Consider the following 115,343-nt stretch of genomic DNA (forward strand, 5'->3'; position numbering starts at 1 on the left):
GCGAATTGTTTGTAGACTCTCGTAAGACTTCAATTTTTTTGATCAACTACCTTCCGGTAAAACCGAACGGCGATGATCTTCTGAAGACTCCAGCGAGCGCCCACACAAATTATCTGATTATATTCTTAAAGAGCGGTTACGCTTCTGCGTAACGAGGGCTGTATATTACAGACATAATTAAAGAGTGCAACACTTAAAAACAAAAAAGCCACAAATTAATGTGGCTTTTTAATCATCTTGTGCACATGTACCCAGCAACTAGCTTATTTAAGCTCTAATGCTTGCTCTTCGATACGTGCTTTCCATTCTGCTGGCCCAGTCAAATGAACGGAAGTCCCTTGAGAGTCAACAGCAACAGTAACCGGCATATCCACTACATCAAATTCGTAAATAGCTTCCATTCCCAATTCAGGGAAGGCCACCACGTCCGCTTTCTTGATGGCTTTAGACACAAGGTAGGCTGCCCCGCCCACTGCCATAAGGTAAACCGCGCCAAATTCCTTGATAGCATCGATTGCAATTGGGCCACGTTCTGCTTTACCAATCATGCCTAGCAAGCCAGTTTTATCAAGAATGTTGCGTGTGAATTTATCCATACGAGTTGACGTTGTTGGGCCTGCTGGTCCAACCGCTTCATCACGTACTGGATCCACTGGCCCAACGTAATAAATGAAGCGTCCTTTAAGGTCGACTGGAAGCTCTTCCCCATTCGCCATCATTTCAGTCATCTTCTTATGAGCAGCATCACGACCTGTTAGCATCTTGCCATTTAGCAAGACGGTTTCACCTGGTTTCCAGTCTTTTACTTGCTCTGGCGTGATCTCATTCAAGTTGACACGACGAACGCTATCACCTACTTCCCAAGTAATTTCTGGCCAGTCATCCAATGACGGTGGAACAAGATCCGCAGGACCAGAACCATCAAGCACAAAGTGAGCATGACGTGTTGCCGCACAGTTTGGAATCATAGCAACAGGCAAAGACGCGGCATGCGTTGGGTAATCCATGATTTTCACATCAAGAACCGTCGTCAAGCCACCCAGACCTTGTGCACCAATGCCTAGATTATTGACGGCATCAAATATCGCTAAGCGCAATTCTTCAACACGGTTCTGAGGACCGCGCTCTTTTAACTCATGGATATCTATTGGCTCCATTAGCGATTCTTTCGCCATGACCATGGCTTTTTCAGCCGTACCACCAATACCTATACCCAACATACCAGGAGGACACCAGCCCGCGCCCATAGTTGGTACGGTTTTCTTCACCCATTCAACGATATCATCAGAAGGGTTTAGCATCGCTAGTTTAGACTTATTCTCTGAACCACCGCCTTTCGCCGCAACATGCACTTCAACCGTATCACCTGGAACTACTTCCATATGAATAACGGCTGGCGTGTTATCTTTGGTGTTTTTACGCGCACCAGCAGGGTCTGCCAGAATAGAAGCACGAAGCACATTATCAGGAAGCGTATAAGCGCGACGCACACCTTCATTCACCATATCCGCAACGCTCTTCGTGGTTTCCCACTGAACGTTCATACCGATCTTAATGAAAACGGTAACAATACCAGTGTCTTGGCAAATCGGACGCTTGCCTTCAGCACACATTCTTGAATTAATCAGAATTTGCGCCATAGCATCTTTGGCAGCCTGACTTTCTTCTCTTTCATAAGCCTCATGTACGGCTTTAACAAAATCTAATGGGTGGTAATAAGAAATAAATTGAAGCGCGTCTGCAACGCTATCAATCAAATCACTTTCTTTGATAATGCTCATGCATCTCTCCTGCTGAGGATTACGATTAAATCGAAGGCGAAATGGTAAAAGATGCGTAGGCGCAAAGAAAGGGTTAGAGTCTATTTTGGCAAGATATATAGCCCATTCACAAAATAAATATTCAAATACACTAGAGCGCTCCCCCTAATTCGTCCATTAGAGGGGCAAGACCTTTATCGAGGTGTTATTTTTTGATCAGATGAATGCTCAGGGGCTTGTACAGAATACTGGATATACTCTTCTAAAATTTGAGCAGTAAAGGCCTCTCGCTCCGACAAAGACGTAATGCGTTCTGCCTCCCAATTAATGAGACTGATGAAAACAGAATATTTTTTGATATAGCCGTAGCCTATTTGCCTCACACTGATATCGTGAACTGACATTAATCTCTGCACTTGCGCTAGGCATTTTTGCGTTTCAAATTGCCCGCCTTTATTCGCCGTAGTAAGCAAACGTTGAATATGCTGTATCGGATTGTCTGCCACATTGGGCGAACGCGTCACAGTCCCTGCACTAAGAAATTTCTCTAGCATCGCTTCTGTAAACTGCTCTCGCTCATGAACGTCTGCTATCAACGCACTTTCTCGCTCTAGCAAGCGAATAAACAAGCTTTTGTTTTGTATGTCAGAAAACTCTAAATCTTTTAATGACAGCGCATTCTGCGCCATAATCTCAACCACTTTTTCAAACGAAGAGGCGCCTTTATTGGCGGCAGCCGATAACGCAAGGTGGCGGCGTAAATCGTGCATTATTTTTGCCGCGTGATAATCTTCTTTGCGCTGCATATGGCGATTGAGAGACGATTCACGATCATTCAGATCTTGAACCAAAATTTCGTAGGCGGCCAACGCTTCTTGCTCTTCTCGCAAACACATTAAACGCTGCTGACATTGCTCTTTCTCCCAGGCCTCATACGCCACCGCTCGCGCCTGAAACGCTTTTTCAATCGCCTCTTCAAAACTTAACTCTATTTTTGCCCTTTCGGCACGCTTTTGGAGTTCACTGCGCTCTTGTTGATGACGCTTTGCTTTTTTTCGCTGCAGCGACGACTCTGATTGCTGCAATCTCTGCTTAATGCTTTCCATTTCAGCCTGAATACCGGCCTCATCGAAATCCGCTAGCTCCTCATGCACCTGCTTCCAGTAAACATCATCCGAAAAATCAACCACAGACTCGCTGACCGCAGGCTGGGGTTTAAGCGCTTCCGCAAAAGCATGCACCTCAGGCCGAAAAGCCTGAGCAGCATCAATAACATTATCCAAACTTCCTGAGGCCTCTTGGGTATGACGCTTAACGTTGCCGTCCCCTTTCTCTGCGCCATTTACTGCATTATTGGGAAAAGCACTTTCCATACCTTCAGACATCTCTTTTTGTTCTGGCATCTCTTTTGTTTCAGACATCTCTTTTGTTTCAGACATCTCTTTTGTTTCAAACATCGAAGCGCCTTCATCCCTTTCAATACTGTCATTCTTAGCGGCAGTTTTCACTTCGCCGACACCATCATGACGACCAAGCTCATGATCCGCACTCTGACAACCCGCCTCCTGTTCAAGCGATTCATCCACACCATCTAATGACGCTGTCGAATTTTGTTTTTTCTCGTCACGACGCTTTTCACTAAAACGGCGCGAATACACAGAGTCACTAGAGACGGCCTTAGAGGGCGTTTCCTTTATAAATCGAGGCGCTGCCCCATTCCAACTGACTTTATAAAGCAATGTGCGATCGTACAGCTGAACAACAGGCAACTCACGTTGCGCAATATTATATTGTCGAATTAAGGCCTCAGCATGCCGCAATGCAACGATGGATTCAGTCGTATTGGTTGAAGTGGCCAGATTTAGCAACTTAATGATTTTGCTAATGGCTTTCTTTCTTCTTCGCACACTCATAAAAATATCTATCCCTGTTTTACCCACGCTATTGATACTATAGCGCACACCCTGAATCACAGATTAATAGTAAAGCTCAGCATTATTGTCAGGCAAGGTTAAATCGTCATTTAGTAAAGATCTGATTTTCTGCAATACATCAGCCAACGCTTGCTCACTGTAAGGCACGGCAGGCACCTTACCCCAAACCGGCTCAGGCCAACAAAGATCCGTCTCAAAACGCACCACATGATGCACATGAAGCTGAGTCACTTTATTACCTATGGCTGCAATATTGAGTTTGTCGGCTGAAAATGCGTCGTGCAGAACCTCCGCTAACAAGCAACTTTCAGACATTAATAATTGGCGATCGCTTTCTACCAGCTGATGAATCTCACTCACGCCATTTCTCTGCGGCACCAATATCAGCCAAGGAAATTGAGAATCATTTATCAACCTAAGCTGTGACAGTGCAAAATTACCAACCAAAATAGAGTCGCGCTCTAATATCGAATTTAACTCAAACATCTTTGTCTATCCTATTTACAATAAGCCCTTTCATAAGCACTATAGCACCCTTACATTTAAAATCACCCAGAGACTCGGAGTCAGCATGACTGATATGCAATGTGTCTTGGACGCACAGGCTAAATTAGCAGAATGCCCACGATGGGATGAACAGACCCAAACCCTCTATTTTGTTGATATTGACGCATTTAAACTGCATGCTTTTAGCATGGATTCTTACAGCATAGAAACACGTCAGTTCGATGAAGAAATTGGCTGCTTTTCTCTTTGCGAAAATGGCGGATTTATTGCGGCCTTTCGCTCAGGCGTTTATCAATTTACGGACTTTAATGCGCCATTGACGCCTTATTGGAAAGCGACTTACGACCAAAAGACCACACGCTTCAATGACGGTCGCTGCGATCCTAAAGGGCGTTTTCTAGCTGGCACCATGTACAGCCCTAAAGATGCTTTCAAAGGCGCACTCCACCAATTTGAAAATGGCCAAGAGAAACGGCTCGATCAAGCCGCTTGGACATCCAACGGTTTAGCGTTTTCGCCTGATGGCAAAATTATGTATTATTCAGACACGCCAAACCACATCGTTTATCAGTTTGATTACGACCTAGCGACAGGCAGTGCCACCAATAAACGCACCTTTATTGAGTTCCCAAGAGGCAATGGCCGCCCAGACGGCGCCGCAGTCGATTCACAAGGGAACTATTGGAGCGCTTTGTACCAAGGCCAACGAGTGGTTAAAATCAGCCCCCAAGGCGAGATTTTAGAGGAACATCCGGTCCCCGCGACCTACCCCACCATGGTTGCTTTTGGCGGACCCGAGATGAAAACTTTATTCGTCAGTACCTGCCGATCAGCACAAACAGAAGAAGAACTCGAAAGATTCCCTCAAGCAGGCGGAATCTTCGCTCTTGAAACCGATGTAACGGGCCAAATTGAACCTCGTTTCGCCGGCTAGAACACAGAGTTTTACACTTTAACATTCAGACATAGACACTATTATCATGCGCGCAAGCAATTATTTGTTCTCCACATTACGTGATGCACCAACCGATGCCGTCGTTACTAGCCACCAACTTATGGTACGCGCCGGCATGATCCGCCAAATTTCAAAAGGCTTATACACTTGGCTGCCAACTGGCGTTAAAGTTTTCCGCAAAGTCGAAAGCATCGTTAGAGATGAGATGGAAAAAGCAGGCGCCCTGGAAGTCATCATGCCTGGCGTTCAGCCTGCAGAGCTATGGCAAGAATCTGGCCGCTGGCAAAAATACGGTCCTGAACTTCTTCGTTTGGTAGACCGCCACGGTCGTGATTACTGCTTAGGCCCAACCCACGAAGAAGTCATCACAGACTTGTCTCGTAACGAGCTAACCAGCTACAAACAGCTGCCTGCGACTTTCTTCCAAATTCAGACAAAATTCCGCGACGAAGTCCGCCCTCGCTTTGGCGTGATGCGCTCTCGTGAATTCTCCATGAAAGACGCCTACTCTTTCCATGTGAGCCCAGAATCACTGCAAGAAACATACGACGTAATGCACCAAGCCTACTGCAATGTGTTTGATCGCATTGGCTTAGATTACCGCCCAGTACTTGCCGACACTGGCAGCATTGGTGGTGCGTATTCACATGAGTTTCATGTATTAGCGGATTCAGGCGAAGACGATATCGCCTTCAGTGACGCGTCTGATTTTGCTGCCAACGTTGAGTTAGCAGAAGCCATTACTCTAAAAGAGAAAGCAGACCCTGCAACACAAGATGTGACTGAAGTTTTCACTCCGGATTGCAAAACCATCCAAAAAGTGGCGGAATTCTTAACATTAGACGTCACAAAAACAGTCAAAACCATGTTGGTTAAAGGCATTGATGCCAATGAAAACAGCACCATTGTGGCGCTGGTTTTACGCGGCGACCACACCATTAACGAACTGAAAGTAGAAAAACTGGATGGCATCGTTTCTCCTTTTGAATTTGCTGATGAAGATGAGATTCTCACTCACATTGGTTGTGCACCTGGCTCCATTGGCCCACAAGGCCTAAAAGAAAAAGGCATTCGCATTATTGCTGACCGCTCTGCTGCCGTCATGTCCGATTTCTGCGCCGGCGCAAACAAAGACGATTACCACGTTACTGGCTTAAACTGGGAAAGAGACTGCCCTGATTTTGAAGTAGCCGATTTGCGCAATGTCGTAGAAGGTGATCCTTCTCCAGACGGCAAAGGCACCATTGTGATCAAACGCGGCATTGAAGTCGGTCATATTTTCCAACTTGGCCAACAATACGCTGAAGCCCTAAACGCAACCGTTCTAAATGAAAACGGCAAAGCTCAAGTGATGCACATGGGGTGTTACGGCATCGGCGTTTCTCGTATTGTAGCGGCCGCCATTGAACAAAACTTTGATGACAAAGGCATTCTATGGCCTGAAAGCATTGCGCCGTTTGATGTGGCCATTATTGCCATGAACTACGACAAATCAGACGCCGTTCGCACGGAATGCGATCGCTTATACAGCGAACTAAAAGCGAAAGGCTTAGACGTTTTGCTCGACGACCGTAAAGAGCGCCCTGGCGTTAAATTTGCAGACTGCGAACTTCTAGGCATCCCGCATCGCTTAGTGGTTGGCGATAAAGGCCTAGCAAATAACACCCTAGAATACAAAAACCGCACCCAAGGTGAAAACCAAGACATCGCGACCGACAAGGCCGTTGAGTTCATCTTTGGCCTAAAATAGCCGCATCACCAATCACTCGGCACCTCGCCGAGTGATTACGCTCTTCCCTCTTCTGCCTCTCAAAGAAAAAGGAAAATCCATGACCACCATTTACCACAATCCACGCTGTTCAAAATCTCGACAAACGCTCGCACTCTTAGAAGAAAAAGGCCTTCAACCTGAGGTTCGCCTATATCTTCAAACACCACCTAGCATCGAAGAAATTGAAACGCTATTAACGCAACTGGCGCTAACTCCCATCGAATTAATGCGCACTAAGGAATCCATTTACAAAGAACTGGGACTCAACAAAGACAGCAGCGATGAAGAACGCATTCAAGCCATGCACAACAACCCCATTCTTATTGAACGCCCTATTGTGATCCACAATGACAAAGCGAAACTAGGACGACCACCCGAACAAGTGCTGGAACTATTCTAATGAGCACACCCTACGTTCTTATCCTTTTCTATAGCCGTCATGGTTCTGTTTCTGAAATGGCGAAATACATTGCTCGAGGCGTGAACAGCGTCAATAACATCGAAGCAAAAGTACGCCAAGTGCCTCCTGTCTCAGAAATATCCGAGGCCACTGCAGACCCAATACCAACCGATGGCGCACCATACGCCACCCTAGACGAACTTACCGATTGCGCAGGGCTTGCGCTGGGCTCGCCTTCTTACTTTGGCGCCATGGCCGCACCGCTCAAACACTTTATTGATCAAACCTCCACCATATGGATGACAGGAGGATTAATAGACAAACCTGCCTGCGCTTTCACCAGCGCCAGCTCAATGCATGGCGGACACGAACAGTGCCTCCAATCCATGATGACACCGTTATTACACCACGGCATGATTTGGGCAGGACTACCCTATAAACACAAGGCTCTCATCAATACAGTGACTGGTGGCACGCCTTACGGCGCTAGCCATTTAGCCACAGCGACCAGCGAAAACACGCTCAGCAAAGACGAGATCTCCCTCTGCGAAGCACAAGGCAAACGCATTGCAGAACTCGCCCTCAAGCTCGCCAATTAAACGAAAAAAGCCCTTTTTCCTAACGAAAAAGGGCTTTTTTATTCAACGCCATTGATTCAAAATCGCGGCAATACAATCCCCTGGAAAAGCGCATCCACATCTTGTCTATTGGGCGCTTCCATGGCCTCAATAACGAGGTCTTTTGTTAAATGTGGGGCAAACGATTCGATGAACTTATACATATAACCACGAATAAAAGTATTACTGCGAATACCAATTTTGGTGCAGCTGTCCGCGAAGAGATGCGAGGCGTCCAACGCAACCAAATCCGTATCTTGCGAGGCATCGTATGCCATTGACGCCACAATCCCCACCCCCAAACCAAGACGAACATAGGTTTTAATGACGTCAGAGTCGGCCGCAGTAAACACAACATTAGGCTCAAGTTCCGCATCTAAAAACGCCTGATCCAGCTGAGAGCGTCCAGTAAAACCAAACACATAGGTCACAATAGGGTAAGACGCCAGCGCCTCTAAGGTCAAAACGTCCACTTGCGCCAAAGGATGATCTTTCGGCACCACAACGGATCGGTTCCAAGTATAACAAGGCAACATCACCAAATTACCAAACTGCTCAAGCGCTTCTGTGGCAATCGCAAAATCAACCACACCATCATTGGCCATTTCAGCAATTTGCATCGGCGTTCCCTGATGCATATGCAAAGTCACTTCTGGGTAACTCTCCATATACTCATGGATAATATTTGGCAGCGCATAACGGGCTTGAGTATGCGTAGTGGCGATATCAAGAGACCCCTTACGCTCATCACTGAACTCTTTGGCCACACGCTTAATATTCTGAGTTTGATTCAGAATCTCGCCAGCCAATTCAATGATCTTTTCACCCGCCGGCGTCACATGAGTAAGATGTTTACCACTACGAGCAAACACCTCGACACCCAACTCATCTTCTAACAGGCGAATCTGCTTACTCACGCCAGGTTGTGAAGTGTAGAGGCTCTGCGCAGTAGCCGAGACATTTAAGTCATGACGTGCTACTTCCCAAATATATCTAAGCTGCTGTAACTTCATCGACCACCTTATTCCAAAAAGAGTTAAAAACAGAAGAAAACATTACTTTATAGAATAGAGAAAAACCTCTAGTGTTGCTAGCTTAAATCAGCGAAAGAAAGATTACGATGGATTTTATTTGGTATATTTTTGCCGGCGCCGCAGTAGGCCTTGCCGTAGGTATCACAGGTGTTGGCGGCGGTTCTTTAATGACCCCTCTATTATTGTTATTTGGTTTTCCACCACACATCGCCATTGGGACAGACCTGATGTACGCAGGCATCGCTAAAAGTACTGGCGTGTATCTCCACGCCAAACGCGGCAATGTAAACTGGAAAATCGTTGGCGCCATGACCGCAGGCAGCCTTCCTGCCTCTTTTATTACTGTACTGGCCCTGTCGCAGTTTGAAAAACCCGACCATTACCAGCAAATTTTGACCGCCACATTGGGCATTATGTTATTAGTGACCGCGCTGGTCATTACCTTTCGCGGCAAACTATTGACCCGTTTTGATTTTCAAATGGAAGAGTCTCGCAGCCTTAAGGTCATTTTCTTTTGCGGCATTATCCTCGGCATCTTAGTCACACTCACGTCAGTTGGAGCGGGCGCCCTTGGTACCGCCATTATGATGCTGCTGTTCCCTATTATGCGGGCAAAAAACATCGTCGGCACAGACCTAGCCCACGCAGTGCCATTAACCTTGGTCGCGGGCTTGGGCCACGTGTTTCTGGGCAATGTCGATTACACCCTATTGGCAGGCCTATTAATTGGCTCAATCCCAGCCATTTATTTAGGCACACAAATTTCCACCTTCGTGCCGAATAAGGTTTTGCAGCCCGTTTTGGCTACCGCCTTAATGGCTTTTGGACTGAAATACCTATTCTTCTAAAAAAACGCTAGAAAACCAGTGTGTAGCGGTTCATTAAAAGCCAAAAACAAGATACTGTTAAACGCTATCACTAAAAATGCAGTAAGCAGGAAACTCCGTAATGAGTAATACACGCCTTGAGGACTTAAACATAGCCTCCTTTACCTCTTTGGTAACCCCCACAAAACTAAAACAAGATTTGCCAGTCAGTGATGCCGTAAGCCATGGCGTCACTGCAGCTCGTGAAACCATCAAAAACATCATGGATGGCAAAGATCATCGCCTAGCCATCGTCATTGGCCCTTGCTCTATTCATGACACAGAAGCGGCACTGGATTATGCCCGTCGCTTAAAAGAACTCGCGGCTAAAGTAGACGACTCGCTTTACATTATTATGCGCGCCTACTTTGAAAAACCTCGTACTACGGTTGGCTGGAAAGGCTTAATTAACGATCCAAACCTAGATGGCAGCTTCGACATCGACAAAGGTTTGCACATCGGTCGTAAGTTATTAATCGACCTAGCTGAAATGGGCTTGCCGTTGGCAACAGAAGCATTAGACCCTATTTCACCACAATACATTCAAGACTTGATCAGCTGGTCTGCGATTGGTGCACGCACCACAGAATCACAGACTCACCGAGAAATGGCGTCTGGCCTGTCTGGCCCAGTTGGTTTTAAAAATGGCACAGATGGTTCCATGTCTGTCGCGGTCAATGCCATGCAATCCGTCTCGCATCCACACTCTTTCCTAGGCATTAACGAAGAAGGCCAAGTTGCCATCGTTAACACTAAAGGCAATGAATACGGTCATGTGGTACTTCGTGGCGGCAATGGCCTACCAAACTACGATGCGGCGAATGTTGCCAAAGCGGAAGCGGCATTAACCTCAGCCAGCCTAAAACACAACATCATGATCGACAGCTCTCACGAGAACTCGAACAAGAAACCTGAACGCCAAGTAACGGTTGTGGAAGACGCTACACAGCAAATCCTAGACGGCAACCAATCTATTATGGGCTTGATGATCGAAAGTAATATTGGCTGGGGCAATCAGAAAGTGCCTGCTGATAAAAACGATCTGCAATACGGCGTGTCTATTACAGACGCCTGCATCGACTGGGAAACAACGGAAACCACATTGTTAACCATGGCGCAGCAACTTAAAGACGTTTTGCCAAAACGCGATCGCAGCTAGACCTGCAACGCATTCTATTGCCGCCAACGAGCGCAATAAAAAAGGGGACCTTGATCAGCGATCAAGGTCCCCTTTTTAGTATTTATCAAGATTACATAAAGGCGTTATCAGTGACCGTATGGTCGGTTGCGTCTTTCACCGCGGTCAAACCTGGCACTTTTTCAATCAATGTTTTCTCAACACCTTCTTTTAATGTCAAATCAACGGCACTACAACCTTGGCAACCACCACCAAACTGCAATATCGCCACTTGCCCATCAATAACTTCTACCAAGCTTACTTCACCACCGTGAGACGCCAAACCTGGGTTGATATCAGAATACAGCACATAATTGATTTGATCTTCAATTGGGCTATCTGCACTGACTTTTGGCATTTTAGCATTAGGCGCCTTAATAGTTAGCTGACCACCCATTTTTTCAGTGGCATAATCCACAAAGGCGTCGTCTAAGAAGTTCACTGAGTTTTTCTCAATGTAGACTTTTAACTTAGGCAGATTTAAAATTTCGTCCGTTTCGTTCACTTCATCAGGACGGCAATACGCCAAACACGTTTCCGCATATGGGGTGCCAGGCTGCTGGATAAATATACGCACAGCAATACCTTCAACTCCTTGTTTCTCAAGCAATGAAGATAAGTACTCTTGAGCGCCATCAGTAATAGTAATATTCATAATAACCCTTCTAAAATCGGCCACACTGTCAATACCGTCATATTACAGCAGATGACCAGCAAATCCAAAGACCCAGTAAAAAAGTAAGGTATTTTTTCTTTATTTGCGCATTGTTCAATCTTAATAAGCCTTATTAGCAAAACCGCTATAGATATAGATAAATATTCATTTTTAGAATAAAGGATTTTTGGTAGAGTAGCGCAACTGAAAATTTATTAACGACGGTTTATTACTTTATGTATCAATACGACGCAATTGACCAACAGCTTGTTGATGAGCGTGTAGCGCAATTCCGCGACCAAACACGCCGCTATCTTAACGACGAGTTGAGCGAACAAGAATTCTTACCGCTACGCTTACAAAATGGGCTTTATGTTCAACGCTACGCCCCAATGCTACGTATCGCCATTCCATACGGCATGCTATCAAGCGATCAGTTGCGTACTCTAGCGGACATCAGCCGTCGCTATGACCGCGCTTATGGGCACTTTAGCACCCGTCAGAATCTACAATTAAACTGGCCTAAACTTGAAGACGTTCCTGACATTCTTGCCGAACTGGCTAAGGTTCAGATGCACGCCGTTCAAACCAGTGGAAACTGTATTCGTAACACAACGACAGACCAATACGCTGGCGTTATCGCTGATGAAGTCGTGGACCCTCGCCCATATTGCGAATTAATTCGTCAGTGGTCGACCTTCCACCCTGAGTTTGCCTTCTTGCCGCGTAAATTTAAAATTGCCGTTAATGCGACAGAGTCTGCCGATCGCGCTGCAACACAAGTTCACGACATCGGTTTGCACATCAAACAGAACGACGCGGGTGAAATCGGCTTTAAAGTCATCGTTGGTGGCGGTCTTGGCCGTACGCCTATGGTTGGCGTGACCATCAATGAATTCTTGCCTCGCACCGATCTATTGACCTACCTTGACGCGATTATCCGTGTTTATAACCAACAAGGTCGCCGCGATAACAAATACAAGGCGCGCATCAAAATTCTTGTGAAAGCCCTGGGTATTGAAGAATTCCGTAACCGTGTAGAAGCGGAATGGGTTCACTTACGTGGTAAAGAAAGCACAGTACCAATGAGTGAATTCGAACGTCTACAAAGCTTCTTCACTGAGCCGGCTTACGAAACGCTAGACAACAACCCTGAGTCACTATCAAGCAAACTAGCGAGCAGCGCTGGATTTGCGCGCTGGTATGAGCGCAACACATTTGAGCATAAAAAAGCGGGCTACCGCATCGTCACCTTGACCCTGAAAAAAGCCGGTCAAGCGCCAGGCGACGCGACCTCTGAGCAAATGGAAAAAGCCGCCAATCTGGCTGACCAATTCAGCTTTGGTGAGCTTCGCGTTAGCCATGAACAAAACCTAGTTTTGTCCGACGTTCGCCAAGACCAGCTGGTTGACGTATGGGAAGCGGCGAAAGAAGCGGGCTTTGCCACACCAACACTGGGTCTATTAACGGACATGATTTGCTGCCCTGGTGGTGATTTCTGCGCCCTAGCTAACGCAAAATCCATTCCGATTGCAGAGCAAATTCAGAACACCTTCGATAACCTTGATTACTTATACGATCTTGGCAACATCGACCTGAATATTTCTGGCTGTATGAACGCCTGTGGTCACCACCACGTAGGCAACATTGGTATTCTTGGCGTTGATAAAAAAGGTCAAGAGTTCTACCAAGTGTCTATCGGCGGTGCATCTGGTCACGATGCCAGCATCGGCAAAATCCTCGGCCCTTCTTTCGCTCAAGAAGAAATCAGCCAAGTCATCCAAAAGCTAATGGACGTTTATGTTAGCAATCGTACGGATGAAGAACGCTTTATTGACACTTACCGCCGCGTTGGCATCACACCATTTAAAGAGGCCGCTTATGCCAAAGCTAATTAAGAACGGCGAGATCGTCGACAATCTATACACATGGCAACAAGACAAAGAATCAGCTGCGTCTGAGTCAGCGATTGTACCCATGTCTAAATGGCTAACAGAACAAGACAATATCGGCCCAGTGGCGGGTATCTGGATTGACGCCGGAGAAGGCACTGAAGCACTCGCTGAGATCGACTTAAACCAGTTTGATGTCATTGGCGTTAACTTTCCTGCGTTTGTCGATGGTCGCGGTTTTTCTTACGCTCGCCTACTGCGCGAACGTCTAGGCTACAAAGGCGAAATCCGTGCCCTGGGTAATTTCATTCCAGATCAGCTTGGCTATCTACTTCGCGTTGGTTTTAACAGCTTCCAATTCAATGACGAAGTTGATTTAGAAAAAGCCCTTGCTCTGCATAAGTCTTTTTCAATTGCTTACCAAGGCGATGTGAACGAGCCAAGACCGATGTTCTTACGTCGGTAAAGTTTAAATCTCTTGTCAACATTCCGACAAAAGGCCCTTTTAAGGGCCTTTTTCTATTGCGTATTTTGGCTGCCCTGATTATCGTATGATTTGAAAAGTGATTGATTGTTAAAGGATCTTAACGTGTCGAAAAAAAACATAACCTGCATTCTTGCAGGACTATTGCTCTCAGGCGTTGCACAAGCGACGACTGCCTACGTATCAGACATCCAATTTGTTGCGATTAGGGAAGGTCAAAACAACAACACTCGCGCCGTTGAACGAGGCATCAAAAGCGGCACACCTCTAGAAGTGTTAGAACAAGAAAATGGCTATACCAAGGTAAAAACCCCCAGTGGTAATGAAGGCTGGATTGCGGATTACTTCTTAAGTGACGACGCAGTCACAAGGGATCAAGTCATTAGCTTGCAGTCAAAACTCTCTGCACTGTCCGAAAGCAAACAAAAGGTAAACAGTGAGCTTCAAGACAGCAAAAAAGAAATCACCGACTTAAACAACAAGGTGACGTCTTTAGAGAGCGACAAAACACAGCTCATTAAACAAATCCAACAAAACAAAGCTCTGGCTGAAAAAGCACAAAGCATCGTCTCTCAGAATAACGACGTCAGCTATCAGCTTGAGTCTTTAAAAAAACAATTAGCGACAGCGGAACAAGCGGCTGACCAACAGCAAAGCACCACCCAGCAAAAATGGTTTGCGATTGGCGCAGGCACACTTTTAGGCGGCCTAATCATTGGCCTTCTGATTCCACTTTCCCGCAAGAAGAAGAGCAGCACAAGCTCTTGGAGCTAATAGGACGTTAAATGGATGCCTCGATAGTACACTCCTTTTTCTTAATTTTTGGTGGAGCGGCTGTCGTTGCATCGATTGCTCTGTACACCAAACAACCCATGATCATCGCCTACATAGCACTTGGCGTGCTGTTTGGCCCCTCTGCCCTGTCACTCATTAACGAACCAAAACTCATGGATGACATGAGCCATGTAGGCATCATCTTCCTGCTTTTTCTACTTGGTCTGGACATGCAACCAAGCCACCTTATCAATATGCTCAAAAAAGCCTCATGGATTGCCTTACTGAGCTCTGTCGTCTTTGCCGTGCTCGGCTATCTGATCGCTTTAGCGTTTGGCTATACTGAAATTGAAAGCTTGATCATCGGCATCGCCATGATGTTTTCCAGCACCATTGTCTGCATTAAGCTATTACCAACCACCGTCCTGCACCATAAACACACAGGGGAGCTCGTGGTTGGCTTGCTATTACTGCAAGACATTATTGCCATTGGCGTGCTGCTTGTTCTTTACAGCGCATCAGGGAACGGCGACGCTGGCGTAATGCAATACATCAAGCCACTCATCGCCCTTCCTCTGCTCATTGGGGCGGCCTTCCTGTTTGTAAAATACATATTGCTAAAATTAATCACCCGCTTTGATCGTTTCCACGAATACATTTTTCTGGTCTCCATTGGCTGGTGTTTATCCATGGCCGTGGCCGCAGAATACTCCGGCTTGTCTGCTGAGATGGGCGCGTTTATCGCCGGCGTTGCCTTGGCAACCAGCCCTATCTCACAATACATAGCGACGCATTTACGGCCTTTGCGAGACTTTTTCCTTATTTTGTTCTTTTTCAGTATTGGCGCCAGCTTCAATCTAAGCCTACTGGGCGTGGTGATTGTGCCTGCCCTCATCTTGGCCATTGGCGCCATGCTGATCAAACCGGTGGTTTTCCGCTTTTTATTAAAAGGCATCAATGAAGATGCCAGCACATCATGGGAAGTTGGCTTTCGCCTAGGCCAAGTCAGCGAGTTTTCACTCTTAATTGCATATTTAGCTGCAAATATCGGATTAATTGGCACAGAAGCTTCGCATGTGATCCAGGCAACCGCTATACTCAGCTTCGCCTTATCGACGTACGTGGTGATTCTGAATTTTCCTAATCCGATTGCAATATCGGACAGGCTACGCAGAGACTAGGCAAAATACACACTTTGTAATGAATAATTTCAAAGAAAAAAAGGGGGTTCTGAAATGCTTTTCAGAGCCCCCTTTCTTTAAGTATATAAAATATAATAGAATACCGCGAAATACCTGACTACAAATTGAAAAAAGTCTTGTATACTAACGCGCAAATTTCGTCCCTAACTTATTTAGAGTAATCTAATGGCTGACTTATCAAAATACAGAAACATCGGTATTTTTGCTCACGTTGACGCGGGTAAAACTACTACTACAGAACGTATTCTTAAACTAACCGGTATGATCCACAAAATCGGTGAAGTACATGAAGGCGAATCTACAACTGACTTCATGGAACAAGAAGCTGAGCGCGGAATTACCATCCAGTCCGCTGCTGTAAGTTGTTTCTGGAAAGACCACCGTTTCAACGTTATCGACACACCTGGACACGTTGACTTCACTGTAGAAGTTTACCGTTCTTTGAAAGTACTTGACGGTGGTGTTGGTGTATTCTGTGGTTCTGGTGGTGTTGAGCCACAATCAGAAACTAACTGGCGTTACGCTAACGAATCTGAAGTAGCACGTATCATTTTCGTTAACAAACTAGACCGTCTAGGCGCTAGCTTCTACCGCGTTACAGACCAAGTTAAAAAAGTATTGGGCGCAACACCACTTATCATGGTGCTTCCAATCGGTACTGAAGACGAGTTCGTTGGTGTTGTTGACCTACTAAGCCGCAAAGCTTACGTTTGGGATGATTCTGGCCAGCCAGAAAACTACAGCGTCGAAGACGTTCCTGCTGACATGGTTGATCAAGTTGAAGAATACCGCGAAATGTTGATCGAAACAGCGGTTGAGCAAGACGACGAACTAATGATGACTTACATGGATGGTGAAGAACCTTCTATTGACGACATCAAACGTTGTATCCGTAAAGGTACTCGTGACCTTGCGTTCTTCCCAACGTACTGTGGTTCTGCCTTCAAAAACAAAGGCATGCAGCTTCTTCTTGATGCTGTTGTTGATTACCTACCAAGCCCAACAGATGTTATCCCACAAGATCTTACGGACGAAGAAGGTAATCCAAACGGCGAAAAAGCCATTGTATCGGCTGACGAACCTTTCCGCGCACTTGCATTCAAAATCATGGATGACCGTTTCGGCGCACTAACATTCGTACGCGTATACTCTGGTAAGATCAACAAAGGCGACACGATTCTAAACAGCTTCACAGGCAAAACAGAACGTGTAGGCCGCATGGTTGAAATGCAAGCCGACGACCGTAAAGAAATCAGCTCTGCACAAGCAGGTGATATCCTAGCAATCGTAGGTATGAAGAACGTACAAACTGGTCACACTCTATGTGATCCTAAACACCCTTGTACGCTTGAAGCCATGGTTTTCCCTGAGCCAGTAATCTCTATCTCTGTTACTCCGAAAGACAAAGGCGGTAACGAGAAAATGGGTATTGCGATTGGTAAAATGGTTGCAGAAGATCCAACATTCCGTGTTGAAACTGACATCGATTCAGGTGAAACCATTCTTCGCGGTATGGGTGAACTTCACCTAGACATTAAAGTAGATATCTTGAAACGTACTTACGGCGTAGATTTGATCGTTGGTCAACCTCAGGTTGCTTACCGCGAAACAATCACTAAAGCGGTTGAAGATACTTACACGCACAAGAAACAATCTGGTGGTTCTGGTCAGTTCGGTAAGATCGATTACCGCATCAAACCAGGCGAGATTGGTTCTGGCTTCACTTTCTCTTCTTCTGTTGTGGGCGGTAACGTACCGAAAGAATTCTTCCCAGCAGTAGAGAAAGGCTTCAAGTCTATGATGGACGAAGGTGTTCTAGCTGGCTTCCCAGTACTAGACGTTGAAGTTGAGTTGTACGACGGTGGTTTCCACGCAGTTGACTCCTCTGCTATCGCCTTTGAAATCGCTGCTAAAGGCGCTTTCCGTCAGTCTATCCCTAAAGCTGGCCCTCAGTTGATCGAACCAATCATGAAAGTGGATGTGTTCACTCCTGATGATCACGTTGGTGATGTAATCGGTGACCTTAACCGTCGTCGCGGCATGATCAAAGACCAAGAGAAAGGCTTGACTGGCGTTCGCATTAAAGCAGACGTTCCTCTTTCTGAAATGTTTGGTTACATCAGTAGCCTACGTACAATGACATCGGGTCGTGGTCAGTTCTCTATGGAGTTCTCTCACTACCTACCATGTCCTTCTAACGTTGCTGAAACAGTAATCGCCGCTGTGAAAGAGAAAAAAGAACAAGAGAAAAAAGACAAGTAATAATCCATTATTACCGTCTTAAAAAAACCCGATGCAGTTTATGCATCGGGTTTTTTATGCGCTAAATAAAGCCTGGCAGAACAGATCTCGACGCTTTTTCGACTCTGCGACACCAATCTGTTCTTACACAATCCCTTTCCAGACACACAAGCCCTTTCAAGGCAGGCAATCTCTTTCAAGGCACGCAATCTCTTTCAAGAGGCTGCGCCCCATAAAGTGCGCCTTCTTTCGAAACATATTTTACGAGCAAAAAAAAACGCCCCAGAAAAGCCTCTCTTAATTGAGAACACTTCACTGAGACGTCTATTAGCCTCTTGAGCTTATCGCAACAGACTAGCGCCTGCTCATTCAGTCTAAACCAACAAGCCCCTTAGAATGGCACTGGGTACGCTTTAAACACTTCCATTACATCTTTAAGAACATCTTCAGATAACGCCATATCAAATGCCGCCATGTCTTCTTTCAGCTGCGCCAGTGACGTGGCACCAATAATAGTCGCCGTCACGCCATCTACTTGATTACACCAAGCCAACGCAAGCTGAGCTGGCGTTAGATTGTGCTTTTCCGCCACCGCCATGTACCCTTTGACCGCCTCTTCTACCAGAGGCGTGTCTCTGAATAGACCGTGACGCTGAGCGTATGCCCAACGGCTGCCTTCAGGGCGAGCTCCACCAATGTATTTGCCCGTTAATGCACCCGCGGCTAAAGCAGACCAAGGCAAATAAGCAATGTCTTCATGGACACAGTTTTCAATCAAATAAGGCCAATCTTTCGCATGCAACAAACTGAACTCGTTCTGAATAGACGCCACACGCGGCAAATCATGCTTTTCACTCAAACGCAAAAATTCGTTGATACCCCAAGTGGTGTCATCCGACAAACCAAAATGACGAATCTTACCGGCCTTAATACAAGTATCAATGCCTTTTAGAATATCCAGCATTTGCGCCGAATGCTCATCTCTGTCCACATCGCTAAAGCGAATATGACCAGGAAAGTGTTTTGCAAAATGTGGGGAAGTACGATTCGGCCAATGCAATTGGTACAAATCAATGTAATCGGTTTGCAGACGCTGCAAAGAAGCATCGACCGACGCAATCACTGCCGCGCCCGTAATAGGCCCGCCATCACGAATATAATGCAGCCCGGCACCAGCAATCTTGGTGGCCAATATGATTTCTTTTCGACGCGATGGATTGCGTGACAGCCAGTTGCCGATGATGGTTTCGGTTTTGCCATAGGACTCAGGCGTCGGCGGCACAGAATACATCTCTGCGGTATCCATAAAGTTCACGCCATTTGCCAGCGCGTACTCAATCTGCTCGTCCGCTTCCGCTTGATTATTTTGAGTACCCCATGTCATGGTTCCCAAACACACTCGTGAAACCTCTAAACCGGTACGACCAAGTGGTACGTATTTCATCATTTTATTCCTTTCGCATTTAGTAGGGTGCAAGCAAACTCGCCCCAAAATAGTTAACTCCAATGTAATAAAAAATGAAGCATCAGGCCAGTTTTATCAATGAAAACAATAAGGATTAGCAACAAGAAAAGGATTACGCCAGAACGGCTACACGGCAAAAAAGTACGTCCCCAGTAAAGCACCAACAGTCGAGTTAAGCGCTTTACTAGGGAGTAATAGGTGATCTAGTTATCAGGCAGGGTGACATTCACTTCTAAAATGGAACAGTCTTCGATGTTCTCAAGCTGAATCTGAACATCCTCACTGCCTACTTTGACGTACTTTCTGATCACATCAATGATTTCTTGCTGCATTTGAGGCAAGTAATCAGGTTGCTTACGCTTGCTACGCTCGTGCGCGACAATAATCTGCAAGCGATCCTTAGCAACGGATGCAGAGCTTGGCTCGCCTTTGCTTTTAAAGTAATCGAAAATCCCCACACTAACCCCCTAATAATCGTTTGAAAAATCCTTTTTTCTGGATTTCCAGAAAACGCAAAGGACGCTCTTCGCCCATTAAGCGATCCACCGCATCCATGTAAGCCAAGCCGGCTTCTGATTCTGTATCCAAAATAACTGGCGTACCTTGGTTAGACGCCTTAAGCACCGCTTCAGACTCTGGAATCACCCCCAACAAAGGAATGGCCAAAATATCTTCCACGTCAGACACACTAAGCATTTCGCCCAATGCCACACGCTCAGGGTGGTAACGCGTCAACAGCAGGAATTCTTCGATCGGCTCTTTGCCTTCTTCTGCACGGCGTGATTTGCTTTGTAAAATGCCCAAAATACGATCCGAATCTCGAACCGACGACACTTCAGGGTTAGTCACAACAATCGCGGCATCCGCAAAGTACAACGCCATTTGCGCGCCTTTCTCGATGCCCGCTGGCGAGTCACAAATAATGTAATCAAACTCTTTCGCCAACTCTTCAAGAACACCTTGCACCCCTTCTTGGGTTAGCGCATCCTTGTCTCTGGTTTGAGAGGCAGGAAGAATATAAAGATCTTTTGTTCGCTTATCTTTAATCAGCGCTTGTGACAAGGTGGCTTCTTTATTAATCACATTAACAAAGTCATAAACCACACGTCGCTCGCAACCCATAATCAAATCTAGATTACGCAAGCCCACATCAAAATCGATAATTACTGTTTTAAATCCTTTTAACGCTATCCCCGTCCCTATCGCTGCACTGGATGTTGTCTTACCAACACCACCCTTGCCTGAGGTGACCACTATGATCTTTGCCAATGCCATATCCCCCGATGACTCCACTAAGAGCCTATCCATAAAATATATCTAATAATATTAATGCTGTTACAGCGGTATAATTTCTAAGCTATCGTCAACCAATAACACTTGTGCTGCTTCTTTCCAAACAATTTTTTGCAAGGCATCGGTTAACATAAAGTTTCCAGCAATGGAGACCAGCTCAGCCTCCATGCTTTTACAAAAGATTCGTGCGTCTGAGTCGCCTTTCACACCCGCAAGTGCGCGACCACGAAGCGCACCGTAAACATGAATATTGCCATCGGCCAACACCTCGGCCCCCGCACTGACTTGCGCAAGAATAATCAAATCCCCTTCCGCATAGACTTGTTGTCCAGAGCGAATAGGCTTGGTGATGATTTTTGCAGATTGTGGCACCAAACGCTCTTCAACGACCGTTTTTACCACCACATCTGGGCTGGATGGCGCACTAACGGGCTCAGGCACATGTATCGGACGCGTTTTGCTCGCTGGCAATAAAGGAATCGTCACGTCACCAGACCAATGAGGTTTATTCTCTTGGGCACAACGCCAACCAATCACCCCTAACCCCAACCCATTCAACGAATCCACCAAGGATTCAAATTCATCAAATGGAATGTCTTGTTCTACTTTCGACAAATCAATAATAATGGGCGCTTGATTAAAAAAATGCGGCACTTGATCAATTTTCTCTTTCAACTGAGCAACAATGCTTTGCAGTGAAAGTGTCTGAATTTCAAGTAGTACCGTCGTCACTACACTTCCTTTTAACTGGAAGCTTGAGTCTGTCATGCAAACCATCCTTTTGTTATGCCCAAACACCCTTAATGAGTGATGGGTGAACGCCACTTTATCAGTAGCGTTTAAAATTCACTTATTCTATCAAGGTTACTAATTAAAGAAAGGCATGTGGCAAAGTCTTTTCTGCAAATTCAGACTTTATCCAGTAGCGCCTTATAATGCCTTACATTCTACTTTATGTACAATATTGAGCGTGTTAATAAGCGTTTGATTCATATAATGTTTTACGGTTTATTTACAAGGTTGTTCCCGTGTTTCTGGGGAAAACTTTTCGCACCATAAAACGCTCACCTTTTAACCCGCAGTGGCTTCTACGGCAAACTCGGAGGAAAGCCGGCTTACACCTAACCCACCTTGCTTTGTTAATCGAATTTGCACTGGAATTCGCTCTTTTAATGCCTGGATATGACTAATAATACCAATGGTTTTGCCAGAGGATTGTAAATTATCCAAGGCGTCCAAAGCAGACTCTAATGTTTCGTTATCTAAGGTACCAAAGCCTTCGTCTAAAAACAGCGAATCAATGCTGGTCTTATGAGACACCAAGTCCGACAAAGCCAAAGCAAGCGCAAGACTCACCAAAAAGGATTCACCACCGGACAAGGTTTTAGTGTCTCTAGAAGCGTTGGCCTGCCAAGTGTCTACCACCGCCAATGACAAGGCTTCTTCATGGCGCATTAATTGATAGCGACGATGCAAAATAGCCAAATGCTGATTGGCTAAATAGACCAAATGATCCAAGGTGAGACTTTGCGCAAAACGGCGGAACTTGGCCCCATCAGCCGAACCAATCAAATGGTTCAAGCGGTCCAAATGAACCAACTTATCCCGCAAGCTATTTAACGCTTCCAATGAGGCCGCGGCTTGTTGCCTACGCAGCGTCTCTTCACGTATTTTCTGCGACACCTCTCCCAAGTTGCGATTCAACTGTTGACGCTGACCTTCCAGTGTTTCAACCAAGGCGATCAGCTCATCAAGAGAATAGCGGTCAACCCATTCATTGCTAGGCTTTTGCTGTGTATGCACGACCAAGGCGTCTTCTGATTGCTGGTGCAACGCAGCTTGTTGAACCATAGCGTCTTTCAGGGTCGCCAAGGTCAATTGTAAGGCCTTAACCTCATCCTCCGATAAACACGCCTGTCGCCACGCGCGCTCTTCACTAAAGCCTTTTTCTGTTAACTTCGCCTGCCACACAGAGTGTGCTGAGATCGACTCTTTATGCAAGGCGCTCAATGACTTCTCTAGCGCTTTTAAAGTAGCCGCCAGCGTCGTCAATGTTTCTTGAACCCGCTCTCGCGTTTTTAAGACAGAGTCATAATCCGCGCGCTTACTGGCCAATGCGGTTTGCTCACCAGACCTGACCTCTGCCAAGGACTTGCCCGCTAGCGCATCAAACAAGGCGGCATCCATGTTGTCCAGCTCGCTGCGTAATGCCTTTGCCTTAAGAGTGACGTCATTCACCTCTACGGCGCTTTCTTTCACTCGATCTTCTAATACGGAAATCTCATAACCAAGCTGTTCAATGCGCTTCAATTGCGCATCATGATCCACTTTCAACGCTCGCCATTGTTGCAATGAAGATTGCAGTGCGGATAACGATTCCGCCAAAGGAGAAGCCAAATAAGGCTCAGGCACAGCAGCGGCAACCATAGACGCAACCAGCTGTTGATCAATGCGCTCTTTTTCCGCCTGGGCGGCTTGATATTCCAGCTGCTTTGCGTCAAGGGTTTGACGTAATGAACGACCTTGAAACTCCAACTGCTGAAGATCCTGCGCCTTCTGCTGACCTTGAGTCGTCACACTAGCCAGCGCCTGTTCCAAGGTGATTCGTTGCTGGTGTGTTTGCGACAAGGCTTGATTGAGTTCAACAGTACGCGTCCATTCTTGTTGAATCGCAAAGACACAAGACGACATGCGACTCGGGTCAAACACTGACAAGGGCGCCTTGCTATCCAAATCACTAAACACGAGCAACGCATTCAACATGGTTAGCAACTCACTTTCTGCAAGCGACAACTCTGTTTTTAAAGCAAGACCTTGCTCCTGACGCATTTCAAGCTCGCGCTCTACCACTTTTTGATCGGCTTTCAGCGCTTGCCCCGCTTGCACCAAGTCGTCTACTTCAGACTGCAATTGCTGTAAGCGTGTTTGGTTTTCAAGATTCACCTCTTGATGCAAAGCCTGCTCAAGATCGTGCTCATGGGCACCACACAGTGGACAGGCATCATGCTCACCCAATGACTGACGCAGTTCGTTTAGCGAGACAATATGGCGCTCTGCGTCCACTAATCGAGCCAAATCCGAACAGTGCGCCTGCTTTTCTGTATAAGCTTGGCGTTGCTGTACGAGCCGCTCCTCTTGTTGTGTCCGTTTATTCACTAAGTCCGCAATGGCTTCATCCATCTGCTGACTCTGCTGATACTTACCTTGGTACGCCTGATAACGTTGCTCAAGCTCTGTGGCTTTTTGCTGCTGCGTTTCGAGATGCCGATAATGCTCTTGCCACTCATTCAGCTCCCGTCCAGATGACAGGGTATTGAATGCTTCAATGATCGCGCTCAGCTGTTGCTCCAGCTCCCCTGTATGGCTTTTCTGTTTCTCCAGTTGCACTTTATCGGCGGCATAAGTGCTCAATGCAGAATCAAGGGAGGCTTGTGCACTAGACACTTCTGCACTCAGGCGAGCTAACGTCTGCTCATACGTTTGGATAGAAGATTGTTGGTATTGCCAATTCGATAACTGGGACTCAATTGTTTCTGGAGCTTGCCATTCAGACAAGCGCTGCTGATTGCTTTCACACGCCAGTTGACTGGCCTTGAGTGCCTGTTTCTGCTGCGTTAACGCACGGACACTCTCACCGTGTTTTTGCTCAAGCGTAAGACGTCGCTTGTCTGTGTCTAACAGCTGCTCATTGACACTCTCACGTCGAGAAATCAAAGGCTGAATACGGCGACTAATGTCTTCGTTGAATGCCTCCCAGATTTGCGATTGTTGCTCAAACGCTTGCTTTGCCTCCTCGGCCTGAACATCGAGTTGTTGCATCGCTTTGTTTTGTTCTGAGTACTGTTGGGAGACGTCGGCCTGTTCGCTCTCAAGCTCGCTTGTTCGCCGCTGAATGTCTGTCAAACGCTCATACTGAGGTCGCAATGCATTCGCAACACTGGCTTTTTCTAATCGCTCTTGATTGGGTTTAAAATTCTCCAGCGCTGCTATCGCCTCCGCACTGCGCTGCTGACTTGTTGCCAATTGCTCAACCAAGTGGGCTTCTGTCTGGCGCCACCCCAGATTGGACTGATGCAATTTGAGTTCATCGGCAAGGCTTTTGTCTTCTGCTGTGTAGGAGGCTTCTTGCTCTACGAGCGCTTGCAGTTCGTCTTCACTCAATAGCTGACGCTGTGCATTGACCGCTTCTAGCTGAACAATTTTCTGCCGCTCTGCTTTGTGCTTTTCAAACACCCACTGCGACACTTGCCCATAGATTTCTGTGCCAGTGAGTTCTTCTAGTAATTCTGCTCTGTCATTCGCAGAAGCGTTCAAAAACGCCGAAAATCCGCCCTGCGCAAGCAACATAGATTTGGTAAAACGAGAAAAATCCAATCCGGTGAGTTCAGCAATCTTATCGATTTTCTCATTAATTTTCGTCGTAATAATGGTGCCATCGCGCTCGCACAACTCGCAGGTCATTGGCTGTAGCTTTCCATCACTCTTACCCCGAGCACGACGCTGCCCCCAAAAGGCTCGGTAACCTTTTCCTTTTATCTCAAACTCCACTTCGGCGAGACATTCTGCCGTATGGCGCGTCATTAATTCATTTTGACTGGGGGAGACTTTTAGGCGTGGTGTTTCGTGGTACAGCGCCAAGCAAATGGCGTCCAACAAGGTAGATTTTCCAGAGCCTGTTGGCCCGACAATGGCAAACACACCAGCGTCGTCAAACGGTGTTTTGGTAAAATCAATCTCCCACTCGCCTTTTAAAGAATTGATGTTTTTTAGTCGCAACTTACAAATCTTCATGCTGGCTGCTCCTGACTGTCTTCCATCTCAATCAAACACTGATTGAATAAATTGGTCAGTATCACGCGCTCTTCCTCATCAATACCCTCATTGCTTTGTAGGCTTTTATCAAACACATCTTTGACCGTTAATTCAGACAAGGTTTGGCGTGATTCAAAATCCACCTTTTTTGTGTCCGCCGCGCTTTTTCTCATCACGCGAAGCAATTCAATAGGCTTGCCTTCAATGGCTTCTAGCAGACGCTTATGAAGATCGCTTAAATACTCATCGGCCACCACAGTCACTTCTAACCAGAGCGTCTGGTTCTGCGCATTCAGCTCGGTCAGTGACAACGCCTCAATCCGCTTTAAAATGTCTTTAAGGTTGCCATTTAAGCTCTGCATAGGCTGGAAACTGGGGATGGTATGGCAGCGAATCGCCTCTTGCCTTTCATCAAAGAGATCCTGCACCTGAGGCTGCTCACCCAATAGCGTCGTATCAATGATCACCAACGACTTTTCTCGCCCCAATTCATCAAAGCTCAATGGAATCGGTGAACCGCTGTAGCGAAAGCGACCGTCTTTGGTAATCGCCTGTGCACGGTGAATGTGGCCAAGGGCCAGGTAATCAAAATGAGGAAACACAGACGTAGGCAAGGCTTCGAGAGTACCAACATACAGATCACGCACCGACTCACTAACTTGTCCGCCCATGGCCGTTAAATGGCCGGTGCCAATAATCGGCACCGCGCGCTTGAGTGCTTTATTTTTCTCACACGCAAGCTCATACACTTGTTGATAAAAGTCGCCTATGTGCTGCAACAAGCCAAGCTTCTTATCCTGCTCAGACTGACCAGACACACTTTTCATCACATCTTTAGGGCGTAAATACGGCACCGCGCACACCCAAGCAGACACCTCACCCGCTTTATCGTTAAGCGCAATAACATGGGAATCAAGGTCTTCCAGATTGGCCTGACTCGAGACTTGTGTTTCCAAATAAGACAGCAAGCTTTTTGATTCATTGAGCATACTCACCGAGTCATGATTACCCGCAACAATCACCAACTGACATTGGCGAGCTTTCATGTCCAATACCAATTGATGGTACATTTCACGCGCATAACTTGGTGGCGACCCTGTGTCAAAAACATCCCCAGCAATAATGACCGCATTGATCGATTCACTGTCCACCAGCGCCAATAACCAATCAATAAACGCCCTATGCTCATCACGGCGGGATTTCCCCATGAAATGTTGACCGAGATGCCAATCCGATGTATGAAGAATTTTCATTAATAGAATCCATTTAAAAATATGAACGAGACCCATGTAACCGCGCAATGCCAAACACAATCGCTCACTCAAAAGGCCTAGTAAAACTAACGAACAAAATGCAACTGGCTGGTTCTAACGCGCAGCGGGCGAAGCGACAGGGCCCACTCTTGGGCTGAAATTTGTTGGCCATGGTAAATAATATTCAAAGCGCCATGGTCTGCATTGGCAAGCGCTTCTTTGAGAAAAGAGACAAAAGCATCAGCGTCCAAACCAAGACTTGGTTCGTTGTTCGCCGGCAAAAGATAGTGACCTAAATACTGAACTGAATAATCCGTCAAGGCATCACGCCAATAAGATTCAAACACACCATTATACGAAGAGGACACCACGACCAAAGGTTCGCCGGAAATGCCCATTTCAAACAATAAGCGACCTTTTCGAACGCCTGACGACAAGGCCACCTGAAGAGAATCGCCCTCTGCTAAAGACAGCATACTCTGCCATGCTAAAGCCGTTATAGCTTCTTTTTGCAGCACGACTTTCAGAGGCGCTCCGGCCGAGTTTAACGCCATGCACTCGAAAAAACCTTGCTCTGCGTCCTCCGAAAAAGACACAGACACACGATCGCCAAAAGAGTCATCACTTGGCCCCAGTAACGTCAGCTCAACGGCCGCATCGCTAAGCGTTCGCTTAGATACAATAGAAAAGACAGAAGACGCAGAAGGGATCTGAGTGGTTAACGACATTCCTGATGAAAGTGACGTCTGGCAGGATAAAATAGATTCGCAATTATCTTGATCATAAAGACGGCACGCACCACACGCCCCCGCTCGACAACCATGACGCACATAAGCGCCTTGAGACAACAACGACTCAAGCAGATTATCGCCTCGCATTGCGTCAAAACACTTACCATCCAATTCTACCGTGAGCGCTTGTGAACCCATGATGCCACCTAACCAATCAATGATTTGGCTATTATGACATATTCTCACTTTCTCACCGCGCCTCTTTCCTAAAAAAGGAAAAGCCATACCTCAAGCCCAACAAAGACACACACGATATAAGGCTAGAAAATAACGAAGACACACACGCTATCATGCTTAAAATACAACAAAGACACACACGATATAAGGCTAGAAAATAACGAAGACACACACGCTATCATGCTTAAAATACAACAAAGACACACACGCTATCATTCTTAATAAATAACGAAGACACACACAGTATCATGCTTAATATCAGATACGATATTAAGCGTTTTGTACTCGTGAAATTTGATTTTCAACGTCTCTTAGATGACCTGTTTTTATCCAGACTTTGGCGCCCTCTTTGTCCGCTTTTGCATTTATAGCGCTCTGAAGAGGCGTACGTAGCCAGCTGTTTTTCACTAGCGTATCCGCTTGCTCGTCTATCGAACCATCAAGCACCAGCACTTCCGCGCCGTCATTTGTATCTATTAAAATTTCAGCACCTGGTTCAAAGTGCAGCAAACTCACTTCTTCCCATTCGTCTTTATACAAGGGCGTCACACTCACCCCACGGAAATCAGGGTGCGGCACACTTCCCATAAAGTAGGTTTGAAGGCGTACATGGGTCCTATCACTCGGTTGAAACTGCCAAAGTTTGACAAAAATAATGCAGCCCTCTTCAGAACCGGGCCTATGCTTAGATTGCGGCGGATTGCGAATATAAGAGCCTGCAGGAAAATCACCATGCTCATCTTGAAAAACACCATCCAATACAATGAATTCTTCACCGCCAGTGTGAACATGTGGAGAGAAATGACTGTTAGGCGCATAACGCACAATGGTTGTAGCGCGTGCGACTTCATCGCCCACTCTGTCCAACGCTCTTCTATCAACACCTGCCATAGGAGATGCAACCCATTCAAGTGACTCACTGTGAACCACCACACGCTGGCTAAAATCGGCCGCTATTTTCATTTTTGACGCCTTGATTTGGTGTGTTAAATAAAGGGGGTATTGCTATTTCTTACGCTTATTTTATTGGAATACCATCGTAAGCAAAAATATTTCAATGACATAAGTCTCGATTTACAATCAAAACAAGAAGGCCGATCTATCATCGCCCTTCCGTCGCTTCTTTGTTCATCATTAAGTCATATGGAAGAAGCAAAGCTTATTGCCATCCAGATCATATACATAAGAGCCATAAAAGAAATCAAAACGTTGACCCGGCGCACCCGCATCCGTTGCACCTAACTCAATGGCCTTATTGTAAAGCGCCTGAGCCCCCTCAATGGAACCCCCAGGAATCGCAACTTGCTGACCGTTACCACAGCTTTGCTCATTGTTATCATGCGGTATTATCTAAGACAGGCATACTTAAAAACCAACTAAAACGAGACGACTGCTGATCAACATCGACAAGCATCCAACTTTTTAGCTCGTATTTTTTAGACCTATGTTGTTTTTCTTGAGAAAAAGCACTTCTAATCGAAATTTACTTGGCAGCTGGCCTCAACACATTGCTGATTAAGCATATTAAACGAGACGCTGCTGTTTAAAGCTAAGCGAGGAGTTTCACGCCTTGTTGATTGGGCTTGCGGCGCCTATAGTGAGATTCGCAATAGTGATCGATTGCATCTTCTTGGCCGACAACATTCGCCGTTCTTTTTTCAAACTCTGTCGCAATACACAACCAATTTTCAGATGAGATGTGTAGGCGTTGCAAGATTGGCAACAAAGAGGCATCAATAATACCTCGCTTGCCTTCTCTGATAATGCGCCCAGTCATATCAAGCAACTCAAAGTAGTCAGTCAGCTTAAAAGGTAAACCGCAAGATACGGCTTTTTTAGGAGCACCAACAAAAGGAAATAAGGCTTTTGGCTGATGCCCTTCTTTTGCCGAACTCACGCGCCTCTTTAAGCTGGTAAAACTTGAATCTTCCGGTGTTTGGCTTATTTTCGCTCTGATAGGGTTTAAATCCACATACGCCATGCAGGCTAGGAGTGCGGCTTCGTCTAGTAATGCTTGAGATTTAAAGCGTCCCTCCCAAAAATGCCCTGTGCAGTCATCTTCAATATTAGCTCTTCGAGCAATAGGCTCATTTAATTCTTTCATAAACCAACTAATATCACTTAAGCGTTGCCTGTAAAGGCTTGCAGAGGCTTCCACTAAGGCCAAAGCATAGCTAGGTAAAGACTCACCTTTTACGTATTGCTGCGTAAAAGTCGTGCCTTTGTGGAGTTTATGCCAACGCTGCAATACATCACGGGTTGACCATGTATCTACTTTCTCAGGGGCTATATGCAAAACGATATGGAGGTGGTTGCTCATCACGGCGTAGGCGCAGACATCAATCGAAAATACGCTGGCTAAAAATAACAGTCGATTTTCCACCCAAGCACGGCGATGCTCATAACTTACCCCAGTGGATGAGTCTTCACCGCATAAAAAAGCCCGGCGAACACAGCGAGAAACGCAATGATAATAAGGGGTATCTGCTAAACACACTTGCTGATTTCTAGGTATTGCCATAATCAGGCTCCTCTTCCTTGAGAAAACACAGATTAAGTATAGATAAGATGAGTGACATCAGCCGAGAAAAATCTCCAAGTTTGTCTCGGCTGATGTCTAGCATGCCTGTCTTAGTAAAATGTTACTGTAAGCCCTTACCCTTACTGAGCTTTTAGCATGCCTGTCTTGGTTAAGGCGTGTCTTGGTTAAGACGTAGCATGCCTGTCTTGGTTAAGACGCTTTAGGAACTGAGGCCAGTAGGAGCTTTTAGCATGCCTGTCTTGGTTAAGACGTCAGCCGAGAAAAATCTCCAAGTTTGTCTCGGCTGAATGTCTAGCATGCCTGTCTTAGTAAATTGTTACTGTAAGCCCTTAGCCTTACTGAGCTTTTAGTATGCCTGTCTTGGTTAAGACGCTTTAGGAACTGAGGCCAGTAGCGCCACCAGCAATCGCCAGAAGTCTCCGACTGAGTCTATTTCCATTCTTTCGGTTGGCGAGTGAGCCCCGCGAATATTAGGGCCAAAGGAGACCATTTCCATACCCTCGTATTTCGCGCCAATTATGCCGCATTCAAGGCCTGCATGAATCACTTTGACGTTGGCTTCTTGGCCCATGACGTCTTTGTGTACTGCTAAAAAATGTTTTAACAAGCCAGCATTAGGGTCAGGCCGCCAACCTGGGTAGCCATTTTCCAATACCACATTGGCATCGATCAGGCTGAACGCAGATTTTGCTGTAAGAGCAAGGTGATCAACCGCAGAGTTCACTAAAGAACGCACTAATAAGCAAGCATCAAACGACTTGCCTCCTTCAGAGGTATTTTTAAGATTAATCACCCCAAGGTTACAAGATGTTTCCGTCACACCTTCTAATTCCGCGCTCATGCGATGCACCCCATGTGGCGCGCAGCTGATGGCATTAATCAATGCCGTTTGTTGCATTGGAGCCAGTTGAGTGTCCACATCGGCATCCGTAACCCTTACATCAAGGTTGCCTTCAATGTTCGCGTATTCCGCTTGCGTGTCTTGTTTAAAGCGTTGAATAGCCTGTTCGATCGCTTCTCTGTCTTGCGGATGGTAGTTGAAAGTGGCACTGGCATCACGAGAGATTGCATTGCGCAAGGTTCCCCCCTGAAATGCACTCAAGCCAAAATCACAGATTTCGTTAAGCCCATTCAATAACCGCACGAGTAAGACGTTCGCGTTAGCTCGTCCTTTGTGTATGTCTAATCCAGAATGACCGCCTCGCAGCCCTGTAATGGTGACGGTTAAGGCTTTCGCACCGCACTCGGCTGGTAAAACCTCATAGTGCTTATCTACATTGATATCAATGCCGCCCGCGCAACCAATGTACACATCGCCACGGTCCTCTGAGTCTAGATTTAAAAGGATTTTCCCTTTGAGAATGCCTTCTTCAAGCTGCAATGCACCTCGTAAACTGGTCTCTTCCTCAATGGTGAATAGCGCTTCAATAGGACCATGCTGTAAATCAGTCGACTCCAATACCGCCAACGCGGCCGCAACGCCAATGCCATTGTCTGCGCCAAGGGTTGTCCCAGTTGCGTGCACCCAACCATCGACTACACGAGTGATGATCGGATCTGTCTCGAAATCATGGTCAACGCCGGCGTCTTTTTGCGCCACCATGTCTAAGTGACCTTGCAAGACCACCGTTTCAGCGCCTTCCATTCCTGGCGACGCCGCTTTACGAATCACCAAATTACCAACGGGATCCACATAGGTCGTTAAGCCAAGATTATGCGCCCACGCAATAAGGTGCTCACGCAATGCCGCCTCATGATAAGAAGGTCTTGGGGTATTACAGAGGGTCTGGAAATGTTTCCAAATGGCTTGCGGTTCAAGGGTCGTTAAAATCTCGTTCATGGCTATCTCTTTGTTATTAGACACATATGCATAGCAGCATTATTGCAAACGCAGAGAATGAAGCAATTGAAATTAAGACTAGGGGTTATGCAGAAAACGTATGTCTAAACAGACAATCATGAACCGTGATGACGAAAACATGCATCACTGCTTTCATAAGCATGAACAATCGCTGCTTTGACCTTATCCACACACAACAAATTTATCATATGCCCAGTATCAGGGAGCCATTGCACTGTCAGCCGACTCTTCTGAAAAAGAGTGTCAGCAAAATGCACATTTTTAGGGTCCGTTAACTTATCACCGGTTCCCTGCATCATACTGATTGGGTGTACTAGCGTTGCCATCGCTTCTTGCTGATTGTATAAACTCATGGATAAATCCAGTATTTCCAGATTCGAGTGATACCAATGCTTTTTTATACAAAAGCGAGGAATACCCGCTAGCACACTGTTGTACCAGCGATGCTTCGCCAAAGCAGGACTAACATCCCCAGCCAAAATCAACACACTGCGAATAATATCTGGATAAAGCGCAGCTAGGACAGGCACCAAAGAACCCCCAAATGAATGACCCACTAGGACTATTTTCTGTTGCTGGTTCTGCTCATAAACAGCGTTTAAAAGCGGACCGAGTAAATGGGCTTGCTCAGATAACTGGCTCGGAAAGCGCTTGCCTGTCACGGTAGACGCGCCCCAGCCTGGCCGATCAATAGCAATCAGCCGAAAACCGTCCAATAGTTCCGGTTGTAAAAAATAGGGGGCAAAAGACGCCCAACTCCCAGGACTTCCATGAACAAACAACACAGTCGGACGAGCAATTGGTCGCGGGTCACTGCAGACATAATGCAGCTCCCCCTGATACTCACCAGCCGCCTCGACTTTCACCTTATGATGATCAATCAAGCCTGGAGTATGAAGGACCTGCTCTGCCAGCTTAGCGTTATTTTCTGCTTCTTTAGGCAAGGCGGCCCCCGTCACAACTCTTGCCACTAACTGTGTTATTAACCCCATAACCTCATTTCCTTTTCGCCTATTAACAGGTCATTATTTAGGCTTATCACTCGATAAAATGACTATTTCCAGGTCACATAAGCGCTAGGCAGATGGCCGTAATGTCGGCATTTTTTCCTACATAGGCGCCACAGATGGGCTCCCTTCTACTCGACCCTGTTCTGTAAATAACAGAGCGCTTCGTCTTTCCCCATGTATTTCGAAAGTGTGGCTAAAGGGACTTCTTTTAAATTCACAACGATCAAACCGTCTAAACAATTCTGAAACGCAGGGTCCACATTAAAGCACACCAATTTGCCATTCATTTTCAAGTATTGGCGCAGCAATACTGGGAGCCCTTTTCCTTGTTCCATACGAGATAAAACTTTTGACAACAGCTGCACACTGGCTAAAGCAGACAACAAACCTGACTGCCAAAACGCACTGCTGTTTTTAGATAAGGGCGTCGAAGGTGACACCAGTCGTGCTTTTTGTTCATCGTAATAATGCACAGACAAGGTTTCTGCCATCAACTGACGCGCCACCAAACTGTAATCATTGCTGATGCTCACTGGGCCAAATAAATGCGTGTATTTAGGATGGCGATAAACAAAGGTCGCTATCCCTTTCCACAACATTAACAAGGCGTTTAAGCTTTTCTGATAAGGCGCGGCGACCACAGAGCGTCCCACTTCGATACTCTCATCCATGGTATCGATAAAGGCTTGATCGTAATGAAACAAGCTTCGGGAATACAAACCCTCCAGCCCTTTCTCCGCAATCAGTTTATCCACCATCCCAAGTCGATACGCGCCCACTAGTTGCTTGTCGCTCTTATGCCAAACGAACAGCTGCTGATAATACAGATCATAATCGTCCAGATCACAAGCCAAGCCGCTGCCTTCTCCTACTTCCCTAAAGTTTGCTTCGCGAACACGGCCAATCTCCTGCATCAGGTAAGGAATCTGCTGAGACGACGCGCAATACACGGCAAAATCGCCTTGATCAAGCAGATGATAAGACGCCGGCAAAGCGTCGATTTCTGTCTGCAATAGCTGCTCGTCAAGGGCTTCGATAATAGGCATGCTCATTGCCTGATTCGAGGTTTTTGCCTCCTCTCGCTCAGTTGACCCCATGAGGTATGTATTAAGGCGAAAATAGTTCACCATGTCTTTATCCGACGAGAAATCACGAACTTCACTAAAAGGAATCGCCGCCCCAATCGAAATAGCGATACGAGTCGCCTTTTTATTTAATAGTTCACGACCCAGCATGGCACTTCGTAATAGCGGGTGAACCGTACCGGCTCGATAAAACCACGGACTATTTTGACCATTAATAAAGATGGGGACGGTAGTGGCTTGGCTGTGTTTAACAAACTTAGCCACCGAGTTTCGCCATTCAATATCCGCTAAATGAGCCGATCCCTTGGGGTAGCTAGACACCTCTCCTGCGGGAAAGACCACCAGCAAGCCGCCATCAGCAAGATGTTGATTCGCCTCTACAATTGCTGCGCTGTTGGTCGCTCGGCTGTTTTTCCCGCCAAACACATCCACCCCAATAAACAGATCGTTAATCTCAGGCAGACGCTTTAGCAACTGGTTGGCCAATACCTTCACATCGCCTCGAATGGAGCCAATCAAATCAGCCAAGATGACACCTTCAATCGCCCCTAATGGGTGATTGGCCACAATCACAACCGGGCCACTGGCAGGAATAGTGTCAAGCGCGCCTAACGACACATCATAGTCAATCTTTAGCGCGTCTAAGGTGTAGCGCATGAATTCAAAACTGCTGAGGTTTTCAGGTCGCTGTTGATACAAAGAATCCAACTGGTTCAGTCCCGTCATCCATTCAAGCAAGGTTTCACCAAGCCCAAAAGGCGTCACACGAGGCAATCGAAATGGGCTGGTTAACAGGCTATTGGTTAGCATAATGGTTCACCATCATCATCCAGCCCTTGGCAAGGCGCACTGTGTTTTGACGTTATCTCACGAATAACCAAAAAGCTGCCTGCAAGCCACACTAAACAGGCCAAAATAAATAGGGTTCCTCCATCACTGCCAATAATGTTGCCAGTCTCATTAAACTCCGGCATATAAATGCCAAGAGGCGTAAACAGGTGAAAGAAAATAGCGCCCGACATCACACCTACCGTCAGCAAAGCACCGTAAAACTGGAAGCGGCTAAACAACAAAACACTGGCCACTAGTTCGCCACTACCGACCAAGTAAGCACCGTAATCTCGAAACCAATGAAGGCCAGACCAGGTACTTAAAATGCCAAAAATGTACTGAGTTTCATACGACCCAGTGAACTTAAAGAACAGCGATTGAATAAAAATAAACGCAATAAACACAACAGGAACATAAGATAATATTCTGGCTTTCATAATTTTCTCCGCTATTCCGCAATCAATTGAGGCCAAACACTGTTCGCTTTATTAATAAAATCGACTGGGGCCTTGTCCCATTTCGACTTAATGTCAGCATCGTAATTCAAATACAGCTTCCCATTTACAACCGCCCACTGATGAGGGTCCGCTGGGGCAAAACTGCGCTTCTCTGCGACAGCCCAAGCGCAATAACCACCGTATTGAGGCGCGTATTTTTCTGGGTTTTGTTCAAACATGGCCAAATGCTTAGCGTTAGAAAAATACCAATCAGCCCCTTTATATTCCGTCACAAACTGCTTACTGCCCAACACAGGTTTTTGCTCAGTAAAGTACGCAACCGTGTCATAGCCTTGCAGCGCTTTATTGCTAAAATATCCTGTGTAGACAGGGTCTTGGGAATAACTGAAGGTGCTGACAAACAACAATAACGACAATAAATATTTCATAATAAGCCCTTAATAAGAGAGTCTGTAGAAGGATCATGAGAAGGCAAAGTAACGCACTGCAACGCAAGCGCCGCCTCGGTTAAATGTTGACAAGGTGCCCCACCAACATAGGACATGCTTTGCCCATAAGGTGTCACTTCAACGTGCGTGAAGCTCACCGTATGAGCGTCACTTCTGTGCATGCAGAACGAATGATGAAGTTGCTCTGGGTGATGACTTTGATGCAGAGCCAGCAAATCATGTCGATTGCTCCCTTGCTCTAAGCATGCTTTGTAAGCTTGCTCTCGCGCCTGCTGAACCTCCTCTAAGTCCACACCAGATGAAAATCGAGGTGAACACTCAGAAAAAATCCTAGGGTGTTTTCCATCCCATTCAAACGCCATCACGGCTTTGTCTGTTCGCGTTAACCTTGGGTCAAAAGCCAATAAGGTAAAAGGCGCAAATCTGCTAAGATCTAAAGAGTCAAACGCTGCGTTCAAAGTGGGAATATCCCGTTCACTGGAAAGTCGCTTTAACAATTGCCCACGGCTAATTAATGGGCCACTGGGAGATTGCCCCTGATAGTTATTTAACAAGCACAAAGTCAAACCAAACTCGTTTACACTGATCCAACTGCCATTTGCCACAGGATCAATCGGCATCAACACGGCCACCCCATTCAACGACAATGACTGTGGCGGTAAGGCTACAGCACGACTTTTCTGCTCATCACGATTAAAAAAGAGCTGGTAACCCTCTTCACTAAGCAACCAAGAAACCGAGCACATAACTATTGATCCCGCAAATAAGTGACAGTGGCAGGTGCATAGCCGAAACGGCGGCCAACTTGCCCATTCAACAAACTCACAACCACGTTTGCCATGGCAAAATGATGCGTTGCATGCAAGGACGCAAACGTCAGCTCACGCCCTAGTGTGGAGCCCATTTCGCAGGTTTGTGCGTGGCTCAAAGACACCTCAGCAAACACAGCGACCCTTTTATCAAGAGTCTCTTGATCTAACGTTTGCAACCATTGAGTGACGGTCATAATGGCCGCTAGCGCTTCGGCACGAGAGGTTTCTAAAGCATGACCACGGCGGCGCTGGTTATAATTCGTGGCCGTAGGGTTTTGATAAATACTGTAAAAAACATCCAGTAAATGGCGAAAATGCTCACCAATAGAACTCGTCACATGGGGAGTCGCTACATAACAATATTGCTCATCGCTGATCGATTTTAGAAACTGCCGACCTTGCTCTAGGCTTTCTATGCAACCGTTGATAATCGCGCTGCCGTTTGTCGCTTTTTGCACTAACGGCTTGGTAGAATTCAATGACATAAACCACTCCAAAATAATAATGAAATACTGCGTTAATCCGTCATTGGATACTGTTTCATAAGCGCTTTTTCTTCTTTCCATGCGCCAATCAAGGTTTTAATCGACGCCGGTCTATGACCGCGCCTTTTCTGCTCGGCACCAATCTCAAACAAGAGTCGATATTGCGCCAACAAGGTTCTGTAGATTTCTTTTAAGGGGGTTTTACGGTCCCAAATATGCGCCGCTTCACTGCTCGCGCCATTGAGCTCTAAAATAGTAAAGTCTTCACCCGCCATAAAACGGTTGATATCGCGAAACTTAATGTCCAAACGGCCATAGTAATAGCCGTCGACATCCGCAAGAATCTGATCCAACTTTTGCGTTAAGGCTTCTGAAATGTACTGATTTCCATCACGAAAAATCGAACCACGGCTATGGCTGCCAGCAAAAGCCAATTGAAACTCTTGCCCTTCTGGCAGCACCCAATCCAACTTGTCTTCATGGCGTGGAAAATATAAATGGCTTAACTGACCGGCTCTTGGGTTTTGCTCAATCAGCGCCTTGAGTGTGCGCACCCCATCCCCTAAAACCGAGGGTGTGTATTTCAATGTTATCGAGATGATTTTGCCTTTTGATTCATTCGGATGACGCACATAAAACACGCCTGCTTCTGCTTCATAGGGGGCTTTTTCTTGCAATAAATAACGCGCATCTTGAGGGTAAGAGGCGATATAGTCTTGCAGCTGCTGCGCATTTTTTATCAGCTTAACGCCCACGCCACGGCAGCCTAAATCCGGTTTGGCCACCACAGGAAAACTCAGATTTGCTGCTGCAAGCGTGTGTTGTGCATTGGTATTTTGCTCAGTTAATAACGCCGACGTTTTTATTAACGATACAAAAGGTGAAATCCAAGGTTTCGCAATAGGGCCTGCTAAAGTCAAAATATCGTGCTTAGATTCCCCCACCATACCGCTTAAAAAAATCGTTGGATTTACCACCAAAGGCAAACGAACATCACCATAGCGCACTGCCAATAACAGGCTTTGCACCACCACTGGCGTATAAAAAAACCAACTTGGTAGAAATTCATAAGGCGATACCGCCGCACGGGCGTCTTCAACCAAGAGCGGCATACCGGCATTGATTTTGCCCTCTGGGATACAGGGAACCTTGGTAACTGGGATCATGACAACCTTCTTGATATGGAATAACGGACAATCCGATTGACCGCGTACAACAAGGCAGCGGCCACTAAAATAAGCATCCATTGGTATTGAGCCGCTTGCACCCAAGCACTGCTCCCCAATCGATAGATCAATGAAAAAACAACCGCCACCCAAAGAGTGGTCGACAGCATGGCTGCGCTCAAAAAAACAGTAAAAGGCACAGAGAGGAAACCCGTTAAGGTAAAGCCTGCCGTGCGCAGACCAGGAATAAAACGGATAATACAAAGGTTTAGAAAGACCTGTTTTTGAAAGCGAGTTCGAAGCGGAGTGAAGTATTTATTGTGGTAGATTCGATAGCGTAAAAAACGCACTTTCTTAGCGTAAACACCAATAAGATATAAACCGGCATCGCCAGTAATAATGCCAAACATAATGGCAATCAGGGCATAAGTTGGAGGCAATATATCTTGCGCTGATAATGAGGCCGCCACCACAATAGCGGCGTCTTCCAATAAATAGGAAAAAGCAATAATGCCGGCCATAATGAGCCAAACAGAAGCCGTATCGACATTAATTAACTGTTGAAATTCATTTAACAAGAAAGCCTCTCACTAAGATTTACCCACTTTATTTAATGGTTAGTCGTTAGTGACCGGCTATTTATTACAAATAAACTCCCTACTTTTTTAAATAGATCGTTATTAATCGCTCTCCCCGATAAGATAAACCTTTAAAATCAATACGATAAAATCTGCTCAAAAAAAAGCGCCGGTTAAAAAACCGGCGCTTTTTATGCTACAAACAGCCAACGACCATGTCGTCGGCTACGTTAGATATTATTTTTTAGGCTTTAATGCCGCATCAGAAAAGGTAACAAATTCTTCAGCACTGGTTGGATGAACCCCGACTGTCGCATCAAAATCCGCTTTGGTTGCCCCCGCTTTTAACGCGACGCCCAAGCCTTGCATAATCTCACCAGAATAATCCCCCACCATATGAGCGCCAATGACTTTATCATCGGCGTTGTTTACCAAGAGTTTCATTAGAGCTCGCTCTGTACTGCCACTTAAGGTGTGTTTCATTGGGCGAAAATCGGTTTGATAAACACGGAAGTCCAAGCCACGTTTTTCCGCTTCTTGCTCACTCAGCCCTACGGTGCCGATGGATGGCTGACTGAAAACAGCAGTAGGAATATTGTCATAATCAAAGTCTATTTCTTTGCCATCAAACCAATAGCCAATTAATGCCATCGCTTCTTTAATCGCCACTGGGGTCAATTGAATATTGTCTGTTACATCACCCAACGCAAACACACTAGACGCACTGGTGGTGAAGTTATTGTCCACTTTCACCGCACCATTTTTGCCTGTTTCTATGCCTGCTTTCTCCAATGAAAGCTTGTCCACATTTGGCACTCGGCCTGTTGCGTACAAGATCAAGCCAAACGTCTCAGAATGACCATCTTTAAAGTGAACAATGCGCTCGCCATCTGGTTTCGTGACATCAGCCAACTCGATCGCTTTAACATCGGTATTCAAGCGAACGTCAATGCCAGATTTACGGTATTCTTCTGAGGCAAACTCTCGAACGTCTTGGTCAAAACCACGCAATAATTGGTCGCCACGATACGCTAACGCAGTGTCCACACCTAAACCATTTAAAATGCCTGCAAATTCCACTGCGATGTAACCACCACCCACTACTAAGGCTTTCTTTGGTAGCTCATCTAGGAAAAACATTTCATTAGAGCTGACAACGAATTCGCTGCCATCAAATTCTGGAATAAAAGGCTTAGCCCCTACCGCGATCAAAATACGTTCTGCGGTGTATTGAACACCATTTACTTCTACTGTGTGTGCATCCACAAAAGAGGCAAAGCCTGAAATAATGTTCACACCAGCGTTATTCAGCATGTTTGAGTAAATGCCGTTTAAACGTTCAATTTCTTTGGTTTTATTGTCGCGCAATACCGACCAGTCAAAAGAGGCGCCTGTTGTGCTCCAACCAAACCCTGCTGCCTGCTCAAAGCCATGACCAAACTCAGAACCATAGACAAACAATTTTTTCGGCACACAACCGATATTGACACAAGTACCGCCCAGCGCACTGCCCTCAGCAACGGCCACTTTATAGCCTTTAGCAGCCGCAACACGACTAGCACGTACACCACCAGAGCCTGCGCCAATCACAAACAAATCGTACTGATAGGACATTATTATCTCCAACAAACTAACTATAGATGCCCCGCAGTGTACCAGCAGCACGAACTAAGTAAAAAGCCCTTCAGGTCTTAAGATGAGTAAAAACAATGAAACCACCACCATGAAGCACTTTATGCTCGATACACAACTGGGTATGATTGACGAAATTCGATTACCAAGGAATGACAGTGAAATTTGTCTCTTTTAACATCAATGGTTTACGTGCTCGCCCTCATCAAATTGAAGCGCTGGTTGAAAAACACGCTCCCGATGTCATCGGCCTGCAAGAAATCAAAGTACATGACGATGCCTTCCCTCATGAGATCCCAGAGTCAGTGGGTTATCACGCGTATTATTATGGGCAAAAATCCCATTACGGTGTCGCGATTTTCAGCAAACAAGCCGCCACCTCTATTGAATACGGCTTCCCAGGTGACGACGAAGACGCCCAGCGTCGTATGATCATAGCCACCTTTGATACACCACAAGGCCCTGTGAAAGTGCTGAATGGCTATTTTCCACAAGGTGAAAGCCGCGATCATGAAACAAAGTTCCCAGCCAAAAGAAAGTTTTACGCTGACCTAATGGCTTATTTAGACAATCACTCGCCAGAGGAAAAAATCATTGTCATGGGCGACATCAATATATCGCCCACAGATTTAGACATAGGTATTGGTGAAGCCAATGCGAAGCGTTGGTTACGATCCGGCAAGTGCAGTTTTTTACCCGAAGAACGCGAATGGTTTAAAACGCTTACGGACTGGGGATTTGATGACAGTTACCGCCTGCTGAATCCAACAAAAAATGACCGTTTCAGCTGGTTTGATTATCGCTCTAAAGGCTTTGCGGATGAGCCAAAACGCGGTCTGCGCATCGATGTTATTATGTCTTCTAAAGGGCTTACCCCTTACTTAGAAGCGTCCGATGTAGACTATGAATTAAGAGCATTAGAGAAACCGTCTGACCACGCTCCAATTTGGTCAACCTTTAATTTAGACAAGTAAACTCAAAGGGGTTACCGTTGATTGTTTTTTGAACAAATCAATCCGACGTGCGCCCCTTATGAGCAAGATCACGATCACCGAAGACTACCCCCAGATTTATCCACAGACTATGTGGATGAATTCACAAATTGAAATAAAATTGAACACGCCATCACACAATGAGAACAAGAGAAACCAATGCCAAAAAATGACCTTCCATTGGATGAAATGGCAAAACAGTCCGCTCAAGCGGCGGCGTTTTTAAAAGCCATTAGCAATGAAAACCGCCTGATGATCCTTTGCTACTTATTGGATGAAGAGCTGTCCGTTTCAGCACTGAACAATAAACTGCCTCTTAGCCAGTCCGCCCTGTCCCAGCATTTGGCGATACTGAGAAAAGATGGCTTAGTGGAAACGCGACGCGACTCCCAGACTATTTATTACCGGATCGGTGACCCAAAAGTCATTACCCTAATCCGTACCCTGCATGATTTGTTTTGCCCTTCTCTCAACTAAGCGCACTGGGATTAACCAGCCCGCACTTTAAGCCTGTCCTCGCTTGAAGGGCGACGCTCTTTGTGGGAAACGAAAGAACGCCTGTATTTTTTGAGCAAACCAAACAGGTTGCTCAAGCGGAATCATATGCCCACAGTGCTTAACAGAATGACAAGACACATTAGAATAATGCTGAAGCTGCTCACAAATATCATCGGGCAGCAGAACATCCTCTTCTCCGATGCAGAAACAACAGTCTATCGGCAGTGTACTGAGCGCAGGCCAAAGAGTCGGTCGTTCTAACGAGCTGCTCAACTGCTGAACTAACACACTTTCTCCCAAACTGGCGTCCATGCTTTGAATCAGCTCGATCAGAAAATCGCTTTTTTTATTACGCTCGCCCAGCATCGCAATCGCTTTCTTTTTAGGAATGCCGTGGTAACCCTGCTTCAGCACCCAGTTTAATGCCTGCTTACGCTGCGCTATTTCATTTTCCATTAACCCCATTGCCGCATTGGACACCACCATTAACTGCTTAATACGAGCGGGGTATTTCACCGCGAAAGCGCTCGCCAAATAGCCCCCCATGGAAAAACCCAATAGACAAATAGGCTCATCTGGTAATAACGCCGCTAAGGCGCTCACAATGCCATCAATAGAGTCTTCCATCGGCAGCGAAATAGGCTGCAGCTTGATGTCATTTAACAATGGCTGCGTCAGTTGCCATAAGCGCTCATCGCACATGGTGCCGGGTAAACAATAAACGTTTTTCAAAGAACCTCTCTTTTTTCTGTTCAAGGGTAGCTTTTCAAGGGGACGTCTCAGGTGTGTTGCGCACTCGTAAAAAACTGGCAAAACGAGGCACCCCTTTATTGGTGTGACCATGGTATTTGTAAGTGATGGTAGCGCCAATGCTCGGAGGATTTGCGCGCTCTGCATCCGAAAACCCAGAGCCAATTTTAAAGCGAATACCGGCTGGCGTCTCCACCAATAAGGCCCCCATTTGATTTGTGTATTTTCCTTTTCCTGGGCTGATTCCCACAACGGTTGCCTCATCGTCCATAAAAGGCTTCAACTTAAGCAAGTTGTCACTGCGCCCTCCTGAGAACATGGCGGATTTGCGATGCAGCATCAAACCTTCAGCACCACGGCGAACATATTGCTCTAGTCGCTCAGCCAGCTGTTGATTGTCTGCTAGGGTGAACTGCTCGACCGCAACCACAAAGGGCACGTTGAGCTGGGTGACAAGATGACGATACCGCCGACTGCGCTCCAAAAAGGTATGCTCGTAATCTGGCGCATCGAACACAAGGTATTGTAGCTGACGCCATTCGCTATCAATAGGCGACGCTTTCGACGTGACTGAGGCAATAAACTGAAAGTCACCACGCTTTGACCAGAGCTCACCATCCAACCAGACATTCGGTAATGCCTCTGTGAACCAGCTAGGTGCGTGAATACGCTTGCCAGTGCGGCTCAATAGCTCAGAGCCTGTCCATATACCGCGTACACCATCGTACTTTTCACTGATCAAAAAGTCTGCCACTGAACCGGTATCAAGATACCGTTTTGCCAATTGCACCGCTGGCGACGCCAGGCTAGCTTGAGAAAACAACAGCACAGTAAACACGACAACGAAGAATGCCTTAGATAGACACAAGTAGGACCGCTTATTAGGTTGAATCATCATCCACTCCTTGGATTCGAAATAATGGCTTTGGTGCGCTCCTCATCTCCCCAAACAATCCATTGTCTGAGGCCCTGTCCCTGACACTCTCAAGCGTCAAGGCACACCAACTGACGAAAAAAAACTCATACCCTGTTAAGAGTATGAGCTTTTAGTGTACGACAGAGTGAGTGATTTAACCTGTGATTATTTGCTTAGCTGAACGATCAATTTGTTCATGCGATTAACAAATGTTGCAGGATCTTCAAGCTGGCCACCTTCAGACAATGTGGCTTGTTCGAACAACAACCACGCCATGTCAGAGAAACGGTCTTCATCAGATTCAGAATCCATTTTCGCGACGATTGGGTGATCTGGGTTCACTTCTAAGCTCGGCTTAGAGTCTGGCAATTGCTGACCCGCTTGCTCAAGCAAACGACGCATTTGCAAGCCCATATCATGCTCACCAACCACAAGACACGCAGGAGAACTGGTTAGACGATCGGTGCTTTTAACATCCGCTACCTTGTCATCCAGCACTTTTTTCATGCGCTCTAGCAAAGGTTTAAGTTGCTCTGCTTTTTCTTCTTTCTCTTTCTTCGCTTCTTCACTTTCGTCTTCAGCGATATCCAGCTTACCTTTGGTCACATCTTGGAAAGATTTTCCGTCAAACTCTTGCAGAGAAGACATCATCCATTCATCGATGCGATCGCTCAACAACAGAACTTCATAACCTTTCTTACGAAGAATCTCTAGATGAGGGCTGTTTTTCGCCGTATTGTGGCTTTCAGCGTAGATGTAGTAAATCTTATCTTGGCCTTCCGCCATGCGCTCAATGTATTCAGCCAAAGAAACCGTTTGCTCAGGCGCATCGGTTTTCGTGGTACTAAAACGAATGAGAGCGGCAATCTTATCTTTGTTGCCCATGTCATCGGCAGGACCTTCTTTGATGACATTACCAAACTCGTTCCAGAATTTTTGGTATTCTTCTGGCTCATTTTTCGCCATTTTAGCCAGCATATCCAACACACGTTTAGTCAATGCTGAACGCATAGAGTCAACCGCGTGGTCGTTCTGTAGAATTTCACGCGATACGTTCAAAGACAAATCGTTAGAATCCACCACACCTTTTACAAAACGCATGTAAGGCGGTAGGAAGGCTTCGGCTTCATCCATGATGAAAACACGTTGCACGTAGAGTTTTAGACCACGCTGCATGTCGCGGTTCCAAAGGTCATACGGTGCTTTGGATGGAATGTACAATAAGCTTGTGTATTCCAACTTACCTTCGACTTTGTTATGTGACCATTTCAAAGGCGCTTGGTAGTCATGAGAAACGTGCTTGTAAAACTCTTCGTACTCTTCTTTGGTGACGTCGTTACGAGGACGAGTCCACAAAGCTTTTGCAGAGTTAACCGCTTCGAATTCTGGCGCTTTGGTTTCATCCAAAGGTTTTGGATTGCCCTCTTCATCCATTTCTGGATAAACCGGTTTTTCCATTTCCACAGGAATGGAAATGTGGTCTGAATATTTAGTCACCAAAGAGCGCAGACGGAAGTTATCCGCAAAGTCTTTCTCATCGGCTTTAAGATGCAAGGTAATGCGCGTACCGCGAGTCGCTTTCTCGATGGTTTCAATGGTGAACTCACCAGAACCATCAGACACCCAACGAACCGCTTCGTTTTCAGAAGCCCCTGCACGGCGAGTCTCAACCGTCACTTTATCGGCAACGATGAAAGCAGAGTAAAAACCAACACCGAACTGACCAATTAGTTGACTGTCTTTCTTCTGGTCGCCACTTAGTTGCTCCAGAAAAGAAGAAGTACCAGACTTAGCGATAGTACCTAAGTTCGTAATGGCTTCTTCACGGGACATGCCCACACCGTTATCATCAATAACCACTGTGTTCGTGTCTTTATCAAATTCAATGCGAACGCGTAGGTTTGGGTCTTCAGCGAGAAGGTCTGCGTTAGCGACAGACTCAAAGCGAAGCTTGTCTACTGCGTCGGACGCATTAGAAATCAGCTCTCTTAGAAAAATTTCTTTGTTGGAGTACAAAGAGTGGATCATCAAATGAAGTAGTTGTTTTACTTCTGTTTGGAATCCCAACGTTTCTTTTTGAGTATCAGTTGCCATGTTATAGCTTGCTCCTATTTGAATGAACCCTTAGACAAAGCCAAGGGTGTATTTCTTAATACTTGTGCCTTCTAGATAAAGCCTCTTGAACAGATTTCAAGAGGCGTATTTATAAAAAAGAAGAAGAAAACACAAAAAATTCAGATACATGAGCCAATTAACGAGCAAAAAGGAGGGCCATAAGAGGATTAGGTGTTTTTTCGTACTAACGTTAAACCATCGCCAATTGGAATCAATGACAGCTCAACGTCCTTATCTTGATGAATGGTTTTGTTCAACTCTCGAACCACGCAAGTGTCTTTGTCATCAAATGCGTCATCCGCCACATTTCCCCACCACAAGGTATTATCAATCAACAGACAACCTCCTGGTCGCAGCAATTGTTTCGCCAAATGATAGTAAGCGAGCAAATTCTTTTTATCGGCATCGATAAAGATAAAGTCAAAGGTGCCCGCTTCATCGAGCAATGCCTCAAGTACTGGTAACGCCTTATCACAATAGGTTGTGACGCGGTCTAGCACCCCCGCCTCGTCAAGATAGCGGGACGCGATGTCCAACCACATTTGTTTCTTTTCAATCGCAACCAAGGTGGCGTTGGTCGGCATCGCCGTCGCCATCGATAAGGTGCTGTAGCCAGTGAATACGCCAATTTCCAATAGTTTCTTCGGCGCTTGCAGCTTCACCAGCAAACTCAATAACTGCCCAACTTCAGGCGAAAGTTGCATTCTCGCCATATGATATTGCGCAGTTTCACGTCGTAAGGCTTTTAATATATCGCTCTCACGGACTGAGACATCGACTAAATATTGATACAACCTATCATCCACCTTAACGGTGCGATTGGTTGGATTATCATGATCAGGTAACGGTTTAGGAAAATTAGGAAGCATGAGACTTAATAACGAGCCCTCGACTCAATGTTTTAAAGGTTTTAGATCTAAACTCGCGACGGTACAACACAGCCACAACCGTAATGCTCGCCGCCATACAAAAATAAGGCCCTAGGAACCAAGCGCAAAATGCCATGGCAAAATAATACGCTCGCAAACCATAGTTGAATTGGTTGGCCGCCAAACTGCAAATTTGCGCCATGTGCATGGCATAAAGCTCTCGCTCACTGTCTTCGATGCCTCGTTCTGTGGCCAGAGGGGCACTGCCAACCAAGACGGAACAAAAATTGTATTGTCGAACCGACCAAGTAAAGGTGAAAAAGGCATAGGCAAAAATCAATACCAGCACAATGATTTTAAGCTCCCACTCTTGACGACTACTGGGCGACATCAAATAAAAATCGGATAACACCTCAAGCGCCTCGCTAGAATACTTAAAGCCTGCAAACAAACCCGCAATAATAAGCAATGAACTGGAGGCAAAAAACAAACTGCTTCGTTCTAGATTCGCCATAACGGACGCGTCGGCAATGCGGTTATCTCGTCTTAACAAACGTGACATCCACGCCAAACGAAATTGGTGCAATACGCTAACAAGGCAAGAACGTCGTTTGGAGTTATAAGTGGCATAAAAAGCATACCCACCCCAACAAAGAACAAAAACAAATAAGGTAGCAAGATCAAGAGGATCAAGAAGCGAAGAGACGGAGCGGCTTTCCATTTTGGAACTCTTTCAGCAGACGATTTAAAAGGAGGTCTTCATTAAATCACTTTTCGCCCTCTTTGTCCTAGTTACTGCGAGCAAAAATAGAAAAGATAAAAGCCAACTATTATTCTCGAAAAAACAAAAAAGTCTTGCATAGTCGCTAGATATACGTATTATGCACGCGTCAACACGACATGCGGATGTGGTGGAATTGGTAGACACGCTGGATTTAGGTTCCAGTGCTTCACGGCGTGAGAGTTCGAGTCTCTCCATCCGCACCATTTAATATCCTTCTAGCACTCCCCTATCGAATCCCTTAATTATTGTCTTTTGCCTGCATTACTTTGCTTCAAAATCGCTTATTTGCGTTATTTCCACTGTTTTATATTTTCCCCCGCTGAAAACAAAAAAAGTCGAGCCCATTGCTGAACTCGACGTATTTTATAAGGCTTTTCTTCACTCTCTTAATGGTGAGAAAAACATCTCAGCACAGTCATTTCAGCACAATCATTTCAGCACAGTCATTTCAGCTTCCAATTGACTTGCTTACCAGCAAAGAAAGGCACAATAGGGTCGCCATTTGGCAAAACAATGCTATCTGGAACTTGCCACGCCTGCTTCACAAGAGTGACTGTCTGCGTATTGCGAGGTAAGCCATAAAAATCGGCACCATACAGGCTAGCGAAACCTTCCAGCTTATCCAAAGCGTCTAATTCATCAAACACTTGCGTATAAAGCTCTAAAGCAGACCAGGCACTGTAACACCCAGCACAACCGCAATCCGACTCTTTGCGATGCTTAGCGTGCGGCGCAGAATCCGTGCCCAAGAAAAATTTAGGCGAACCAGACTTCACCACAGCACGCAATGCGTCTTGGTGAATGTTACGCTTCAACACTGGTAAACAGTAATTATGAGGACGCATACCGCCATCCAACATATCATTACGGTTCAACAATAAATGTTGCGGCGTAATAGTCGCAGCAACACCGTCACGCGCTGACAGCACAAAGTCCACCGCATCTTTTGTCGTAATGTGTTCAAACACGACTTTTAAGTTAGGCACTCGCTCAACGATTTTGACCATATGTTGATCGATAAACTCTTTCTCGCGATCAAAAATATCAATGTGCTTTTGCGTCACTTCACCGTGAATCAACAACAGCATGTCGTTATCGGCCAACGCCTCAAACACAGGGTACAATGACTCCAGTGAATTCACACCAGAATCCGAATTGGTTGTCGCGCCTGCAGGGTACATTTTAGCCGCCAGCACACCCGCCTTTTTCGCAGCCTGAATGTCTTCTACCGAGGTTTTATCGGTAAGATAAATGGTCATCACAGGGGTAAAAGTACTGCCCTCAGGTCGAGCCGCCAAAATACGCTCTTGGTAACTCAGCGCCAAGGCAGCCGTCGTAACCGGTGGCACCAGGTTTGGCATCACGACCGCACGCTCAAAACAACGCGCCGTTGCTGGTACGGTTTCCAATAGCATATCGTCATCACGAAAATGAAGATGCCAATCATCTGGCTTGATTATAGTAATTTCGTTCATCACAGGCCTTTTGGTCAAAAAAAGAAAGCAAGGGGATTCTAACAGAATCACAACACAGAGACAGCGCAAAGCGAGACGCAAGCCTATTTCAGGATACGACAAGCCATAAAAAAAGGCTGAGCAACTTAGCTGCTCAGCCTTTTTAATGTTTTTACGCTACAAAACAGGATTAACTGTCTTTGCGAGGTGCTCTTGGACGACGGTCACCACGATTATTATCGCGATTACTCGGACGACGACGATCACCAGAACCGTTACTGCTTGGACGACGGCGAGCCGGCGCTGCTGCAAGTTTGTTCAATGCATCTGCATCTTCAAGTTTGGCAATCTCAGAACGCTGACCGCAAATACGGGTTTTGTTCAATTTATCGATCGCTTCCGCTTTAAGATCTGTTGGCAAATCAACAGTCGCAAAGTTTTCGTAGATTTCGATATGACCAATGTAACGGCTTTCAATGTCCGCTTCATTCGCAATCGCGCCTACGATGTTACCTGGCTTAACACCATCGCTGTAACCAACTTGAACCACATAACGCGTCATCGCGGTATTTGGATCGTCTTTCAATGGCATAGCGTCTTTCGTAACTGGACGTTGCTTGCGTTCACGTGGCGCGCGATCTGGACGATCACCGCGATCTCCACGGTCTGGACGATCACCGCGATCAGAACGTTCGCGACGCTCTTGACGCACTTCCATCTCAGACAATAGCAAAGGCGTTTTGCCTTGTGCCATGTGAGCCAAAGCAGCGGCCATTTTCAAAGGATCAACTTCGTTCTCTTTTTGGTAGCCTTGAACAAGCTCCAAGAAGAAATCTAAGTTTTCATTATCCATTGTGTCTGTAATGCGCTGTTTGAAACGACTTACGCGCTGCTCATTAATATCAGAAGCAGTTGGCAAGTTCATTTTCTCGATCGGCTGACGAGTCGCACGCTCAATGGCTTGCAACATACGACGCTCACGATGAGCAACAAACAAGATCGCAGTACCAGAACGACCGGCACGACCAGTACGACCGATGCGGTGAACATAAGACTCTGTATCGTATGGAATGTCGTAGTTGACTACGTGACTAACACGCTCAACGTCCAAACCACGCGCTACAACGTCGGTTGCAACAAGAATGTCAATCTGACCTTTCTTAATGCGATCAACCGTACGCTCACGTAAATTCTGACTAATGTCACCGTTTAGGGCTTCACAAGCGTGACCACGAGCGGTTAGCTTTTCAGCCAATTCCACTGTCGCCGCTTTCGTACGAACAAAGATGATCATGCCATCGTGTTCGTTCATTTCAAGAATACGTGTCAAAGCGTCTAACTTATGTAGACCACTTACCTGCCAGTATTTTTGAGAAATAGTTGTCGCAGTCGATGTTTTCGTAACGATTTTGACTTCTTTAGGATTGTTCAAATGACGGTTAGCCACCTGACGAATCACAGAAGGCATAGTCGCGGAGAACAACGCAATTTGACGAGTTGGTGGTGTCTGTTCAAGAACCCACTCAACATCATCGATAAAGCCCATACGTAACATTTCATCGGCTTCATCAAGAACCAGCGCTTTAAGGCCATCTAGTTTCAATGTTTTACGACGAATATGGTCCATAACACGACCAGGAGTACCAACAACAACTTGAACGCCACGCTTTAGCTGACGAAGTTGAGTGTCGTATGACATGCCGCCGTAAATAGGCAGAACATGAAAATCTGGAAGGTGGCGAGCATAAGTTTGAAATGCTTCAGAAACCTGAATAGCAAGTTCACGAGTTGGAGCCAATACAAGTAGCTGTGTCGTTTTGTCTGTAACGTCTATGCGAGACAGTAGCGGTAGCGCGAACGCCGCCGTCTTACCAGTACCCGTCTGCGCTTGCCCCAGAAGGTCTCGGCCTTCTAGTAAATATGGAATACTTTGCGCTTGGATAGCTGAGGGTTGCTCATAACCGAGGTCGGCAACCGCTTTAAGAACAGGGGCAATTAAGCCCAACGAATCAAATGTAGGCTGAATTTCAGCGTCAGACATGTAAATGTGTACCTTTTTTTGGTGGGATCAAGGCCTGTAACAACTTACACGCCTTAACGAAATTACTCTGGAAATTCTCTGAGGAAAACCTGATCAGGTATTATATACGAACAAGAAAAATTTAGCCAGTGGACAATCCAAGCAAAATCAAGGCCAAGCAAAATTAAGGCACCCTCTTTATTCAGAAACAGCGTCGAAGGAAAGCCGCTTGGCACACCAACCCCAGATGTCTTGCGCGGCTTTTCTGTGCGCAGGCAAGCGCTTACGCACTAAAAAATAATGAGGTTCAATGGTTAACGACTGGGCCATTACTTGCACCAAACGCCCAGCCTCAAGATCTTGCGCCACAAAAGCACGACACGCTATTGCCACCCCTTGGCCTGCCAACGCGGCGTCCAGCGCCAGTGTTGTTTGATTAAACACCGCGCCAGGCAGTTTGCCCCGAGAATGCAAGAACGCAGGCCAATGCTGGTGCGAGTCATGCAAAAGCGGCAACCCTTGCACCTCTTTTGCAGTCAAAGGAAGCTCTGCGGTTTTCAATAAATGCGGACTGGCCACAGCAACCAGTTCTTGCTGAAACAAGCATTGCGCCTCAAGGTTGGCCGGAAATACCCCTTTTGTTAAACGCACCGCTATATCCACTTGGTCACGATCGAAATCGGCTAAAGACTCCGTGGCCACAGTACGTAGCTCCACATCAGGGAAAGCCGCATTTAATTCCGCTAGACGCGGAATCAAAAGCTTTGTCGCGAAACTTGGTGGCACACTGATGGTGACCGTGTCTGGGCTGGCCAACAGCTGCTCGGTTGCTTCACCCAACACATCAAACGCCCGAGTGATTTCAGCAAAATACACCGCCCCTGGCGACGTCAGAATCAAACCTCTGGGCAAACGCTGAAACAAGACAATCCCCAAATGCTCCTCTAACGCCCGCACTTGCTGGGCAACCGCACCTTGGGTCACACCCAATTCATCCGCTGCCGCTCGAAAATTTAGTTTCCTGCCCGCCGCTTCAAACGCTCGTAAGGCATTTAAAGAAGGCAATTTACGACGTGAATACAACATCCATCTACCCTGTAATTTTTCTACAGGCTAGCATGTTTATTTATCGCGCGAAAGAAAGCCGCTTTGCGGCTATAATTTAAACACAAGCAAACAAATTAATACTGAACGCACCCAACTAACTTACAAAATTAACCCTTAAAACAAAAAGCACAAACCAGCCCACATAAAGGAGCAACAAGGTGTTTCGAACCTATCTTGCATTGGTCGCCTTAGGCGTCATTTGGGGGTCTAACTTCATTTTTATGAAATGGGCAACCGATTTAATTTCCCCAACACAAACCGTCTTTTTGCGCGTATTTTTTGGCTTTGTTCCACTATTGCTGGTCGCCATCAAAGCGAAAGTCATTACCCGCCAACAACTCAAACACCTCCCCCACTTCGCCATCATGTCCGTACTAGCCACCACTTTTTACTACTATGGCTTTGTGGCAGGAACCGCTCGCCTTCCCACCAGCATCGCTGGCTTGCTGAGTGGCTCCATTCCTATTTTTACTTTTATATGCGCTTTTCTATTCCTACGCCAAGACCGTCCCACATGGCAAATGGGCGCTGGGGTATTGCTAGGATTCATTGGCATTGCCGTGAGCGCACGACCATGGGAAGGTGTCGCCGGTGCTGAATTGGCAGGAATCCTTTGGATGCTAGCAGGCACATTTAGCCTTGGGGTGTCTTTTGTTTATGCCCAGCGCTTTTTATCCCCGCTAAAAATTCCACCACTGGCTTTAGCCACATGGCAAACAGGTTTCGCCACCCTTACCTTGCTTGTGCTAACACCTTTCGATGGCATTAGCGCCATTGCCAACGACCAACGCGCTCTACTTGGCGCCATTCTAGGCTTAGGCATATTTGGCACAGGCGGCGCCTTCTTCATCTACTACTTTGTTATTGAAAAACTCGGTCCAGTGCGAGCTGCAGGCGCTACTTATATCGCGCCTGTCGTGGCGGTTTTAATCGGTGCAATCGTAGGCGAAGACATTACAGGCACTGTGATTTTAGCCCTTTGTATGATCCTAGGTGGCGTCGTCCTAATACAGACAGGCAAACGCAAAATCCCCCTTGCAGCACATTCAAAACAGCAAACAACAGACGCGTCAGCACAGATCAAATAAACCTCTTATCAAGCAACAAGCTGTGTCGCTAGCAGCAGACGCCACAAGGCTAGCGACATTGCCACTTCAATAGCCAAACAAAATCCTGATGCGCCTCAGTGGACTCACACAAAATACCTTCTCAAGTGACCCTTCCGCACTACCCAAAACACGTTTTACAGCACCAATAATCAATAGTTTTTCTACTGGATAGCGCGCATATTTATCGCGCGAACTATCTTCTACTATTAGACATACTATTCCTTCACCCGCATGAAGGAGCACACCATGAATCCACAAGCAGTAAACACTCAACAAAAAGTAGCCCTAATCACCGCCGGCGGCTCTGGCATGGGCGCTGCCGCCGCCCGTAAGCTCGCAGAAGATGGCTACCATGTTGCGATCCTGTCCTCTTCCGGTAAAGGCGAAGCCCTTGCCAAAGAACTCGGCGGCATAGGTGTTACCGGTTCAAACCAATCCATCGACGATGTACAAAAGCTGGTTGATCTAGCCATGGAGAAATGGGGACGCATTGACGCCCTAGTGAATTCCGCCGGTCACGGACCGCGCGCACCCATTCTCGACATATCCGATGAAGACTGGCATTTAGGAATGGAAGTGTATTTTCTGAGTGCGGTACGCACTATTAGACTGGTCGCGCCTATTATGGCGGCGCAAGGCGGTGGCAGCATAGTGAACATATCAACCACGTGGGCCTTTGAGCCTACTGAGGTTTTTCCAACTTCGACCGTTTTTCGCGCAGGGCTGGCCAGCTTCACCAAAATTTTTGCCGATCGTTATGCAAAGCAAAACGTTCGCATGAACAACGTATTACCCGGATGGATTGATAGCCTCCCCGCTACGGATGAACGAAGAGAGAGCGTGCCCATGGGACGCTATGGTAAAGCCGAAGAAATCGCAGCCACCATTGCTTTTTTACTGTCAGATGGTGCCGGTTATATAACAGGACAAAACTTACGGGTCGATGGCGGCGTAACGCATTCCATTTAAATGCACGAATCAAAGCAAACAAATCTATGGGGCAATGGGCAGCAACTTATCACAACAAGGGGCGCAATATTAAGGAGGCATCAGCTGATATCGGCTGATGCCTCAATCAATGTTGTAGGCGCTTAATACCATAAAAAAATCAATCCATTGAAATTGCATGCATTAATGACTTACAAGGTCTCTAAATATGCTTTTAACACATCAACACTCATCAGTTGCTTTTTCCCTGTTCGCCGCTCTCTATACTCCAAAAAACCTTGATTAAGGTTCTCTTCGCCAATCACAATAATATGAGGGATACCGATCAGCTCCATATCCTTCAGCATCACACCAAAACGCACCCCTCTATCATCAAGCAAAACATCCATACCCTTAGAAACAAGCTCTGTGTACAAGCTTTCTGCCACATCTAATAATCGACTGGATTTGTGCCCATTCACAGGCACGATGGCCACTTGAAATGGAGCAAGCGCATCTGGCCAGATAATCCCCAAATCATCATTATTTTGCTCTATTACTGCGGCAACAACACGAGAACAACCAATCCCATAGCTCCCCATTTCCATGGCCTGCTGCCTACCATAGACATCAAGGACAGTTGCCCCCATAGATTCTGAATACTGGCTACCTAATTGAAAAATATGGCCGACTTCAATACCGCGCTTAAGAAATAACTTTCCTTGCCCACAAGGGCTGGGATCACCTTCAACCACATTACGCAGATCAGCCACCTTGGTTGCATCTACATCAGTCCCCCAGTTTATTCCACAGAAGTAGTTACCTTCAGCATTAGCACCTGCGATGAAATCGCCCAACACAGCTGCAGAGCGATCAACAATCAATGGAACACCAAGCCCAACCGGACCGAGCGCCCCCTTGCCCCCAGTCATATATTCGCAAGCTTCCCTATCCGTAAGCACATGGAGTGGATAAGCCACATCACAAAGCGCCGCCACCTTAGTTTCATTTAGCTCATGATCCCCTCGAACAACCAGAGCAATAACACCCTCCTGCATTTTATCGGACGCTTTTACCAAGTATGTTTTGACTGTTTTTTCAATGGGAATACCATATTGCTCAGCAAATTGCGCGACTGTTCTAACCTCTGGCGCTTCAATAAGCGTCATTTTTTTCTCGGCAATAACCTGCCTCTTAAATGGCGATAAAGCCTCAGCGTTTTCTATGTTCGCGGCAAAATTGGAGTCAGTAGAAAATGCAATTAGATCCTCACCTGTCTCAGCCAGCACATGAAACTCATGGGATGTCGCACCCCCAATAGCCCCACTATCAGCGGACACAACACGAAAATCCAACTCCATACGGGTGAAAATATTACAGTATGCCTGATGCATTTTCGCGTAGGTTTCTACCAAGCTTTCTTTATCTAAATGAAATGAGTATGCATCTTTCATAGTGAATTCTCGTGATCGCATAACACCAAAACGAGGCCGCATCTCGTCTCGAAACTTGGTTTGAATTTGAAACACATTGAGAGGCAGTTGCTTATAGGATTTCAATTCATTACGAGCAATGTCCGTAATAACCTCTTCATGAGTTGGACCCAGCACAAAAGAGCGGTTTTGACGGTCTTTTATACGCAGCAATTCAGGGCCAAACTTAGCCCACCGCCACTCTCCTTCCACAACCCAGAAGGTTGAACTATCGGCATTAGCATTTCTATCGCCCCGGCATTATTCATTTCCTGACGAACAATACCTTCCACCTTGCGCAACACCCGCAGCCCTGTTGGCAACTAGGTGTATAGCCCTGATGCTAATTGGCGGATCATTCCTGCTCGCAACATCAATTTCTGGCTAGTTGTCTCTACATCTTTAGGCGCTTCTTTCAAGGTAGATAGAAGGTAATTACTAGTACGCATAGTGAGTTCCGCTTGTCATTTATAAAATAAGTGATGGCTTAAAATGCCCGATTTATCTTGCTGCCACTCAAGCCGAAGGTAAATTAAATACAAAGAAACAAGATTTAACCTAGCTATACAGAGAAGATCACAACAAATAAAAACACTTGCACGATAGCGCTTATGTGTATACATTGCGATTCTTGTTTTAACAACCCTTAGAGAAGAACTATGAATACTGAAAAATTAATGATCGCATTGGATGAGTTCATCCACGTTGGCGGCGGACTAACTATTGTGATTGCCGTGGTTTCCATCATTACAGGACTAATGCGCGAGTACCTTCCGCAAGAAAAGCTCCAAAAGAAACTCACCAAACACGAGAAATGGGGGTCATTGCTAGGGGCTAGTTTTGGCATGCTCACCCCATTTTGTAGTGCCTCTGTCGTACCAGTCACCATGGGAATGGCGTCAATGGGAGTGTCACTTGGGACAGTATTAAGCTTCTTGGTGTCCGCCCCTTTATGTAACTTCATCGTACTGGCGATGGTCTATGCCGCCTTTGGCTTTAAGGTCGCTGCTGTTTATCTCGCGGTTACCTTTAGTGCCGCCGTCATTGGCGGCTGGTTAATATCTAAATCTCCTTGGAAGAATGAAATAAAGCGCGGTGATGAATTAATAAATACAAAAGCACCTTCTAGCTGCCACTCTGCGAGCAGTAATACCGCCAACATGTCTCATTGCGAAATGCAGCAAGCGTCAAATTCCTGCGATCTAGAGTTGGGAGAAATGAATAATGGCTCTGCCTCAATCTCCATGGCACCATCAACATCAACAAAAATGAATAACGCGCTAAGCTTTGCACTGGCTCTGTTCAAGAGAATAATCCCTTACGTCCTGTTGGGCGCATTAATCAGCGGTTTATCTGCGGCATACCTACCTGGCGAGCTTGTAGAAAAATACGTTGGAGGTGGCGATATGTCGTCCATCCTCATCGCAGCCGTCATCGGGATCCCGCTTTATCTTCGCATCGAGATGGCCATACCGCTGTTGAATGTTCTGATTTTAAAAGGAATGGGATTAGGGCCTGCGATTGCACTAATTATCGGCGGCACAGGCGCCAGCTTGCCTGAAATAGCGTTGGTTTCGGCCGTTCTGAAGCGAAAAGCCGTCGTCGCATTTGTGTCCATCATACTTATAGCAGCGATCATTGGCGGCCCCCTCTTCCAATACGTCATTTAACTGGAATGCGCCATTCAACCGAATGGCGCGCACCCAGCTGGCTTCCCTCAATAACAAGGAGATAAATCGTGAAAGAAACGTATATTAATGCCTTAAAAGCACTGTCTCATCCGAACAGATTGCAACTGTTCTGGATTGTATTAAACGCAGGTAGAAAAATTAGCATAACTGAGGCGACAGATAGGATGAACGCTCCGCAAGAAGAAGTGACTAATGACTTAGAAACATTACATAAAGCGGGGTTAGTGATCTTGGAGAAGGAAATCAATTGCCTTTATTACAGAGCGAAAGAACAAGTAGAATACCAATATCAAGCTCTTGAAAATTCGATTCGATTCTTACCTGACTCATTTTTCAATCCAGACAAAGAACAGACATCATTACCTTCAGATACGCTTGATAACAATGAGAATGGCATAAAATGGCAGTATCATTACTAATGAGTACGCTGGTCGTTTTTAGGCCGTAAGAATAAATGGCTTTACCAAGATAAACAGAAGCACAATGACTGCAGCCTTATACAACAAAGCACGATATAATCTTCAAAAGCCCTGTGCTCACTGCATACAGAATTCTCCCAAGCAGCACACACATAACGACTTTAATCAATTCATTCTAAAAGGCTAATAATGGACGAGAAGTACATCGATGCACTAAAAGCGCTATCAGACCCGAAACGACTACGTCTTTTCTGGCTTCTGCTTCATATTGATCAAAGAATCAACGTTGCTGAAGCAATGGATGTCATTGGTGACACGCAATATAACGTGTCGCGCAATCTAAAACTGCTCCATAAGGCAGGTCTGCTTACCCCCGAGAAACAAGGAAAATGGGTGTACTACACCCTCAGAAAACAAACAGCCCCACACTGCAAAGCGCTTGTCGATTCCGTTAAATTTTTACCGAAAGAGAATTTTGCAGAAGAGACAAAACGTTGCTTATTACGCTTTTCAATGCGCGTTGGTGGCGAATGTGTCATCGGCTCTAACAGTGAAGAATGGCTAGCGCTCATAAACCAAGAGAAAGCCAATTAAGCACGCCAAATACCGGCATGGTGCAACTTTACGAGATGATCTCTTCTTGTATTGAACAACCATCCCCCAACACCCCATGCCGTTATGCTTACAACATTGACTAAAGTCGACTGTTCAATTGACTGATGGCTTCAAGCACTTGTCGAGCGCCTAAGTGAATATCATTCATCACCGCACCAGCCTCTTCAGATAACTCATTGGCTACTTGGACCTTAGCCATGCTTTCTTCAATCAGCTTCACGGCATTTTGAGTCAGCAACTTATTGTCTTCTACGACTTTAATAATATCTCCAGTCGCCACCGTTGTTCTGGACGCTAACTGACGCACTTCATCCGCTACCACAGCAAAGCCTCGACCCTGCTCACCCGCTCTAGCCGCTTCGATCGCTGCGTTTAATGCCAATAAGTTTGTTTGGTCAGCGATGCCTCGGACATTACCAACCAACTCAGCCACTTTCAGCGATTGCTCACTCAATTCTGTGATGCCAACGGTTGCTTTAGCCATTTGCTCCGATAACTGGCCCATTGTCGCCGTCGTTGTTTGAATGACTTCAATGCCTCTTTTGGCAGCCGTGTCTGTCTTTAGCGATGTGTCGTAAGCGAATTTTGACGTTTCAACCGTGGCTAATTCTCGATTCATTTGCTCGGTGATATTAGTGGCAAATTTGATGACTTTATAAAGTTCACCGGTGTCATCGAAGACAGGGTTGTACGATGCTTCTAACCAAATATCAGAACCATCACGACGAACTCGTTTGAAACGTTCCGAAACGTAGACTCCAGACCTTAATGTGTCCCAGAATTCCCTGTATGCCGCTGAATTAGCCTCTTCATCCGAGCAAAAGATTCGGTGATGCTTGCCGATTATCTGGCTTTTAGAGTACCCCATGGCATGAAGGAAGTTATCATTGGCGTTTAAAATCATCCCGTCGAGACTGAACTCTATAACCGCATTGGAGCGGTTAAGCGCCGTAATCATGTCCTCGGTTTCTCGTGATTTTGTGATCGTACGAGTTAGCTCAGAAGAAAACACATCGAACCCAATAGCGCCATTTGGTCTAGGCGACATTTGGATAATTGATCGGTACCAGTTTTCTGTTCCAGCTTTATTCACGAGCTGAACAGCGCCATGCCAATGTACCTTAGCATTAAGGTTTTCGAACATCTGGCGGCAGTGGTCTTTGTTGAGCGATTTCTCAGCCACTAAATCCTTAAGGCGCATGCCGATTAACTCATGCTTAGTAAAACCAATCGATTCAACAAAAAGCTCATTAACATCAACAATAACCCCTTGCTGATCAAGAGCGTAAAATAACATTTCTTGCTTTAAACTGTTTTCAGTTTGCTCAAGAATATCGATATATTCATGTAATTGCGCTACGTCGTGTAGATACTTCTTTTTACTAACAAGCATAAAGCTAGATGTCTCATCAAGTTATAGTGGAATCTAATGATTATAAGTAAGCCAGGTATTATAAACATTACTCAGCGTACCTGAGGTTTTAAGGCCAACACAATTAAAGACAAGAACCATGCCGGTACACAAAGGCTTATTTGATATTTAATGGTATCAAGTATTGGTAGGCGACACACCACCAAATACTTGACGTCTTTAACGGCAGGCGGGTATTGACGTAATTTCCCGTCAAATTAATAGCCACATTGATAGTAAACAAGCTAAGACTTATCTTCGTAACAAGAGACAAAAAAGGAAAACTCGATGCTCAGGCAAGCGTCAAACTCTAGACCACTTTCACACATGATGGTTGAGTGGTTCTTTCTACTCGCGAATTTGTAGATATTTTTGCTTGGACTTGGCTTACGAAGATAGCGATTGCACACATACCCCTTCTATAAGCTGTAACGGAATAACAACTTAAAATAGACTAGGACAGCTTATGACGATTTTTTGGACAGTTTATGATTTGAATTTATAAATTTTCGAGGGATTTTACAGAATGGAGATTAAGGTGGCATCTCTACCAGCCGCACCTCGGCACACAAGTCCACCGCTGTGGCTGCTTCCTTCCGGACCTGACCAGGTTAACGGTTTATCGTTGCGAGGGGACCAGCAGAGACACCATAAAGGAGGCCTGTTGACCTTGGGGCAGAATTATACGCAGCCATGATGAAATATCAACAAGTTTTGCTACGTTTTTCAAATGCTTAGCAAAAAAAACATTTCCCCCCTCAAATCGAACAGTTTATGCACACTCCCCTTACCCTTTCGTTGTTTTTTAGATTAGTACCAGTTTCGCTATTTACGGTAAGATAGCGCCATCATTTTTAGAGGAGTGGCTACTTGAAGCTATTTGTTAAAAACCTTACGCACGTGGATTTATCCTACTTTGATGCTGAGCGCGGTTTATTAGGCGAAAGCTGGCAAACAGACATAGTGCTGACCGGCAAGCTTAACGACGAGAGCATGATCTGCGACTTCAGTCTTGTCAAAAAACACATTAAGAAATGGCTAGATGATCACATCGATCATATGCTCGCGATCCCGGCTGAGCACCCGAGCACCACATTCACCACCTTAGACAAGGATCGCGTCTCTTTTCAGTTTGATCATGCGGATGGTCGTCGCTTCCTATGCCAAGCACCAAGCCAAGCTATTTGCCGCTTGCCGATGAGCACCATCACCCCAGAAGCGGCAGCGGCCTGGGTAGAGTCGCAAATATTGAACTTGCTACCAGCGGAACTAGAAGCCGTTCGCGTACGCTTTTCACCTGAAAACATCGATGGCGCCGAGTACCAATATAGCCACGGTTTAAAAAAGCATGCCGGTAATTGCCAACGCATCGCCCATGGCCATCGCTCAACCATCGAAATTTATGAAGACGGTGAACGCAGTTTAGAACGAGAAAAAGAATGGGCCAAACGCTGGGAAGACAGCTATTTAGGCACAGAAGAAGACCTGCTTGAATTGATCGACGAAGACGAGCACCACTATCACAGGTTTGGCTATGAAAGTGCCCAAGGCCAGTTTGAACTGCTCATCGACAGCGAGCAAGTCTACATGCTGAACAGCGACACCACGGTAGAGTCTCTTTCAGCGCACATTGCCGACACTCTTGCCGAAGAAAACCCTGGTTCACACTTTGAGGTTCATGCCTTTGAAGGCGTCGGCAAAGGCGCCATTTCAGAAAAACGAATAGATGCACAATAAAGACAAGCAAAACAGGAAACAAAGCATGAGTTTAAAAGCGTTTGAAACCATGAAGAAAGGCGAGACGCTAGCACTGGATGAGGTGCTCGCTAATCTTAAAACAGACGATGCCGGATTAATTGCCTGCATCGCACAACAGCACGATACAGGCGAAGTATTAATGCTGGCTTACATGAATGAAAAATCCATTCGTGAAACACTGGAAACAAGCCAAGTTTGCTATTGGTCTCGCTCCCGCCAAACCTATTGGCGCAAAGGAGAAAGCTCTGGCCATCGACAATCTTTAGTGTCCATGTCTTTTGATTGCGATGGGGATTGCATTTTATTGCAAGTGGATCAAAAAGGCCCTGCCTGCCACACCAATCGACGCGACTGCTTCTTCTTTCGTGTTGAGGGTGACAAGGTTGTCATCCATAGCGCACCACAATAACGCAAAACCCACAACAAACCTGCACAACAAAGAGACACAGGAAGCCGTTTCCTATCCGTGTCTCTTTTTTTATTTGCCTCAAATTCGCCCTCATTCAGTTCAAAAAACAAACAAGCCCCACACCATAACTTCCCTCTCCCGAATTTATGATAGTCAGAGATTTTATCCTTTATTTTCCGATATATAGCGAATACTTCATGAAAACGAACAAGTAGATAGACAAACAATTTACACACGTATTAAGCTAGAACAAAAGATATCCGATACTCGGTATCTATTGGCATATGTTTTGCTCAAAATAATAAAGTCACCTCTCACATAATGACAACTAGGTTAATGCATGCTGAATTTTTCTGTCCGCACCAAAATACTCTCTCTTATTGCGTTGTTTTCGATCGTCATCATTGGCGTCAGTGTGAACTCCGCCATTTCCAGTAAAAAAGTTTTTTCCGAATTACAAACATTGTCTAACCAGAACATAGACCTAATGAGCAATTTAGAAAAAAGCCGTCAGCTCTTGCTGCAGCAATCCGTTGAGTTCGAGCGTGGTTTTTTTCAGGTCTCCATTGCCAAATCCATCATTGGTTATGGCACCGAGCAAATCAAAGAATCCGAGAAAAAATTCAAAAAATACACAAACGAACTGGTCAGTAGCATTGAAAATGCCAAACGTATTTTGACCACCATGCCAGCCAATGAAGAGCGCACTGTCTTACTAACGCAAATTGACGCCCTTGAAGAGCAACAAGCCATCTTCTTAAAAGCGAGCACATCCACTTACCAATGGTGGACCAAGCTGAAAACCATGCAGGCGAACAAATCACGCCGCAGCGCCGACGCCAGTTTAAAAGCCATCAATGCACAGATGGAAGAGATACTGACTGCACTCCACGACTACAACGACAAAACCACCCAGCAGCAAGAACAAAGCATGGACCAAAGCACCTACGCCAGTGGCATTATTGCCGCCGTGCTGATTGTTGTTGGCCTGGTGATCAGTCTGATTATTGTTAATGGCATTTGTGTGCCACTGCGCAAAGCGGTTCGTCGTGCGGAAGAAATCGCCTCAGGTGAACTCATCTTGAAAGAGTCTCGCTCTACCCGTAAAGATGAAATTGGCATGTTAGAAACCGCCATGGATAAGCTAGTCGCTCAACTGCGCGGTATTATCAATGAGGTGGCACAATCGAGTAGCATGCTGACCAGCTCCGCCAACGCATTAAACAAGATCACCGATGAATCATCCGAGATGGTCGAGCGCCAGCAACAAGAGACCTCGCAAATATCGCAAGCGGTGCAAGAAATTCAAGCCACTGCCGTGCATGTTTCTGAATCCACCAGCGATGCCAGTAAAGCCGCCCACGATGCAGAAATAGCCGCCAATGAAGGCGCCAAAATTGTTGCCAATACGATTGGCAGCATTCAAGAATTAGCCGAAGAGATTTCCAGCTCTGCCAATATCATCAACGAACTGGAAGCCAACACAAACGAAATCAGTAATATACTCAATGTCATTCTTGGCATTGCTGAACAAACGAATCTATTGGCACTTAACGCGGCCATCGAAGCCGCCAGAGCCGGTGAGCAAGGTCGAGGGTTTGCCGTCGTTGCGGACGAAGTGCGACACTTGGCGCTTAATACGCAAAATGCCACCCAACAAATCGAGAAGATGATAGCCTTACTCAACTCAGGTACTGCTTCGGCGGTGAAAGCCATGACATCGAGCCATAAGCGCTCAACTGAAGCGGTAAGCCAAGTAAAACATGAAGAATCGTCTCTTGAGAACATCAACCTGTCTGTGTCGAAGATTCGTGATATGAACGATCGAATCTCTAGCACAGCAGAAGAACAAGCCAGCGTTACATCAGAAGTGAGCCGTAATGTCACCAACATTACAGAAATCGCGTCGAAAACCACGGACTCAATTCACGCCATCAGTGAATCCGCAGATCAACTGGCTAATCTGGCGTCGCAACTGTCTGCAAAAATTAGTTATTTCAAGGTGTAAAATACCCCTTGATCGTTTTAAAAAAGGGAGGATTATCTCCCTTTTTCGTTAGGAGAAAACCATGTGTCGTTGGATGGCTTATCAAGGTGATGCTGTTTACCTTGAGTCATTGTTATTTGAACAAGAACACTCCCTTATCCATCAAAGCCTAAGTGCGAAAAAGTCTGAAGTGACAGTCAACGCCGACGGTTTTGGCCTAGGCTGGTACGATGAACGAGAAGAGCCGGGCTTTTATCATGAAATACTGCCTGCTTGGAGCGATTGCAATTTAAAAAGCCTCGCCCGACACATTAAAAGTGGGCTGTTTTTCGCCCATGTGCGAGCGTCAACAGGCACCGCCACCAATCGATCTAACTGCCACCCTTTTAGCTATAAAAACTGGCTTTTTATGCACAACGGCCAAATTGGCGATTATGAAGACTTACGCTGGCAGCTTGATCGTTTGATCCCAGAATACCTGTACAGTGAGCGACGTGGCGCCACGGACTCAGAAGTGATTTTTTTACTGCTGATTGCAAATGGTCTAGAAGAGAATCCTGAAAAAGCCATTGCCGCAACCATCTCCCAAATTCTCAACTTAATGGAGCAAAAGAAGATCACTGAGCCTTTTCGTTTTACCGCCATCTTGTCCAATGGCAGCGAAATGATTGCCATACGCTTTTCGAGCGATGATCACGCACCGAGTTTATATTGCAAAGAGTTTGAGAAGCACATTGTGATTGGGTCAGAACCCCTAGATCTATCAAGCGATGGCTGGGCCTTGATTCCACAGGGTCATATGGCACGCATCAAAAACAACAGATACCAGGTTAAACCCCTGCCAAATCTGATGAAGATGACCGCCTAGCGGCCATCTTCCTTGCGTTTTGTCGTTACGCTTCTTTTTCACGGTAGGCGTAAGTCGCATCAAAGCGCGACTGTATCCAATCACCGCTTAAAATTGGCTCATATTTCGCCGGCTTATTGTCCGACTGACAAGACTCAACACAGACAACATTGGTTTCGTAATCCGGTTCAACAAAAAATGGGAAGGAGTAACGATGAACCCCTTCTACTGGAGACACCACACGGTGCGCGGTTGATACGTACTCGTCATTTGTCCAGCGTTGCATCAAGTCACCAATGTTCACGACCAAGGCGTTTTCAATCGGGGTAGCATCGACCCACTCACCTTGACGGTTTTTCACCTGCAAGCCACCAATTTGGTCTTGCAGCAACAAGGTTACACAGCCGTAATCGGTATGGGCACCAGCGCCATTATCATGGTCGTTCTGTGGACGAGGTGGGTAGTGAATCATTCGCAGCACAGTGACATGGTCGGTGAAACAGCGCGTGAAAAAATCGTCTTCAAGAGACAAGGCTTGCGCCATACTGGTCAGCACCACCTTCGCCACGTCAAACGCCGCCACATAATAATCCTGCAACACTTCTACAGCGGCCGGGTCAGTAGGGTTTTGGTTTGGGCCATACATTTTTGGGTATTTGGCCACCAGCGGATGATCGATCGGCAGATCCAGCGCCATATCAAACGTTTCTTTCCAATCTGCATGGGAGACTTCATCTAGCTGCTCCTCACCAATGCAGCCATAGCCACGATGATTTGGGCTTTGCTTGATATCAATGGCACGCTTTACGTCTTCTGGCTGAGCAAAATACGTCTTCGCTGTCGCCATCAGTTTATTAAATAAGTCACTCGAAATGCCGGTGTTTACCAGATAAAAAAAGCCGATTTCTCGGCATGCTTTATCAAGCGCCCTCACCTCTTCCAAACGTGTCGAATCATTTGTGTGCGTGAGCTTTTCCAAATCAATTAACGGGATAGACACTCTTGGACCCTCCAATTTCACTATTATTATGTTTCGTTCTACATCGTCTTACTCTGTAGAACGTCTAAGCTCTTGACGACAACTTAACCAACTGGGTGTGCTGAGGATTAAATCGCTTTAGTCCTTCTTCACCAAAATCGACAAAAATCATGCGCTTTCCATCGGCTTCTTGACGCACCACCACCCCTTGACCAAATTGGTCATGACGTACTTTATCGCCGGATTTTAAGCCCTTGTTGTTATCACTTATTTGATGGCGAAACACCAGATTCGGAGAAGGGTCCACACGATTCAAATAACGCTGAAACAAGATCCCCTTTTCCGTATCTATGGGGTCTTCACTGCTTTTTTCGTGCCAAAGTTGAGTGATTTTACTAACCGCATAAGGCTGAGCCTCAAACACAAACCGTGACAGCGCCAAATGCTTTAATGCCGCCCTCGGAATATCGCCACGCTTCATTTTTTTACTTTCCTCTGGTGTGGGGGTTTCCAACAGCACCAGCTTTTGTTTCGCACGAGTAATCGCCACATAAAACAGCCGACGCTCTGAAGCCATCTGACTCGCGGCTTTGTTATCAATCGCACTCAGGTCTTCGTCATAATAAGGGAAACGGCCTTCTTGCAAGCCAGACAACAACACCAGATTAAATTCCAACCCCTTGGATTTATGAATGGTCATCAAATGAATGCCACGTTCATCATCGGCTTGCTTTTCATTCAAGGTCGCCAGTTGCGTCAAAACGCTTTCGGCATCGCCGCCCACACCGCGTACATAGGCCATAAAAGCATCACAGGTGGCGATTTTCTCTTGGGTTTGAATGTCTTTGTTACTGGTGCTTTCGAAATAGCGATAAATGCCCAGTTTTTCGAGCGTGTGCGCCAAACCTTGTGCCGGGTCCGAGCGATAAATACTCAAACTTCTTAGCCAATCGGCTCGTTCATAAAGTTTTTTGGCTCGCCACCCTTCTGCTTGGTCGGCCATGGTTTCAATAATTTGCGGCAACAAATGAGGCGACTGCCTCGCTTGCTGAATCAAGGTATTACGCTGGGCCACCGAACCACCCAAGCTAGGCACGGTCAGCAGAAAATCAACATCATCACGACGAAAGAAGAGATCTGGCTTCTCCAAAGCACCGGCAATCACCGCTAAATACGCCATCAGCATGCGTATTTGTCGGTTTTCCAACAAGGGTGAATCACCATGCAATTGATACGGCACCCCCTTGTGCATCAGCGCCAATTGCACCGGCACCATGTCACTGTACAAACGCACCAACACCGCCGACTCATTTAACGCACGGCCGGATTCTACCCAGGCTTTTAATTCGCCCAACAAGGCCTTACCGGTTTTTGGGGCGCGCGCAAAAGACACTTGAGTGCTTTTGCCTTCGCCAATCACCAAGGCGTCTGGGTCATTTTCACTGATCACACTCGACGCCATCAGGCCGATTGCATGACCAAAACGAAAACTCGTGCTTAATGGGTAGGTCTCGACCGCTTGGAAATCACGATCAAACTGACTCGCCATAATTTCAGGACTGGCCCCACGCCATTCGTAAATACACTGCTGTACATCACCCACAATCATCCACTGACACGGCGCTGGGTAGAGTATTTTCAGCAATTCATACTGACAAGGGTTGATGTCTTGAAACTCGTCGATCAATAAATAACGAAAATCCGGCACAAAACCGTGCACTTGGTGACGCTCTGCCTCATTAAGGTCCAATAACAAATCGTATGGATCGGCCAACAAATCAGCAAAAAAACGAACGTTATTGCGCTTGCGCAGGTCTTCAAGCTCCTCATAGAGCGCCGGAAAAAACTGACGTTCTTTCGACCAGCCGAGGGCGTCAAAAACCTCCCTCGCCGAGGTCGCGGAGGCCTTTACTTGATCAATAAACAACAAGACATCTTCGAGCCAATCTTTTTCGTCTTGCAGGGTGATTTTTTCCCCTTTGCGCACCAAGCGATTTAACGCCTCACGCAACATTTTCACTAGGCTAAAATCGTCCGTCAGAAGTTTGGCGTTGGGCAGCCAACCCTGTTGCTCTAAACGGCGGCAAAGCTTTAAACCAAAGCCATGAAACGTCATCACACTGGGCGAACGCCCTTGTCCGCAGTTTTTTAAATGCTGACTCAAACGCTCACTAAACTCTTCTTGGGCGCTCTTGTTAAACATAAAAACGCCGATTTCAGACGCCGCTACACCCTGCTCAAGCAAAAATTCAATACGCGAAATCAAGGTGGTCGTTTTGCCTGCCCCAGCCACCGCGATGACTTTTGCAGGTGAGTGGATATTGTGTTGCACAACAGCACGCTGCTCAGACGTCAATTGACGTGGCGCCGCTTGCTGATCTATCAAAATCTCATCAATCAAAATAATGTAGCCTAGTCTTCAAATAAATTCCCGATCTCTCGAAAAGCCAGATGTTCACGGCCGGCAATTTTCGCGATCGATTCACCACGGACCACCAAACGGCGCTGCACGCGAGCAAAAAACACCCCATTCGCTCGCGCCACCAACGGGTAACGAGACGCATCAACATCGTCGTCCATTAAGTCCACCACCTCACCAATGACTTCACCTGCTTCCACCGACTCACCAATATTTTTGCGGTAACAAACAATGCCAGCACAGGGGGCTTTTACCAAATCCATTGCATCCAATGGGTAATACACTACCTTGCTGTCATCAATCTCAGGGGTGTCTCCTGCGATCACATTGCGTAATATTAAATAGTCAAACAAGGCCTTCGCATCGTGCGCCGCGTATTCATCACAAATGTCATTCTCACCACGCAATTCCACCGTTAACGAACGACTGCCCCAAGGAATCAAATGGGCATAGTCAGATTTAAGCGTTCGCCACACACTGACATTGGTCTCATCAAAGGACGCTGCCCCCGTCTCCAATTCAGACAAGCCGACTTTGGCACCCAATAACGCCAACAAAGGCCTGAAATGCTCTTCAAACTCTTGTGCCACGTACGCATGCATACTGGCTTCACCTGAACAATGCAGATCCAATATTTCGTCGGCGTCCATCGACAAGGCCAACAAGGTTTTCTTCATGCCTTGCAGTTCGGTATTTTCAGGCAGTTCAGCCAGCTCTTGCGCTATTATCGAGCGCACTAAACTGACATTTTCTTGGCCATCTGAACTGACTTCACCGTGGAGACGTTTTTTTACTTTTTCGCCGAGTTGAGGCCAATTGCGGTTGAAATTACCGCCACCGTCCGAGAACGCGAAACGACCTGGAATGTAACCATGAAAGTTTTGCGCCAAACCAATCGGATTGGCCACCGGGACAATAATAATCTCCCCCTGAATTAAGCCCTTTTCATCGGCTTCTTTAAGCAGTTTGATTAAACTATTGAGGACCAAAAAACCCGGCCATTCATCGGCATGAAGCCCGGCTTGTAAATACACTTTAGGTCGCGCGCCTTGCTCCCCGAAATGATGCGCTTTGATGATGCGCTGAGTGCCCAGCGTCGCACTCGGCAAAGTATGGGAATAAATTTGATATGGCATAATAACTCGTATAGTTCGGTGAAACACACGCCCACATTGAACAGGCATCAGAGCAGGCAACATGGTACGCTAAAACAAATTTTTAATAAAAACCTTCTCAGTATTAAAAACGACTGTAATAAATAGTCGAACTAATACGTCTAACAGGCATCATAGTCACCTCAACCACTATTTAAGGGGAAAGGAATGCTCAAATCTTTGATCGCTGCATCGATCAGTGGTGCTTTATTATTCACCAGCATCCAAGCAAAAGCCGATTGGCAAGACACATTACAAGAAGCCAAAGGCCAGACCGTTTACTTCAACGCATGGGGTGGTGCTGACAATGTGAACGAGTATATTCGCTGGTCGGCAAAACGCATCAAAGAGCAATACGGCGTTACCCTAAAACAAGTAAAACTGACCGACACCGCCGATGCAGTGAACCGTGTGCTGGCGGAAAAAGCCGCCGGTAAAAACGACAATGGCTCTATCGACCTGATCTGGTTAAACGGTGAAAATTTTCGCGCCATGAAAGACAATCAATTGCTTTATGGCCCGTTCAGCACCCAATTACCGAACTACAAAAAGTACGTAAATGAGCACGCTCGTCAAAGCATCACCCATGACTTTGGCACCCCAGTGGACGGCATGGAATCCCCTTGGGGCATGGCGCAAGTTATTTTCATGTACGATACCGCCACCTTGAAAACGCCCCCTAAATCCATGCCTGAACTGCTTGCTTATGCGCAACAACATCCTGGCCGAATTACCTACCCTGCGCCACCTCAGTTCCTTGGTGCTACTTTTTTAAAACAGGCCTTATACGAACTCACAACGGACAAAAGCGCACTCTCTAAACCCGTCGACAGCGTCGACTTTCAAGCGGTAACGGCGCCTTTATGGGCGTATTTAGACAAACTGAATAAAGTGGCTTGGCGTCACGGTGAAACCTTTCCAAGCGATTCTACGCAAATGATACGTTTATTAGACGATCAAGAAATTGATGTTGCCCTCAGCTTTGATATTTCTTCTGCGTCCGTGGCCATTCAGCAAGGCAATTTACCCGATACCGTGCGCTCTTATGTCTTTACCAATGGCACCATTGGCAACACGCACTTCCTTGCCATTCCTTATAACAGCAGCGCCAAAGCCGGCGCCGAAGTCGTCGCAAACTTTATGCTGTCACCAGAAGCACAGATTCAAAAGCAGATTCCGACCGTTTGGGGAGACCTCAGCGTATTGTCTTACGATCGACTTGCGGCCGCTGATCAGAAAAAATTCGACGCTATCCCTCGCGGAATCGCCACATTAAGCATTGCTGAGTTAGGTAAGACCTTGCCTGAACCCCACACGAGCTGGGTAAAAGCATTAGAAAAAGAATGGCTTAAGCGTTATGCACAATAACGCTATAAGTCAAAAACACACTAAACAGAAGACCTACCCGCACAGTGCGTTATTGCCCACTGTGCTGTTTTTAAAATAGAGCCGTTAGTCCTTCATGCCATTAAAAAGCGTACGATTTATCACCTGGTTGGTTGCCTTATTTCTCGCCATCCCAGTCCTTGTTGGACTGGTCGGCACACTACTGCCAGCGTTTCACTACTTCCCACCGTTAGGGGAATATCACTTTTCCCTTACCTCATGGGAACAACTGTTTCAAAACAATGAGTTTTACACCAGTCTAAAACTGACACTGATCACCGGCATTATTGCCCCCATTATTGCCCTGTGGATAGCCTTGTCTTTGCTGGCATGGGGCTACCAACGAGCCTTCTTCGAGAAAATTGAAAAGCTGCTCGCCCCCATTCTTGCCATTCCACATGCTGCTATTGCCATTGGCTTGTTGTTTCTACTCAGCCCATCTGGTTGGCTTATGCGGCTGTTTAGCCCTTGGTTAACAGGCTTTGACCGCCCGCCAAATTGGATTACCGTGCAAGACCCTTATGGCGTGTCATTGATCTTCGCGTTGGTGATGAAAGAAATGCCGTATTTGCTCTTTATTATGCTCGCCAGTTTGCACGCCATTGACGCCAGAAAAAGCCTTGAGGTCTGCCAAACGCTTGGTTATAAACGCCTGACCATTTGGCGTAAAGTATTAATACCGCAGCTTTACCCTATTATTCGCATGCCGATTTTTATCGTCATTGCGTTTAGCTTAACCGTCGTCGATCTGGCGATTGTTATCGGCCCTAATACACCATCGACTCTGGCGGTGACCCTATTTCATTGGTTTAACGATCCTGCCTTATCGACGCGTTTTATTGCCAGTGCTGGCGCCATTGCCCTTGTGATTATCATTGCGCTGGTGATGCTTGGCTGGGAACTCGCCCACTGCCTGTTTACGCGACTTACTAAAGCCGAACGCAGCAATGGTAAACGCGCTGGCCTCACCGATTATTTTTTACGTCTGGGCGTTGTTCTGGGTCTAATCACTTTATCAAGCGCGTTTATTTCCTTAATCATTTTACCCATTTGGTCGCTCACCCGACGCTGGCGCTTTCCTGATGTATTGCCGTCCAGTTGGACCCTGAGCAACATAGAACGCGCATACCCAGTGTTACTGGAGCTGTCTAGTAATACGCTGATCATCGCTCTGGTCGCCACCCTCATAGCCTGCCTGATGAGCGCACTCATGCTAGAGACAAAGCGCTTAACCAAACAGACCAAAAACCACCCTTTTGATTGGCTTATCTATGTGCCCATTTTGCTTCCTCAAATTGGCTTTTTGTTTGGCCTGCACGTACTGCTGATTCAGATCAACCTCAATGGCACCCTAACAGCGATCATTGCACTCCATTTAATGTATGTTTTGCCTTACGTTTATTTGTCGTTAAAAGGGCCTTATTTGGCGTACCAAGAAGATTACCTAATGCAAGCCAATCGCTTAAACAATCGCCCCTGGTTCAATTACTTTTTTATCAAACTGGCCATGCTTAAACCCGCTTTGCTCACCGCCTTTGCCATCGGTTTTTCCGTTAGTATCGCGCAATATTTACCGACCCTTATTGCCGGTGAAGGCCGCTATGGCACACTCACCACAGAAGCCGTGGCACAAGCCGCTTCTGGCGACAGAAAACAAGTTGGCAGCATGGCGCTGCTACAAGCGTTTTTCCCTGTGTTTGTTTTTTGGCTTGCCCACGCATTGCCGCCGCGCTGGACCAAATGGCGCTTGGCCATCTATTTGCGCGTAAAGAAATGCTACAAACAAATTCCTACTAATTCTTAAGAGCAGACCACTCATGGTTATCACAAGCAGGAGAAAACGTGCTTATTATTAAAAATTTTTCATTGTCTTTGGCCCATAAAACATTGATCAAAGAGCTCAATGTGCAGATTGACGATGGCCAAGTCGTCTCCCTGATGGGCCCCAGCGGCATAGGCAAATCCAGTTTATTGAATTTCTTAAGCGGCACTCTCTCACCAGGCTTAAATGCCCAAGGAGAGGTATTTTTAAACGACGTCGCCATTCATAACAAAACCGCGCAGGAACGACGCGTCGGCTTGCTTCAGCAAACACCGCTGCTGTTTCCTCATATGAGTATTTTGGAAAACCTTAGTTTTGCCATTCCAGCGAAAGTAAAAAAGTGTGACCGCTTGGAGCGCGCCTATCAGGCGTTAGAAAGAGTCGGCATCAAGGACAAAGCCAATGCCACGCCAGAGCAATTGTCCGGCGGCCAACAAGCCCGTGTGGCCTTGCAACGCACCTTGCTGTCTGAACCGGGTTTCCTATTGTTAGATGAGCCCTTTAGCAAACTAGATCCTGCACTGCGCCGTGAAGTCCGAGCCTTTGTGCTTGCGGAAATACGCAAAGCGAACATTCCAGCCTTACTGGTCACCCATGACGCAGAAGACGCCAAGGCCATGGAAGGAAAATGCGTTGATTTGGTGGCCGCAGAATAAGCCCATTAAATCAATATCAATGGCACCTAACACACCCCAGTCACAGCCTCATCAGCGCTTACATTGCTAAGCGACTGGGCAGATGCAAGGCGTATTAAAAAGTGGGTTATTGCATACCAAGATAGCGCGGGTGAGCCGCGATTCTCGCCAGCCATGATTGAATCACTGGGTAGCGGGAAAGGTCAAAACCGCCTTCTTGGGCAACATGGGTATAGCCATATAACGTGATGTCCGCCGTGGTGAGACTGTCACCCACCAAATACGGCGTTGTTATTAATTGAGTTTCCATAACGGACAAGGCCTTATGGCCGCCTTCCTGTTTTGACTCATACTCACTTCGTCTCGCGTCTGGCAAACCAAGATATTTCGCGATAAAACGCGCCACCGCAATAAACGGCTCATGGCTATATTGCTCAAAAAACTGCCACTGCTGCACCTTGGCAAGTAAAAAAGGGTCTTGGGGAAGCAAATCACTGCCAGCGGCTAGAAAATTCAAAATCGCATTAGACTCAGACAGACAGCGACCGTCCTCAAGCTCCAGCAATGGAATTTTGCCCGTTGGGTTCTTAGCTAAAAAGTCCGACGCTTTGGTGTCACCGACCAAAATATCAACATGAATCCACTCATGCTCAATAGCCAATAAAGCACACAGTAATCTCACTTTGTAGCAATTGCCTGACGCCATATCACCGTATATTTTCACAGACCATCCTTATAATAATGAGCGCAGTGTGCACCCTGCTGTTATTGTCATATCAAGACTTCATAAACACGGACACAAGCCAAAGCCATTGCTCATGCGTATTTATTAATCGCTGTTTTAATCAGATCTAAGACATTTTGCGCCGCAAACTTTCTCGGCACCGTAATCGCGTAAAAACTTTCAAAGGCTTGTGGAATACTGCCGTAATCCTCCAACACCTTAGATTCAATTTCGTCTTTTACGACCACAGGAGGCAACACAGATAAATAGCCGCTGTCGCGTGCCAGCAATCGCAACATGGCCATATCGTCCACTTCTGCTTTGATGTCAGGTTGATATTGATACACCGCACAGAAAGATTCAAACGCCGAACGGATGTCTGCGTTTTTACCCGGAACGACCCATTTTTTATCCTGATACCCTTCCGGAAATGCAGCGGCCGGTTTGTCCCCATAAGGCCCAATGATAGCCACCGGTTGTCTGGCCACCAGCTGGTTTTGCCAGATCGTATCTTGGCCTTCACTCAGAATCGCCCGATTTGTCAAAGCCAAGTCGATTTCGTGGTTCACAAGCCCATTAAGTAAATCCGTCATGCCCCGAGAAGACAATGAAAAATTGATATTCTTGCTTGCTAATAAAGGTTCGATAAAACTTTCAATGAAGTTTCTAGACAGGTTACTTTGCACCCCTAAGGTAATGTGCTGCATTTGGTAAGCGCTGTCTTTTTGAAGAAAATTTTCCAACTCCTCCCCAGTATTAAAGATGTCTTGCGCGTAAGCCAGCACCCTTCGCCCCACATCGGTTAACACTAATTTTCGACCTTGTCGTAAAAAAAGCGACACATTGAGGCTGCTTTCAAGCTGTTTAATTTGAGCTGACAAGGCGGACTGAGAGACATGCAGCTCGTCTGCGGCTTCTGTCAAACTGCGATTTTTTGACACTCGCCAGAAATAATATAAGTGGTGGTAGTTTAATCGACCCATGAACAGTGACCCTTTTAAAACACAAAGTACAATCAACAGAAACATAACTAAAACAGAACGATTACATAAAATATATGTGTTTTTATTATAGCAATAAAATCCCCATAATCGCCCCCATCTTATCTAACCCGAATGTGGAGACAAAAACGTGCCTGTGGTCACTTGGAGTTTTTTACCTGTTCTTATTCCTCTCGCGCTGGTGCTGTGCGGATGGTTTGGCTGTCGAGAAAAATCGACCTCGGTGCCACAAAAAGCCGTTTGGTTAAGTCGAGGCTTGCTCTTTCTTTATGGCTTAAATCTAGGGGTGCATTACTTTTTAACCACACCAAAGCAAGACCATGCGCTTCTTCATCACACTGTACTTAGCCAGATTATGCTGGCGCTGATCGTGGTGATGAGCTGGGTACTGTTGCGCTTTTCACGCCAGTATATGAATGGACAAGCCAATCGCGCCCGCTATTACCGGTGGCTTATGTTTACCCTTGCTTCTGTGGCTCTGACGGTGATGTCCAACCACCTTATGCTGTTTTGGCTTGGCTGGCTGTGCATTAGCCTCTCGCTGCACAACTTACTGACTTTTTTCCCTGATCGACCTCGTGCGATTTTAGCGGCTCATAAAAAATTCATCTTAGCGCGGATCGCCGAACTGACGCTGTTCATTGCGTTTATGCTCCTTTACCAACAACACCAAAGTTTCTACATAAACGGCATTCTTTCGTCTTTGACACAGCAAGAGAGCATGGGGCAAGCGCTGTCGTGGCAAGACCAACTGGCCGCCTGTTTGATTGCTTTTGCCGCCTTAATTAAATGTGCCCAATTGCCTTTTCATGGCTGGCTCATTCAAGTGGTCGAATCCCCTACCCCCGTCAGTGCTTTGCTTCATGCTGGGGTGATCAATTTAGGCGGCTATATGTTGCTGCTCTTTACCCCGCTTGTGTCCCAAAGCTTGTCTGCCATTTGGCTATTACTCATTGTGGCGGGCCTGTCCACGCTTGCCAGCAGCTTGGTGATGACCACGCGCATCAGCGTTAAAGTTCGCCTAGCGTGGTCAACCAGCGCACAAATGGGGTTAATGTTGTTGGAATTTGCCCTCGGCCTTTATGAGTTAGTGCTGTTGCACTTGCTTGCTCACTCTTTTTACAAGGCCTATTCCTTCCTTAACTCAGGCAATGCGGTAAACGATTATTTGCGGTTGGCTCTCTCAGCACCGACAAAACACAGCGCGAAGACGCCTTCTTTACCCAAGCTAAAAGAGTGGTTTTTAGCGCTCACCATCGCCACCGCTTGTGTCGTAGCAGTACGCTTTGCCTTTCATTTTGAAACAGCCTTCAGCACCTGGTGGCTATTCGCCTTGGCACTGAGTATTTTGATTATTCAGTGGCGCACTTCTGAGCACCCTGCATCATGGTTAACGACCTTAATTACCGGCGCAGTGCTAACGCTTATTTATGCCTCATTAAAGACTGCCATCTGGTTTGCCTTGCCTCCTGAAACCGGTCAGGTTCGCGCATTTTCTTACCCTGATATCTGGGCAATGAGCTTATTTACATTGCTCTTTGCGACCCATCTTCTGTTGCACTACCAAGTTCATTGGCCATTCGTACGACGCCTTTCTATGACGCTTTTCGCGGGCTTGTACCTAGACGAGTGGGTCACCCGTGCAGCGCTAAAAATCTGGCCCGTTCACTTACCAGCAAGAGCCAAAGAACAGCACTCAACGTCGTTTTCTGACCTCAGCTTACCTGAGCATTTTTAGGGAATTAGCATGACTATGAACAATCAGCAAAAAAGCCTATTAGTGACTGCCACTAAAAAAATCGCCCCGAGCTGGCCTCTCGATAAACTCATAGCCGTTAATCCATTATGGTCATTGATTGATAAGCCGTTTGATACTGTGGCGGCTGAGTTATCCGCCATCGCAGGGATCAAAGCCCATTTGCCGATAGAAACCTATGTCGCTTGGTTTAAACAGGGGCGCATTGATCAAGCGTCGCTCACCAAAGCCGCGCAACATTATGCGGTGGATGCATTACCAGAATCGCTCATCGAAATGCTTTCTAAGCCAATCCCAACACTGACGCCATGGCAAAACATCGCCGACTTAGCTGACCAAGAAAGGCCGGCGACGAAAATGTCATGGCACGATGAAATCACGCATCAAGTGAGTCAGTTTTGTGCCGATCATTACCAGCAAGTGAGCCCAACACTCAGACAAATGAGCAGTAATGATCAAACACATCTATACCCCCATTGGCTCACCATTACCACGCAAGACAAGGGATTGAGCATTGTTCTTGATGAGCCTAAGCTAATTCATCTGTTCAACGCGTTGCCAAACAATACGGATCAACTCTTTGCGCTGGCCATCGAAGAATTGGCACTGGATGACGTCTCCTTGCCCTACTACGCCCATGCTTTACTGTTAGACATTAACGGCTGGAGCAGTTATCTGGCTTATCTGCATTGGCAAAACCCCAACGACCAAGAAGATCATTTAATGTCGTTGCTGGCGATTAAGATGGCGTGGGAACTGGTCATCTGGCGTTACTTAACCTCCCAAGAGAACCCTCAGGCAAGCGCCATCAAACAAGCGTGGGAAAAACAAAAACAGACAATAGAACAACATATTGCCAAGCATAAAGAGGCCTTGCTGAGCGCAAAAATCTGGGCTTTGGCCTTAGAGTACGCAGAGCAAAAACAGCTCAATACACTGCTCACCTCCCAATCCTACCCCTTAACAAAACAACGCCCGCCAGTATTGCAGGCGGTGTTCTGCATCGACGTTCGCTCCGAAGTCATCAGACGCGCTTTAGAGAAACAAGATGACGCCATACAAACCTTTGGGTTTGCAGGCTTTTTTGGGTTACCCATCGAATACAAAGCCAAAGACAGCGCCTTCTCAAGGCCTCAGTTACCCGGTTTATTATCGCCATCGATCACAGTAAGCGAATGCGAAACTAATATTGAGCACGCTCAAAAAGAGCAACAACAAGCCCGCTGGCAACGTTGGGGGCATTCTGCACCAGCCACTTTCTCAATGGTCGAATCTATGGGTTGGTGGTATGCCTTTAAAATGTTCAAGCAAACGCTGTTTTCAAAGCGCCAAACGAACCCTGCGGCAAGACTAGCGCCCAACACCCAGTGGAACATAACCCAAAATGGCGAACCATTAACAACACAAGATAAAGCCAAGCTCGCAAAAGGTGTATTAGACACCATGGGGATAAAACACTATGCAGAAACCGTGCTCTTGGTTGGTCATGGCAGCCATACCAGTAACAACCTGCATGCGGCTGGGTTAGAGTGCGGCGCCTGCGGTGGGCAAAGCGGTGAAGTGAATGTCAAAGTACTGAGCAGATTATTAAACGACGCAGAAGTTCGCTCATGCTTACACACCATGGGCATCAAGATCCCTCAGCACACAACATTTGTCGCGGCTCTGCACAATACCACCACGGATCAGCTCACCTGCTTTGACCACCAAACCACGCCTCAACAAAGCCATTGGTTAGAACAAGCCATGTACGGCGCACAAAAAGAACGAGCGAAGAAACTCGATGCCTCCCTACTCAATGTATCGGACAAGCAACGCCATAAGGCATTTCTAAAACGCGCGAACGATTGGTCTCAAGTCAACCCAGAATGGGGATTGGCCAACAACCATGCCTTTATCATCGCACCACGCCAACAAACTCGTCAGCTCAACTTAAAGGGTCGCAGTTTTTTACACGATTACGATTATCAAACCGATTCTGATTTTGGCATTTTAGAGCGCCTGTTAACCGCGCCAATGCTCGTGGCCCACTGGATCAATATGCAATACAACTTATCGGTGACCGACCACTTTAAGTTCGGTAGCGGTAATAAAGTGCTGCACAATGCAGTAGGCGGCAATATTGGCGTTTTTGAAGGCAACGGCGGGGATTTACGCATTGGCTTGCCCATGCAATCTATCAGCGACGGTAAAAATTGGATGCACACACCAGTCAGATTAGCCGTCTATATTTCCGCCCCTAAAAGCGCCATTGCAGACATAGTCGCCAAACATGAGACAGTAAGGCAACTCATCGACAACGACTGGCTGTCTCTTTTTTACTGGCAAGACCAAACCATCGAACGCTTTTATCAGCAAGAATGGCAGGCCTAACCATTAATATTTAAAGCACTAATATTCAAAACACTACCTGCCTGCGCTTTGCCGAATCTGAGCTGCGTACAATGGTAAGAGTGCAGACAACTCAAACGGTTCAACAGAGGGCGCTTCGGCGCTCTCTGTGGCCAGTTTTATCATCAGATCAACCGCACTCTGAGCTTCTTTTTCTGGGTCATGCAGGTCACTGTGATATAAAAACTCATTGCCAAATAACTCTGGGTACACTTGCCGGTTTGGTAGCACTGGGACACAGCCAAGGGCGACGGCTTCTAGTACCGCCAAGCCTTGAAATTCATGCAAGGCAGTGGATAAGACAATGTCAGCAGACGCTAAACAATCAAGGTAGTCTTGTCTGTTTTTAGCGAATCCAAATTGGCTGATTTGTGCTGAAAATGCCTGCTTAATTTGCTCAAACTCTTTGGGGATCGAACGAAACTGTTCACCTAAGATGGCGATCTCAAACGGCACATGACGAGCGCTTAATTCCTGAAGAATAGCGAGCAGACGATCTGGCCCTTTGTCGTATTCCCATCTGGCCGACCAGACTATGCGCATCGGCGCCTGCCCTGCTCGCTTATCGATGTGAGGCTTTGTCATTAAAGTGGGGACAGAAACAGGAACCGGCACCACACAGGCTTTTTCTTCGCTCACACTGAGCCAATCTGGCGACACATAATCCGGCAGTTTCTTAAGCAGGGCCCGCGCACCAGAGAAAAAAGAGTCTTTATTAAATTGACTGTTAAACACGCATTGATCCGCCGCCAACGCGCTGTACAAAGTCACCATTTGCATTTCGACCAAGCCTTGCTGTTTATCACTCGCTGGGTAGGCAAATTGATTTTCGTGAAAATACAGTAACCAAGGGATATTTTGTAGATCAGGGCAAAAGGCTTTTAATCCCACGCAATCTGTCATCGACGTGGCCATGATCAAATCATAAGGCTTTTCTAACAAGGGTTTGAACTTAGGGTCAAACGCAAAGCTCATGGCGTTGCCTCGAATACGCCAAGCAAAATGCCGCGGCGGCAATGCCATATAGGTCCAATCATGCTCCGGCAGGTTGCTCATCAATGCGTCGGCCCACGCTTTATGGCTGCTTGCTTCGTAAGCACTAATCAATAAAATTCGCACAAAATCCTCTTACTCATTAAGACCAACCCCTTCCTATTTCTTGGTTGATACTGGCTCATCGTTGTTGGGTCGAATATCATGTCCGTTATAACGGATTTGTCATCCTTGTTGTTACGCTCTTTTTCTTTTAATTAGACACTGACATTAGGTAAACCATGATTATTCAAAAACACGATCAGGATCTTAACACGCCGACAGGCACCATGCGTTGCACCGTGTATCGCCCCCAAGCCGACGGTCGCTTTCCTTGTATTTTCTTCTATTCTGAGATTTTCCAACAAACGGCCCCCATTGCCCGCTCTGCCGCCATTATGGCTGGCCATGGCTTTGTGGTTGTCGTACCTGAGGTGTTTCATGAGTTAAACCCGATTGGCACCGTGTTGGGTTACGACGACGAAGGGAAAGACAAAGGCAACGAGGACAAGTTTACCAAGACATTAGAAGCCCACGACACGGACACTGTCGCCATGTTGGATTACTTTACTCAACAGGAATACTGCACAGGGCAGTTTGGCTCCATGGGTGTGTGTTTAGGTGGACACCTAGCTTATCGTGCGGCGCTCAACCCTCGCATCCAAGCCAGTTTCTGTTTGTATGCAACAGACATCCATTCGAATACTATCCCTTGCGATGAAGGCAACGATTCTTTTACCCGCACGCAAGAGATCCAAGGCGAGTTAACCATGGTATGGGGCAAACAAGACCCTCATGTGCCTACGCAAGGTCGCCAAAAAATCTATCAGCAATTGCTTGATACAGATCGAAATTTTACTTGGTATGAAGTCAATGGTCAGCACGCGTTTATGCGCGACGAAGGGGATAGATACGACCCGGCTCTTGCCTTAGAGTGCTATGCAAAAGCCGTGGCGCTGTTTCAAAAGACACTGCACAAGGCGTAATCTTTTAACGTTTCAAGTGTAAAGTGGTTGAGGTGAGCTTAATGCTCGCCTCGCCAAATTGGGGTTAAACTGCATTCGCCACGTTCACTAGACACCCACATTTCACTGTCTTGAATGGTTACATTCAGCTGCATAGAGCGAGCGCATAACGCGGACAATTTTTGCACTTCTGATTCTGCGAATTTTAAAATGCGCAGATTATTAAAGCGGCTCGTCTTGCCTTTGTTTTGTTCCCACCAAATATCAGACTTATCGTTATAGTTAACCACGATCACTTGCTGACCACGACCGCAGGCTTTGCGCAAACGTTTTTCGTCTGGCTGGCCTAACTCAACCCAGATCAACACTTCGTCGGAAAAGTTCTTTTGCCATAAATCTGGCTCATCTTCGGTGCTAATGCCTTTCGTGAAGCTCAGCTGTTCAGTGCCTTCTTTTTCATCGGCTAATAAGGCAAATGCGGCCAAGCGCACCATCATCCGCTCTTCTGTTTCTGATGGGTGAAGTGCTAGGGTTAAATCGTAACTTTGGTAATGATTGCGGTCCATATCGGACACTTGTAAAGAAGCTTTGTATACGGTTGCTTTAGTCGCCATGTTGTTAAATCACTTACTGCGTAAAAGTGGTGGAAGCTGCGTTCATCTGGATAAGAAGAAACACACAGAAAATACGATGCGCGAATTGTACAGGAAAAGCCACCTGCGCTGAGAAATAAAACGCGCTTTACGCCAATAGTCTGCCATAAAAAAACGCAGCCTAGGCTGCGTTTTATCAGAATCGATCTGTTATTCCAAAGCGGCTGTTATTTCTCAGCGCGCCCTGCAAATTTGCGTTCTTCCACGTTTACCTTGATCTTATCACCAGTCGAAATATGCTCAGGCACTTGAATAATCGCACCCGTCGCTAGCTTCGCAGGCTTGTTTCGAGACGTAGCAGACGCGCCCTTGATAGAAGGGTCGGTTTCGATGACTTCTAGCTCAACGTTGGTCGGCAATTCCAAGGCAACAGGCGCATCATCAACCAAGACAATTTGAATGCCCGCAGTGGCTTCATTGATGAACAGCAATTCTTCTTCGATTGACGATTTGTTCAAGCTATAAGGTGTGTAATCTTCGTTGTCCATGAAAACGTATTCTTCGCCGTCGGCGTAAGAAAACATCACTGGGCGACGCACCAAATCAGCCAGATTCAACATTTCAGAATCTTTAAATGTTTCATCCACTTTGCGATCCGTCACAACATCGTACATACGCATGCGGTACAAGCTGCCACCTGCGCGGCCTTGTGGTACAGAACGTTCAATGTCTCTTACAATGTACGTTTTGCCGTCGTATTCGATGGCCATATTTTTTTTGATTTCACTAGCCTTTGGCATTTTCTACGTCCTAAACTGTCATGTTATTAAATAGGTAAGGTTTTATCCTTTTTGGCACCATGTTCATCACCTATTACAGTGCCCATCAATCGCCTTTTGAAACGATATTTTTCGCCGCTGATGCTAATCCAGTTGATCAAATACTGCTAGCAATAATTTGCCTTCTTGGCTCAGCGTATGCGCTAATACTGATTGTATTTTTTCGCACTGCCTTTGACTTTGTCTACTGGGTAATGACGCGCGTTTTTCTCAATTTTCTGCTCTGCCGCCGCCATTAAATCAATATTCAGTTTGTCCGCCAAACGCACAGTAAAGAGCAGTACGTCTGCCAGCTCTTCTTTGACTGCTTGGGATTGTGCCGCGTCCAATTGATAAGACGCCTCTTCGGTCAACCAACGAAAACAATCCAACAACTCGGCCGTTTCACCAGCCAATGCCATAGAAAGGTTTTTAGGAGAGTGGAACTGATCCCACTCTCGCTCCTTGGCGAATTCACGCATAGCGACTTTCAGCGCTTCAAGAGAATCCATTATTCACTATCAACCTGCATGTACTTGCTATTCAGCACGTGATACACAGGATAAAGCACATCAGCGCCTAATATTTTGGCACGCTCAGGCGACCAACCCACCATTTCGTCAGGCAGGTTTTGGTTGTCTTTAAAAGGCATTTCAAGGGTAAGCGCTAAACAGCGATAGGTTTCACCAACCCACTTTGTCGCCACCGTTAAATTGGCCTCGCCAAACTGATCTGGCTCGTAACCAATCTCCGTTTGAAAATCTGGGCTAACCGCCAAAAACATGTCTTTGAACAGTGTTTCCATCGATTCCATACGCGCATCAAACGACGGCACGCCTTGGCAACCATCGACGAAATTCACTGGTAAGGCTTCGTCACCGTGAATGTCTAAAAACATGTCGACGCCCGTTTCGGCCATCTTAGTTTGCACTGCCAACACTTCTGGACTGAACTCTTTCGTCGGTTTTTTCCACTCACGATTCAAGTTCACGCCTTTTGAGTTCACGCGCAAATTACCATGCACTGCGCCGTCTGGGTTCATGTTCGGCACCACATAGAAGCGACACTTTTCGAGCAAGGCTCGCGACACAGGATGAGACTCATCAAATAAACGCTCTAACAAGCCCTCAATGAACCATTCTGCCATGGTTTCACCTGGGTGTTGGCGCGCGGTAATCCAAACGTTTTTCGCCAGACCTTGGGTTTTGCTGATTTCCAACATGGTGATATCGCGCCCTTCGGCGGTTTCACCTAGATGGTGCGTAATGCAGTCTTCATTGCTCGCCGCCCACGCCATCATGTCTAAATGACGCTCGTAGCTGTACGGTGCAAAGTACGCATAATAGACGCTGTCTTGCTCAGGCTGATGATTAATCACCAGCTTCCCATCTACGTATTCCGTTGGCACACGGAACCAATATTCTCTGTCATAAGAGGCAACGGCTTGGTAATCGACCCAGCCATCTGGGTAAGCGGCGTCATTGGCGTTCTCAAATTGAATCACGCAACTTTCGCCCATACCGCCTTGTAAGCGAAAATAAAACCATTGAAGAAATTTAGAGTTTGTATCATTAGGGATCTTTACTCTAATATTGTCCGGCTCCGAGGCTTCAATAACGGAGATGTTACCGCCATCAAACGCACTACTGATCTTGATTCGGCTGGTCATTCTTTATTCCTTAAAAATCAAACATTGGTTCTATTTATGGCAAGTTTACCTATATTCATGACGGCTGTCGCCAATTCATCTGACGAGCCCGCTTTTCCTCTTTTATTCACCTGGTCGACCCCTGAGGCCCAAGTAAAAGAAGTGTTGGTGATTCCTGATGATGAGTGGCTAGAAAACCACACTGTCGAGCAAAACGCTCTGGATCTCGATGAAAACCAACTGTATGAATTTGGCTTTGAAGCCAGTGATATTCTGGCAGAATGGACGAACGAATTCGATACTGACGTTATTTACGGTCTCGACCCTGACGAACTCAATACCTTGGTTGAAGCGACCTATGACACGAAAGGTTTAGACCCAAGCTTTGAAATCCACAGTATTCATTCTTGGTTCGAAGAACGCGACGTGTCTCTAACGGACGCTCTGGCTGAACAAGGCCAAACCACACCACTGCATTTATTGCCGCCTGATGAAATCATCATTCAACTGCTGCAAATTGCCGTTGAATATGGCTTGATCGACGCGGCAGATATTCCAGAGCAAAGTGCAGAGTAAATAATATTGACACTTTTATAGCGCTGTAAAATGATGACTATAAGCACAAGAAACTGGTGTTGATAAGCTTTCCTATTTAGAGTCAGAAAGAGTACGTTTTTATTTAACCTGACTTTTCTGATTCTAAATGGAGTTCTTGTGAAAGACATTCTCCCAGATTTATGCGATCTCTATCCTGAGCACCTTCAGATCGCCGATCCTGTTTTCAAATCCTACGGCAAAAAAAGCCACTTCAATGGCGAAGTTGTCACTGTGTCTTGCTTTGAAGACAACAGCCGTGTGCGCGAGCTTGTCGGCACGCCAGGAAAAGGAAAAGTATTAGTCGTCGATGGTGGTGGCAGCGTACGCCGCGCCTTGCTGGGTGACATGTTGGCAGAAAAAGCCGCCAATAACGGCTGGGAAGGCATTGTCATATATGGCGCAATCCGTGATGTGGCCGCTCAATCTCAGGTCAATCTCGGTATTCACGCTCTTAACGCACACCCGATGCCGACAGAAAAGCGCGGTTTAGGCGAAGTGGGTAAAACCCTTAAATTTGCGGGTATCACGGTGCAACCAGGTGACCAAATCTATTGCGACCTTAATGGGATTGCCGTCGCCAAGCAACCTCTGGCCATGCCAAAAAACTAAACACACTCTAAATAAGGCATTCGTCAACGCATATCGTATGCCTTTCTTCTACCATTCAAAACCCGCCAGCAAAACAGAACCTGTTGATTTATTACAGGCTTGTCGCAAATAAACGCCCTTCGCAATTGATTTTAGTCACACGATATTTAACTATTTCCTCATGACCAACGTCTAAACGCTAATATGGTCCCTGCGTTTATAACACTGACGTCATTGTCTTATACGACGCCCTATTGTTTGCGTTTACTCAACTTTAGATTATAGTGCCATCGTAATATCCCATTAAGGAACATATAAAATAATATGATGTTAAAATCTTTGAAATTCCGTATTTATTTACTCGCCTTTCTGCCCTTTTTTGCCATCGCTATCGTCAGTGCTGTTATTCAGATGAGCACGCTGCAATCTATTACGAATGACGTGTCTGATCTAACCGAAAAATCCACTTTAGACATCGAGAAAACCCGTTTAGAGTCGGTATTAAACACCGCGCTCAGTATCGTACAAGATGATATAAACAAGCCTGGAAAAGAAGGCATGCAAGACGCCTTAAACGCCCTAAACAAGGTAAAGTTTGATAATGGACAAGGCTACCTGTATGCCTACGACACCAGCGGCGTACGCGTTATGCACGGCGCTGGCGCGCCACTAGGCGGTAATTTTTGGAATGCCAAAGACAAAAAAGGCCAATATTTTATCCAAGACATTGTCAATTCTGCAGTGAAAGGCGATGGCTTTAGTACTTTCTATTTCCCTAAGCCTGGCGCAAAAGAGGCGTCTGAGAAATTTGGTTACGCGGTGTATATTTCGAAATGGGATATCGTCGTCGGGTCCGGTTTTTACATCGACAGCACAGACAAGATCATCTCTGGCATTCAATCTTCTATTAATAACATTAAAGACAACAGTTTAATCAGCGCCCTATTGGTGTTAGCGGCGGTCTTTGTCGTGGTCATTTTCTGTGTTTTATTCTCTTCACGCAGTATTTTAACCCCTCTTTTCACCTTAGGCGCATCCGTTAAAGGACTCGCCTCAGGACAAGGTGATTTAACAAAAGCACTGCCCAGCAGCTCAATCGATATTTTGAACGACATCGCCAATGACTTTAATACCTTTTTGAGCTCCATGGCCACAGACATCAAAACACTTAAGCATTCCAGCGAAGAATTGCACACCATTTCGATGATGGCCAATCAGCAACGCACTCAACGTGAGCAAGTCTCAGCCAAACAGATTGACGAAACCAACATGGTCGCAACCGCTGTGGAAGAAATGGCGTCTAACTCCATTCAAATTGCCGACATCGCAGAAAACACAAAACACTCTGCTGAAAATGTTGAAATGGAAATTCAAGAGGTTGTTAAACAAGTTCAATTCTCAAGTGAGCAACTGAATGAGCTAAGCCGCGTACTGACCAATGTTGAGCAATCCGTTAAAGTAGTCGGCGCAAATGTTGAAGAAATCAACAGCGCATTGGCCGTCATCGAAGGGATTTCTGAACAAACCAATCTATTAGCCCTGAACGCTGCCATTGAGGCCGCAAGAGCGGGCGAACAAGGTCGAGGCTTTGCGGTCGTTGCCGACGAAGTAAGAGGCCTTGCACAACGCACTCAGCACAGTACGGTCGAAATCAAAGACATCTTAGAAAAGCTGCAAACGAGCTCGGTTAAAACCATGGATGAGATGTATGGTTCAACTGAGCAGCGTAACAAGGTGGTGGAATCCATGGCCAAAATCAATGGCATTATTGATTCAAGCACAGACTCAATCAAAAACTTAACCTTGATGAACGTTCAGGTAGCAACGTCTGCCAATGAACAATCTCAAGTCGCCAACAGCATTGCGAAGAATATTTCTGGCATTGCCGAACTGGCCGAAAACATAGGAAGTGACTCTGCCAAAACAGCGGAGCAAATGAATAAGCTAGAACAACAAGCAGAAATGATTAAAAACATTACCGCTAAGTTCAACGCCTAGTAACCACTCGAATGAGAGTAAGGTACATCACCTTCTCTCATTCCTATTTAACCCATTAGGTCAAAAGATAACGTTCGAACTCTATGAGTGAAATCGGCTTGCTAAAAAAGAAACCTTGATACACGTCCACATTGAATTCTTTCAATAAATCAAACTGTTCTATATTTTCAACGCCTTCTGCCACCACATTGACGCCAAAATTGTTGGCAAGATCCACTATCGACTTCACCATTAACTTCACCTGTTCGTCTTCGGCAAAATCATTAATGAAGGAGCGATCTATCTTAATTTCATCAATCGGTAAACGGTGCAGATAATTTAATGACGAGTAGCCGGTGCCAAAATCATCCAAAGATATCGTAATACCGTGAGACTTCAGCCTGTTCATTTTTTCAGTGGCGTCCTTAATGTCTTGCAGCAACACAGTTTCCGTCACTTCGACAATCAACTTACTCTTATCAATATCAAAAGAATTCACCGTCAACATAAAGTCGTCAACAAACTGACTTTGCCAAATTTGCTTTGCACTTAAGTTCACAGAAATCGTCAGATGTTGAGTCTCTGAAGAGCGCTGCCAAAGAGACAGTTGCTCGCATACCCGCATCAGTACTTGCTTGCCAATTTTGACAATAAAGTTACTTTCTTCCGCTTGATCAATAAAGGCCGCAGGATTCAACAAACCTCGTGTAGGGTGCTGCCAGCGCACTAACGCTTCGGCCCCAATCAAGGTTTCATCTCGGTTCAGTTTCGGCTGTAAATAGATCAGAAAATCCTGGTCCACGATAGACTGCCTAATGTCTTTAAGCAGCTGACTCGAATGGGTTAACTCATCTTTCATATCGATACCAAAGATCAGTGCCTGCGACACAGATGTGGATTTTGCGCGATACAAAGCCAGGTCTGCCAATTGCAGTAATGAGCCCGTCGTCGTGTCTTGTCCATTGAATACAATGCCGCCCACACTGACAGAAATATCGTATTCTATGGACACATCATGGTGATCGTTTTGGATAAAAAAGGTCTTGGAAATCTCGATCATCAGCTCATTTGCGTATCGCTGTGCTTCGAAAATGGCTTTGTCTTCGTCGCTATCCACCAAAGGATAAATAATGACAAACTCGTCACCACCAAAGCGCGAAATAACCATATCACTAGGGCTTTTATCAATCAGACGAGACGCCACCAGATTCAACAACTTATCCCCCATATGATGACCATAACTGTCATTTAGGAGTTTAAAGCGATCTAGATCTAAAAATAACACCGCACTGTATTGGCCTTTCTGCACACTTAACTGAATGACTTCATCCAGCTCAACCTCTAACTGAGTTCGGTTAACAAGGCCTGTTAAGCTGTCGTAATACGCGAGACGTTCAATTTTCTGCTGATTCAACTTTTCCGTCGTAATGTCTAAAATGATGCCCACTAACCAAATCGGATCACCATTTTCATCCACCTCAGCCACTCGACCACGGTCCCATACCCAGATGACTTTTCCGTCGGGGCGTTTCATACGGAACTCAATATTGTAAGGTTGGCTTTTGGTTAACAACAAATCCAGCGCTTGACCCACCTTCGCTTTATCTTCTTGCAAAATACAGGCTTCAAACTCAATAAAGGTTTCTCGGCTCGACTCAATACCAATGATGTTTTCCCAGCGCTTATTATGCAGCACCTGGTTGGTTTGAATGTTCCATTCCCATAACCCTTCCTCGGAAACATCTAGTACATGCTCAAGACGTTTTTGGTTTCTGTCTGCCCCTTCTTTAAGGCGGGTGATATCGGTTATGTCTTTAGCAAAAATAGCAATCTTGCAATTATTTCGAGTGTCTTTAAAGGGGATTTTGGTTGAACTAAAATGACGAACCTCGCCGGTGTTCGTGTCCATTGACGATTCATAAACCACTTCTTTTTCAAAACGGTCCATAATGTCTTGAGCACTTTTTAAGAAGAAATCGGCCTGTTCCCTATTTTTAGTAAAAAAATAGTCGTCTTTTCCAACCATCTGTTCTGGGGTACTTTGGTATAAATAGGCGACTTTTTCATTACAGAAAACAAAATTACCTTGGTAGTCTTTCACCCCCACCACATCGTCCATCGAATGGAAAATATTGGTCATTACCTGAAGGTTTTTCTTAAACAATCGATGCAATAAAATAGAGGTGAGCACACTGCTGCCAAAAACAACGGCGATAATTGAAATCGTTATTTTTGTACTGAATAGTGAAGCAGGAGGGTAAAAAATAAAAAATAAAATTAAGCCGGTTAAGCTCGCTACAATTGGCATTAACACGGTTTTTACACTGCTATAGCCCGTTACGTTATGCATCTAAAATTTCCTTATAGACGAATTTGTTTATCTAACAAGAACACGTTTAGAATAAACACGGCACTCTCTGTGGTTGCATCACGCAAATGCCTCAGCTTTTACATCTACTATCAAAAAACTACCTGTTATATTGAGAATATAAGAAAACACTAGCTTATAAATATAGGACTTATGTAACTCTTTGATAAAAACATGTATCAAGCACGGCCATTTCTCTGCCCAGAACAAGTAAAACTAATCTTTTGAAAACAATGATTTTACCCACCAAAAGACGCTATATATTCTAGTCGATAGCAGATAAAAAAGCCGCCTCTTTCATGAAAAGAAGACGGCTTTAGCAAACACTTATGATTTAAAAAAACAGACAGTGTTTTACAAATTTTGTCGATTACGCATTCTTTAAGCGCTTACCTAGCTGATTACCAAACACACCACCTGCAACCATCACGACCAGAAAGATCCAACCAGATAATGAGAAATTGGCAATCGGTGTATACAAGGCACCCACATTACAGCCATTCGCAAAACGTGTACCTAGCCCCATTGCCAAACCGGCAATAACCAACATAACGGCTTCACGACCGCCTAATCGTAGGCGCGACATACCACTGAAGAAGCGACCAGCCAACAACAAAGAAATCACCGAGCCCAACATAATACCGATATTCTGAACATTAATTGGGTGGCTAAAGAAAGGCATAGTAAAGGCTTGTACAGGGCGATGCGTAAATGCCGCAATGTTCATTGGGTCCATGCCGACAGCAATCAATAAGCGACCAAACCAAAGACCAAATGGCGTAGAAGCCCCCCAACCAGCGCCGGTCACGCCCATCATAAGAGTAAACAACACCACAATGACGGCGACACCAGTTGTCATCGACCAACGACGCACGAAGAGCGCATGATATGTCTCGCGACTAAAGAAAGGATGCGCGGCCAAATCATGGGGGGTGTTTTCTAACTGTTCTTTCTCAGACGCCACTCCAATAAAAGTATCTTGGCGACGACGACTACGTTCATAGCGATGAGCAAACCACGTCACGATACCCGCAAACAAAACCGTCAGTAAGATAGCACCGAGATAGCCATCCATTGGTGTACCGGCAAACAAATCCGGTAAATACACCCCCTTACCTTCATACGTCGCCGTCGAAATCCAACTTTCGCGAATCCAGTCTTCTTGAGCCTGCAACGGAAAACCAAGAAAGACTCCCATACCAAAGCTAAACAAAACCAAGGCAGGACGAGTCAAACTGCTTGAGAAATACGTTAATACCCCAGAAGCGCAACAGCCCGCAAACGACATACCAAAACCAAACATCAAACCGCCAACAATCAAACCGGCATTAATTGGGTTTACCCACAAGTTCATATCATGGGGATCTTGGTTATACAGAAAGGCCACAGAAGCAACGGCAGTCGCAGCAAACATCAGCATCAATGCACGCATTAATTTAGTAGAACCGGCCCGATAAGCACGGTTTACACTGCCAGCAAAGCCTAGCGCAGAACGCGTCAATGCATAGCCCAAGCCAAGACCGATCACCAAACGAAAGAAGATCATTGAGTCTAGCGCAATGCCACCCAAGGCCAATACCAGGCCAAGCAACACAAAACCGCTTAGATGTTCTTTAGCATTCATGAATTATTCCAAATTAAGGTTAAAAAATGTCTAATCATCAAGACATTAGAAAAATACAGGGGGGTGGATTTTAAAGCAGTGGTAATCGACTGCAAGAAAGCATTCATAACATAATGGAATATCGTTATTGCTTTAAGGGCTTAGCTAAAAGCCCTTTCTAGAGACCCAATGCCCAACTCAATATGTTGTATAAACACACCCTGCCAGCACCCAGTTCCGCTAACGCTTTATTATGTGTCACTGATGTTGATACACAAATGTAACTTAAGGGTTATACACTGCTTTTTTTAACACCCTACTGTTCACGCGCTACTAAGGAAAAACACCATGATACCCAAAACACTCATGCTGCCATTTTTGTCGTTACTTCTACTCATCTCCTCTTTGGTTAACGCTAACGAGTTAGAAGTAGGTAGCATTACCACTGTGACACTGGGTGAGTTGCACCCAACTCAACCTGCTATAGGGTACGATCAGGTCTATTACAAATTAGGACGATTTCAAGCGGACCCTAAGAAACAATTTGATGAAATCTGTGAGGCAAATGGCCAAAAAGGTGTCTCACATTTTAATACCGGCTCTATGCCAAACATTCCTAGCAGCTTTCAATGTGATGAGGCCGTGGGCACAGAAAAGCAAGCCATGAAGACCATAGTGATTGCACCCAATGGCCAATATTATCTTACCGATGGGCACCATACTTTTAACGCCTTCTGGCAGATGCGTAATGGCGGCAAGCAATTTAAGGTCAAGGTCGTTGTTGCCAAAGATTACCGTGCATTGCCCACCATGACAGCATTTTGGAAAGCCATGGTGAAAGACGGCAATACTTGGCTACAAAACAGCACAGGGCACACTATTACTTATCAGCAGCTGCCGACGTCTCTGGGCATGGCTAATTTTGAAAATGATAAATACCGCTCTGTGATGTACTACTCCCGTAATGTGGGCTGGGACAAACCTAAAAATCCCGTGCCCTTTCTTGAGTTCTATTGGTCTAAGGAAGTTCGCAAAGGCATTGATCTAAATCGTTATGACTTAACTTCCGCCAAAGGGTACCGCCAAGCCATCACAGACGTCAGCCATTACCTTTTAAATATGAAGAGCGACAATATTGGTGGTTCAGGAAAAACAGCCAAAGAAATGGGACAGTTTGAGTCATTTAACCAAAAAGGCCTGACCAAGCTCTTTAATGCTAAAAAAGGGAAAGTCACTTATATGCTGGCATATAAAAACAGCTTATAAGATAAATCATCAGCGCCCTAAAAACCTTGATCAACCGCTAAAGAAGGATCAAGGTTTTTAGCCCCCCACCCCATATGAACAAGGGTAAAAACGCCCTTACAATCGGATAAACCGCTGTTCGTAAAAGCCTTTTTTTAGTACTCTCTGCGCTCTTCAACCAATAAGTTAGCTGCCTCACAATGTTTAATGCTTTTATTTTATTCATTCTTGTTCTGCTCATCAGTCCATTTCAATCCGCTTTTGCCGCACAAGATTTTAACCTCATCAAAGCCCAAGCCAAGCTCTCCGATGACACCTACCTTGAAGCCGCAACGCTTGAGCAACGACTGCAAGAGCAAAACCAGCAGCTCGTGCACCAATCTTTGATCCCTGCGTCCCAAGTAAGTTATTTTTTAAGCACCGCCAATGGCGTTCAGACCATTGCTGTGCGCGGCACCGCCAACCTACAAAATGCCATGGTGGATTTAACCGTTTCCTTGCAACCAGATCCGGTGCTGGACATTAAACTGCACCAAGGTTTTGCGTCCGCGGCGAGAGCCATTTACAGCAACATGAAGCCTTATCTAAACAAAGACCAACCCATTCATATTACCGGACACAGTTTAGGCGGCGCCATTGCCGTGATATTGGGCATGTACTTGCAAAAAGATGGTTATCCAGTGGCTCAGATCATTACGTTTGGGCAACCTAAGGTCACCAATGTGACTGGGGCAAAAAAATTCGATGATTTACCACTTATCCGCGTCGTCACCCTACACGACATTGTTCCTCTTGTTCCCCCTATTAGCCCATTACAAATCAAAGATTTGGATATTTTCTGGCACATGGGCAAAGAAGTCATACTCATGGGCAACAAGCAATACGCCGAAACCAGTGGTGTCAAAAGTGCGCTAAGAGCAACTAAGTTCACCACATCCATCCCTAACGAACAAAACCTCAACGCCCATAAAATGACGACCTACCTCGGTCTAATTAATGGTTTGCTGGAAAGCCCAGTCGAAGTACCTTATAAAACCGACATTAGTTTGTTTGGGTTTTCCTTCGATTAAAAATCGTCATTCAGCGACAAAGCACTCTTTGTGCTGATTTTGCCCATAAAAAAAGAGCCAGTAACAGGTTACTTGGCTCTTTTTTAAACACCCATCGCCCAATACCTTAGGCAACCACCACAATCACACCTTATAAGCGCAAACCAATAGGCAAGCTCTCACCGACTAAAGCAGTAAGCTCATCGTTATTGATTTCAATTTGACTGTTAAGGCGTGCTAACCATTGCGCTGGGCATTTGTCTTTGAGTAGTTTTTTCGCAATTTTATGTCGATATGCTTTGAGCTTATCCGACTCTTCCAGACTCACCTGAGCCATGAGCACCGCGGCAAGGCCTGCTTGCTTGCGTTTTTTCCAATCTTCTTTAAGCACCACATCCAATATTGGGTAAAGCGTGTCTTCAGGAATTCGCAGAGCTTGCTCACCACACAATAAGTGACGCGATGCAATGCGCCCTAGCGTCCACCAAGCGGTATCCGGCTCTGAAGATTTAGACAGGCGCTTTAACAACCAGTCGATCGTCGTCATTTTATCCGCCTGCTCTAGTTTCTCCAGCGCCCCCACAAGACGGATTAGATCGTCACTTGAGCGTGTCGTTAACGCCTTCATTTTTTCACGAGAGCGTTGACCTGAAGGTGAATAGAACTGACTAAACTGCTTAAACAGTACCGTTTGTTGCTCAAAAGACAAGCCACCAGCAATACGACGATACAGAGTCCAGTATTGCCCCCATACTGCCGCGGCATCGTGCTGCGTGCCTGCTTTGGTGATATTGATCACCTGCTGCACACGGGCAAGATCGTCCTCAGCGCCATAGCCTGGTCGTAAGCAATACCCCATAAGCTGTAGCCATTGACGCTCGTGCTGGGCGCTTTTCATACGCCCTGATTTCAAACTGAGCAGTTTGTCGACCAAACGTCGTGACGTTGCCAAATTCCAATCGTCTCGATTGCCCAGCATGGCATCCAAATCTTGTTTTAAGGCCTTCACCAAATCGGGGGCTTGCTTTTGGCCTGCGCTAGAAAAACACTTGGTCAAATGCTCTTCCGCTTGCCCCATATTGGCGTGCAGTAAACCGGCCCGATCTTGCTCTTTTTGGTCTGCTGAGGTTTGTCCTGACGCGGCTTTCGTCGACTCTTTAATAGAAAAGTCTAAATGCCATTGATCGCCCTGATTCGTCGCTTTCAAAGTCACTTGCAAGACCCCAACTTCCGTCATTTGTACTGCGACATTGACCGCTGTTTCTGTTGCATCAACGGAGGCATCCAACTCAGTCGATAAGGTAGAAATGTAGTGCAAACCAGTCTGCTCGCGCACCTGCCCCACCACACAATCAATGTGATCATCCGAACGGTACAGAGGAAATTGTACTTGCTGCCCTAAGGTGACAAAAAAGTCTTGTTCTAAGGTGAGGGTTTCCCCTTTTAAAGTGCCTTTTGGCAAGATACCAACAAACTGCTCGTCACCGACTTTAAGAAATAAGCCATGAGCCACGCCGCTTTCAATCCGCGTGCTTTCGCCCGCTAACGCACTGAGATATAAGGCGGCGCCTTTTGCTACCGCATCATTAGGCTCGTCCGCCGCGCAGGCCAGTATCGGTGTTTCAGACCAGGCGTTTAATTGCGCCAACAGTTGTGCCTTTAACAAAGGGCTGTTAAATAAGCCACCGTTAAACAACACAGCGTCTGGCATAGTGCTGCCCGTGGCACGTAAAATGGCCTCTTGATGGGTGGTTAAAAAGGCCGCAAGATGACGCGTAAAGGCAGGGTCTGATTCATAAGGCAAGCCAAGCGTATGCATTGCATAGTCGCTTTTTTGCACCTTGGTGTCGGGGTCTATTAAAGGAAAAAATCCTGTGCGAACTTGCTCCAATAACGCATCCCGTGACACGGAAAATTTCTGTGAGCCGCCAATCAAACGGCTGCCACCACCCAATACCGTAATGTTCACACTGTCGGGAGAAGCCTCGCTCAGGAGTGTCTCTTTCGCTTGACGAGTTTGCTGCACTAAGGCCGCTAAACGGGTCGCAGACAGAGCCGATATTTGTTTTGGGTCAAGCTGAAACGCTAACGCTTGATCCAAGTTATCGCCCCCTAATAACAGGTGCTCACCAACCGCCACTCGCTTCAGTGAGACACTTTTCTTTTCACTAGAAGCCGGTTGAATAGACACCAAACTAAAATCGCTGGTGCCGCCGCCAATGTCCACCACGAGCAACATTTTTTTGCTGGCGAGCGCCGCCAATTTTTCATCATCACTAATGTAGTGATAACAGGCCGCTTGCGGCTCTTCGAGAAGATAAAGGTCTTCTAGTCCTGCGTTTTTTGCCGCTTCAAGCGTTAACGCACGGGCTTCTTCATCAAACGACGCCGGTAACGTGAGTGCGACGCTTTGCTTCTCAAGCGGGGCATTGGGGAAACGATGATTCCAGCTTTGCTTAATGTGCATAAGCAAGGCTTGACTGGCGTCCAGAGGACTCATTTTTTTGGCAAATTCGCTGGCCCAAGGAAGAATCGCAGAACGCCGATCCACTTGGCGGTGACTCAACCAGCTTTTCGCACTTTGCACCAACTGCCCAGCACGGCGTTGGCCGAGTGCTAATGCACCGACCCCCACAATGCGCGTTTTGTCGCCATTACGCCAAGGCAATACCGGGTCCAACTTTTCATCCGCCGCCAACAAATAAATGGCGCTGGGCAAGTAGGTAAACTCTTGCACCGAACCATCCGCCATCACTTGTGGAATCGGCAATAGAGTCGGTTCACTGCCTTCGTTCGATAAGTAAGAAACAACGCTGTTGGTTGTTCCTAAATCAATGCCTACTCGAAAAGCTGACTCTGGCATTACGCCTCCCTAACTTGAAACTCAATCGTCCAATGTAGGTCTGATTTTGTATCGTGCGCTTGCAACAGCAATAACCCGAGCTCAGTCACCCGAGCAGTCAAATACACACGAACCATCTCGCCTTCTTGGTAGTGCCCTGCATCTAGCTGCACACTAATAGGATTCAGCTCGGTCAATTGGGCCAAGGCAAACGAAGAAATCACTTTTCCTACGGAATCGACCTGACTGTCTTGAGACTGGAAGAAACGAAAGGTCACCGATTCGCCAACCACCAAGGAAAATTCGTTGGGTAACATTTGCTCTTCAGAGCCTTCTTCTAACCCAAACGGCGCCACACAAACGGCGTCAACCGGTGGTGCCATGCCTGGAATCGCGGGCATTGGGCTCGCCACACCAATGTAATAATTCGCCGCCAAGCCACTTTTCACTTTTACGCCGCCTTCGGCTTGCACCACAGCGTAATACGTTGCTCCTTTCGCAACGGCGTGATCCAGGTGCGATGGCGTCAACATGGTCATCTCAACATCGCCCAACATGGCACGCAGGCGCGTTTCAATGGTGGTACGAATTAAACCGGCGTTAAACACACCACCATTCAGCAAAATTTTCGTTGGCTTAGCCTGATGTTGGGCTAAAAACTCACTAATATGACGCGTAATGGCAGGATCACTTTCGTAATCCAAGTTGATCGTACTGATGCCGCTTCGTGGGGCTTTCTGAGCCTGCTCACCAAACGCCACTTCAGGGAAAAAGCCTTGCAACAAAAGCTGCTGAACGTCGCCTTGAGTCAAGGTCGCTTTAATGCTGTTATTAAACAAACTGCGACCACGACTTGGAACGACAACACTCACGTCGGCCAAATCCGCATTCGACAACAAGCGCTCTTTCGCCTCACGACACGCTTGCGTCAGACCTGAAATCTGCCAATGCTCTAACGTTGTACCGTTTTGTGCAAGCTGTCCAGCTAGGTGATAGGTCAATGCCATGTCCATGTTGTCGCCACCCAATAGGATATGACGACCCACAGCAACACGCTCCAAACCAAGTACGCCCTCTTGCTCAACCGCTTGGATCAAAGACAAGTCTGTTGTACCACCGCCCACATCCACAACCAGGATATGTTCGTTCACTTCAAGTGCATCCGTCCAAGACGCTTGATCTGCCAGCCAAGCGTAAAACGCCGCTAATGGCTCTTCAATCAAACGGGCTCGCAATCCGATGCGCTCCGCCGCTTGTTCAGTGATAGTACGCGCCGCCGGATCAAATGAGGCAGGCACAGTAATCACCACTTCTTGATCCTGTATCGGCGCATCAGGAAACGCCACTGTCCATGCGTTCACCAAGTGAGAGAGCAAGGTTTCAGTGACCGCTGCGGGCGAGATTTTTGTTACCTCTTCCAGCGCATCGATTGGCAAAACAGCTTCGTCTGCGCCCACTCGAGAGTGGCACAACCAGCTTTTAGCACTTTGCACCAAACGACCAGACGATTTGGCACCCAACTCTCTCGCAAGCTGCCCGACAATCGCATCGGCTTTGCCCCACGGCAATTGCATATCACTTTCTAAAAACTCAGTGGCATGGGGGAAATACACAAAAGAAGGCAACAGTGGACGTTCTGCCACTTGCCCTGCCGCGGTGAACTGCGCAATAGGCAACTGTTTAATGTCTGCCGCGCCATTTTCAGTGTTGGCTGCAGAATAAAAGACAGCCGAATGCGTGGTACCTAGGTCGATACCAATAAAATAATCGCTCATGACTATACCTCGATTTCTGCGGGCGCTAGGATGGTTAAGTTATCGGTGGAGCTGACTTTAGGGAGCTGTGTGCTCGTCACTTTCCAACCTGGATGAATCAAGGTACCGGCATAAGGACCGACGCCCTCAACACGACCTTCTAGCTTAATTTGCTTGGCATCGTAGTCTGCTGGCACCTCAATGCGGCTGTTTTCTGGCGCACTGTTCACCACATCAATGGTGAAGTGCTGCTTGATCACTTTCGCACAACCTGCATGAATTTGGCGTGCAGCAGCACCCACATCCGCGTCGTCGTAACCATCGATACTTTCTTGAATAAAGTCGATAAAGCGCGCCTCATGTTGCAACAGTTGCAGCAATTGATGCGCCCCATCTTCATTGACTGTGTCCAGGACTGGTGCCGCCACTTCAACTTCACGAATGACTTCAATTTCTTTGGTTATTACCTTTGGCTCCGCCTCAAAAGCCAATACTTCGCCTTTGCCTACTGCGGAACAACGGGCCGCGTAATCGCCGCTGCCCATGTATTTGAAAAACTGTCCAAACGCGCCAAAAAAGCGCGGAATAAAAGACATTGATGTAATTTTCTGGCTCATAACTTACCCATTCTGCATTTCTTCTAACTCAAGCCAACGCTCCATGGTCGTCTCAAGTTCTTGTTCTTTCGCGGCCACTTTGGCTAAGGTTTTTTGAACCTGTTTAGCGTCGCCGGCATAAAAATCAGCTGCACTCGTAATTTGATGCAAAGCCGCAATGTCATGCTCTAATGCCGCAATCGTTTCTGGCATAAGATCAAATTCACGCTGTATTTTATAACTCAGCTTTGACTTAGGCTTTGCGGTTACGACCGTCTCCGCGGCTTTCTTCACTTCAATTTTAGCGGGCTTAGTCTCGTTAGTTTGAGACGTCGATTCGGTTGGGAACTTACCCCCTTGACGAATCCAATCTTGGTAGCCACCTACGTATTCACGCACGCGACCTTCCCCTTCAAACGCAATCACACTGGTCACTACGCTGTCCAAGAACGCACGGTCATGGCTTACTAACAGCAAGGTGCCGTCGTAGTTCAGCAATAATTCTTCCAATAACTCCAAGGTTTCCACATCGAGGTCATTGGTAGGCTCATCCATCACCAACAGGTTGGCAGGTTTGGTAAACAGCTTGGCAAGCAACACACGGTTTCGCTCACCACCAGACAAGGCTTTGACTGGCGTACGAGCACGCTCTGGTGGGAATAAGAAATCACCAAGGTAGCCAATGACGTGTTTGTTCTGGCCATTGATTTCGATGGTTTCTTTGCCTTCCCCTACGTTTTCAGCAACGGTTTGCTCAGGGTCAAGCTGTTCACGAAGCTGGTCAAAATAAGCAACGTTAAGCTTAGTACCTTGGCGAACGGTACCTGAATCCGCTTGCAAATCACCCAAGAGGATTTTTAAGAAGGTACTTTTACCACAACCATTGGGGCCGATAAGGCCAATACGGTCACCGCGATTCACTATCAAGTCCATTGGCTGAAGAATCACTTTGTCTTCGAACGAGTGAGCCACTTGAGTGAACTCTGCCACCAATTTGCCTGAGCTTTCTTTGGTCTCAATAGCCATTTTGGCGTTGCCTTGACGATTAATCCGTTCTGAACGCTCAACACGCAACGCTTTCAAAGCGCGCACACGGCCTTCGTTACGAGTACGGCGGGCTTTGATACCTTGACGAATCCAAACTTCTTCTTCAGCAAGGCGCTTATCAAACAAGGCATTGGCACGTTCTTCTTCTTCCAACATCTTTTCTTTAAAGACAAGGAATTCATTAATGTTGCCACTAAAGGAAATCAAGTTACCACGGTCTAACTCAATAATACGGTTCGCTAATTTTTCTAGGAAACGACGGTCATGGGTAATAAATAAGATCAACCCACGAAATTGCTGAAGCTGTTGCTCCATCCATTCGATGGTCGGCACATCCAAATGGTTTGTCGGCTCATCAAGCAGCAATACATCTGGGTTTGATACCAATGCTTGCGCCAAAATAACACGACGACGCCAGCCACCAGACAATTCAGACATGAGCTTTTCAGCCGGCAGCTTCAAGCGTTGAATCATGTGATTTACGCGTTGTTCAAGATCCCAACCTTGGATCTTATCCAGCTCACTTTGAATGTCGCCTAACTCATTAGAATGATCGTTTTCGAAATCTTCCAACAAGGCAAAGTAACGTTTCATTAGGTCATGGGCTTTACCAGCGCCTTCACTGACCACTTCACGAACCGTCTTATTGTTGGCATCAGGAAGCTCTTGAGGAAGCTGGGCAATGCGCATTCCTCCCTCCAAACGAACCACACCTTCATCGGCGACTTGTTCACCTGAAATGATTTTTAAGAGCGTTGATTTACCCGCGCCATTGCGCCCGATAATAGCAACACGTTCCCCTGCTTCTGCAGCGAAACTGATTTTTGACAGCAGCGGATTATGCCCGAATGCAACACTGACCTGTTCTAAAGACAATAGACTCATATCTATCCAAATAAAAAAGAGAGTAAATTTTGTGGGCGTATAATATCACCCTTCCTAACGAAGGTTTAGCGAAACCAAGAAGTGACAATCTAAAAATTGACAATTAGCCACCAATAAAAAGAGAAAACCGCCGCTGAAAGCGACCCGATACAACATTCATCAAAGAAATATGCTTATATAAGCAAATCAAGATCATTTAATGACGTGTTTTTTGTGCATATAATTGACGCAAAACTTAAAATAATAAAAACAAGCAAAATGCATCAAGGAGCGGTTAATGGAGCTTAAAAGCAAAATAGGCCCAGTGGTTGCCATCACGATCACCATTGCGGCGGTCTTATGGGTATACGCTGGCGGGCACGGCATTACCGCAGCACAACACAGCAGCGCAGAGAGCAGCAGCAGCAACACAACAGCCATGGCTAACGACACTGCCTCAAAAAGCGCAGATAAGGCGCCAGAAAAGAACACCAATCAAGCTTCACTCAGCACGCAAAAATACAGTGTTCAAGCTAACACAATCCACGCCCAAAACATCGCTTTACAGCTGGCGATATCCGGCCAAACTGTGGCAGACAAAACCCTCACTTTAACCAATAGCTATAAAGGAAAAGTGGTTAAGCTTTACGTTAAAAAAGGGGATTTCCTAAAAAAAGGCGCGCCAATTTTACAAATTGACACTCGCGTTCTGCAAGCCCAGATAGCAGAGACAAAATCCCTTACCAAACAAAGAAGCATCGAGTTGAAGGGATTAACAAAACTCAAAGACATCAACCTCACCTCGAACGTTCGTCTAGCGGAAGCCGAAACCAACTTAGCCACCGCCCTTAGCACCGCAAAATCGCTAGCCATTAATTTAGAAAATGCCACTGTAACCGCCCCCTTCTCTGGTGTTCTCAACACCCTAGACATAGAAGAAGGTCAGATGCTCAGCGACGACACCCCAATAGGCTCACTCGTTTCGTTAAACCCACTGCATATCCAAGTCCCCATTCCACAAAATAAGATCCACCACATTCACCAAGGAACCCTCGGCCAAGTCCACTTAGCCACAGGGCTTGAAACCACTGGCGAAGTGTCTTATATCAGCCGCCAAGCCAACCCAGAAAGCCGTACAATCAATGTTGAGCTACTGGTGAACAACCCAAATCATGCTATTCCCTCCGGCTTAACCGCCGATGTCGATTTTTCCCTCGGGCAACAAAAAGCACAGGCTTTTTCTCCAGCCCTGCTAACGCTTGACGATAACGGCCATACCGCCGTCAAAATATTAGATGAACAGCATAAGGTCGCGTCTCTTCCTGTCACCATTGTGAAATCGGAACGAGACAAAGTGTGGGTACTAGGGCTACCAGATAGCGTCAATCTGATCACTGTTGGCCAGGGCTTTGTGGCCGCTGGCGATACCGTTGACGCTCATTATTAGGGAAAATAGTTTATGCAAACACTCATTGAAGCGGCGCTTGCCCGCTCTCGGACGGTATTATTACTCTTTACCCTGGTCCTGATTGCTGGTGCGGTGTCTTACATTGAAATAGCAAAAGAAAGCACGCCTGATATCACCATCCCTATGGCATACGTGTCTGTCACCTTAGATGGCATTTCACCAGAAGACGCCGATAGCTTATTAGTCCATCCGCTGGAGCAAGAGCTAAAAGGGCTAGACGATCTAAAAAAAATCAGCTCAACCGCGTCTGAAAATCACGCCTCTATCATCTTAGAGTTCAATCAGGGAACCAACATTGATCAGGCGATCATAGACACTCAAGAAAAAGTCAATCGCGCCAAAAGCGAACTGCCTGATGACGCTGACGAGCCCACGGTAACAGAAATCAACTTATCGACTTTCCCCGTACTGCGGATTAATTTATCCGGCAATGTGGGGTTCTCCACCTTAAGTCGCGTGGCCAATGATTTACAGGATCAAATTGAAGGCACCAAGGGCGTATTAGAAGCGCAGATCAGTGGCGACAGAGAGCAACAAGCACAAATTATCATCCGCCCTGAACAGCTCAACAGCTACCATTTAAACCTCTCTGATGTGGCGAACTTTGTTTCAGGCAACAACCAACTGGTCGCGGCGGGCAACCTAGACACAGGCGCGGGACGCTTTCCACTCAAAGTGCCAGGGCTATTAAAAACAAAAGAAGACATTCTAAACTTGCCAATCAAGGTCGATGGCGACAACGTTGTTAAATTAGGCGATATAGCCAGTGGCGAACTGACCTTTGAAGACCCCAGTAGTTACGCCAGAGTGGATGGCAAAAACAGCATATCACTCGCGGTTTCTAAACGGGTGGGTGCCAACATCATTGACACCCTAGATGCGGTCAAAGCTCTGGTTAAGAAAAACAGTGAACAATGGCCCGAAGGCATCGAGTATAGCCTGTCTCAAGACGAATCCAGCAATATAAAAACCTCTCTAAACGATCTGTTTAACAATGTGTTAACCGCCACTTTATTAGTCATGATCGTCATTGTATGGGCGCTCGGCATTCGCAGCGCCATCCTGGTCGGGCTGGCAATCCCTGGGGCGTTTCTCGCCGGCATTTTGCTGCTCAACATTCAAGGTTACACCATTAACATGGTGGTGCTTTTCGCCCTTATTTTAAGCGTTGGCATGTTGGTTGATGGCGCCATTGTGGTCACCGAATACGCCGACCGAAAACTCGCCGAAGGCGCAAACAAAAAAGACGCTTACAGCGAAGCCGCCAAGCGCATGGCATGGCCCATCATAGCCTCTACCGCGACCACACTGGCGGTCTTTATGCCATTGCTCTTTTGGCCTGATATTGTCGGCGAATTTATGCGCTACCTACCCATCACAGTGATTGCGACACTGTGTGCTTCGCTGGTGATGGCGCTCATTGTTCTGCCGACACTTGGCTCCCTAATTGGTAAAAAAGGCAGTTACAGCAACAACACCCTGATGTCACTGCGGATCGCAGAAAACGGCGATTTAAGCAAACTCAAAGGCCTTTCTGGTTGGTACAGCCGCGTACTCACTCGCCTGGTGGAAATACCTATCTGGGTACTGCTGTTTGTTGTTTCATTACTCATTGGCGTTCAAGTCATCTATGGCCTTTACGGCAAAGGCGTGGAGTTTTTCCCTAATATTGAGCCCGACGTTGCCAACCTTGAAATTCACGCCCGTGGCAACCTGTCGCTTAAGGAAAAAGATGCGCTCGTCCACAAGGTGGAAAATCTCCTCGTTGGCAACCCGAATCTAAAAAACCTCATAGCAACAACCTTTGATAGCCCAGGAAACACAGACGCAGCAGACAGCATAGGCAAAATTTCCATGGAGTTTATTGATTGGTCTCAACGTGAGCCAGCCAATGAAATACTCAAGCAAATTCGCCAGAAAACCGCTCAAATCCCTGGCATACTGGTCACCACAGAAGTGCAACAGGACGGCCCTCAATCGGGCGCAGACATTCAATTAGAACTCAGCTCCGATTACAGCCAACCTCTAAATGAAGCGGCGGATTTAATCTCTCAGCAACTGAGGTCACAAAGCAGCATTATTTCCGTGGAAGACGATCGTTCATTGCCAGGCATTGAATGGCGAATCGAAGTGGATCGCGCCAAAGCCAGTCGCTATGGTGTCGATATGAACACCCTAGGCAATGTGGTCAAACTGGTGAGCAACGGATTAATTCTCAGCGACTTCTTACCAGAAGGCGCCGACGACAAGATCGACATAGTCCTGCGTTATCCGGTCAATCAGCGCAGCCTAGAGCAGCTTGATCAGTTGCAGATCCCTTCTTCTCAAGGGCCGATTCCCGCCAGCAACTTTATTCACCGTTACGCCGGTCCCAAACAAGGGGTAATTAATCGAACGGATGGCAAAAAAACCATCACCATTGATGCCAACGTTCAAGATGGCGTGGTGGTCAACAATGTGATCAATCAAATCAAAGCGCAGCTGGATTCTGAGCTGCCTAATATGGTTTCTTACCAGTTCCGAGGCAATACGGAGAACCAACAAAAATCCACCGACTTTTTAATGAAAGCCTTCTTTGTCGCGTTCTTTATTATGGCGATCATTTTAGTGACTCAGTTTAATAATTTCTTCCAGTGCATATTGATCCTGAGCGCGGTTATCTTCTCCACGATCGGCGTGTTTATTGGCTTGATGCTAAAAGGTCAGCCATTTGGCGTGGTGATGAGCGGCGTTGGGGTGATTGCGTTGGCGGGCATAGTCGTCAACAACAACATTGTCCTGATCGACACTTTTAACACCCTAAGAGCCCAAGGTATGAAAGTGCGTGAGGCGGCGATTCGCACCGGAGTACAGCGTTTACGCCCCGTCATGCTGACCACCATCACCACCATTCTAGGCTTGGTGCCTATGGTGTTCCAACTGAACGTGGACCTGATCCACCAATCCATCAGCGTCGGTGCGCCTTCGGCTCAATGGTGGACACAACTGTCTACCGCCATTGCCGGTGGGCTCACTTTTGCCACGCCGTTAACGCTTATTTTAACCCCTTGTTTGTTAGTGCTCGGTTATCGCCGTGCAGAACGCAAGCAAGAAGCCCAAGACCAAGCAGACAAACTGGCCTCAATAGAAAGCTAACCATTGGAATTTCCCCCATAGACAAGCTTCTATGAATGAAAGTCCAGACATAAAAAAACGGAATCGCCCGTTGGCCGATTCCGTTTTTTAGCGCACCAAAAGATTAGCCTAATATCGCTAATGCTCCGTCAAAGTCGGCAATGATATCATCGCTGTCTTCTAGACCGACAGAAACACGAATCAAGCCTTCGGTAATGCCCGCTTTGGCTTTTTGCTCGTCCGTCAATCGACCATGAGTGGTCGTGGCTGGGTGCGTCACCAAGGTTTTGGTATCGCCCAAGTTACCCGTAATGGAAACCAGTTTAGCAGCATTAATCACCGCCCATGCTGCCTCACGACCGCCGTCTAATTCGAACGACAACAAACCACCAAAATCTTTTTGCTGGCGTTTCGCCAATTCGTGGTATTTATGGCTTGGCAACCCACCGTAGTTTACTTTTTTCACTTTCGAGTGAGATTCCAAGAATTCCGCCAACTTCATCGCGTTTGCAGAATGCGCTTTCATCCGCAACGATAACGTTTCTAAGCCATTCACCAATACCCAGGCATTAAATGGGCTCATGCATGGCCCGGCGCTGCGCATAAAGCCAACAAACTCATCAACAATCTCTTGGCTTGCGATCAAGGCACCACCCAAACTACGACCTTGCCCATCAATGAACTTGGTCGCCGATTGCATCACAATGTCCGCACCCTGTGTCAATGGGTTTTGCAACGCTGGGGTCGCCAACACATTATCAACACACAACAAAGCGCCCTTGCTATGAGCCAATGCGGCCACGCGTTCTACATCCACTACGTCATATAGTGGATTAGACGGCGTTTCAAAAAAGCAAAGCTTGGTATTGCTGTCAATGGCGGCTTCCCACGCTGCGTAATCAGTGGCGTCAACATACACCACGTCGATGCCAAATTTTGTGGTGTATGTGTTGAAAAACTTAATCGTTGAACCGAATACATTCAGCGAACACACCACGCGATCGCCAGCGCTCAACAAGCTGTATGCCATGGTCATTAATGCCGCCATACCAGAGCTTGTTGCAATCGCCGCTTCGCCTTTCTCAAGGTTCGCTAAACGCTTTTCAAACAACTCAACAGTCGGGTTGGTAAACCGTGAATACACATTTCCATCTTCTGCACCAGAAAACTTACTCGCGGCTTCTTCCGCACTGGCGTAAGCAAAGCTTGATGTCATAAAAATGGCTTCGCTGTTTTCTTGCTCTTGTGTCTGACGAACACCTGCATGAATGGCATTTGTTGCGTCTTTGTATTCCGACATTCGTGTCTCTCCAAAATTGCCTTAACTAAAAACAACAAAGCCAGGCGTGTGACCTGGCTTTGTTTCGTAAGTCACTATTGCATTAGTTTGCTACATAGGGTGCATCATGTCACTACTAGCTGCATTTTCAATAGAGTCCTTTTGAGTATCATTTCGCGCATTCTCAAGACGAGCAAGATACGCTTCAGTGATATCCCCAGTAATGTATTTTCCATCGAATACAGACGTATCGAATTCACGTACATCAGAGTGCTTCTCATCAATACAAGCTTCAATCAAATCACCCAAATCTTGGAAAATCAATTTGTCAGCGCCGATTAACTCACAAATTTCATCCACATTGCGATCGTGAGCAATCAACTCAGTAACGGCTGGCATATCAATACCATACACATTCGGGTAACGCACCTCAGGTGCCGCCGAAGCGATGTATACTTTTTTCGCGCCAGCATCACGCGCCATTTCAATGATTTCTTTACTCGTGGTACCACGAACAATCGAGTCATCTACCAATAGCACCGTTTTGTCTTTAAATTCAAACGGCACAGGGTTCAATTTTTGACGAACGGATTTTTTACGAACCGCTTGCCCTGGCATGATAAAAGTACGGCCAATGTAGCGGTTCTTCACCAAGCCTTCACGGAATGGGATATTCAGTGTTTGTGCAATCTGTAGTGCGGCAGTACGGCTGGTATCCGGGATCGGAATGACAACATCAATATCATGATCTTTCCATTCGCGTTGGATCTTCTCTGCCAATCGATCACCCATGTTCATGCGGGCTTTATAAACAGAAATACTGTCGATCACTGTGTCCGGACGAGCAAAATAAACGTACTCAAACAAACAAGGACGAGCCACTTTTTTCGGTGTGCACTGACGCACATGAACCTTATGGTTCACATCAAAGAAAATCGCTTCACCAGGCTGGATATCACGTTCTATTGTGAAACCGCCAGCGTCCAATGCGACGCTTTCAGACGCCACCATGTATTCGATGCCATTGTCGGTCTGTTTAGAGCCATAAATTAATGGGCGAATACCATCTGGATCACGAAACGCCAAAATACCGTAACCAGTGATCAAAGCGACAACCGCGTAACCACCTTCAATTCGCTTATAGACTCGCTCTAACGCATTGAAAATATCTTCTGGTGTCGGTGTCAGCTTGCCTTCTAAATGAAGCTCATGAGCCAATACATTCAACAACACTTCTGAATCAGACGTCGTGTTCACATGGCGAAGATCAGACTCAAACACTTCTTGCTTAAGCTTTTCAGTGTTGGTCAAGTTGCCATTATGAGCAAGAGAAATACCGTAAGGAGAGTTAACGTAAAAAGGTTGTGCTTCAGCAGAACTCGAGGTACCTGCTGTAGGGTAACGGGCATGCCCAATGCCAATATTACCATGAAGTTTTTTCATGTGACGTGTACGAAACACCTCACTAACCGGACCATTGTCTTTGCGTAAACACAGACGTCCATTATGGCTGGTTACCATTCCTGCTGCATCTTGCCCGCGATGCTGAAGCAAAGTTAATGCATCAAAAATGGCTTGATTGACCATGGATGTGCCTACGACACCAACGATACCACACATGTTCTAGATCCTCGTGTTGGGGAAATTGTGCTTATAAAACACAATAAAGGTTCTTCTTTCGTTGCCAGAGAAGCAACTAATTTCCAAGGGCGCGGTCAATGAGAGACGGATCCACAAGATCCGAACTCTTGCCTAACATTTCACGCGTCCAGTCTTTCAAAAGCACTAATTGAGGAATCAATTGTGATGACTTCCAAAGCTCTGTTTTTTCTATTGCTGGGCTTAAGCTCAGCAAAGACACAAAAGCCACAACAATTAAGCCGCCTTTTGCAAAACCAAAAACCATGCCTAGCACTCTGTCTGTGCTAGAAAGGCCGGTTACCTGTATTAAAGAGCCAATCAAATAGCTCGCTAATGCACAAATTATTAAGCTTGCTACAAATAAAGAAACAAATGAAACTATGTAACGGATCTGATCACTTTGAACCTGATCCATCAATAATGCCTGCATGTTATCAGAGAATTTTATCGCCACCACAAAGGCTATAACCCAGGTAAGTAAGGATAGAACTTCTTTAACAAATCCCCTTTTCAAACTCAGTAGAGTAGAAATAATAACGACGGCAATGATCAGCCAGTCCAATGTAGAAATTGAGTTTACAGCGTCCATAACAACCCTATTTAAAGCGCGCGAAGTTTAACAGAAGGTTAAGATAATCCAAATACTACCAAACAAAACTTGTATTAATTCTCAGAAAACTTCACCACGATTCCTTTTAGAGAAAACTTTTTATGGATGTCAGCTTGCACTTTCTCTGAGGTTGGTCGATCCAACTCTGGACCAACGAACACCTTGAACAATGAGTTAGTCGTAATGCTGTAAGCTGGGTAATCGGCTTTTTTCAGCTTATTAACCAAACGCTTGGCATTGTCTTCTTGTGCAAAGGTGGCAATTTGAACCGTCCAGCGGCCGGTAGGTGCCGGTGCTTTGACTGGCTCCTGCTTGACCGGAGGTTTGGCTTTAACCACAGGGGTTGGTGCTGCAACTGGCTTTTTAGCCTCGGAAACAAGCGTAATATCTTGTGCCGACTTGGCATCAGTATTAACCACCTGAGGTGAGGGTTCTGGCGTTTGACTGTCGCTGGCGTCCGGCAATTCATCCAATGACTGGGCAGGCGCGATTTTCACCTCCGGAAACACAGGAGGTTTACTCACGACCACTTGCACATCCAATTCAGGCGGACGTTCACCGTCTAGAATCTGTGGCAAAATAATGGCCGCGGCCACAATCAAGATACTGGCACCAATCAATCTATGCGTCATTTTTTTATCTAACATCACGCCTCCTTCTGCTTGGTATGAGCCAAATAATCGGTCACGGTTACAAAAGAACCGAATACCACAACAGGTCGATTCTCTTCTAACGCCTTCCCTGACGCCGCATCAAAAGCATCAGCTACCGTTTTGTATGCTGTGATATGTTTGACATTGTGCTGTTCCAATATGGCCATCAGATCTTGCGCTTTGGCCCCTCTTGGGCCGCCCAAATCCGCTAAATGCCAAGCGGAGAACTTATCAGCAAGAGACACCATAACACTGTTGATGTCTTTGTCTTTTAACATGCCACAAACCGCAATTGGCTTGCTTTCAAAGGCCGCCACCCGCTTCGCCAATTCCGAGGCGGCTTCTGGGTTGTGCGCCACATCAATATAGATAAGAGGAGCATCACTGACTTTTTGAAAACGACCGGTTAGTTGGGCACTGGCAAACAAGTCTTGAAGCGCAGTTTCATCCGGCTCAAGCCCCATATAGCTAAACACCGCAATCACAGTGGCGGCGTTTTCAATCGGCAAATTAGGCAATGGCAAATGATGATAAGAACACTCATTTCCTGTCCAAGACCATTCCTGCCCAGTCACCTGATAAGAGAAGTGCTCGCCTTTTTGGCGTAAATCAGCGCCTATCATGATCGCCGTCTCAGCCAAGCTACTCGGTGGATTGACCACACCACTTACCAACAGCTTGTCACGACGTGCTATGCCGGTTTTCTCACGCGCAATAACCTCAATCGAGTCGCCTAACCAATCTGTATGGTCCAGCGCAATCGAGGTCACTACCGCGACGTCGGCATCCACCATGTTGACCGAATCCAAGCGCCCACCTAAGCCCACTTCTAACACCCAATAATCAAGGTCTGACTGGGAGAAAATCCACAATGCAGCCAAGGTACTGAATTCAAAATAGGTTAACGGTGTGCTTCCTCGAGCCAATTCAATCGCCTCAAAAGCCTGACAAATAAGTTCATCATTGCAAGGCTCATTGTTCAGAGCAATGCGCTCATTAAAGGCAAGAAAATGGGGAGAGGTATAGGTACCAACTGAGTGGCCTTGGGACGATAGATATTGGGTCAACATAGCGCAAGTAGAGCCCTTGCCGTTGGTTCCCGCTACCGTGATGATTTCGTTTTTCGGTCTAGAGATAGCAAGCTTCTCTAACACTGAACTGCCTCGCGCCAGACCTAATTCGATCTCGGAGGGATGTTGGCTCTCGATGTACGAGAGCCAATTATCTAACGACGTTGGCGTCATTTATTTATGCCGCTCTGTTCGTCAACAATGACAAGATATTAAACAAACGATCACGCATGTCTTCACGTTTGATGATCATGTCAAGCGCGCCTTTTTCCAGCAAGAACTCACTGCGCTGGAAGCCAGCAGGTAATTTTTCACGTACTGTTTGCTCGATAACACGAGGACCAGCAAAACCGATCAACGCATTTGGCTCAGCAACGTTTAGGTCACCCAACATAGCAAGAGAAGCCGATACACCACCAAACACAGGATCGGTCATCACAGAAATATAAGGGATGCCTTCTTGTTTCATACGCTCAAGGCCTGCGCTGGTTTTTGCCATCTGCATCAAAGAAATCAACGCTTCTTGCATACGTGCGCCGCCACTTGCGGAGAAACAAATTAGTGGGATGCGTTTTTCAAGGCACACATTAACGGCCTGAATGAAACGTTCACCAACAATCGCTCCCATAGAACCACCAAGGAAACTAAATTCAAACGCCACCGCCACAACAGGCATGCCGTTTAGAGCCCCTTCCATTGCTACCAAGGCGTCTTTTTCGCCAGTGGCTTTTTGAGCTGCCGTAATACGATCTTTGTAGCGTTTCGTGTCTTTGAATTTCAGTTTGTCTTCAGGCTCAAGATGGGCGCCAATTTCAAAACGACCTTCTTTGTCCAAGAAAATATCCAGACGACGACGGGCATTCACACGCAAATGGTGGTGACATTTTGGACAAACATCCAAATTTTTCTCTAGCTCAGGGCGATAAAGAACGTTGTCACACTTAGGGCATTTTTTCCATAAACCCTCAGGAACAGAACCTGATCCTCGCTTCGATTCGCTACGTACAATCGAAGGTACAAATTTGTCTAACCAGCTACTCATTTATTTCTCCATATCTCTGTTTACGGCTGCCGCTTAGGCGTCCATTTCGTTGCGCATTGGCGCTAAAATGGCTTTCAAAGCGTCAGCGATATATTCTTTTGGCTGATCTTTATTTTCAGCAATGGCGTTAACCAAAACACTACCAACGATGACACCGTCTGCACAGTGACCAACGGCTGCCGCTGTTTTCGCATCACGAATACCAAAACCCACTCCAATTGGAAGGTCCGTAATATCACGCAAAGCATCAACATGCTGCTTAACACTGGCGACATCCAACTCAGCGGTACCAGTTACCCCTTTTACAGATACGTAATACACATACCCAGAAGCCAGATCACAAATTTTCTTCGCTCTCGCTGGTGTCGTTGTTGGTGACAACAAGTAAATTAGGTCAATCTCGTTTTGGCGGAAGCATTCTACTACATCTGTCGCCTCTTCTGGAGTCAGATCGACTAATAAAATACCATCTACACCCGCTTCTTTCGCAGAATTTGCAAAAGCTTGATAACCAAAGAACTCAATTGGGTTCAAATAGCCCATTAACACCACTGGCGTATGGGTATTGTGCTTACGAAATTCCGCAATAATAGCCAATACTTTTCGCACGCTCGTGCCCGCCGCTAAGCTACGCTCACAAGCCAATTGTATCACTGGCCCGTCGGCCATAGGGTCAGAAAATGGCATGCCAATTTCTATAACATCCGCCCCAGCGTCCACTAAACCATTCATTATAGTCACAGTATGCTCTGGCGTTGGGTCGCCCGCCGTAATATATGGAATTAATGCTTTCTTTCCAGATTCAGCAAGTTGTGCGAAACACTGTTTAATTCGGCTCATACTTCAATCCCATCCAATTCAGCCACCGTCATAATGTCTTTGTCGCCTCGACCAGACAGGTTAATCACAACAATTTTGTCTTTTTCCATCGTCGCCGCAAGTTTCATACCGTACGCCACTGCGTGACTGGATTCTAGCGCAGGCATAATGCCTTCAAGACGGGTCAAATCATGGAAACCATCCATCGCTTCGTCATCATTGATGGCAACATACTGCGCACGACCAATGTCTTTTAACCAAGCGTGCTCTGGACCAACACCTGGGTAATCCAAACCGGCAGAAATAGAATGCGTACCAATAATCTGGCCGTCATCGTCTGCCATCACATAAGTACGGTTTCCATGCAGAACACCAGGGCGACCTGCAGACAAAGGCGCGGCATGTCGACCTGTTTCTAGGCCATCACCACCAGCCTCGACACCATACATAGCAACGCCATCATCCCCAATAAAAGGATGGAACATACCTATCGCGTTAGAACCACCACCTACACAGGCCACCACGGCATCCGGTAAACGGCCTTCTTGCGCCATGCACTGCTCTTTGGTCTCACGACCAATTACCGCTTGGAAATCACGCACTAATTTAGGGTACGGGTGAGGGCCCGCTGCGGTACCAATAATGTAGAAAGTATCGTCTACATTGCTCACCCAATAACGCATCGCTTCATTCAATGCGTCTTTAAGTGTCTTGGTTCCAGACTCAACCGAAATCACTTCTGCACCCAATAGCTTCATGCGATAAACATTCAGCTTTTGGCGACGAATGTCTTCCGCGCCCATGAATACTTTACAATTTAAGCCAAGACGCGCCGCCACAGTCGCAGAAGCAACACCGTGCTGGCCTGCTCCGGTTTCAGCAATGATGTTTGGCTTACCCATGTGCTTCGCCAACAAGGCTTGACCAATGGTGTTATTAATCTTATGTGCGCCTGTGTGGTTCAAATCTTCACGTTTAAGATAAATCTTTGCGCCACCCGCTTTCGCCGTTAATCGCTCAGCGAAATACAAGGGAGAAGGACGACCTACATAATGGGCTAAATCCTTATCAAACGCGGCTTGAAATTCCGCGCTCTGGGATAACTCTTCATACATTTTTGTCAAATCATCCAGTGCAGACATTAACGTTTCAGAAACGAAGACTCCACCGTACTGACCAAAACGACCGTGCTCATCAGGCAAGGTTTGATCTATATCTTTATTGCTCACGTTTTGCTCCACTAATAAATTGTTTTACTTTCGCATTATTCTTTAGCCCTTTGGACGCCTCAACACCGCCACTAACGTCCACAGCATAAGGAGCAACTTGCTCAACCGCATGCGCAACATTATCAGGCGTTAAACCACCGGCCAAAATCACCGGCAATGGCAATACTTCAGGAATCAAAGACCAATTAAATACTTCCCCTGTACCACCAGGCACGCCCGCTTTGTAGGCATCGAGCAAAATCGCCGAGGCGGATGGATAGGATTGTGCGGCCAGCAAGAGGTCATCCCCCTCTTTTACCCGCAAGGCTTTTACATAAGGACGATTATAGGATAAACACTCCGCTTCTGGTTCATTCCCGTGAAACTGAATCAACCAACGTGCGTTATTGGCCACAACGCTCTCTATATCCTCTGCTTGAGCATCAACAAAAAGCGCAACAGGCACAACAAAAGGCGGTAGCTGAGCAACAATCTCATTGGCTTTAACAGGGTCAATATAGCGCGGACTTTTTGGATAAAAAACAAACCCCAATGCATCAGCACCATAATCACAGGCGGCCAATGCGTCTTCTAGGTTCGTAATTCCGCAGATTTTAACGCGACAAGACATACTCAGGCTCTTCTACATAAGGCAAAAAATGCGGCCCAAGAGGTCGCTGCGGCACATTAAAATGCTCAGGATATTCCGCATCCACAAAGTACAGCCCCGTTGGCGGTGCCGTAATCCCCCCTTTGGTTCTGTCCTTAGCTTCTAATACTTCTTTCGCCCAAGAAACCGGTTTTTCACCAGCCCCTATGGTCATCAATACGCCAGCAAAATTTCGGATCATATGATGCAAAAATGCATTGGCTCGAACATCTAACACGACGTATTGACCAAGCTGTTGCACTGAAAAGTTTAAAATCGTTCGTGTTGGGGTATTTGCCTGACAACCAACCGCTCGAAAAGAGCTAAAGTCATGGGTCCCTAGAAAACACGTCGCCGCTGCTTTCATTCGCTCGACGTCTAATGTTTTATAGGTCCAGGTGAGGCCTTTGGATAATAAAGCTGGACGCAGTGCAGATTGATAAATCACGTAACGATAACGACGACTCAAAGCACTAAAGCGCGCATGAAATTCATCATCAACATAACGCGCGGCAACCACGGCAATATCACTAGGAAGGTGGGTATTCACCCCTAATGTCCAAGATCGCTCACTACGCTCTACATCGGTTTCAAAATGCACAACCTGTGCGCTTGCATGAACACCAGAATCGGTTCTTCCAGCGCACACAACACTGACCTTGTGATTGGCAATCACGCTAAGTGCTTTTTCGATATTTTCTTGGACACTGGGTACATCGTATTTTTGCGCTTGCCAGCCCTTATAGGCTGACCCATCGTATTCTACTAACAGGACAACTTTTTTAGTCACTTGGGAACATCCGCTCCATCATACTTTT

95 protein-coding genes, 1 tRNA gene, 1 other RNA gene and 1 pseudogene (1 of these 98 running past the window's edge) are annotated in these 115,343 nt (G+C 46.3%); 36 read left to right on the top strand and 62 right to left on the bottom strand.

Annotation, left to right across the window (positions count from 1 at the left end):
• Positions 1–263: 263 nt before the first annotated feature.
• From E0D71_RS12515 to E0D71_RS12525, 3 genes are all read right to left on the bottom strand, one after another.
• Positions 264–1,781 carry a fumarate hydratase gene (locus E0D71_RS12515; RefSeq protein WP_133003658.1) on the bottom strand — a complete coding sequence of 506 codons (1,518 nt, stop codon included), beginning with the start codon at positions 1,779–1,781 and terminating at the stop codon, positions 264–266.
• Between the two features lie 173 nt (positions 1,782–1,954).
• Entirely contained in the window at positions 1,955–3,673 is a 1,719-nt protein-coding gene (locus E0D71_RS12520; RefSeq protein WP_133003659.1) for a DUF2786 domain-containing protein, read from the bottom strand.
• Between the two features lie 63 nt (positions 3,674–3,736).
• Entirely contained in the window at positions 3,737–4,180 is a 444-nt protein-coding gene (locus E0D71_RS12525) for an HIT domain-containing protein (RefSeq protein WP_133003660.1), read from the bottom strand.
• Positions 4,181–4,265: 85 nt separating this feature from the next.
• Here E0D71_RS12525 and E0D71_RS12530 point away from each other — a divergent pair, with 85 nt between their 5' ends.
• The 4 genes from E0D71_RS12530 to wrbA all read left to right on the top strand — a co-directional run bounded on the left by E0D71_RS12530 (position 4,266) and on the right by wrbA (position 7,926).
• Positions 4,266–5,135, top strand: a complete 870-nt coding sequence (locus tag E0D71_RS12530; RefSeq protein WP_133003661.1) for an SMP-30/gluconolactonase/LRE family protein — start codon at positions 4,266–4,268, stop codon at positions 5,133–5,135.
• A gap of 46 nt (positions 5,136–5,181) precedes the next feature.
• Positions 5,182–6,906, top strand: a complete 1,725-nt coding sequence (locus E0D71_RS12535) for a proline--tRNA ligase (RefSeq protein ID WP_133003662.1) — start codon at positions 5,182–5,184, stop codon at positions 6,904–6,906.
• Positions 6,907–6,985: 79 nt separating this feature from the next.
• Positions 6,986–7,327 (top strand): arsenate reductase (glutaredoxin), encoded by a 342-nt coding sequence (gene arsC / locus E0D71_RS12540; protein WP_133003663.1) that lies wholly within the window; start codon positions 6,986–6,988, stop codon positions 7,325–7,327.
• On the top strand, positions 7,327–7,926 hold the full coding sequence (gene wrbA / locus E0D71_RS12545; RefSeq protein ID WP_133003664.1) for an NAD(P)H:quinone oxidoreductase: 600 nt from the start codon (positions 7,327–7,329) through the stop codon (positions 7,924–7,926). Before arsC ends, wrbA begins: the two co-directional genes overlap by 1 nt.
• Before the next feature lie 56 nt (positions 7,927–7,982).
• On the opposite strand, the gene cysB is transcribed toward wrbA, so the two are convergent.
• Positions 7,983–8,957: an HTH-type transcriptional regulator CysB gene (gene cysB, locus E0D71_RS12550; protein ID WP_133003665.1), complete on the bottom strand. Its 975-nt coding sequence runs from the start codon at positions 8,955–8,957 to the stop codon at positions 7,983–7,985.
• Between the two features lie 107 nt (positions 8,958–9,064).
• Between cysB and E0D71_RS12555 the strand changes: the two genes are divergently transcribed.
• Positions 9,065–9,826: a sulfite exporter TauE/SafE family protein gene (locus E0D71_RS12555; protein ID WP_133003666.1), complete on the top strand. Its 762-nt coding sequence runs from the start codon at positions 9,065–9,067 to the stop codon at positions 9,824–9,826.
• 100 nt (positions 9,827–9,926) lie between these two features.
• Complete coding sequence (locus E0D71_RS12560) at positions 9,927–11,003, top strand: 3-deoxy-7-phosphoheptulonate synthase (RefSeq protein ID WP_133003667.1); 1,077 nt, start codon at positions 9,927–9,929, stop codon at positions 11,001–11,003.
• Positions 11,004–11,094: 91 nt separating this feature from the next.
• On the opposite strand, the gene nfuA is transcribed toward E0D71_RS12560, so the two are convergent.
• Complete coding sequence (nfuA, locus tag E0D71_RS12565) at positions 11,095–11,676, bottom strand: Fe-S biogenesis protein NfuA (protein WP_133003668.1); 582 nt, start codon at positions 11,674–11,676, stop codon at positions 11,095–11,097.
• Between the two features lie 236 nt (positions 11,677–11,912).
• Between nfuA and E0D71_RS12570 the strand changes: the two genes are divergently transcribed.
• The 5 genes from E0D71_RS12570 (at position 11,913) to fusA (ending at position 18,290) form a co-directional block, all read left to right on the top strand.
• Complete coding sequence (locus tag E0D71_RS12570; protein ID WP_133003669.1) at positions 11,913–13,574, top strand: nitrite/sulfite reductase; 1,662 nt, start codon at positions 11,913–11,915, stop codon at positions 13,572–13,574.
• The gene (locus E0D71_RS12575) at positions 13,558–14,034 is read left to right on the top strand and encodes a DUF934 domain-containing protein (protein ID WP_133003670.1); all 477 of its coding nucleotides are present in this window, start codon (positions 13,558–13,560) and stop codon (positions 14,032–14,034) included. The genes E0D71_RS12570 and E0D71_RS12575 overlap by 17 nt, the downstream gene beginning before the upstream one ends.
• Positions 14,035–14,157: 123 nt before the next feature.
• Positions 14,158–14,826, top strand: a complete 669-nt coding sequence (locus E0D71_RS12580) for a TIGR04211 family SH3 domain-containing protein (protein ID WP_133003671.1) — start codon at positions 14,158–14,160, stop codon at positions 14,824–14,826.
• A gap of 11 nt (positions 14,827–14,837) precedes the next feature.
• The gene (locus E0D71_RS12585; protein WP_133003672.1) at positions 14,838–16,007 is read left to right on the top strand and encodes a cation:proton antiporter; all 1,170 of its coding nucleotides are present in this window, start codon (positions 14,838–14,840) and stop codon (positions 16,005–16,007) included.
• A 186-nt stretch (positions 16,008–16,193) separates the two neighbouring features.
• The gene (gene fusA / locus E0D71_RS12590; protein WP_133003673.1) at positions 16,194–18,290 is read left to right on the top strand and encodes an elongation factor G; all 2,097 of its coding nucleotides are present in this window, start codon (positions 16,194–16,196) and stop codon (positions 18,288–18,290) included.
• Between the two features lie 370 nt (positions 18,291–18,660).
• On the opposite strand, the gene E0D71_RS12595 is transcribed toward fusA, so the two are convergent.
• The 19 genes from E0D71_RS12595 to gorA all read right to left on the bottom strand — a co-directional run bounded on the left by E0D71_RS12595 (position 18,661) and on the right by gorA (position 40,951).
• Positions 18,661–19,713 (bottom strand): aldo/keto reductase, encoded by a 1,053-nt coding sequence (locus tag E0D71_RS12595; RefSeq protein WP_133003876.1) that lies wholly within the window; start codon positions 19,711–19,713, stop codon positions 18,661–18,663.
• A 224-nt stretch (positions 19,714–19,937) separates the two neighbouring features.
• Complete coding sequence (gene minE, locus E0D71_RS12600) at positions 19,938–20,192, bottom strand: cell division topological specificity factor MinE (protein WP_133003674.1); 255 nt, start codon at positions 20,190–20,192, stop codon at positions 19,938–19,940.
• Position 20,193: 1 nt separating this feature from the next.
• Entirely contained in the window at positions 20,194–21,003 is an 810-nt protein-coding gene (gene minD, locus E0D71_RS12605) for a septum site-determining protein MinD (protein WP_133003877.1), read from the bottom strand.
• 66 nt (positions 21,004–21,069) lie between these two features.
• On the bottom strand, positions 21,070–21,795 hold the full coding sequence (gene minC, locus E0D71_RS12610) for a septum site-determining protein MinC (protein WP_133003675.1): 726 nt from the start codon (positions 21,793–21,795) through the stop codon (positions 21,070–21,072).
• 303 nt (positions 21,796–22,098) lie between these two features.
• Positions 22,099–25,818, bottom strand: coding sequence for an SbcC/MukB-like Walker B domain-containing protein (locus E0D71_RS12615; protein ID WP_133003676.1), 3,720 nt, complete (start codon positions 25,816–25,818; stop codon positions 22,099–22,101).
• A complete protein-coding gene (gene sbcD / locus E0D71_RS12620; protein ID WP_133003677.1) occupies positions 25,815–27,092 on the bottom strand; it encodes an exonuclease subunit SbcD in 1,278 nt (425 codons plus the stop codon). The genes E0D71_RS12615 and sbcD overlap by 4 nt, the downstream gene beginning before the upstream one ends.
• Before the next feature lie 86 nt (positions 27,093–27,178).
• Complete coding sequence (locus E0D71_RS12625) at positions 27,179–28,069, bottom strand: 2Fe-2S iron-sulfur cluster binding domain-containing protein (RefSeq protein ID WP_165942997.1); 891 nt, start codon at positions 28,067–28,069, stop codon at positions 27,179–27,181.
• A gap of 261 nt (positions 28,070–28,330) precedes the next feature.
• Positions 28,331–29,023 (bottom strand): cupin domain-containing protein, encoded by a 693-nt coding sequence (locus E0D71_RS12630; protein WP_133003679.1) that lies wholly within the window; start codon positions 29,021–29,023, stop codon positions 28,331–28,333.
• A gap of 586 nt (positions 29,024–29,609) precedes the next feature.
• A complete protein-coding gene (locus tag E0D71_RS12640) occupies positions 29,610–30,581 on the bottom strand; it encodes a transposase (RefSeq protein ID WP_133003680.1) in 972 nt (323 codons plus the stop codon).
• A gap of 385 nt (positions 30,582–30,966) precedes the next feature.
• Entirely contained in the window at positions 30,967–32,442 is a 1,476-nt protein-coding gene (locus E0D71_RS12645; protein WP_133003681.1) for an aminoacyl-histidine dipeptidase, read from the bottom strand.
• 116 nt (positions 32,443–32,558) lie between these two features.
• Positions 32,559–33,455, bottom strand: a complete 897-nt coding sequence (locus E0D71_RS12650; RefSeq protein WP_133003682.1) for an alpha/beta fold hydrolase — start codon at positions 33,453–33,455, stop codon at positions 32,559–32,561.
• A gap of 146 nt (positions 33,456–33,601) precedes the next feature.
• Positions 33,602–35,368: a GNAT family N-acyltransferase gene (locus E0D71_RS12655; RefSeq protein WP_207923397.1), complete on the bottom strand. Its 1,767-nt coding sequence runs from the start codon at positions 35,366–35,368 to the stop codon at positions 33,602–33,604.
• On the bottom strand, positions 35,362–35,826 hold the full coding sequence (locus E0D71_RS12660) for a hypothetical protein (protein ID WP_133003683.1): 465 nt from the start codon (positions 35,824–35,826) through the stop codon (positions 35,362–35,364). The genes E0D71_RS12655 and E0D71_RS12660 overlap by 7 nt, the downstream gene beginning before the upstream one ends.
• Before the next feature lie 11 nt (positions 35,827–35,837).
• Positions 35,838–36,275: a YHS domain-containing (seleno)protein gene (locus tag E0D71_RS12665; RefSeq protein ID WP_133003684.1), complete on the bottom strand. Its 438-nt coding sequence runs from the start codon at positions 36,273–36,275 to the stop codon at positions 35,838–35,840.
• Positions 36,272–37,042, bottom strand: coding sequence for an NRDE family protein (locus tag E0D71_RS12670; protein ID WP_133003685.1), 771 nt, complete (start codon positions 37,040–37,042; stop codon positions 36,272–36,274). Before E0D71_RS12670 ends, E0D71_RS12665 begins: the two co-directional genes overlap by 4 nt.
• 2 nt (positions 37,043–37,044) lie before the next feature.
• Positions 37,045–37,593, bottom strand: coding sequence for a DinB family protein (locus E0D71_RS12675; RefSeq protein ID WP_133003686.1), 549 nt, complete (start codon positions 37,591–37,593; stop codon positions 37,045–37,047).
• A 32-nt stretch (positions 37,594–37,625) separates the two neighbouring features.
• On the bottom strand, positions 37,626–38,759 hold the full coding sequence (locus tag E0D71_RS12680) for an ATP-grasp domain-containing protein (RefSeq protein ID WP_133003687.1): 1,134 nt from the start codon (positions 38,757–38,759) through the stop codon (positions 37,626–37,628).
• Complete coding sequence (locus E0D71_RS12685; protein WP_207923398.1) at positions 38,756–39,337, bottom strand: DedA family protein; 582 nt, start codon at positions 39,335–39,337, stop codon at positions 38,756–38,758. The genes E0D71_RS12680 and E0D71_RS12685 overlap by 4 nt, the downstream gene beginning before the upstream one ends.
• A gap of 237 nt (positions 39,338–39,574) precedes the next feature.
• Positions 39,575–40,951: a glutathione-disulfide reductase gene (gorA, locus tag E0D71_RS12690; RefSeq protein ID WP_133003688.1), complete on the bottom strand. Its 1,377-nt coding sequence runs from the start codon at positions 40,949–40,951 to the stop codon at positions 39,575–39,577.
• A 176-nt stretch (positions 40,952–41,127) separates the two neighbouring features.
• On the opposite strand from gorA, the gene xthA reads away from it, so the two are divergent.
• Positions 41,128–41,943, top strand: a complete 816-nt coding sequence (gene xthA / locus E0D71_RS12695; protein WP_133003689.1) for an exodeoxyribonuclease III — start codon at positions 41,128–41,130, stop codon at positions 41,941–41,943.
• Between the two features lie 177 nt (positions 41,944–42,120).
• A complete protein-coding gene (locus tag E0D71_RS12700; RefSeq protein ID WP_133003690.1) occupies positions 42,121–42,438 on the top strand; it encodes a metalloregulator ArsR/SmtB family transcription factor in 318 nt (105 codons plus the stop codon).
• Positions 42,439–42,465: 27 nt separating this feature from the next.
• Here E0D71_RS12700 and E0D71_RS12705 read toward each other — a convergent pair whose 3' ends face one another.
• The 5 genes from E0D71_RS12705 to E0D71_RS12725 all read right to left on the bottom strand — a co-directional run bounded on the left by E0D71_RS12705 (position 42,466) and on the right by E0D71_RS12725 (position 47,830).
• Positions 42,466–43,191: an alpha/beta fold hydrolase gene (locus tag E0D71_RS12705; protein ID WP_243712033.1), complete on the bottom strand. Its 726-nt coding sequence runs from the start codon at positions 43,189–43,191 to the stop codon at positions 42,466–42,468.
• A gap of 34 nt (positions 43,192–43,225) precedes the next feature.
• The gene (locus E0D71_RS12710; protein ID WP_133003691.1) at positions 43,226–44,104 is read right to left on the bottom strand and encodes a DNA ligase; all 879 of its coding nucleotides are present in this window, start codon (positions 44,102–44,104) and stop codon (positions 43,226–43,228) included.
• 186 nt (positions 44,105–44,290) lie between these two features.
• Positions 44,291–46,219, bottom strand: a complete 1,929-nt coding sequence (htpG, locus tag E0D71_RS12715; RefSeq protein ID WP_133003692.1) for a molecular chaperone HtpG — start codon at positions 46,217–46,219, stop codon at positions 44,291–44,293.
• A gap of 188 nt (positions 46,220–46,407) precedes the next feature.
• Positions 46,408–47,109, bottom strand: coding sequence for an O-methyltransferase (locus tag E0D71_RS12720; RefSeq protein WP_133003693.1), 702 nt, complete (start codon positions 47,107–47,109; stop codon positions 46,408–46,410).
• Positions 47,099–47,830: a DUF599 family protein gene (locus E0D71_RS12725; RefSeq protein WP_133003694.1), complete on the bottom strand. Its 732-nt coding sequence runs from the start codon at positions 47,828–47,830 to the stop codon at positions 47,099–47,101. The genes E0D71_RS12720 and E0D71_RS12725 overlap by 11 nt, the downstream gene beginning before the upstream one ends.
• 181 nt (positions 47,831–48,011) lie before the next feature.
• Between E0D71_RS12725 and E0D71_RS12730 the strand changes: the two genes are divergently transcribed.
• Positions 48,012–48,096, top strand: a tRNA-Leu gene (locus tag E0D71_RS12730).
• 240 nt (positions 48,097–48,336) lie between these two features.
• Here E0D71_RS12730 and pyrC read toward each other — a convergent pair.
• The 3 genes from pyrC to E0D71_RS12745 all read right to left on the bottom strand — a co-directional run bounded on the left by pyrC (position 48,337) and on the right by E0D71_RS12745 (position 52,453).
• Entirely contained in the window at positions 48,337–49,368 is a 1,032-nt protein-coding gene (gene pyrC / locus E0D71_RS12735; protein ID WP_133003695.1) for a dihydroorotase, read from the bottom strand.
• Positions 49,369–49,537: 169 nt separating this feature from the next.
• Positions 49,538–51,388, bottom strand: a complete 1,851-nt coding sequence (locus tag E0D71_RS12740) for a DEAD/DEAH box helicase (RefSeq protein ID WP_133003696.1) — start codon at positions 51,386–51,388, stop codon at positions 49,538–49,540.
• A gap of 177 nt (positions 51,389–51,565) precedes the next feature.
• On the bottom strand, positions 51,566–52,453 hold the full coding sequence (locus E0D71_RS12745) for a LysR substrate-binding domain-containing protein (RefSeq protein ID WP_133003697.1): 888 nt from the start codon (positions 52,451–52,453) through the stop codon (positions 51,566–51,568).
• A gap of 179 nt (positions 52,454–52,632) precedes the next feature.
• Between E0D71_RS12745 and E0D71_RS12750 the strand changes: the two genes are divergently transcribed.
• Together E0D71_RS12750 and E0D71_RS12755 are read left to right on the top strand one after the other, a co-directional pair.
• The gene (locus E0D71_RS12750) at positions 52,633–53,562 is read left to right on the top strand and encodes a DMT family transporter (RefSeq protein ID WP_133003698.1); all 930 of its coding nucleotides are present in this window, start codon (positions 52,633–52,635) and stop codon (positions 53,560–53,562) included.
• A 267-nt stretch (positions 53,563–53,829) separates the two neighbouring features.
• The gene (locus E0D71_RS12755; RefSeq protein ID WP_133003699.1) at positions 53,830–54,552 is read left to right on the top strand and encodes an SDR family oxidoreductase; all 723 of its coding nucleotides are present in this window, start codon (positions 53,830–53,832) and stop codon (positions 54,550–54,552) included.
• 170 nt (positions 54,553–54,722) lie between these two features.
• Here the strand turns inward: E0D71_RS12755 and E0D71_RS12760 are convergent.
• Positions 54,723–56,431 (bottom strand): annotated as a pseudogene (locus E0D71_RS12760) (proline--tRNA ligase).
• A gap of 210 nt (positions 56,432–56,641) precedes the next feature.
• Between E0D71_RS12760 and E0D71_RS12765 the strand changes: the two are divergent.
• The 3 genes from E0D71_RS12765 (at position 56,642) to E0D71_RS12775 (ending at position 58,686) form a co-directional block, all read left to right on the top strand.
• Positions 56,642–57,652: a permease gene (locus tag E0D71_RS12765; protein ID WP_133003700.1), complete on the top strand. Its 1,011-nt coding sequence runs from the start codon at positions 56,642–56,644 to the stop codon at positions 57,650–57,652.
• 68 nt (positions 57,653–57,720) lie between these two features.
• Positions 57,721–58,092, top strand: coding sequence for a helix-turn-helix domain-containing protein (locus E0D71_RS12770; protein WP_165942998.1), 372 nt, complete (start codon positions 57,721–57,723; stop codon positions 58,090–58,092).
• Positions 58,093–58,281: 189 nt separating this feature from the next.
• On the top strand, positions 58,282–58,686 hold the full coding sequence (locus E0D71_RS12775; protein ID WP_133003702.1) for a metalloregulator ArsR/SmtB family transcription factor: 405 nt from the start codon (positions 58,282–58,284) through the stop codon (positions 58,684–58,686).
• Positions 58,687–58,786: 100 nt separating this feature from the next.
• On the opposite strand, the gene E0D71_RS17570 is transcribed toward E0D71_RS12775, so the two are convergent.
• Together E0D71_RS17570 and ffs are read right to left on the bottom strand one after the other, a co-directional pair.
• Positions 58,787–60,100 (bottom strand): PAS domain-containing methyl-accepting chemotaxis protein, encoded by a 1,314-nt coding sequence (locus E0D71_RS17570; protein WP_133003703.1) that lies wholly within the window; start codon positions 60,098–60,100, stop codon positions 58,787–58,789.
• A 563-nt stretch (positions 60,101–60,663) separates the two neighbouring features.
• Positions 60,664–60,760: signal recognition particle sRNA small type (ffs, locus tag E0D71_RS12785), an RNA gene on the bottom strand.
• A 228-nt stretch (positions 60,761–60,988) separates the two neighbouring features.
• Here ffs and E0D71_RS12790 point away from each other — a divergent pair.
• The 4 genes from E0D71_RS12790 (at position 60,989) to E0D71_RS12805 (ending at position 65,140) form a co-directional block, all read left to right on the top strand.
• A complete protein-coding gene (locus E0D71_RS12790; protein ID WP_133003704.1) occupies positions 60,989–61,855 on the top strand; it encodes a 6-carboxytetrahydropterin synthase in 867 nt (288 codons plus the stop codon).
• 25 nt (positions 61,856–61,880) lie between these two features.
• Positions 61,881–62,285, top strand: coding sequence for a phosphoribosyl-AMP cyclohydrolase (gene hisI, locus E0D71_RS12795; RefSeq protein ID WP_133003705.1), 405 nt, complete (start codon positions 61,881–61,883; stop codon positions 62,283–62,285).
• A 340-nt stretch (positions 62,286–62,625) separates the two neighbouring features.
• Entirely contained in the window at positions 62,626–64,293 is a 1,668-nt protein-coding gene (locus E0D71_RS12800) for a methyl-accepting chemotaxis protein (RefSeq protein WP_133003706.1), read from the top strand.
• Positions 64,294–64,354: 61 nt separating this feature from the next.
• The gene (locus tag E0D71_RS12805; protein ID WP_133003707.1) at positions 64,355–65,140 is read left to right on the top strand and encodes a class II glutamine amidotransferase; all 786 of its coding nucleotides are present in this window, start codon (positions 64,355–64,357) and stop codon (positions 65,138–65,140) included.
• A 25-nt stretch (positions 65,141–65,165) separates the two neighbouring features.
• On the opposite strand, the gene E0D71_RS12810 is transcribed toward E0D71_RS12805, so the two are convergent.
• The 3 genes from E0D71_RS12810 to E0D71_RS12820 form a co-directional block, all read right to left on the bottom strand.
• Positions 65,166–66,119 (bottom strand): 2-oxoglutarate and iron-dependent oxygenase domain-containing protein, encoded by a 954-nt coding sequence (locus E0D71_RS12810; RefSeq protein WP_133003708.1) that lies wholly within the window; start codon positions 66,117–66,119, stop codon positions 65,166–65,168.
• Positions 66,120–66,183: 64 nt separating this feature from the next.
• Complete coding sequence (locus E0D71_RS12815) at positions 66,184–68,499, bottom strand: ATP-dependent helicase (protein ID WP_243712034.1); 2,316 nt, start codon at positions 68,497–68,499, stop codon at positions 66,184–66,186.
• A gap of 11 nt (positions 68,500–68,510) precedes the next feature.
• On the bottom strand, positions 68,511–69,653 hold the full coding sequence (locus E0D71_RS12820) for a succinylglutamate desuccinylase/aspartoacylase family protein (protein ID WP_133003709.1): 1,143 nt from the start codon (positions 69,651–69,653) through the stop codon (positions 68,511–68,513).
• 186 nt (positions 69,654–69,839) lie between these two features.
• On the opposite strand from E0D71_RS12820, the gene E0D71_RS12825 reads away from it, so the two are divergent.
• From E0D71_RS12825 to E0D71_RS12835, 3 genes are all read left to right on the top strand, one after another.
• Positions 69,840–71,039, top strand: coding sequence for an ABC transporter substrate-binding protein (locus E0D71_RS12825; protein WP_133003710.1), 1,200 nt, complete (start codon positions 69,840–69,842; stop codon positions 71,037–71,039).
• A 94-nt stretch (positions 71,040–71,133) separates the two neighbouring features.
• Positions 71,134–72,861: an ABC transporter permease gene (locus tag E0D71_RS12830; protein WP_133003711.1), complete on the top strand. Its 1,728-nt coding sequence runs from the start codon at positions 71,134–71,136 to the stop codon at positions 72,859–72,861.
• A 38-nt stretch (positions 72,862–72,899) separates the two neighbouring features.
• Positions 72,900–73,535 carry an ATP-binding cassette domain-containing protein gene (locus E0D71_RS12835; RefSeq protein ID WP_133003712.1) on the top strand — a complete coding sequence of 212 codons (636 nt, stop codon included), beginning with the start codon at positions 72,900–72,902 and terminating at the stop codon, positions 73,533–73,535.
• A gap of 106 nt (positions 73,536–73,641) precedes the next feature.
• Here the strand turns inward: E0D71_RS12835 and E0D71_RS12840 are convergent, their stop codons facing one another.
• Positions 73,642–74,238 carry a glutathione S-transferase family protein gene (locus E0D71_RS12840; protein ID WP_133003713.1) on the bottom strand — a complete coding sequence of 199 codons (597 nt, stop codon included), beginning with the start codon at positions 74,236–74,238 and terminating at the stop codon, positions 73,642–73,644.
• 92 nt (positions 74,239–74,330) lie between these two features.
• Entirely contained in the window at positions 74,331–75,221 is an 891-nt protein-coding gene (locus tag E0D71_RS12845; RefSeq protein WP_133003714.1) for a LysR family transcriptional regulator, read from the bottom strand.
• A gap of 148 nt (positions 75,222–75,369) precedes the next feature.
• On the opposite strand from E0D71_RS12845, the gene E0D71_RS12850 reads away from it, so the two are divergent.
• Positions 75,370–76,977, top strand: coding sequence for an NADH-quinone oxidoreductase subunit L (locus tag E0D71_RS12850; protein ID WP_207923400.1), 1,608 nt, complete (start codon positions 75,370–75,372; stop codon positions 76,975–76,977).
• A gap of 9 nt (positions 76,978–76,986) precedes the next feature.
• On the top strand, positions 76,987–79,368 hold the full coding sequence (locus tag E0D71_RS12855) for a DUF2309 domain-containing protein (protein ID WP_133003715.1): 2,382 nt from the start codon (positions 76,987–76,989) through the stop codon (positions 79,366–79,368).
• 33 nt (positions 79,369–79,401) lie between these two features.
• Here E0D71_RS12855 and E0D71_RS12860 read toward each other — a convergent pair whose 3' ends face one another.
• On the bottom strand, positions 79,402–80,505 hold the full coding sequence (locus E0D71_RS12860; protein WP_133003716.1) for a DUF3524 domain-containing protein: 1,104 nt from the start codon (positions 80,503–80,505) through the stop codon (positions 79,402–79,404).
• 155 nt (positions 80,506–80,660) lie between these two features.
• Between E0D71_RS12860 and E0D71_RS12865 the strand changes: the two genes are divergently transcribed.
• The gene (locus tag E0D71_RS12865; protein ID WP_133003717.1) at positions 80,661–81,404 is read left to right on the top strand and encodes a dienelactone hydrolase family protein; all 744 of its coding nucleotides are present in this window, start codon (positions 80,661–80,663) and stop codon (positions 81,402–81,404) included.
• Positions 81,405–81,442: 38 nt separating this feature from the next.
• Here E0D71_RS12865 and E0D71_RS12870 read toward each other — a convergent pair whose 3' ends face one another.
• The 4 genes from E0D71_RS12870 to E0D71_RS12885 form a co-directional block, all read right to left on the bottom strand.
• Positions 81,443–81,997 carry a YaeQ family protein gene (locus E0D71_RS12870; protein WP_133003718.1) on the bottom strand — a complete coding sequence of 185 codons (555 nt, stop codon included), beginning with the start codon at positions 81,995–81,997 and terminating at the stop codon, positions 81,443–81,445.
• A 206-nt stretch (positions 81,998–82,203) separates the two neighbouring features.
• The gene (gene yeiP, locus E0D71_RS12875) at positions 82,204–82,776 is read right to left on the bottom strand and encodes an elongation factor P-like protein YeiP (RefSeq protein WP_133003719.1); all 573 of its coding nucleotides are present in this window, start codon (positions 82,774–82,776) and stop codon (positions 82,204–82,206) included.
• 182 nt (positions 82,777–82,958) lie between these two features.
• Complete coding sequence (locus E0D71_RS12880; protein WP_207923401.1) at positions 82,959–83,306, bottom strand: nucleotide pyrophosphohydrolase; 348 nt, start codon at positions 83,304–83,306, stop codon at positions 82,959–82,961.
• Positions 83,306–84,463 carry a M14-type cytosolic carboxypeptidase gene (locus E0D71_RS12885; protein WP_133003721.1) on the bottom strand — a complete coding sequence of 386 codons (1,158 nt, stop codon included), beginning with the start codon at positions 84,461–84,463 and terminating at the stop codon, positions 83,306–83,308. The genes E0D71_RS12880 and E0D71_RS12885 overlap by 1 nt, the downstream gene beginning before the upstream one ends.
• 36 nt (positions 84,464–84,499) lie before the next feature.
• Between E0D71_RS12885 and E0D71_RS12890 the strand changes: the two genes are divergently transcribed.
• From E0D71_RS12890 to E0D71_RS12900, 3 genes are all read left to right on the top strand, one after another.
• Positions 84,500–85,018, top strand: coding sequence for a hypothetical protein (locus E0D71_RS12890; RefSeq protein WP_133003722.1), 519 nt, complete (start codon positions 84,500–84,502; stop codon positions 85,016–85,018).
• Positions 85,019–85,156: 138 nt separating this feature from the next.
• Entirely contained in the window at positions 85,157–85,648 is a 492-nt protein-coding gene (locus E0D71_RS12895; RefSeq protein ID WP_133003723.1) for a putative 4-hydroxy-4-methyl-2-oxoglutarate aldolase, read from the top strand.
• Between the two features lie 303 nt (positions 85,649–85,951).
• Entirely contained in the window at positions 85,952–87,625 is a 1,674-nt protein-coding gene (locus E0D71_RS12900) for a methyl-accepting chemotaxis protein (RefSeq protein WP_133003724.1), read from the top strand.
• A gap of 55 nt (positions 87,626–87,680) precedes the next feature.
• Here the strand turns inward: E0D71_RS12900 and E0D71_RS12905 are convergent, their stop codons facing one another.
• Both E0D71_RS12905 and E0D71_RS12910 read right to left on the bottom strand, forming a co-directional pair.
• Positions 87,681–89,954: a bifunctional diguanylate cyclase/phosphodiesterase gene (locus tag E0D71_RS12905; RefSeq protein ID WP_133003725.1), complete on the bottom strand. Its 2,274-nt coding sequence runs from the start codon at positions 89,952–89,954 to the stop codon at positions 87,681–87,683.
• Between the two features lie 388 nt (positions 89,955–90,342).
• A complete protein-coding gene (locus E0D71_RS12910) occupies positions 90,343–91,596 on the bottom strand; it encodes a YeeE/YedE family protein (protein WP_133003726.1) in 1,254 nt (417 codons plus the stop codon).
• A gap of 327 nt (positions 91,597–91,923) precedes the next feature.
• Here E0D71_RS12910 and E0D71_RS12915 point away from each other — a divergent pair, with 327 nt between their 5' ends.
• Positions 91,924–92,841: a ParB/Srx family N-terminal domain-containing protein gene (locus E0D71_RS12915; RefSeq protein WP_133003727.1), complete on the top strand. Its 918-nt coding sequence runs from the start codon at positions 91,924–91,926 to the stop codon at positions 92,839–92,841.
• A gap of 179 nt (positions 92,842–93,020) precedes the next feature.
• Complete coding sequence (locus E0D71_RS12920; RefSeq protein WP_133003728.1) at positions 93,021–93,890, top strand: lipase family protein; 870 nt, start codon at positions 93,021–93,023, stop codon at positions 93,888–93,890.
• Between the two features lie 130 nt (positions 93,891–94,020).
• On the opposite strand, the gene E0D71_RS12925 is transcribed toward E0D71_RS12920, so the two are convergent.
• From E0D71_RS12925 to E0D71_RS12940, 4 genes are read right to left on the bottom strand one after another with little or no spacing between them, the layout of a single operon-like run.
• Positions 94,021–96,732 carry a hsp70 family protein gene (locus E0D71_RS12925; protein WP_133003729.1) on the bottom strand — a complete coding sequence of 904 codons (2,712 nt, stop codon included), beginning with the start codon at positions 96,730–96,732 and terminating at the stop codon, positions 94,021–94,023.
• On the bottom strand, positions 96,732–98,486 hold the full coding sequence (locus E0D71_RS12930) for an Hsp70 family protein (RefSeq protein WP_133003730.1): 1,755 nt from the start codon (positions 98,484–98,486) through the stop codon (positions 96,732–96,734). Before E0D71_RS12930 ends, E0D71_RS12925 begins: the two co-directional genes overlap by 1 nt.
• Positions 98,487–98,488: 2 nt before the next feature.
• Positions 98,489–99,082: a DUF2760 domain-containing protein gene (locus E0D71_RS12935; RefSeq protein WP_133003731.1), complete on the bottom strand. Its 594-nt coding sequence runs from the start codon at positions 99,080–99,082 to the stop codon at positions 98,489–98,491.
• Positions 99,083–99,085: 3 nt separating this feature from the next.
• Positions 99,086–100,993: an ATP-binding cassette domain-containing protein gene (locus tag E0D71_RS12940; RefSeq protein WP_133003732.1), complete on the bottom strand. Its 1,908-nt coding sequence runs from the start codon at positions 100,991–100,993 to the stop codon at positions 99,086–99,088.
• Positions 100,994–101,270: 277 nt separating this feature from the next.
• Here E0D71_RS12940 and E0D71_RS12945 point away from each other — a divergent pair, with 277 nt between their 5' ends.
• Both E0D71_RS12945 and E0D71_RS12950 read left to right on the top strand, forming a co-directional pair.
• Entirely contained in the window at positions 101,271–102,419 is a 1,149-nt protein-coding gene (locus E0D71_RS12945) for an efflux RND transporter periplasmic adaptor subunit (RefSeq protein WP_133003733.1), read from the top strand.
• A 12-nt stretch (positions 102,420–102,431) separates the two neighbouring features.
• The gene (locus E0D71_RS12950; protein WP_133003734.1) at positions 102,432–105,575 is read left to right on the top strand and encodes an efflux RND transporter permease subunit; all 3,144 of its coding nucleotides are present in this window, start codon (positions 102,432–102,434) and stop codon (positions 105,573–105,575) included.
• A 103-nt stretch (positions 105,576–105,678) separates the two neighbouring features.
• Here E0D71_RS12950 and E0D71_RS12955 read toward each other — a convergent pair whose 3' ends face one another.
• The 11 genes from E0D71_RS12955 to E0D71_RS13005 form a co-directional block, all read right to left on the bottom strand.
• A complete protein-coding gene (locus tag E0D71_RS12955) occupies positions 105,679–106,854 on the bottom strand; it encodes an O-succinylhomoserine sulfhydrylase (RefSeq protein ID WP_133003735.1) in 1,176 nt (391 codons plus the stop codon).
• 90 nt (positions 106,855–106,944) lie between these two features.
• Positions 106,945–108,453 (bottom strand): amidophosphoribosyltransferase, encoded by a 1,509-nt coding sequence (gene purF / locus E0D71_RS12960; RefSeq protein WP_133003736.1) that lies wholly within the window; start codon positions 108,451–108,453, stop codon positions 106,945–106,947.
• A gap of 76 nt (positions 108,454–108,529) precedes the next feature.
• Entirely contained in the window at positions 108,530–109,063 is a 534-nt protein-coding gene (locus tag E0D71_RS12965; RefSeq protein ID WP_133003737.1) for a CvpA family protein, read from the bottom strand.
• A gap of 74 nt (positions 109,064–109,137) precedes the next feature.
• Positions 109,138–109,731, bottom strand: a complete 594-nt coding sequence (locus E0D71_RS12970; RefSeq protein ID WP_133003738.1) for an SPOR domain-containing protein — start codon at positions 109,729–109,731, stop codon at positions 109,138–109,140.
• Entirely contained in the window at positions 109,731–110,981 is a 1,251-nt protein-coding gene (folC, locus tag E0D71_RS12975) for a bifunctional tetrahydrofolate synthase/dihydrofolate synthase (protein ID WP_133003739.1), read from the bottom strand. Before folC ends, E0D71_RS12970 begins: the two co-directional genes overlap by 1 nt.
• Before the next feature lie 4 nt (positions 110,982–110,985).
• Positions 110,986–111,849, bottom strand: a complete 864-nt coding sequence (gene accD, locus E0D71_RS12980; protein ID WP_133003740.1) for an acetyl-CoA carboxylase, carboxyltransferase subunit beta — start codon at positions 111,847–111,849, stop codon at positions 110,986–110,988.
• Between the two features lie 33 nt (positions 111,850–111,882).
• A complete protein-coding gene (trpA, locus tag E0D71_RS12985) occupies positions 111,883–112,689 on the bottom strand; it encodes a tryptophan synthase subunit alpha (protein WP_133003741.1) in 807 nt (268 codons plus the stop codon).
• Positions 112,686–113,897, bottom strand: coding sequence for a tryptophan synthase subunit beta (gene trpB, locus E0D71_RS12990; protein WP_133003742.1), 1,212 nt, complete (start codon positions 113,895–113,897; stop codon positions 112,686–112,688). Before trpB ends, trpA begins: the two co-directional genes overlap by 4 nt.
• Positions 113,887–114,507 carry a phosphoribosylanthranilate isomerase gene (locus tag E0D71_RS12995; RefSeq protein ID WP_133003743.1) on the bottom strand — a complete coding sequence of 207 codons (621 nt, stop codon included), beginning with the start codon at positions 114,505–114,507 and terminating at the stop codon, positions 113,887–113,889. The genes trpB and E0D71_RS12995 overlap by 11 nt, the downstream gene beginning before the upstream one ends.
• Positions 114,491–115,315, bottom strand: coding sequence for a tRNA pseudouridine(38-40) synthase TruA (gene truA, locus E0D71_RS13000; RefSeq protein WP_133003744.1), 825 nt, complete (start codon positions 115,313–115,315; stop codon positions 114,491–114,493). The genes E0D71_RS12995 and truA overlap by 17 nt, the downstream gene beginning before the upstream one ends.
• Positions 115,308–115,343 carry the 3' end of a FimV/HubP family polar landmark protein gene (locus E0D71_RS13005; RefSeq protein ID WP_133003745.1) on the bottom strand. 2,163 nt of this gene lie beyond the right edge of the window, so the window shows 36 of its 2,199 coding nt (coding positions 2,164–2,199); its start codon lies beyond the right edge, outside the window — the gene reads right to left on this strand; the stop codon is at positions 115,308–115,310. The genes truA and E0D71_RS13005 overlap by 8 nt, the downstream gene beginning before the upstream one ends.

Source organism: Marinomonas sp. KMM3893, from assembly GCF_004352855.1.
Lineage (GTDB): Bacteria > Pseudomonadota > Gammaproteobacteria > Pseudomonadales > Marinomonadaceae > Marinomonas > Marinomonas arenicola.

Coding starts and splice junctions, on each gene's coding strand:
- E0D71_RS12520 (WP_133003659.1), bottom strand. CDS start 3,673: ATGAGTGTGCGAAGAAGAAAGAAAGCCATTAGCAAAATCATTAAGTTG.
- folC (WP_133003739.1), bottom strand. CDS start 110,981: ATGACGCCAACGTCGTTAGATAATTGGCTCTCGTACATCGAGAGCCAA.
- E0D71_RS12930 (WP_133003730.1), bottom strand. CDS start 98,486: ATGAGCGATTATTTTATTGGTATCGACCTAGGTACCACGCATTCGGCT.
- E0D71_RS12630 (WP_133003679.1), bottom strand. CDS start 29,023: ATGAAAATAGCGGCCGATTTTAGCCAGCGTGTGGTGGTTCACAGTGAG.
- E0D71_RS12910 (WP_133003726.1), bottom strand. CDS start 91,596: ATGAATGCTAAAGAACATCTAAGCGGTTTTGTGTTGCTTGGCCTGGTA.
- E0D71_RS12965 (WP_133003737.1), bottom strand. CDS start 109,063: ATGGACGCTGTAAACTCAATTTCTACATTGGACTGGCTGATCATTGCC.
- arsC (WP_133003663.1), top strand. CDS start 6,986: ATGACCACCATTTACCACAATCCACGCTGTTCAAAATCTCGACAAACG.
- E0D71_RS12765 (WP_133003700.1), top strand. CDS start 56,642: ATGAATACTGAAAAATTAATGATCGCATTGGATGAGTTCATCCACGTT.
- E0D71_RS12970 (WP_133003738.1), bottom strand. CDS start 109,731: ATGTTAGATAAAAAAATGACGCATAGATTGATTGGTGCCAGTATCTTG.
- pyrC (WP_133003695.1), bottom strand. CDS start 49,368: ATGAACGAAATTACTATAATCAAGCCAGATGATTGGCATCTTCATTTT.
- E0D71_RS12900 (WP_133003724.1), top strand. CDS start 85,952: ATGATGTTAAAATCTTTGAAATTCCGTATTTATTTACTCGCCTTTCTG.
- E0D71_RS12915 (WP_133003727.1), top strand. CDS start 91,924: ATGATACCCAAAACACTCATGCTGCCATTTTTGTCGTTACTTCTACTC.
- E0D71_RS12615 (WP_133003676.1), bottom strand. CDS start 25,818: ATGAAGATTTGTAAGTTGCGACTAAAAAACATCAATTCTTTAAAAGGC.
- yeiP (WP_133003719.1), bottom strand. CDS start 82,776: ATGCCAAAGGCTAGTGAAATCAAAAAAAATATGGCCATCGAATACGAC.
- E0D71_RS12515 (WP_133003658.1), bottom strand. CDS start 1,781: ATGAGCATTATCAAAGAAAGTGATTTGATTGATAGCGTTGCAGACGCG.
- E0D71_RS12680 (WP_133003687.1), bottom strand. CDS start 38,759: ATGATCCCAGTTACCAAGGTTCCCTGTATCCCAGAGGGCAAAATCAAT.
- nfuA (WP_133003668.1), bottom strand. CDS start 11,676: ATGAATATTACTATTACTGATGGCGCTCAAGAGTACTTATCTTCATTG.
- minC (WP_133003675.1), bottom strand. CDS start 21,795: ATGACAGACTCAAGCTTCCAGTTAAAAGGAAGTGTAGTGACGACGGTA.
- E0D71_RS12575 (WP_133003670.1), top strand. CDS start 13,558: ATGCCAAAGCTAATTAAGAACGGCGAGATCGTCGACAATCTATACACA.
- E0D71_RS12720 (WP_133003693.1), bottom strand. CDS start 47,109: ATGCTTCCTAATTTTCCTAAACCGTTACCTGATCATGATAATCCAACC.
- wrbA (WP_133003664.1), top strand. CDS start 7,327: ATGAGCACACCCTACGTTCTTATCCTTTTCTATAGCCGTCATGGTTCT.
- E0D71_RS12745 (WP_133003697.1), bottom strand. CDS start 52,453: ATGTTGTATTCACGTCGTAAATTGCCTTCTTTAAATGCCTTACGAGCG.
- E0D71_RS12560 (WP_133003667.1), top strand. CDS start 9,927: ATGAGTAATACACGCCTTGAGGACTTAAACATAGCCTCCTTTACCTCT.
- E0D71_RS12945 (WP_133003733.1), top strand. CDS start 101,271: ATGGAGCTTAAAAGCAAAATAGGCCCAGTGGTTGCCATCACGATCACC.
- E0D71_RS12870 (WP_133003718.1), bottom strand. CDS start 81,997: ATGGCGACTAAAGCAACCGTATACAAAGCTTCTTTACAAGTGTCCGAT.
- E0D71_RS12925 (WP_133003729.1), bottom strand. CDS start 96,732: ATGCCAGAGTCAGCTTTTCGAGTAGGCATTGATTTAGGAACAACCAAC.
- E0D71_RS12640 (WP_133003680.1), bottom strand. CDS start 30,581: ATGGCAATACCTAGAAATCAGCAAGTGTGTTTAGCAGATACCCCTTAT.
- E0D71_RS12530 (WP_133003661.1), top strand. CDS start 4,266: ATGACTGATATGCAATGTGTCTTGGACGCACAGGCTAAATTAGCAGAA.
- E0D71_RS12845 (WP_133003714.1), bottom strand. CDS start 75,221: ATGGGTCGATTAAACTACCACCACTTATATTATTTCTGGCGAGTGTCA.
- E0D71_RS12920 (WP_133003728.1), top strand. CDS start 93,021: ATGTTTAATGCTTTTATTTTATTCATTCTTGTTCTGCTCATCAGTCCA.
- E0D71_RS12855 (WP_133003715.1), top strand. CDS start 76,987: ATGACTATGAACAATCAGCAAAAAAGCCTATTAGTGACTGCCACTAAA.
- E0D71_RS12535 (WP_133003662.1), top strand. CDS start 5,182: ATGCGCGCAAGCAATTATTTGTTCTCCACATTACGTGATGCACCAACC.
- E0D71_RS17570 (WP_133003703.1), bottom strand. CDS start 60,100: ATGCTTGTTAGTAAAAAGAAGTATCTACACGACGTAGCGCAATTACAT.
- E0D71_RS12880 (WP_207923401.1), bottom strand. CDS start 83,306: ATGGATTCTCTTGAAGCGCTGAAAGTCGCTATGCGTGAATTCGCCAAG.
- E0D71_RS12940 (WP_133003732.1), bottom strand. CDS start 100,993: ATGAGTCTATTGTCTTTAGAACAGGTCAGTGTTGCATTCGGGCATAAT.
- E0D71_RS12665 (WP_133003684.1), bottom strand. CDS start 36,275: ATGAAATATTTATTGTCGTTATTGTTGTTTGTCAGCACCTTCAGTTAT.
- htpG (WP_133003692.1), bottom strand. CDS start 46,219: ATGGCAACTGATACTCAAAAAGAAACGTTGGGATTCCAAACAGAAGTA.
- E0D71_RS12805 (WP_133003707.1), top strand. CDS start 64,355: ATGTGTCGTTGGATGGCTTATCAAGGTGATGCTGTTTACCTTGAGTCA.
- E0D71_RS12700 (WP_133003690.1), top strand. CDS start 42,121: ATGCCAAAAAATGACCTTCCATTGGATGAAATGGCAAAACAGTCCGCT.
- E0D71_RS12950 (WP_133003734.1), top strand. CDS start 102,432: ATGCAAACACTCATTGAAGCGGCGCTTGCCCGCTCTCGGACGGTATTA.
- gorA (WP_133003688.1), bottom strand. CDS start 40,951: ATGTCCTATCAGTACGATTTGTTTGTGATTGGCGCAGGCTCTGGTGGT.
- E0D71_RS12585 (WP_133003672.1), top strand. CDS start 14,838: ATGGATGCCTCGATAGTACACTCCTTTTTCTTAATTTTTGGTGGAGCG.
- sbcD (WP_133003677.1), bottom strand. CDS start 27,092: ATGAAAATTCTTCATACATCGGATTGGCATCTCGGTCAACATTTCATG.
- E0D71_RS12645 (WP_133003681.1), bottom strand. CDS start 32,442: ATGAACGAGATTTTAACGACCCTTGAACCGCAAGCCATTTGGAAACAT.
- E0D71_RS12525 (WP_133003660.1), bottom strand. CDS start 4,180: ATGTTTGAGTTAAATTCGATATTAGAGCGCGACTCTATTTTGGTTGGT.
- E0D71_RS12800 (WP_133003706.1), top strand. CDS start 62,626: ATGCTGAATTTTTCTGTCCGCACCAAAATACTCTCTCTTATTGCGTTG.
- E0D71_RS12865 (WP_133003717.1), top strand. CDS start 80,661: ATGATTATTCAAAAACACGATCAGGATCTTAACACGCCGACAGGCACC.
- E0D71_RS12650 (WP_133003682.1), bottom strand. CDS start 33,455: ATGGGGTTAATAACACAGTTAGTGGCAAGAGTTGTGACGGGGGCCGCC.
- E0D71_RS12710 (WP_133003691.1), bottom strand. CDS start 44,104: ATGATTCAACCTAATAAGCGGTCCTACTTGTGTCTATCTAAGGCATTC.
- E0D71_RS12740 (WP_133003696.1), bottom strand. CDS start 51,388: ATGTCTGACGCTGAAATTCAGCCTACATTTGATTCGTTGGGCTTAATT.
- E0D71_RS12830 (WP_133003711.1), top strand. CDS start 71,134: ATGCCATTAAAAAGCGTACGATTTATCACCTGGTTGGTTGCCTTATTT.
- E0D71_RS12555 (WP_133003666.1), top strand. CDS start 9,065: ATGGATTTTATTTGGTATATTTTTGCCGGCGCCGCAGTAGGCCTTGCC.
- E0D71_RS12890 (WP_133003722.1), top strand. CDS start 84,500: ATGGCAAGTTTACCTATATTCATGACGGCTGTCGCCAATTCATCTGAC.
- E0D71_RS12755 (WP_133003699.1), top strand. CDS start 53,830: ATGAATCCACAAGCAGTAAACACTCAACAAAAAGTAGCCCTAATCACC.
- purF (WP_133003736.1), bottom strand. CDS start 108,453: ATGTGTGGTATCGTTGGTGTCGTAGGCACATCCATGGTCAATCAAGCC.
- E0D71_RS12660 (WP_133003683.1), bottom strand. CDS start 35,826: ATGAAAGCCAGAATATTATCTTATGTTCCTGTTGTGTTTATTGCGTTT.
- E0D71_RS12820 (WP_133003709.1), bottom strand. CDS start 69,653: ATGCCATATCAAATTTATTCCCATACTTTGCCGAGTGCGACGCTGGGC.
- fusA (WP_133003673.1), top strand. CDS start 16,194: ATGGCTGACTTATCAAAATACAGAAACATCGGTATTTTTGCTCACGTT.
- E0D71_RS12905 (WP_133003725.1), bottom strand. CDS start 89,954: ATGCATAACGTAACGGGCTATAGCAGTGTAAAAACCGTGTTAATGCCA.
- accD (WP_133003740.1), bottom strand. CDS start 111,849: ATGAGTAGCTGGTTAGACAAATTTGTACCTTCGATTGTACGTAGCGAA.
- E0D71_RS12725 (WP_133003694.1), bottom strand. CDS start 47,830: ATGGAAAGCCGCTCCGTCTCTTCGCTTCTTGATCCTCTTGATCTTGCT.
- E0D71_RS12935 (WP_133003731.1), bottom strand. CDS start 99,082: ATGAGCCAGAAAATTACATCAATGTCTTTTATTCCGCGCTTTTTTGGC.
- E0D71_RS12655 (WP_207923397.1), bottom strand. CDS start 35,368: ATGCTAACCAATAGCCTGTTAACCAGCCCATTTCGATTGCCTCGTGTG.
- E0D71_RS12670 (WP_133003685.1), bottom strand. CDS start 37,042: ATGTGCTCGGTTTCTTGGTTGCTTAGTGAAGAGGGTTACCAGCTCTTT.
- E0D71_RS12675 (WP_133003686.1), bottom strand. CDS start 37,593: ATGTCATTGAATTCTACCAAGCCGTTAGTGCAAAAAGCGACAAACGGC.
- cysB (WP_133003665.1), bottom strand. CDS start 8,957: ATGAAGTTACAGCAGCTTAGATATATTTGGGAAGTAGCACGTCATGAC.
- trpA (WP_133003741.1), bottom strand. CDS start 112,689: ATGAGCCGAATTAAACAGTGTTTCGCACAACTTGCTGAATCTGGAAAG.
- E0D71_RS12595 (WP_133003876.1), bottom strand. CDS start 19,713: ATGAAATACGTACCACTTGGTCGTACCGGTTTAGAGGTTTCACGAGTG.
- E0D71_RS12825 (WP_133003710.1), top strand. CDS start 69,840: ATGCTCAAATCTTTGATCGCTGCATCGATCAGTGGTGCTTTATTATTC.
- E0D71_RS12885 (WP_133003721.1), bottom strand. CDS start 84,463: ATGACCAGCCGAATCAAGATCAGTAGTGCGTTTGATGGCGGTAACATC.
- E0D71_RS12775 (WP_133003702.1), top strand. CDS start 58,282: ATGGACGAGAAGTACATCGATGCACTAAAAGCGCTATCAGACCCGAAA.
- E0D71_RS12955 (WP_133003735.1), bottom strand. CDS start 106,854: ATGTCGGAATACAAAGACGCAACAAATGCCATTCATGCAGGTGTTCGT.
- hisI (WP_133003705.1), top strand. CDS start 61,881: ATGAGTTTAAAAGCGTTTGAAACCATGAAGAAAGGCGAGACGCTAGCA.
- E0D71_RS12570 (WP_133003669.1), top strand. CDS start 11,913: ATGTATCAATACGACGCAATTGACCAACAGCTTGTTGATGAGCGTGTA.
- E0D71_RS12995 (WP_133003743.1), bottom strand. CDS start 114,507: ATGTCTTGTCGCGTTAAAATCTGCGGAATTACGAACCTAGAAGACGCA.